The organism is Rhizobium beringeri (assembly GCF_004306515.1).
Classification (GTDB): domain Bacteria; phylum Pseudomonadota; class Alphaproteobacteria; order Rhizobiales; family Rhizobiaceae; genus Rhizobium; species Rhizobium beringeri.
Window position 1 is genome coordinate 1,097,517 of the sequence record NZ_SILG01000001.1, and the last position, 111,337, is coordinate 1,208,853.

The window sequence follows — 111,337 nt, forward strand, 5'->3', positions numbered from 1 at the left end:
CGTCTCGACGGCCTTGGCGGGATCATCAAAGCTCTGAGGCTGGAAAGGTGGCGGAGAGGATATGTCGAGGGGCGCCAAAGGGGAGATTCGTTTGTTCATGACGCATTATAGAGAGTTGTTTTTGACAAGCAAACGACGCGCGCCGACGGATTCCGATTTTTTATCCTTTTCCGTGTCTGATGCTAATGCCTATCGCCAAAAGTGCGCAGCTGTTTTGGGACAACGACATGCATAAATCAAAGACCAAAGCGCATCGCACGATGCGCTTTGGTCACCGCACCGTAGGCGCGCAGAAGGTGCCGTTTCTCTCAAGGCAGGTGTAGCTTGCTCCGAAATGCGACTGCGCACCACCGCCGCCCTCGTGCACCACGACCGCCGAAAACGTGATCGCGAAGATCGCCGCAAACAGCGTGATGATGCTAAAGCGTCTTGCCAGAATATAGATGTTCATCCCCTTGTCCCCGATACGCAACTCTATCGTGACAAGAGTTTTGACATGCGATGGCTGAACGAGTGCTGAGATGCCGGTTCATCAGCCGTTCAGCTTGCCGGACAGCCTCGGCCAGGTTGCTGAGAGGATTAGAAGGGTTCGCCGGGCGAATTCGACGCCATTCGACTTCGCCGGCTGTCGTAGCGGAGGAGACCGCAAAGGGCTTCGAAGCATGCCGGCGCGTCGGCATGCTTCAGCGTTTGGGGTAATCGTTGCGCAGGCGCCTTATGGCCTCAGAGCCGCGTCCAGGTCTGCGACTTGCAGAGGATCTTCATCACGCAGCCCTGCATCCTCAGCGAATTGCCGGAAACCTTGCCTGCGCCGCTATAGGTCTTCTCGGCGGCCGGGTCGGTGATTTCGCCGGCATAGCTGCCGCCGGTTCCCGCGAGTGTGCCGATCTTCCGGCCAGCATATTTACCGGTCTTCAGCGTCACGCAATAACTGCCGCCGCAGGATGCGATCACAGCCGTATCGCCGGCGGCCGTCTTCCAGTTGCCGACGATCGGCTCCTCGGCATGCGCGATACCCGCGATCATTGCGATGGCGCCGGCGAGAACGAAGCTGCGGATCATCTTTTCCTCCATGATGTCCCAAATCGGCCGCGAAAATAACTGACGCGAACGTAAAGGTAAATAAGCTCGATTGCTATCTTGCTGATCGGATGAAAAACAGGAGAAAAAAGCCATGCGGCGAGCTTGTAAAGATATCGCCTGCTGATTTCATGATGAACGATCCCTTTATTTTCAAATCTGAATCTTTCGTAAAATTCGAGCGAAAATCCTTAATTCGCAAGGAATCTGATGTTTAACAAAAACCCAAATTTACCAAGCATTTGCACTTTGTTTGTCGCAAATTAATCATGCATTTTAGGCGTTTTTTGAAAGCCCTTTGGCATAGTGAACCCATCAAACGAGCGGGGCAAACCCGCCGGACCGCAAGGGCCGCAAGCCGCGATAGACGGCAAGGCCCAGAGGTAAAACAGGGTAAGTCATAAACAGGCTAACAGGGATAAAACCGATGGCACGCTTTGAAATGCACAATGCTGAAACGGCCACCATGGGTGGCGACAACAGCGCCGATGTCTTCTGCGAAATGGGTCTGATGTATGCGACCGGCCGCGGCTGCGAAGTCGATCTCGTCTCAGCCCACAAATGGCTGAACATCGCCGCAATCAAGGGCAACGATCGCGCCGCCGAGCTTCGTGCCGACGTGGCCGCCGCCATGGACAAGATGCAGCTCGCAGCAGCGCTGCGCGCCGCCCGCGAATGGATGACGGTTCACTAGAACAGGATGATTTTAGGCCAGGTCGGCCTAAAATCTGAGCATGATGTCGTCCGAAAACCGCTCACACTTTTCGGCATCATGCTCGGAGATCGTCTCCGATCAATTCGGCAAAAGCAGAAATAACAACCTCGGAAAGAGGGAGCTGGCGGGGCGCTTTGGACGGGGCCGACGCCAGGAGAACGGAACCGCGACCGGATCCTCCACCGGGCGCGGTTCTTCCGCCTATCGGCTGATCTGTTTCAGCACCTGCGGCAGCGCTTCTTCGAAGAGCGCCATATCGCTCTCGGGCCCGACGCTGACGCGAATGCAGCGATTGAGCGGCGCCACACCGGGCATGCGGATGAAAACCCCGTGCTCCATCAGCCCGTCGACGATCGCCTTGGCATAAGCGCCGTCGCGGCCGGCGTCGATCGCCACGAAATTCGTCGCCGAGGGCAGGGGCTCAAGACCGTTCGCCCGGGCGATGCCGCCGATCCGCTTCCGCGCCGCATGGATTTTCCCAACCACCTCGACGAGATAGGTCTGGTCCTTGAGGGCGGCGAGCGCCGCTGATGTCGCCAGCCGGTTCATGCCGAAATGATTGCGGATCTTGTCGAAGGCCTGCGCCGTGCCTGTTGTCGAGATCGCATAGCCGGTGCGTGAGCCGGCAAGTCCGTAGGCCTTGGAGAAGGTGCGGGTGCGAACGACGTTCGGCAACTCGATGAGCGAGGAGATCGACGGCAGTGAACCTGCCGGCCCCGTTTCGCTATAGGCCTCGTCGAGCACCATCAGTGTCGTCTCGGGCAGCGCCCGGGCGAAAGCGACGATGCTGTCGGCATCCCACCAGCTTCCCATCGGATTGTCAGGATTGGCGAAATAGACGAGCGGCGCATTCTCGCGCTTGACGGTATCGAGCAGCCCGTCGAGATCCTCGCGGTCGTTTGCGTAGGGAACGGTCACCAGCCGGCCGCCGAAACCGGCGACATGGAAATTGAAGGTCGGATAGGCGCCGAGCGAGGTGACGACGGGCGCCCCCGGCGCGATCACCAGCCGGACGATCTGGCCGAGCAATTCGTCGATGCCGCTGCCGATGGCGATATTGGCGGACGAGATACCGAGATGGGCGGCAAGCGCTTCCCGGAGCGCGAAATTCTCCGGATCGTTGTATTTCCAGATATTGCCGGCCTCCTCGCGCATCGCTGCAAACACGGACGCGGCTGGGCCGAAGCCGTTCTCATTGGCGCCGATGCGCGCCGAAACGGCAATCCCGCGCTGGCGCTCGATCGCCTCGGGGCCGACGAAAGGGACTGTGGAAGGCAGGGCGCTGGCAAGAGGTGTGAAGCGCGAAAAGGCGGACATGCGACGGCAGTTTCCCGGACATAATGACAATTGGCGAAACAATAGGCCCGGGCACGGCCAACGCAAGCAAGATTATTTCCGCAACAACTCGGCCTGTTCAGGCGCGGAAGATCGGCGCACGCCGGGCGGCAATTGCTTCCATGTTGCCGACGAGGAAATCGGTGCGGACGACGCGGCGCAGAACCTCGGGGTCCATGATGTTGATGAACCGCACCCCGATGCGTTCCTTATGGCGATAGACCTCAGCGCAGCCGATCCGATAGGCGAGGCCAAGAATGTTGAGATAATAGTGCTTCGGCAGGCCGGCCGTGGTCGAGACGACGAAGGTGGCGCCGCCCTGGGAGATATCGATGATCTCGGCGCTTCGCATGGAGACGCCTGTGAGGCACGGCCGGACGGCGACGATGCGGGCTGGCCGTTTGACGCTGAATTCTTCCCAGCGCAGGTCGTAGACAGCGGACTTGACCGTGGCAAGGTGTGTAGCGCGGAGCATAGTCATTCACATTCTCCGTCAGTCAGGACGCATTGGGGGTTTATCTCAATCAAGCTGACCTTGATCTCATTCAGGCTGGCTTAATCGAGCAACTGGTCTTGATCCCAACCAAGGTCACATGAATGTTTTGCACATTCGTCAAATATAAAGTTACAATTTTAACGAGTTCAAACTTTGTTCCCAAGCGGGACGCCTTCATGTTCATTATCGGGACGCGGTTTCCATCCCTGGGCTCAAGTCTCAGCCAAAAAATCTGACGGCGAGATATCCGCCGGCGGCGGTCAGCGCCGTGAGAGCCGTACCCCAGGCCATGTCGACCAGGCTCATGGCGAGCGGCCAGTTGCGAAGCGTGGCAAGATTGGTGACGTCGTAGGTGCCATAGGCCGCCAGTCCCAGAATGGCACCATGGAGACACGCGGTGACGATCGAGCCTGTCGATAGCGCCGGCAGCACTGCAAGCACAACCACTGCGGCGGCGAAGAACAGGTAGAACAGTGCGCCGACCGCAAGATTGGGCGAGGGCAGCATCAGCGCTCCGAGTTGGTCGCGGTAGAAGTTGCGGGCGATGAGGCCGAGCCATATCCCGTCGCAGATGAGAAGGGTGAGAAAGGTGCCGGCATAGGCGAGCAATGATGTCTTCATCGTCAATCTCCCGAACTTGGTCTTTCTACGCAGCAAGGGCCAGCCGGATCGCCGCCCGTTCGATTTCGGCGCAATTTTCCCGAACTCTTTCAATGGCCGAGCGTTGTGCCTTGATCGATGAAGCACGGCGCGCTTCGAATGACGACAGCGAGGAGTTGAAAATGACTGATGTAAAAATCCCTTGGGAATCATGGGTCGTGGTCTGCGATGGAGCCAAGGCTCTGATCATGCAGAATGCCGGCGATGCCCAACTGGTGAACCTGAAGGTGCTGGAAACCCTGACGCAGCCGAGCGCGCCGGATCGCGAAATTGGCGCCGATAAGCCTGGCCGAACTCATGCTGCAGACGGACTGAGCGGAAGCGCTGTCGAGGAGACCAGTTGGCAGGATCAGGCCGAAACCGAATTTCTGAAACAGGTGGCGGAAAAGCTCGACGAGTTGGTGCAGGAAAAGAAGGCCCGTCGCATCGTCCTCGTTGCACCGCCGAGGGCGCTTGGCGCGCTGCGGCCCGCGCTCCGCGCCGATACGCAGGCGGTGATCACCGCGGAAGTGGCGAAAGACTATACCAATATGCCGGTTGACGAGATCGAGCGGCATCTCGCCGCCTGAGCCGTTAGAGCAATTCCAGGAAAAGTGTGAAGCGGTTTTCCCAAGCAAAGCGCGAAAGCGGTTTTGCCGGGAATTGCGTAGAAACAGAAGGATAGAGCGGTAACCGAGTAACCGCTCTAGCCGCAACCGAGGAAACGCGGGTCCAGAGGCCCGCGTTTTCAAGTCATGCCGACGGCCTCTGCCCCGGAAAACAGCTCTTCATGATCGGCAAAGAGCGCCGCCAGGCGGTCGATGACGATTCTGACCTCCGGCCGTTGCCGTTCGTCGTCATGCGCAACGATCCACATCTCGTAAGTCAGCTCGTCGATCACAGGCCCGGCGCGGACGAGCCTGCGTTCCTGATCGCCGATGAAACAGGGGAGCACGCCGCGGCCGGCACCGCCGCGGATGAGGTAAAACAGCATATGTGGCGTATTCGTCCAGCTGGTGATCCAATAATCCGGCTGTTCGAAAGTCCATTTGTCGGCGGGCGTGATCGCGCTATCGGTGCCGAGCGAGATCCAGTTGCAGTTTTTCTCGTCATAGCCGGCCGCCTGATAGGCCGCATGCGCCACTTTGACCGAGCGGCGGATCGCGACGTTGCCGCTCTCCGGCCGGCTGTGGCGAATGGCGATATGCGCCTCGCGATAGGTGAAATCGACGCTCGTGTCGCAGGTCTTGTAGCACATGCGGAAGTTGTCCTTCGGCGTCCAGACGCTTGCCAGATGGTCGGCGACGAAACGCGAGGTCCAGCTATCGGCGGCCGTCGAGACGATCGGCAGCGTCAGCACTTCGCCGCGCCAGTCGGAGATCGCACGCGCTGCATCCTGCATCAGCCGGACGCGATCGAGCAGCTCCTGCCCGTCCTTGGCCAGGAGATAGCCGGTGGGGCCGCGGCTGAACAGCGATCGGCCCGTCACCCGTTCGAGTGCCAGCATGCGCCGGCCGATCGTCGGCGCGCTGAGCCCGGTGCGGGCCGCCGCCGCCGAAAGCCCGCCGCCGGTCGCGACATGGAAGAAAAGTTGCAGGTCGTCCCAGCTCGCATCTTTCATGGATGAAAACCCCCTTTCCCCAGCGCCTCTACATCGGAAGGGCGCGAAGGCTTAGCTCAAGTGCTCCAGGAAATAGATGGAGGATGAAGCAATGGATCTCAACTGGGTTGTTCTTTTCAGGGAAATCGAAATCCGCAATCGGCGGATCCGCCGCGGTCCCTTGACCGATCCGCTGGCCGACCCGCTTGATCGTCCGGAATGGCGCGGATTTCTCTGGGCCGTTCCGATCATCGCGCGTCTCGCCGCAAGACGGAGCGGCGAAACAAAGGCGACGCGCCGCGATGATTCACGGATCGGAAAAAGCCTCAGGTTTCGAAGTTCAATCGCAACACGTGGTGCAGGAATTCCGGATTGATCAGCATGTTGAAGCTGATCGTCACCAATTCGCCTTCACGTTTGACCACGGTCGCGCCGATTTCGTCATGGATGCCGAGGATTTCGAGGAAGAAATGGCTCGGCATTTCCAGGTTCGGGCTGACTTCGAGCAATGCGCCGGCAAGCGTGATCGTGCGGATCAGGCAGCGCACCTGCGTTCCGGTGCTGAGGTGATGGCCGACGAAGATGATGTTGCCGGGCCTGTCGAGATTGAATTCCCTGTAAGCACGTTCCGGCTTGGGGTGTTCTGTGTCGAGGTGCATCTGAAAGGCCCTTTTAGCCTCCGCTTGTTATACGACAGGATATTAGCGGAAGAATGCTGACACTTGCTGAAGAACATCGGTAAGATCGAATGCTTCTGTGAAACCTGCGGGAAAATCGCACCGATTTCGTGCAGACTTGCCCCAAAGTTGCGCATTCCTGGCGCATCTGCGCCATTCTTGACATATCGGCGGCGTTCGCGCATACAAAGGCCGGTTCGAGGCACCGGCCGCTCGCGGATGAAAATCCATGGTGAAGTCCTCGCGATCATGGTCACGGCCCCTTGTGTGCATGCTGACTGGCGGCAATGCGAGCTCCCATCCGCAGTCGAAGAGCATGCCTTGCGAAGGCTCACTCCATGACGACGACCCATCCTGCCATTGACGAATTGAAGGCTCAGGCCAGGCGCCTGCGCCAGGCGATGAACGATCGCGGCACCCCGCTCACCCACAGTACGGCTCTGGAAATGATTGCCCGCCAGCATGGCGCGCGCGATTGGAATACGCTCGCAGCCCTTGCGGCAAAGCCCAATGCCGCTCCGAAGACGCCGCTCTTCGTCGGCGCGCATATTCGCGGCCGTTATCTCAATCAGCCGTTCACCGGCGAGGTTCTGGCGCTTTCGGCCCTGCCGGGCGGCGATCTGCACAGGATCACCATCCATTTCGACGAGCCGGTGGATGTCGTCACCTTCGAGAGCTTCTCGGCCTTTCGCCGGCGTGTGAACGCGCAGATCGACGCCGATGGCGTGTCGCCGAGGAAGACCTCGAACGGCGTGCCGCATCTGGTGCTCGATCTTTAGATTGTTTTTGTCCTTTTGAGGCTGTCCGGATCCGCATGACTTTTAAGCCGGATCGGACCCTGCCTCATATCGCACGGATTTCTTCATGACCGATCTTTCCCAAGGAAATGCCTTTCTCACCGGCTGGCTGCCGGGCGTCTTCATCAAAACGGCGGTACCGATCGTCGCGATCACCACCGTCAACGGCCTGTTCACCGTCGTTGACGCCTATTTCCTCGGCGCCTATGTCGGCCGGGACGCGCTCTCTGCCGTCAGCCTGATTTTCCCCGGGCTGATGCTGCTGGTCGCTCTGCAATCGTTGGTCTCGAATGGCATGGCGAGTATCCTCGCCCGCCGGCTGGGCGCCGGCAATCGCGATGGGGCACGTCGGGTGTTTGCCGGCGCGCATGCGCTGGCGCTCGCCGTTACCCTCATCCTCAATCTGGTCTACTGGACGGTGGGCCGGCAGGTCATCGATGCCGGTGCCGCCGGCAATGCCACTGTTGCCCATGGCGCGATGCTGTTCATGGGCGCGATGATCGCCTTTGCGCCGGTCAGCTTCTTCCTGTCGCTGCATCTCGACGGATTGCGCTGCGAAGGCAAGATCGGCTTCATGACGCTGGTGACATTATCGGCCTCGCTGCTCAACATCCTCGCCAACTGGCTGTTCATGGCGGTGATGCATTGGGGTGTGCTCGGTTCGGCGGTCGGCTCCATCGCATCGCAATTCGTCTGCCTCGCAGCCGTGCTCACCTATCGCTGGCGCCGGCCGGCGGCACTGAGGCCTTCCCCGGGGTTGGCTCTCGCCGAATGGCGCGGCATCGTCGCCTTCGGCGCGCCCATGAGCCTTGGTTTCATCGGCATATCGTTGGCCTCGGCCGCCATTTTGATCAACGTCTCGCTCTGGAGCAAGCATGACTACGTCGCGACGGTGGCCGCCTACGGCATCATCACCCGGATCATGACCTTCACCTATCTGCCACTGCTTGGCCTCAGCATCGCGCTGCAGGCGGTTGCCGGCAACAATCATGGTGCCGGCTTCGGGCTGCGCGTCGGCCGCAGCCTGCAGATCTCCATGCTAGCAGCACTCGTCTATTGCACTCTGGTGGAGATCACGGTCGAATTGCTGGCCGGTCGCCTCGGCGCAGTCTTCGTTGCCGATCCGGCGATCATCGCCGAGGTCAGGCGAATTCTGCCCTGGACGATCGGTGCCTATTTTCTCTTCGGGCAGATGCTGATCCTGTCGTCCTATTTCCAGTCGATCGGCGATGCGCCGCGTGCGGCGATCTTCGGCCTGTCGCGGCCTTATCTGCTCACCCTGCCGCTCACCTTCCTGCTGCCCTTCGTCTTCGGCGAGCAGGGGATCTGGATGGTGCCGGTCTTTGCCGAGGCAGGCATGTTCATCCTCGCCTTCCTGGTGCTGTCGCAGAACGCGAAACGCCGCGGCTGGCGCTACGGGCTTCTGCCCGCCTAGGGCAATTCCAGCAAAAGTGCGCAGTGGTTTTGCGTCCGGAATTGCGCAAAACAAAGATATAGAAGGAAAAGCCGCGCTGCGTAGCGCGGCTTTTGCCGATCGCCGGCTATTCCTTGCCATTCGAAGCGGCCGATGTCGCGGCTTCCGCCTCGTTCAACGCCTCGGCGCATTCCTGGCAGCAGACCTCGACAGTCTTGCCACCGAGCTTGACGGTGATGGTCTCCGCGCCGAGTTCGCAGTCGCAGGCAGCGCATGTGGTCTTCTTCATCTGGTGATCCTCCCGTTGGCTGTCCCCGGATCGGGACAGGCTTATAAGATCATCGAAGACCGCATTGCCGCTGTCGAAATCTTTAGCGATCGATGACGACTTTTATCTGCGCCGCAGCTGCGCCGCCCGTTGGAATTCGGCCGGAGTCTGCCCGAAGGACTGCTTGAAGGAAGCGCTGAAATGGCTGTGGCTGGAAAAGCCGAGATCGAGACCGAGCGCGGTCAGATCCTCATACTGGCCGAGCAGATCGAGTGCACGGGCAAGCCGCAGCCGCAACTGGTAGCGGTAAAGTGGCGTCGCCTCGACCTGTTGGAAGACCTGGGTGAGATACACGGCGAGACGCCCACTTCTGAGGCGATTTCCGAAAGCGTCCAGCGCCGCGCGAGATCGGAGGAAAGCACCAGCTTTGCCCGATCGACGAGTTTCTGCCGGCCGGCGCTGGCGCCCGCCGCATGCGATGTGCGCTCGCCAAGCGAGCGGTGCACCAGCGTCAGCGCCAATATTTCGTCCTCCAGCGTCTCGGCCACGTTGCGCCGCAAACCATGACGCAGGAGCGCCACCAGCGCCTGCGCGCGCGGATCGATCCGCCGGCGCTGACGGCGGAAGGAAAAGGGCGGGCCGGGCTGCGCCTGCTCCTTCGGCGTGAGCTCTTCGAGCATCGATTCGTCGATCGCCAGATCGATGCAGGCATCGCCGCCCTCGATAGGGTGGCTGATCCGATATCCCTGGCCGGCATTGAAGAACAAGACCTGATTGGCTTCGGCCACCGTATCATTGCGGCCGACATGCCGCATGAAGACGCCGCGATAGGGATAGACGAGGCTCGTCCTGTGAGCGCATTCCTCGTCGCTCTTGTGACGGCATTCGCCATTGCAGACGATGTCACGAATGGTGACCGTCTTCGTTTTCAGGAGCGGTGCTGTTGAAAACTGCGACATTGCATCTTCCGCGTCAGACAGGCCGCCCGATGAGGCGACCTGTCGACACAATATCACGCTTAGGTTTCAGTAGCGACTGTAGACATGAACGTCGCTTTCGGTCTGCCCCCTGGAAAGGCCGATATCCTTCAACTGCTCGTCGGACAGCTCCATCAGCGCATTGCAGTTGCGCCGTTCGTTCATCTTGCGCGCCAGCCACTGTGCTGCGGTGACTATAGCAAAGAACAGGCTGGGCCGCATATTGCGGGCCGAGATTGTGGAATTCGAGCTATGCATGGTGATCCTCCATCCGTGTTTGGATGGAGGCAGTGAACCATCAGCGGCAGTTTTGCGCTGTCAGATTATTTAGCGATTTGAGGCAGCCCTCACGCCTTCAGCAGCCACTCATGCTCGGCGGCATTGTGGAATTTCCAGATCCGCTGCGGCCCGGCCATGACGTTGAGGTAATAGAGATCATAGCCATGGCAGGCAGCGCAGGGATGGTAGCCCTTCGGCACCAGCGTCACATCGCCGTCCTCGATCGCCATCGCCTCGTCGAGCGAGCGATCGTCGGTGTAGACGCGCTGGAAAGCGAAGCCCTGCGGCGGGTTGAGGCGATGGTAATAGGTCTCTTCCAGGAAACTCTCGTTTGGCAGGTCGTCCTGGTCGTGCTTGTGCGGCGGATAGGAGGAGGTATGGCCGCCCGGCGTGATCACCTCGACGACCAGTAGTGAATGGGCCGAACTGTCGTCCTCCGGCATGATATTGTTGACGTAGCGCACATTCGTGCCCTTGCCGCGTGTCACCTGCGGATGCGTGCCGGGCGGGATTGCCTTCGCCTGATAAGTGCCGCCGCCGGGTGCGGAGCAGACCGCGAGCTCCAGATCGGTCTCCGCCGTCACCGACCATGTCGATTCCATCGGGATGTAGAGCGCATGCGGCGCGCCTTCGAACGGGTTCATCCGGCCGCCGAGCGTGCCGAAATCCTTGGTACCGGCGGACGCCTTGCCCTTGCCGGTCACCCAGACGAGGCAGACTTCGCGATCGCCCGTCTCTCCCGAAACGCTCTCGCCCGGCTTCATCCGATGCAGATCGAAGCCGACATAGGTCCAGCCGGCATTTTCCGGGGTGACATGCGTGACGCAGCCATGCGTGCCGGACGGTTTCACCTTGAGATTTGGCATTGGTGTTTTTCCTCGTAAGTTGGAAAATTCCCCTCCCCAACCCCTCCCCACAAGGGGGAGGGGCTAACCTGCCGTGCTGTCTCGCCCATATTACGGTGTTCCCTTTTGCAAGGTGGCCGCTGTCTGGTGCGAGGCGGTGCCTCAAGTTAAGTCCCTCCCCCTTGTGGGGAGGGGTTGGGGAGGGGTCTTTTGCTCCCGCTATCCCTTGGGGAAGCCTTCCGTTTCCACGGTATAGCCCGCCGCCGTCATGACGCGCATCAACTCGGCGTGACCGATCTCGGCCATTTTCTCCGGCGGGGCCTTGCGCGGATCCTGTTCGGCCTCGACAACGAACCAGCCTTCATAGCCGTGATCGGCCAGCCGCTGGACGATAGCGCCGAAATCGAGCGAGCCGTCGCCCGGCACCGTGAAGGCGCCAAGGGCCACCGCATCGAGGAAGGACTGCCGGCTGCGATCCAGCCCATCCACGACAGGCTTGCGGATATCCTTGACGTGAACATGGTTGATACGGGCGTGGTGGTTTTCGATGGCGCGCAGCACGTCGCCGCCGGCAAAAGCAAGATGCCCGGCATCAAGCAGCAGCGGAATACCTTCGCCCGAGTAACGCATGAAGGCGTCGAGTTCCGGCTCGGTTTCGACGACGGCCGCCATGTGATGGTGGTAGGAGAGCGGCATGCCCTGCTCGGCGCACCATTCACCGAACTGGGTGAGGCGGCGCCCATAGGCCTTCATCTCGTCATCGGAAAGGCGCGGCTTGGTCGCCAGCGGCTTGGAGCGGTCGCCCTGGATCGAGCGGCCCACCTCGCCATAAACGATGCAGGGCGCGGCGACGGCCTTGAACAGTTCGATCATCGGCGCGATGCGGTCCTTGTTGGCGGCAAGTTCCTCGTCAACCAGCGTGCCCGAGAACCAACCGCCGCACAGCGTGACGTCGGCTGCGCGGAGAATCGGCAGCATCACCTCCGGATCGTCGGGGAAGCGGCGGCCCTTTTCCATGCCGATAAAGCCAGCACTGCGCGATTGCCGCAGGCATTCCTCCAGGGACACGTCATCGCTGAGCTCAGGAAGATCGTCGTTCCACCACGCGATGGGCGACATGCCGAGTTTGGCCTTCATCAACATTCTCCTTGAAAGCATTGCGGAAGAGCCGGGACGCTCTTCCGAGAAATGGTAGCACCACAGCGCCGCGCGTCTTTCAGACGCGCAAAGGACGCTGTAGCACTTCGAATTGCTGCATAATTTTGTCCTTAAATCGATCCCGATTTAAGGAGTTATGCAGTAGATTAGCCGATGCGCTGGGCGGCGCGTGCTTCGACGTAGCCCTTGCGCGCTTCGTTGACCTCTTCGCGCGGGCTGACCTCAGGCACCGCGACATCCCACCAGTGGCCGCCGGCCTCCGTGGTGACAAGCGGGTCAGTGTCGATGACAAAGACCGAGGTGCGGTCGTTCTTCTTCGAGTCGGCGATCGCCTGCTCGAGTTCGGCGATAGAGGCGACCTTGACGGCGATGGCGCCCATGCTTTCGGCATGCGCCCGGAAATCGATTTCCGGCATCACCTCGTGATAGGAGTCCTTCAGCAGATTGTTGAAGTTGGCGCCGCCGGTTCCCATCTGCAGCCGGTTGATGCAACCATAACCGCGATTGTCGAGCACGACGATATTGAGCTTGAGGCCAAGCATGACCGAGGTGGCAAGCTCGGAATTCATCATCATGTAGGAACCGTCGCCGACCATGACGACGACATCCCGTTCAGGATGCGCCATCTTAGCGCCGAGCCCGCCGGCGATCTCGTAACCCATGCAGGAAAAGCCGTATTCCATGTGATAGCTGCCCGGCGCCGTCGCCGGCCAGAGCTTGTGCAATTCGCCGGGAAGGCCGCCCGCAGCGCAAAGCACCGTCGTATTCTCGCCGCCGAGCGTGCGCGCCACCGCGCCGATCACTTGGGCATCGGAGGGCAGGGCGGCATTGGTCGTCGCCATCGCCTTGGCCGCGGCCTCCATCCAGACCTTCTTCTCCGCAGTCGCCTTCTCGGCGAGTGCGGCCGGCGCCTTCCAGCCCGAAAGCCCTGCCGAAAGCGCCTTCAACCCTTCGCGGGCGTCAGTCACCAGCGGATGGCTGTCGTGCTTCACTGCGTCATAGGCGGCGATGTTGAGGCCGATCATCTTCAGGCTGTCGTTTTTGAACAGCGCCCAGGAGCCGGTGGTGAAATCCTGGCAGCGTGTGCCGACGGCAATGACAAGATCCGTCTCTTCGGCGATCGCATTGGCCGCCGACGTGCCGGTGACGCCGACCGAGCCGAGTGCCAGCGGATGGGTCTCGTTGATCGCCGACTTGCCGGCCTGGGTGACGACGACGGGAACGCCATGCGCCTCGGCAAAGGCAGCAAGCTCCTTCGTCGCCTGCGAATAAAGCACGCCGCCGCCGGCAACGATCACGGGCTTCTGCGACGCCTTGATCAGTGCGATGGCATTCGCCAGTTCGTCCGCATCCGGCTGCGGCCGGCGGGTCGTCCAGACTTTTTCATCGAACAGGCTTTCCGGATAATCGTAGGCTTCTGCCTGGACGTCCTGGCAGAGCGACAATGTCACCGGGCCGCAATCGAGCGGGTCGGTCAAGACCTGCATGGCGCGCTTCAGCGCCGTGATGATCTGCTCGGGCCGGGTGATTCGGTCGAAATAGCGCGAAACCGAACGGAAAGCATCATTGGCTGAAACCGTGCCGTCGCCGAAATCTTCGATCTGCTGCAGCACCGGATCCGGCGCGCGGTTGGCGAAGACATCGCCCGGCAGGAAGAGAACGGGAATACGATTGACATGCGCCACGCCGGCGGCCGTCACCATGTTCAGCGCGCCAGGGCCGATCGAACTCGTGCAGGCCATGAAGCGCGTGCGGAAATTCGCCTTGGCATAGGCGATCGCGGCATGCGCCATGCCCTGTTCATTGTGGGCGCGATAGGTCGTCAATTCGCCGCGCACCTGATAGAGCGCCTCGCCGATGCCGGCGACGTTGCCGTGACCGAAGATCGCCCAGACGCCACCGAAGATCGGCACTTTCTTCCCGTCGACGATCGTCATCTGTACTTTCAGGAAATGCGCGACGGCCTGCGCCATCGTCAACCGTATCGTCTTGCCCATCGAGGCCTCCCGCAATCTTTCTTTTCGCGTTTTCCCCTCCCCAACCCCTCCCCACAAGGGGGAGGGGCTAACCTGCAGGGCTCTCTACATTCTCGCCGCAACGTCTCCTCCAAAGGGAAGCTTGCTGATGGCGTGAGGCGGTGCTCCGGGTTAAGTCCCTCCCCCTTGTGGGAAGGGGTTGGGGAGGGGTCTTAATTCTAAGTCTACTGATGTCCGCGCGTCTTCAGCCACGCCTCTGTCAGTTGTCGGAAGCGGCCGGCCATATCGGCGATCGCTTCCTCGTCGTTCATTTCGCCTGAAAGCCAGGCGCGCGCCGGATCGGCAAAGATCGTCCGGCCGACGGCGAAGCCCTTCACGGAGGGAGCCGCCAGCGTCGCCTCGAAGCAGGAGATCAGCTCGTCGGCGGGCGCCTCGAGCCCCAGGAGCACGATGCCGCGGCACCATGGATCATTTTTGGCGATCACCGCATCGATCTTCTTCCAGGCTTCACGGGATGCCTGCGGCTCCAGCTTCCACCAGTCCGGCTTGATGCCGAGCGCATAGAGCTCCTCCAGCGCGGTTGCGATCGTATCGTCGGTGAGCGGCCCATTCTTGCCGGCGATGATTTCCACCAGCAGCTCGCGGCCGACCTTGCGGGAAGCCTCGAACAGCGTCCGCAGCTTCTCCTGCTGCTCCGTCTTCAATTCAGCCGGATCATCGGGATGATAGAAGCACAGGCACTTGATGCAATGAGCGAGTGGCCATTCCACAAGCTGTGAGCCGATATCCTGGCTGAACTCGAAGCGCAGCGGCTTCGATCCCGGCAATTCCACCGGCCGGCCGATCCAGGAGAAATTCTTCGTCGCGGCATCGAAGAAGGCGTCGCGGCCGAAGCGTTCGTCGATCAGCATGCCATAGCCGTCGCGGCCATTCGAAACCCGCGCCGCTGCCGCCACTGCCAGCCGCTTGAAGGCGACGATCTTCTCGTGGCCGACGCCGAGCTCATCGGCGACGCTGACGAGTTGCGAACGGTGGTCGATCGCCAGCGCCATCAAAAGCGGGATTTCGCCGCGCCGGGTCGATACCCAATGGATGTGGTTGATCTCCTCGTCCTTGCGCAGCGCCCGATGTTTGCTGCCGTTCGTCAGGAAGAAGTCGAGTTCCGCCCAGGTCGGATATTCCGGCGAGCAGAGCAGGCGGGAGACCGCGAAGGCGCCGCAGGCATTGGCCCAGGTGGCGCAGGTCTTCAACTGCTCGTCGCGCAGGAAGCCGCGCAGGAAGCCGGACATAAAGGCATCGCCGGCGCCGAGCACATTGAAGACTTCGATCGGGAAGCCCTGGCCGACAATGCCGGCTTCCAAGTCGTCGGCGATCGGCCCGTCATAGACGATGCAGCCCATGGCGCCGCGCTTGAGCACGATCGTGGCCGGCGAAAGGCGGCGGATCTCCTTCAGCGCGCCGAGGACGTCGTCGGCGCCGGACGCGATCAGGATTTCCTCTTCGGTGCCGACGATGAGATCGCAATCCGGCAGCGTCTCCTTCATCTTCGAAGAGACCCGGTCGGATTTCACGTAGCGTTCGAAGCCTTCCGCATGGCCGGCAAGACCCCAGAGGTTGGGTCGGTAATCGATGTCGAAGATCACCTTGCGGCCGTTCGCCTTGGCGATGCGGATAGCTTTGCGCTGCGCGGCCTCGGTATTCGGCCGCGAGAAATGCGTGCCGGAAACGAGAACGGCGCGCGACGATCTGATGAAATCTTCGTCGATATCGCCTTCATCGAGCGCCATGTCGGCGCAGTCCGACCGATAGAAGATCATCGGCGACACGCCCTCGGCCTCGACAGCAAGCAGCACCAGCGCCGTCAGCCGCTCCTTGTCGGTGACGATGCCGTCTGTCGCCACACCTTCGCGCGCCGACTGCTCGCGGATGAAGCGTCCCATCTGCTCGTCGCCGACGCGGGTGATGAGGCCGGATTTGAGGCCGAGCCGCGCCGTGCCGATGGCGATATTGGCCGGGCAGCCGCCAACGGACTTGGCGAAGGAGCCGATATCCTCCAGCCGCGAACCGATCTGCTGGCCGTAAAGATCGACCGAGGAACGGCCGATGGTGATCACATCAAGCGCCGGCTCCGGCTGTGAACCCGGATTCGATTGTACCATGATGTCCTCCCGCTAGATTTTGCGCGGCTTCCAGTGCCTGCGAATTTTCAATAATGAAACATTGGTTCCGATATTTTGTCAATTCGGAATGTTTATTCCATTTTGCCTTTTACAGGTTTTGACTGCTGCCGCTTACGCCGCCGCTCGGCGATTGCAACCGGCAGTGCCATGGTGAGCGCCATGGAGGCCGAAAGCGAGCGGAAGCCGGCGAAATCGGCTTCCGCCACCTCGAACCAGTGCGTGGCGCAGGCGGCAAGCGGCGAGAAGGCCGAATCGGTGATCGCGATGACGGGGACGCCGCGGTCGGCAAGCTCCTGGCTCTGGTTGAGGCTGTCGGCCGCATAAGGCGAAAAGCTCGCCGCGATCGCCGCATCCTTCGGTGTTGCGAACTGCACCATCTCAGGGTCAACGCCGTTCGGCGAGGCGACGATCTGATGGCGGATGTTGAGCTTGGAAAAAGCGTAGGTCATGTGCGCCGTCAATGGGTAGGAGCGCCGTTTGGCGATCAGATAGATCGTCTCGGCGTTAGCAAGGATATTCACGGCTTTGGTGAAGGTATCGCTCTGCACCGTCGCCGCCAGCCGATTGACCGATTGGTTTGCCGCGGCGATGAAGCCGGAAAGCAGATTGGCGTCCTCATCGTCACCGTTCGATTGCTCCAGCGTGACGAGGCGCTCTTCGTAGCTCAGCGTCCGGTCCCGCAATCTTTCGCGAAAGATGCTCTGCAGGTCGGAAAAGCCTCCATAACCCAGATGATGCGCCAGGCGCACCAGCGTCGAGGGCTGGACGTCGGAGGCGGCCGCGATGCTCGCCGTCGTGCCGAAGGCGATCTCATCGGGATTGCCGAGCGCGAAGGCGGCGACCTGCGCCAGCCGCTTCGGCATGTTCGCCTTGCGCTCGATGATGGTGCTGCGCAGGCTTTCGAAATCGCGCGGCACACGCGCGTGCCTTTGGGGATCGTTATCCATGCTTGCGGCTCACGAGATGAAACAAATATTCCATATTGTCGAACATAGACGATTTCAAACGACACGGCTAATTGTTTTTAATCCTCTGTAATTGAAGGCTTTTAGGCGATCTGCTCGGGAGGGGCGCAGAAATGCCTGCGAGCAGGTCCCTTGTCAAAATGATCCAAATATTCCAAAAATCCGCGCACAGCTCTGGAGGAGACGGAAATGAAGCCACTTGGCATCGGTTTGATCGGCACCGGTTATATGGGCAAGTGCCATGCGCTGGCGTGGAATGCGGTAAAGACGGTGTTCGGCGATGTCGAGCGTCCGCGTCTTGTGCATCTGGCCGAAGCCAATGCCGAGCTTGCTGAGACTCGTGCCGGTGAATTCGGTTTCGAGAAGGCAACGGCCGACTGGCGGGCGCTGATCGCCGACCCCGGGGTCGACGTCGTCTCCGTCACCACGCCCAATCAGTTCCACGCCGAGATGGCGATTGCTGCCCTTGAGGCCGGCAAGCATGTCTGGTGCGAAAAGCCGATGGCGCCGGCCTATGCCGATGCCGAGCGCATGCTGGAAACGGCGAAGCGATCCGGCAAGGTTGCCGCCCTTGGCTATAATTACATTCAGAATCCCGTCATGCGGCATATCAGGACGCTGATTGGCGAGGGCGCCATCGGCACGGTCAATCATATCCGCGTCGAGATGGACGAGGATTTCATGGCCGATCCCGACGTCTTCTTCTATTGGAAGAGCGAGCTTTCCGCCGGCTACGGCGCGCTCGACGATTTCGCCGTGCACCCGTTGTCGCTGCTCTGGTATCTCTTCGGCCATGTCGAGGCCGTCATAACGGATATGGTGAGGCCCTATGCCGATCGCCCGCTGAGCGAGGGTGGTCGCCGTGCCGTGGAAAACCACGATGGCGCCAACGTGCTGATGCGGCTTGGCGGCGGCATCTCCGCCGTGCTGATGGCGAATCGCGCCGCCTGGGGTCGTAAGGGCCGCATCGCCCTGCAGATTTTCGGGTCGAAAGGCTCGATCGTCTACGATCAGGAGCGCATGAACGAATTCGAACTCTATCAGGCCGAGGGTCGCGGCTCCGAACAGGGTTTCCGCAAGATACTGGCGGCCCCCGCCCATCGGCCTTATGATCGGTTTATCCCGGCACCAGGCCACGGCCTCGGCTTCAACGATCTGAAGATCATCGAGTGCCGCGAGCTGATCCGGGCAATTTCAGGCGAGCCGTCGTCGATCGTGACATTCGAAGACGGTCTCAGGATAGAGAAGTCGGTGCATGCCATGGCACAGTCTTTCCACGAGCGCCGCTGGATCGAGATCGGCTGAATGTAAGAGGCCGCTTTCCGTTGACGGCGCACGGGCTACTGCATAATCCCTGAAATCGGGCTAGATTTCAGGGATTATGCAGAAACTCAAAATGCGACAGCGTCTTTTGCGCGTCTGAAAGACGTGCGGCGCTGTAGGGGATAGGCCTTGGCGTGGTTGTCGGGCGCAGCTTCAGGAGTGAGATCGTGACGGATAGACTGGTGATCATCGGCGCGGGACAGGCCGGTTTCGCATTGGCGGCCAAGCTGCGTGCGTTGAAGGATACGCGCCCAATCACCCTCATCGGCGCGGAAGACGTCGCTCCTTATCAGCGCCCGCCGCTTTCAAAGAAATACCTGCTCGGCGAAATGGCCTTCGACCGCCTGCTGTTCCGCGCCGAGCACTGGTATGCGGACAATGATGTCGACCTTCGCCTTTCGACCTGGGCCGAGCAGATCAAGCCGGACAGCAAGCAGGTTCTGCTGCAGGACGGCTCCGTTCTTGATTACGGCACGCTGGCGCTGGCCACCGGCTCGACGCCGCGCCGGCTACCGGCCGCAATCGGCGGCGATCTCGAAGGCGTCTATGTCGCCCGCGACAAGCGCGATGCCGATCTGCTTGCTGACGAGATGCGTCCCGGTCGCCGCGTCCTCATCATTGGCGGCGGTTATATTGGTCTCGAGGCGGCTGCCGTTGCCCGCCATCGCGGCCTGGAAGTCACCGTCATCGAGATGGCCGACCGCATCCTGCAGCGCGTGGCGGCGAAGGAGACCGCCGACATCATGCGCAGGATTCACGAGACCCATGACGTGGTGATCCGCGAGAAGACAGGGCTCAAGCATCTGGTCGGCAAGGATGGCCGCGTCACCGGTGCCGCACTTTCCGACGGATCGGTCATCGACATCGATTTCGCCGTCGTCGGCATCGGCGTCGCGCCGAACGACCAACTCGCCAAGGAAGCCGGCCTCGAGGTCGCCAACGGCATTGTGGTCGACGAATTCGCGCGCACCTCCGATCCGGCGATCTTTGCGGCCGGTGATTGCGCCGCACTTCCCTGGCAGGGCGGTCGCATCAGGCTCGAATCGGTGCAGAACGCCGTCGACCAGGCCGAAGCAGCGGCAGCCGTCATCGCCGGCGGCAGCGAGCCTTATACGCCGAAGCCGTGGTTCTGGTCCGACCAGTATGATGTCAAGCTGCAGATCGCCGGCTTCAATCTCGGTTATGACGAGACGCTGCTGCGCCCCGGCACCCGCGAAGGCGCCCATTCGGTCTGGTACTTCAGGGAAGGCCAGCTGATCGCCGTCGATGCGATCAACGACGCGAAAGCCTATGTGACCGGCAAAAAACTGCTGGAATCCGGGACCAATCCCGACAAATCGATTCTCGCCGACCCTTCTGCTGACCTCAAGAGCCTGCTCGGCTGAGCTCGGCTTCTTCACCGACGAGAACGAAGCGCGATCAAATTCCGCGGATCGCGGCAGGAAATGTGGACTGTTTGCGTAACTGGCCGAAATGCCAGCCGCTGCATTTCTTCTGGTGAAAACTCAAAAAACCCTTGCATTCACAGAGCGGTCGCCATAGTTAGGCCCCACCGGAGAGGTGGCCGAGTGGTCGAAGGCGCTCCCCTGCTAAGGGAGTATACGTCAAAAGCGTATCGTGGGTTCGAATCCCATCTTCTCCGCCATTCCGATTTCCTGAGTGTGCGTCGATCGTTAGTTTCCGGCAGGGAATCACGTTCGCTTAGTCGGCTAGGCCGGCGACGAAAAATCTCTCTGCCTTGAGCGAGAGAATCGCCTGCGGGAATCACCTCCCGCGCTCAAGCCACCGGCAGGTGGCGAAAGTGGATCGGTGCACGTCCGGTTACGCTTTCGGCAATCCTGAATCCCCGCAAGAGCCGCATTTTGTCAAAAAAGTGTCACGGATGTGTCGCAGGGCGCATGTCCAATTCTTTGTTGGCTGGACCTAAGCCTCCGCAAAATCAGGGTTTTCTTAACAAAGCATAAAGGAAATCGAGGTCGGCTGCCCGACTTGTGTCCTTTCAGCAACAGAATGTCGGGAAGGCTCCCTCAAATCCCCCATCCGAGTAAGTTGGTGATTGCGTGACGGCTTCCGTCTTGTATTTTCAACCTCGGAAGCAAGGGCGACTGATCGTCCACTTCTTGAAACACGGGGATGGGGCAGGGAACGCTGCTCAGCGAAAGATCCCAAACCCGATCGAAACTTTGAATTGGAGGTCATTTATGAACATCAAGAGCCTTCTTCTCGGCTCCGCTGCTGCTCTCGCAGTAGTTTCCGGTGCTCAGGCTGCTGACGCTATCGTTGCTGCCGAACCGGAACCGGTTGAATATGTTCGCGTCTGCGACGCTTACGGCACCGGCTACTTCTACATCCCGGGCACCGAAACCTGCCTCAAGATCAACGGTTACATCCGTTTCCAGGTTAACGTTGGCGAAGACGTCGGCGGCGATTCGGATTGGGATGCTGTCACCCGCGGTCAGGTTCAGTTCACGGCCAAGAGCGACACCGAATATGGTCCGCTGACCGGCGTCATCGTCATGCAGTTCAATGCTGACAACGCCACGGTTCAGGCGTCCAAGCTCGACTCCGCTTACCTCGACATCGCCGGCTTCCGCGCCGGTCTGTTCTACAGCTGGTGGGACGATGGCCTCTCCGGCGAAACCGACGACATCGGCTCGGTCGTAACGCTCCACAACTCGATCCGCTATCAGTATGAAACCAGCGATTTCTACGCTGGCATCAGCGTCGATGAACTGGAAGACGGCGTTTATCAGGGTGACGTGGATCCCGTCACCGGCCTCCTTGTTCCGAACGATGGTCCGAACAATGTCGGCGTTGCCGTTGGTCTCGGTGGCAAGGCTGGTGCCTTCAGCTACCAGATCACTGCCGGCTGGGACGTCGACAACGAAGACGGCGCTGTCCGTGCAATGGGTACGGTTGACATCGGTCCCGGTACGCTCGGCCTCGCTGCTGTGTACTCTTCCGGCCCGAACTCCTACTACTCGACGGCTGAATGGGCAGTTGCTGCCGAATACGCCATCAAGGCAACCGACAAGCTGAAAATCACCCCGGGTGTTCAGTACTACGCCAACTATATCGGCGGTGCCAGCGCGTTTGAAACCGTTCCTAGCGATTACGACGGTGCCGGTGATGCATGGAAGGTCGGTCTGACCGTTGATTACCAGATCGTCGACAACTTCTACGCCAAGGCTTCGGTTCAGTACCTCGATCCGGAAGATGCTGACGACTCCACGACGGGTTACTTCCGCCTTCAGCGTTCGTTCTAATCTGATCTGACTTCGGTCAATCAGGAAAGCCCGGCTCTCGAGCCGGGCTTTTTTATTGCTCGGTTGTGGTGGCTACCTACTTCAAAGCTTGTCCCGAAAAAATGCGTCACGTTTTTGCGATAGCGGCACGCCTAAAAAGCGAAGAACTAAAGAGCAGGATAAAGATCCAGACGCGCATAAGATCAGCGACAACTGGTGAGGAAAGCCCGAATTGCCGCAGGGATATTGCAAAGATGGAGAAGGGGTGCATGTCCTTGTCCTCCGGCGGCATGAAGGGTCATTCCCGAATGCCGCCGCGCCATTTCGCCGGCGCTTTCCTGTGAAAGCAGCGACGTATTTTCGCCGCGGATCAGCATGAGTGGCAGCCGGCTCAGGCTTTCGAATTGCCCCCAGAGATCAGGCAGCGGCTGGCTGAAATCGATCGATTTCAGTGCCTCCGCGATCGCCGGGTCGAAATCGGCGATCGGCCTTCCGCTGATATCGCGATAAAGGGCAAGCGCCATCTCGCGCCAGTCTTCCTCTGCAAGCGCGGTAAACGACGCGCCATGATTTTCCTTCAATAGATCGACTGCCTCGTTCCAGTCCGCTGGCTTCCTGCCGCTGTTGAGGTAATCGCGGATCCGTGCCAGCCCCTCAGCCTCGAGCACAGGTCCGATATCGTTGAGGATGACGGCTTCGAGAAGATCCGGCCGCGTCGCCGCGATCAGATGCAGGATCAGCCCGCCCCGCGACGTGCCGATGAAAATCGCCCGTTCGATGCCGAACGCCGTGCAGGCGGCAATGACGTCACCGGCCTCGATGGCGAGATTGTAGTTCGCCTTGTTGTCATCCCATGCCGAGTTCCCCCGTCCGCGCGAATCGAGCGCAATCACCCTGCGCGGCACTGTCGTGTCCCGGGAGAGAAGCAGCGCAAGTGGATGAAAATCCCGCGTATTGCGGGTCAGGCCGGGCAGGCAGATGACCGGCAGCCGTCCCGCGGTTGCTGCCTGGTTGGGTGGGTAGTCGCGGGCATAAAGCCTCAGCCCATCGGACGAAGTGTAAAATCGTTCCTGGAAACCGCCTGCATCTGTATCCGGCATCGCATCCCTCGAGACCTGTTTGATCCCGAAGATGTAGCTTGCTTTTCAAGCCGCGCCAAACGGCTTCAGGAGGCGCTGCGTCCGCCGATCAGGTCACGCTCGATATCGGTCGGCTGGCCGAGACGGGCTTTATAAACTTCGTAATTCTCCATCACCCGCTGCACATAGTTGCGCGTTTCGGGGAAGGGGATGCGCTCGATCCAGTCGACGATCTCGTCGATCGGCCTGCCGCGCGGATCGCCGTAGCGACCGATCCATTCCGGCACCCGCTTCGGCCCGGCATTATAGGCAATGAAGGTGAGGATATAGGAGCCGCCGAAGGCGTCGATCTGCTCGCCGAGATAATGCGCACCGAGTGTCGCGTTATAGCCGGCATCGGCCGTCAGCTTGTCCTTGGAAAAGGCGATGTTATTGCGCTTGGCCACCGCCTGGGCCGTGCCCGGCAGAAGCTGCAGCAGGCCGCGCGCATTCGCAGCCGATACGGCGGCGGGGTTGAAGGCGCTTTCCTGCCGGGCGATGGCATAGGCGAGTGCCTTGCCGGAGCCTGATATATTGGCGTTCGCCGGGATCACGCCGATCGGAAAGGCAAGCGCTGCGACATCGATGCCGCGCCCATAGGCGATCTTGCCGATTTGCAGCGACAGATGATGATCGCCGGATTGCTCGGCCTGTGCCGCAAGGACAGCCAATTCACCGGGGCTTTGCAGTTGATCGGCGAGCGCGAGATAGAGAATGGCGGCCCGCCACCCATGGCCGGCGGCCTCCAGCCGGGCGATCGCCTGCACGGCTTCGCGTGCCTGGAAGCGTTGCCGGTCGGCCGTGCTCGGTGCGGGATAGGTGACATTAAGCGTCTTTCGCCCCAGCCTTTCGGCTGCGAGCTGGCCATAGAAGGTGCCGGGAAAATTCGCGGCCTTCGCATAGAATTCGCTGGATTTGCCTGGGCCGCCAGCTTCGGCTGCGCGTCCCAGCCAATACCAGGCGCGCGAGACCGAGATCGGCCCGTTTGATGTCTCGAGGATCTTGCGGAAGTGTTTTTCCGCCGTTGTCGGGTCCTGCAGGCCGCGAAGCGCGTACCATCCGGCGTGGAATTCAGCCTCGACGACATCCGTCGGGCTCGTCGCGGCGTAGTTTGCGACGATGCGATAGGCCGGCTTGAATTGTCCCTGGTCGACGAGACCACGGCTGACGATACGTTGCTCGTTCCACCATTCGCCGGAATTGACGAGTTCGCTACGCTCGGGCGGCATCTGCTCCAGAAGTGCTGCCGCCTCGGCATATTTGTCCTGCTTGCGCAGATATTCGATCCGCGCAAACAACAGGCCGGCATCGGCCCGCCACTTCGCATCGACGGCATTGAGCAAGGCGCTGGCATTGCCGACTTTGGCGTCGACCGCAGCCCAGGCCTTGTAGAGCGACTGGGCTTGGCCCATGTCGCCGAAACGCTTGGCCTGCGCCACCCGGCCGCGATACATCAGATAGTCCATCCGCGCCTTATGGTCGGCGGGCGTCAGCAGCGCGGAAAACTCGACGAGGATCTTGTCCTCGGTCGCCTTGTCGAGAGCCTCTCCTCGCCAGACTTTGCGGATATATTTTGCCGCCTGCGCCTGCTTGCCTGATGCAACCAGCGCCCGGCCGAGGATGACGGCGCCCTGCATCGTCTCAGGCGCGGTATCGCCGAAGGCGGCAAGTATGGCGGAAGGGCCGGGATTTTCGTCATAGAGAGCGCGCTCGGAATAAGCGCGCAGCCGCGAAAGACCCGGCCAGCCCTTGAGCTCCTGCGTGGCGCTCGCGATTTCATAGGAGGGAACGCCCTTCAATCCGGAAACGGCAATCGCCCAGGTGAGGATATGCCGGTCGAGCGTAGCGTCGCGCATGCTGTCGCGGATCGAAAGCGCCAGCTGCGGGTCCTTGTCGGAAAGCGCATCGAGGCCGGCTTTCAGGTCGGCGTTGACAGGCGCGATTGCCGGGTTGCGCGGAATGGCGCCCGTTGTCATCGATTCCGGTATGGCTGTCTCGGGAATGAAGCCGAGCGGCTTGACATCAGGCATGGGGGTGCTCTCGCCGGGAAGCGGCGACGCAACGCTGCCCCACGCGGCGGCAACAAAGCCGAAGGCGGACAGAATCAGGACAGCTTTCTTCATCCGGGATCTCGCAACGAAAACACGCCCTGCCATTAGGCTAGAGGCATCTTAACGAAACCTTACCGTACCAGGTAAAATTCATTCACATCTGCTATCGGAATTTGCCCTAAACCGAACTCTACGCGCTTGTCGCGATGATTTCGGCGCTCTATGGTGCGCAACTCTTATTCATGGAATGCGGCCGAAGCAAGGATTTGGTCGTGAGGAGCTTTGCATGTTCAATGGGTCCATTCCCGCCCTCGTCACCCCCTTCACCGATGCCGGACTGATCGACGAAGATAGCTTCGCCGCGCATGTCGACTGGCAGATCAAGGAAGGCAGCGCCGGTCTCGTCCCGGTCGGCACGACGGGCGAATCCCCGACGCTGTCGCATGCCGAACACAAACGGGTGGTGGAACTCTGCATCGAAGTTGCCGCAAAGCGCGTTCCCGTCATGGCCGGCGCCGGCTCGAACAATACGCGGGAGGCGATCGAGCTCGCCCAGCATGCCGAAAAGGTCGGTGCGAACGCCGTTCTGGTCGTCACTCCCTATTACAACAAGCCGACGCAGAAGGGTTTGATCGCGCATTTTTCGGCCATCGCCGAGGCCGTCGATCTGCCGATCTATATCTATAATATCCCCGGCCGCTCGGTGGTCGACATGACGCCGGAAACGATGGGTGCGCTCGCCAAGGCGCACAAGAATATTGTTGGCGTCAAGGATGCGACGGGCAAGATCGAGCGCGTCTCCGAACAGCGCATCACCTGCGGCACGGATTTCAGGCAGCTGTCCGGCGAGGATGCGACGGCGCTCGGCTTCAACGCCCATGGCGGTGTCGGCTGTATTTCGGTAACCGCCAATGTCGCCCCGCGCCTCTGCGCCGACTTCCAGGCGGCAACGCTGGCAGGCGACTATGCCCGCGCGCTGGAATTTCAGGATCGGCTGATGCCGCTGCACAAGGCGATCTTCCTTGAGCCGGGTCTTTGCGGCGCCAAATACGGGCTCTCCAAGCTTGGCCGGATGAGCCGCAACGTCCGCTCGCCGCTGCTTTCGACGCTGGAGCCGGCAACGGAATCGGCGATCGACGCCGCCATGCGCCATGCAGGCCTGTTGAACTGACGAGACCGGCCTTCTTCACAAGACGGGGTCTCTCCCTTACATAAAGGGCAAGAAATGAGGGCGCGGCTTTTCACGCCCAAAAAAGAAATTGGAATGTCGTCATGGCCCCCAAAGGCAGCCAGCGCGTGGTGAACAAGGTCGTGGCCGAAAACCGCAAGGCCCGCTTCAACTACGAGATCATCGATACCTACGAGGCCGGCCTCGTGCTGATGGGCACGGAGGTCAAGGCGCTGCGCGAAGGCAAGGCCAATATCGCCGAATCCTACGCCTCGGATGAGGGCGGCGAGATCTGGCTGATCAATTCCTACTTGCCGGAATATCTGCAAGCCAACCGCTTCAATCACGAACCGCGCCGACGCCGCAAGCTGCTGCTGTCGGGCCGTGAAATCCATCGCCTGCGCTCTGCCATCAACCGCGAAGGCATGACGCTGATCCCGCTGAAGATCTATTTCAACGACCGCGGTCGGGCGAAGATGGAACTGGCGCTGGCCAAGGGTAAGAAATTGCACGACAAGCGCGAGTCGGAGAAGGAACGCGATTGGAATCGGCAGAAGAGCCGCCTGCTGAAGGATAGAGGCTGACCACGACGCCGTGGCTACCAGTGCAATCCGGCCCTTAGCGCTCGACTTCGAGACGCCCGACGAGATCAGTCTTCGAAATCGCTGGCCGGGGCGACTTCGGCCGGGCGTGGCGCCCGCTCCGAGGGATCGCGACCGATTTCAGCCTTCAGAGACAAGAGATCGATGAAATGATCGGCTTGACGGCGCAGGTCGTCGGCAATCATCGGCGGCTGGGTTGCCATGGTTGAGATCACCGAGACCTTGCGGCCTCTGCGCTGCAACGCCTCGACCAGGTTCGTGAAGTCGCCGTCGCCCGAGAAGATGACGAGATGATCGACCGTTTCGGACTGTTCCATCGCGTCGATCGCAAGCTCGATGTCCATGTTGCCCTTGATCTTTCGGCGACCCATGGAATCTGTGAATTCCTTGGCGGGCTTGGTGACGACTTTGTAGCCGTTGTAATCGAGCCAGTCGATCAGAGGCCGGATCGATGAATACTCCTGATCCTCGATCAGAGCGGTATAATAATATGCGCGCAGCAGGTATCCGCGTTTCTGAAATGCTTTCAAGAGCTTGCGGTAATCTATGTCAAATCCCAGGCTCTTGGATGCAGCGTAGAGGTTGGCGCCGTCAATGAAGAGTGCAATTTTTTCGCGTGGGTCAAACATCGCTTACCAATCCAATGAGAGCAATCGAAATTCGCAGGTGCCAAACTTCAATAAAAACAATAGCTTGTGTTTCGATTTCGATTTGATCCTTACTTTATGAATTATTCATATATGAAAGATTTAGGGCACGATTCGACATATTCCAAGCAACCTTCGGTGGAATTATGACATTCTCCATGGAAATCTAGCTCAGCCGCGGATAAAGACGAGGGGAGCCGGAATGAAAAACTTGTATTTGCCCGGTTTTAATTGTATCGGGCGTGCTAATCCCGAAATGACGACCGTAAAGGACAGGCAATGGCCCGTGTCACAGTTGAAGATTGCATCGACAAGGTGGAGAACCGCTTCGAGCTGGTTCTGCTCGCCAGCCACCGCGCCCGGCTGATTTCCCAGGGTGCCTCGATCACCATCGATCGTGACAATGACAAGAATCCCGTTGTGGCCCTGCGCGAAATCGCCGACGAGACGCTTTCGCCCGACGACCTCAAGGAAGATCTGATCCATTCGCTGCAGAAGCATGTCGAAGTCGACGAGCCCGAGCCCGATCCGGCAAGCATGATCGCCGCTGGCAGTGTCGCCGCGGCCGACAGCGAAGAGCAGGACGACCTGCCGGAGACGATCACTTTCGACCAGATGTCGGAAGAAGAGCTGCTTGCCGGCATCGAAGGCCTCGTGCCGCCGGAAAAGAGCGACGACTACTAAGCGCGTCGGCCGGATCCCCGGTCGCATCGCTTGGGCATGATCCTCCCGGTCGCATTGATGCGATCCGGAAAAATGCTTCATGCGATGCAAAAGAGCGACGATTACCAATCGTCAATCTTGCACCTTTATTGCTTAGGCATATTATTGCCCATGTGTGCGCCAATCGTTGATTGGCGCGCTTTTATTTTTATCGGAGTGGCTTTGGAATGATGCGGCAGTACGAGCTCGTGGAGCGGGTTCAGCAATACAAGCCCGATGCCAATGAAGCACTGCTGAACAAAGCCTATGTCTACGCCATGCAGAAGCACGGCCAGCAAAAACGCGCGAGCGGCGATCCCTATATTTCCCATCCGCTTGAGGTCGCTGCCATCCTCACCGACATGCACCTCGATGAATCGACGATCGCGGTTGCTCTGCTGCACGATACGATCGAGGATACGACGGCGACACGCGCCGAGATCGATGAACTCTTCGGCGAGGATATCGGCCGGCTGGTCGAGGGTCTGACGAAGATCAAGAAGCTCGATCTGGTTACCAAGAAGGCCAAGCAGGCGGAAAACCTGCGCAAGCTGCTGCTCGCCATTTCCGACGATGTGCGCGTACTGCTCGTCAAGCTGGCCGATCGCCTGCACAATATGCGCACCCTCGATCACATGTCGGCCGACAAGCGTGCCCGCATTTCCGAGGAGACGATGGAAATCTATGCGCCGCTCGCCGGCCGCATGGGCATGCAGGACATGCGCGAGGAACTGGAGGAGCTCTCCTTCCGGCATATGAACCCGGAAGCCTATGAGACCGTCACCAAAAGACTGGAAGAGCTTTCGAAGCGCAACGAGGGCATCGTCAAGAAGATCGAGGCCGAACTGCGCGACCTGCTGGTGGCAAGCGGCCTGACGAGCGCCTACGTCAAGGGCCGGCAGAAGAAGCCCTATTCGGTCTTCCGCAAGATGCAGTCGAAGTCGCTTTCGTTCGAGCAGCTTTCCGATGTCTACGGCTTCCGCCTGATCGTCGAGGATATCCCTTCCTGTTATCGGGCGCTCGGCATCGTCCACACGCGCTGGCGCGTCGTGCCCGGCCGCTTCAAGGACTATATCTCGACGCCGAAGCAGAACGATTACCGTTCGCTGCACACCACAATCGTCGGTCCTTCCAGCCAGCGCATCGAACTGCAGATCCGCACCAAGCGCATGCACGAAATCGCCGAATTCGGCATCGCCGCCCACACACTCTATAAGGACGGCGCCACCAATGCCGATGGCGACATCCTTTCTCGCGAATCCAATGCCTATTCCTGGCTGCGCCATACGATCGAGGCCCTGGCCGAGGGTGACAGCCCGGAAGAATTCCTCGAGCACACCAAGCTCGAGCTGTTCCAGGATCAGGTCTTCTGCTTCACGCCGAAGGGCAAGCTGATTGCCTTGCCGCGTGGCGCCACCCCGATCGACTTCGCCTATGCGGTGCACACCAATATTGGCGATACCACCGTGGGCGCCAAGATCAACGGCCGTATCATGCCGCTGGTGACGCGGCTTGCCAATGGCGACGAGGTCGAGATCATCCGCTCCGGCGTGCAGGTTCCGCCCGCCGCCTGGGAGGAGATCGTCGTGACCGGCAAGGCGCGCGCCGCCATCCGCCGGGCCACCCGTATGGCGATCCGCAAGCAATATGCCGGCCTTGGCCACCGCATTCTCGAGCGCACCTTCAATAGGGCCGGCAAGATCTTCTCGCGTGAGGCGATGAAGCCGGCGCTGCACCGTCTTGGCCAGAAGGATGTCGAGGATGCGATCGCCGCCGTCGGTCGCGGCGAGATGTCCTCGCTCGACGTGCTGCGCGCCGTCTATCCCGATCATCAGGATGAGCGCGTCACCGTGAAGCCCTCCGGCGACGACGGTTGGTTCAACGTCCGCAGTGCCGCCGGCATGATCTTCAAGATCCCCGGCAAGACCAAGGCCGGGCACGACGGTGGCCATACGGAAATCGACGCGGATGCCGATATCGGGCCGATCCGCGGACTGTCCGGCAATGTCGACGTCAAGTTCGCGCCGACCGGCGCCGTGCCCGGCGATCGCATCGTCGGCATCATGGACCAAGGCAAGGGCATCACCATCTATCCGATCCAGTCGCCGAGCCTGCAGCGCTTCGACGATCAGCCCGACCGCTGGATCGACGTGCGCTGGGATCTCGACGAAGCCAACAAGTCGCGTTTCATGGCGCGCATCATGGTGAATGGGCTGAATGAACCCGGCACGCTTGCCAAGGTCGCCCAGACGGTCGCAGGCCTCGACGTCAATATCCGCTTGCTGAACACAGTGCGGGTGGCTGCCGATTTCACAGAAATGATGCTCGAGGTTGAGGTCTGGGATCTGCGCCAGCTCAATCAGTTGCTCGCCCAGATGAAGGAACTGGATTGCATCGCCACGGTCCGGCGGCTCTACGAGTAAGCTTTTGTTAAGCCCTTCAGGGGTTTGGACGGAAAATTGCACATTTTATGATCTTGGCGGCGCATCAAAAAGGCAAGCGATGCGCTCAGCGCATGGCTGTCTCCATGTTGCGGCGGTGGTAATTAACCTTTGCCGAGCCTATCTTCTGGTCTTCGAAACGCAAACAGAAGATGAGACAAGGTAATGTTTGACCCTATCAAGAAATTCGCTCGCGCCTTTCGCGCTCCGACCACGCAGGAACGTGAAATGGCATATTTGAACGGCTCGCTCGATCGTATCGATCTCGAGTTTCGTCAGCGCCAGGTCGACCGCGGTCTGTTCCGCAATCGCTGATACTGAACTTTATACTTGAGGCGGGTGAGGGACGTTATGCATAACGGGCGCCCCTCGGCATGAAGAAGCTCCTCTTCGCAGAGAGAACTGAGGGGCTGTTTTTCGAGCGGTATCATTTGCCGCTCTTGTCATGGCCGTGTGCGCTGCACTAAATACCGGCCATGTTGTTTCGCCGTCGCAAACCTGCGGGATTCAAGGAAAAGATGCGGGAGCTTTTATGGCCTCGCAAGGGTTTCCTTCGCCCGATCCGTTACCTGACAATGCGCGTCCTGCGCCTGAGTGCTTCGCCACATGCGGTTGCCGCCGGCGTTGCTGCGGGTGTCTTCGTCTCGTGGACGCCTTTCATCGGCGTGCATTTCGTCATGGCTTTCGTCATCACCTACTTCCTCTCCGGCAGCATGGTGGCCGCCGCCCTCGGTTGCGCCGCCTTCGGCAATCCGCTGACCTATCCCTTCATCTGGGGCATCACCTGGGAGATCGGACATCTGCTGTTGAGCCGCGAGGATCACCTGGCCGGTCAGACGGTGGATCTCGCCGCCCTTTTTCACAAGCTGAACTTCACTGAGCTATGGAAGCCGGTGCTGGAGCCGATGCTGGTCGGCGCCATTCCGCCGGCGGCCGTCACCTCCGTTGCGCTCTATGCGCTGACATTCTACACCGTGAAGGGTTTTCAGACGCGCCGCCATATACGGCTGATGGAGCGGGCGCGCCTGCGTCTTGCCGTTCCGGCCGGCGACATGCCGAGCATATGAACCCGATCAAGAATTCTTAAGCGACGGAAGGTTCCGGCATGATCATCGGCATTGGCAGCGATCTGATCGACATTCGCCGTATCGAGAAATCCATCGAGCGCTTCGGCGAGCGCTTCACCCATCGCTGCTTTACCGAGATCGAGCGCGTGCGTTCCGACCGCCGGGCAAACCGTGCCGAATCTTATGCCAAGCGTTTCGCCGCCAAGGAGGCCTGCTCCAAGGCGCTCGGCACTGGCATAGCGCAGGGCGTCTTCTGGAAGGACATGGGCGTCGTCAACCTGCCGAGCGGCAAGCCGACCATGGTTTTATCAGGCGCGGCCGCCCTGATCCTCGAATCGCTGCTGCCCGCGGGCCACAGGCCCGCCATTCATTTGACAATAACCGATGATTATCCCTTGGCGCAGGCCTTCGTCATTATCGAGGCGTTGCCCGAGAGCCTCTGATCGTGACCTCGGGAGCGTGGATCGTGACCTCGGGAGCGTGGATCGCGACCTCTCGTCGCTTTTGATGTTGTCGCCATTGCCGCAACCGGCCGAAGCCGCTAGAGAGAACGACAGAAAGAATTGCGCCGCCGCGGCGTCTTGAAGGAATAAGACTGCGTGTCCGAAAAAGTCGAAGCCAAGCCGAACGCCCTCTGGGAAAATATCAAAGTCATCATCCAGGCGCTGATTTTGGCGATGGTGATCCGAACGGTGCTATTCCAGCCCTTTACCATTCCGTCCGGCTCGATGATGCCGACGCTGCTGGTCGGCGATTATATCTTCGTTAACAAGTTCGCTTACGGCTATTCGAAATATTCGCTGCCCTTCTCGCCTGATGTCTTCAGCGGCCGCCTGTTCGGCGCCGATCCGAAGCGTGGCGACATCGTCGTCTTCCGCTTCCCGCCAAACCCCGAGATCGACTACATCAAGCGCTGCATCGGCCTGCCGGGCGACCATATCCAGGTTACCGACGGCGTGCTCTACGTCAACGGCAAGCCGGTTCCGAAGGTGGCGGACGGCAGCTTCACCTCGGATTACAAGCTTGATCCAGGCGCCGATGTGCCGGTATTCCGCGAAACGCTCGACAGTGGCAAGACCTACGACACGCTTGATCAGTCTCCGGTGTCGCGCGGCGATAACACCCGCGAATTCATCGTGCCGGAAGGCCATTATTTCATGATGGGCGATAACCGCGACAACTCGCTCGACAGCCGCTTCGACGTCGGCTTCGTGCCTGCCGAAAATCTTGTCGGCCGCGCCAGCGTCATCTTCTTCTCGCTCGGCAACGATACCTCTTTCCGCGAGATCTGGAAGTGGCCGACGAACATGCGTTGGGACCGCCTCTTCAAGGTTGTTGAATGAGCAAGGCGCAGACGCTTTCTGCGGCGGACCGCGCAAAGCTTGAAGGCCTGATCGGTCATGACTTCGCTGAAAAGGAACGCCTGGATCGCGCGCTGACCCATGCCAGCGCCCGCACCGAAAAGGGCGGCAATTACGAACGGCTGGAATTCCTCGGCGACAGGGTCCTTGGGCTCTGTATCGCCGAACTTCTGTTTCGCACCTTCGGGACGGCGGGAGAAGGCGAGCTCTCGGTTCGCCTCAACCAGCTCGTTAGCGCTGAAACCTGCGCCGCGGTCGCCGACGAACTCAATCTTCACCTCTATATCCGCACCGGCGCCGATGTGAAGAAATTGACCGGCAAGCGGATGATGAACGTGCGCGCCGACGTCGTCGAAAGCCTGATCGCCGCGATCTATCTCGACGGCGGCCTCGAAGTTGCCCGCCGGTTCATTCTGCGTTACTGGCAAGGCAGGGCAGTGCGGGCCGATGGCGCTAAGCGCGACGCCAAGACCGAGCTGCAGGAATGGTCGCACGCGAAATTCGGCGTCACGCCGATCTACCGGGTTGATGAACGCAGCGGACCGGATCATGATCCGCGCTTCAAGGTGACGGTGGAAGTTGCTGGCATTAAGCCGGAAACCGGCGTAGAGCGGTCGAAGCGTGCCGCCGAACAGGTCGCGGCAACGAAGATGCTCGAGCGCGAAGGCATTTGGCAGCAATCGTCTGCCGGAAACTGACGGGACAATGACACAAGAAGAAGATATCGCGGCCGAAGCTGCCGCAGAAACCAATGGTCCGACGCATTCGGGCTTCGTCGCGCTGATCGGGCCGACCAATGCCGGCAAGTCGACGCTGGTGAACCGCCTCGTCGGCGCCAAGGTCTCGATCGTCAGCCATAAGGTGCAGACGACGCGCGCCATCGTTCGCGGCATCGCGATCCACGACAATGCCCAGATCGTCTTCATGGATACGCCTGGTATCTTCAAGCCGCGTCGCCGGCTTGACCGCGCCATGGTGACTTCGGCCTGGGGCGGTGCGAGGGATGCCGATCTGATCGTGCTGCTGATCGACAGCGAGCGCGGCTTGCGCGGCGATGCCGAAGCCATCCTCGAAGGCCTCAAGGAAGTCCGGCAGCCGAAGATCCTGCTGCTCAACAAGATCGACCGCGTCAACCGTGAGGATCTGCTGGCACTGGCTGCCGCCGCCAACGAGAAGATCGCTTTCGAGCGCACCTTCATGATATCAGCCGAAAACGGCTCCGGCTGCGACGACCTCATGGACTATCTGGCGAAAACGCTCCCGGAGGGACCGTGGTATTATCCGGAAGACCAGATTTCCGATCTGCCGATGCGCCAGCTCGCCGCCGAGATCACCCGCGAGAAACTGTTTCTGCGCCTGCACCAGGAGCTTCCCTATGCCTCGCATGTCGAAACGGAGAAGTGGGAAGAGCGCAAGGACGGCTCGGTGCGGATTGAGCAGGTGATCTATCTCGAGCGCGACAGTCAGAAGAAGATCGCGCTCGGCAAGGGTGGTGAAACCATCAAGGCGATATCGACTGCGTCGCGCAAGGAATTGTCGGAAATCCTCGAACAGCCGGTCCATCTCTTTCTGTTCGTCAAGGTTCGCGAGAATTGGGGTGATGATCCCGAGCGGTTCCGCGAAATGGGTCTCGATTTTCCGAAATAAGCATGGCAAGGATTTCATTGGGTTGACGCTGGCCCCTGCTGGCGCGCCGGTTTTGCGACGGCAAGGGCAAGTATGGCGACCTCGAGACCCATCAATTCGTTCAAGACCCCTTGCGAGCAATGTCCCTTGCGGCCGCTGCCGCATTTCAGGGAATTCAGCCGCGACGAGCTGGAATTCGTCTCGAGCTTCAAAAGGGGTGAGCTTGCCGTCGATGCCGGCTCCACCATCCTCGTCGAGGGCGCGCATAGCGCTCATCTCTTCACGGTGCTCGCCGGCTGGGGCTTCCGCTACAAGATGCTGGAGGACGGGCGCCGCCAGATTCTGAACTATATCATGCCGGGCGACCTGATCGGCCTGCAGGGAACCATCGCCGGCGAGATGCAGCATTCCGTCGAAGCGCTTTCTCCCGTTTCCCTTTGTGTCTTCCAGCGTGACAGGCTGATGACGCTTTACAACAAGCACGCCTCGCTCGCCTTCGACATTACCTGGATCGCCGCGCGCGAGGAGCGCATCCTGGATGAGCACCTCTTGAGCATCGGCCGCCGCACGGCGCTGGAAAGAGCAGCCTATCTGATCGCTTTCCTGTTTGAGCGCGGCCGGAAGCTCAATATATTCAACGGTCGAAAATTCATCCCCATCACCCAGCAGCACATCGCCGACACGCTCGGTCTTTCCATCGTTCATACCAACAAAACCTTGAAAAAGCTCAGCGAACGTGGGTTGATCCGCTGGCAGGAGCGCGGCTGCGAGGTGCTGAACGGCGAGGAATTGATGGCGATCGCCGGCTGGGAAGGGCTCGGAGAGGGCAAACGCCCGTTCATCTAGAGCATGTCGCGCAAAACTGTGCAGCGGTTTTGCATAACGCCATTCGTAAAAATATAGCGCTAAAGCGCGAGTTGCTCTATAGCGCCGCGCGTCTTTTCGAGAGCCGCAAAGGACGCCGTAGCACTTTGAATGGCTGCACAAATATGCCGTAGCCAACCGGCCTGCTTATGTCTTTTTTAAATGCGCATTAGCAGCACGGAAAATAAAGTCGGCCGTCATCTTTCCTCCGATTTTGATTCTTATCGACCGGGCAGAAAAATGGTTTATTCAGAAAAGGTGGCGGAATTCACCGATAGCGTGCCATGCGGGGCACCGGAGGGCAATGATGTTGGCGAAACGGCCGGGGCGCTGCGACAGGCGCCCGACGAGGGGCATCGAATCATGAGCGCAATCCGTGTTCTGGTTCTTGAAGACAGTTTGATCATCGCGATGGAGGCGGAGGATATTCTGCGCCTGGCCGGCGTCGAGAGTATCGATATCGTCGGCAGTGTGGAACAGGCGAGGGCCGCCATTGCTGCGGAGACATATGATTTCGCCCTTCTCGACGTCAATCTCGGCGAGGGCATGAGTTTCGGATTTGCCCGTCATCTTCTCGATATCGGCATCCCCTTCGGCTTCGTCAGCGGCTATTCCGATACGGGCGATTTCCCGCTCGACCTGCAGCACATACCGCTTCTGGTGAAGCCGTTCGACGAAACAGCGATGCGCGAATTCCTGCAGAGGCTTTTCCCGGCTGTAGCCTGACACGCTCCATGACAGAATCCAGGCCTTGCTGACAGCGCCGCGCGTCTTTCAGACGTGCAAAGGACGCTGTAACGCGTTGAATTATGCAGTAGGATGGATTCGTCAGCCGCAGGGACTTCTTTCGATGCAATGGCAGGACCAGGCGATCATTCTGGGCGTCAAGCGCCACGGCGAGACGAGCGTCATCGCCGAGGTGATGACGCGTGATCGCGGCCGCCATCTCGGCCTGGTGCGTTCCGGCCGTTCGCGCGCCATGCAGCCGGTGCTGCAGGCGGGCAATGCCGTGGAGGTCAACTGGCGTGCCCGGCTTGACGAACATCTCGGTGAATTCCGTGTCGAGCCGGTGACACTGCGCGCCGCTCGCCTGATGGAAACGGCGACCGCCGTCTACGGTGTCCAGGCGATGGGGGCGCTTCTGCGGCTGCTGCCGGAGCGTGACCCGCATCCGCACCTCTTCGATGCGCTGGAGGTCATCCTCGATCACCTGCACAACCCGGCCGATGCTGGCGAACTCTTCGTGCGTTTCGAGCTTGCTGTGCTGAATGATCTCGGTTTCGGCCTGGATCTTGCCGAATGCGCTGCGACCGGCGCCCGTTCCGATCTCGTCTATGTCTCGCCGAAATCCGGCCGCGCCGTCAGCCGCAGCGCCGGCGCCCCCTGGGCGGACAAAATGCTGCTCCTGCCGCCGTTCCTCAGCATCGAAGGCAACCATGCAGCCGACTTCGATAGTCTCTCAGCTGCATTCCGCCTGACAGGGTTCTTTCTGCATCGTCATGTCTACGAGCCGCGCGGCATCGAGGCGGTAACTGCCCGCGACGGCTTCGTTCAGGCGGCGCTCAAGGCGCTTAATCCAGCCTTGCGGACGCTTTCCGGCCCGAATGGTATTTCCGCCTGACCTCGTTTTTTACGGGTGCAAAACATCCTCCGGATTTGGCGGTTTACCTGCCGATGAGCGCTTCCTATGTCTTCACAGGATTGCCAATCAAGGAGGACCTCATGCTGACCAAGACTACTTCACCGACGACGATCACGCTCTGGAACGGCCGCGAAATTCCGCGCCTCGGCATGGGATGCTGGGCGATCGGCGGTCCCTTCTTTGCCGGCGACACGCCGCTCGGCTGGGGCGATGTCGACGACGATGAATCCGTGGAGGCGATCAATCGCGCCATCGAACTCGGCATCCGCTTCTTCGACACGGCCTCGAACTACGGCGCCGGCCACTCGGAGGAGGTGCTCGGCCGGGCGATCGGCAATCGCGACGATATCGTCATCGCCACCAAATTCGGCTTTGCCACCGATCCGGCAACCAAACAGGCAACCGGCGCCTTTGCCGATGCGGCCTTCATTCGCCGCTCGGTCGAGACCTCGTTGCGCCGCCTCAGGCGCGACCGCCTCGATCTGCTGCAGTTCCACCTCAATGATTTTCCGCCGGAACAATCGGATGCCGTCTTCGATACGCTGGAGGCGCTGCGTGCCGAAGGCAAGATCGATGCGTTCGGCTGGAGCACCGATTTTCCGGATCGTGCCGCCCGTCCTGACGGCCGACAGGGCTACGTCTCGATCCAGCATACGATGAATGTTTTCGAACCGGTGCCGGAGATGATTGCGGTGATCGAGGGAAAGGGCCTGATCTCCATCAATCGCGGCCCACTGGCGATGGGGCTGCTGACCGGCAAGTTCACCGCCGACAAGGCCGTGGGCGCCAAGGATGTCCGCGGTGCTGCCCTCGACTGGATGGTCTATTTCAAAGACGGACGTATGGCCCCGGAATTCGCCGCACGGCTCGATGCCGTCCGCGATCTCCTGACATCAGGCGGGCGCACGCTGACGCAGGGCGCGCTTGCCTGGCTCTGGGCACGCTCTCCGCGCACCCTTCCCATTCCCGGCTTCCGCACCGTCGCCCAGGTGGAGGAAAATGCCGGCGCGCTGGAAAAGGGACCGTTGCCGGCCGATGTCATGGCGGGGATCGATGCCGCGCTCGATCGCTTCTGAGGGTTCCAATACATGTCGCCCAAAAGCATGCAGCGGTTTTGGGCGACATGTATAAATCAACGACTCAAAGCGCATCGCATGAATCCGGTTTGACGCGCTGCGCTTTAGGCCGCGGCGCGACGTTTGAGCGCCCAGCCTTCCGGCCTCTCTTCAACGATATTGACGGTGTCACCGATTGTGATCCTGCCGCTGCCGCGTGGCGTGGCGTTCCAGCCGAAAAGCGGGCCGGGCACGCGCCGGTCGGCCGACATGCGGACGCGGCCCATGGCCGGCATCGGGTTTGGCCCCTCGCGGGACCCGGTCAGTTGGTCCTGCGTCGTCATGATGCAGCGGGAGCAGGGTTTGACGAGATCGAAGCGGATGCCGGCGATCTCGATTGCCGCCCAGCGGTCCTCCGGCCAGGCCTCGTCGGTATCGATGACGATGTTCGGACGGAAGCGTTCCATGCCGACACTGCCTTCGCTGTGGGCGGCGAGATCGGCATTCAATGCCTTCAGCGAGCCTGTCGTCGTCACCAGGATCTGATAACCATCGGTAAAGGTGACGGGCGTGGCTTCGCCGGCCCATTCGGCATTTGCCGTCCGCCGTGCCTGGCCGTCGAAGAAGACTAGGCGCACCTCGCGGCCAAGCCATTCGGAAAGCTGCCGGTTGCTCTCAGGATCGGCGACGGCGGCGCTGACGGCAGATTTCCACACGGTCACATCCATGCGGTTTTCAGGCTGAGGCGGTGGTACCGATATGTCCGTTTTCCCCTGCATCAGCAGCCGAAAGGCGCTCGCCTCCGGTCGTACCTCGATGCGTGCGAGGTCGGGCAACTCGCGCTGGGTGATGAAATGGCCTTGCGCATCGGTGATCATCGCCCGCCGATCGCCGGGAAGCCCGTAGGCGTCGATGTCGGCAGCCGGCAGCGCAATGCCGCGGGCACTTTTGAGCGGGTAGATGAAGAGGTCGCTGACACGCATGTTGTGCTCCTAGATTTCGTCCATGAAGGCCGAGAGGAAGTCGCGCAAGCTTTTGTCTCGCGCGGCCGCCAGCTTGCGGCCGGTCTCGGTCTGGAATCCTTCCGCCAGTTTGAACAGCTTCGTCTGGAAATGGTCAATGGCATAACGCTTGTCATCGAGCGGGCGGTCCGCTGCCGCCGGGTCGAACGGATCGTAGAGCCCGGATCCCAGTCGCCCGGCGATATAGAAGCAGCGGGCGACGCCGACCATGCCGATCGCGTCCAGCCGGTCGGCATCCTGCAGGATCTTCGCCTCCAGCGTTTGCGGCGCCACCCCGGCGGAGAAACTGTGCGCGGTGATTGCGTGGGCCGCGGCATCGATATCCTCGACGCTCCAGCCGAGCTCCGCCAGGATCGTCGATGCCTTCTGCGCCGCCAAAGCCGATGCTTTTGCCCGCAGCGGCGAATTCTTCTCAACGGCGACGCAGTCGTGCAGCAGCACGGAAGCAGCAAGCACCCGCCCGTCGCCGCCTTCTCCCGCATGGATGCGCATGGCATTCCTGAAGACGCGCAGGATATGGGCAAGGTCGTGCGAGCCGTCGTCGCCGTCGGCCGCATGCGCAATCAGCGCCGCCGCAAGCGTTTCGTGTGGGGAGAAGGCTTCAGCCGCGAACATAGCGCCACCTGTCATGAGGAAGATCGTTTTCCGCCGATAGGGCATCGGCGCGGAATTGAATGCGGGCGGTAAAAGGATGCGACAACGAAGATCTCAGGAATCGCAGCCGATTTTGTAGCGGCTTGCCGTGCGAGTCGCAATCGAGGGGGATCTCAGTGCTTGGCCTCAGGAAGATGCGTCACGCCGCTGTTCTTCGGCGGCAGGGAGAGAAGATGGGGCACGTCGCGCGCCGGTCGCGGCGGACTGATGTGATAGCCCTGGATCTCGTCGCATTCCTCGCATTCGAGCAGCGCCAGCTGCGCGGCCGTCTCGACGCCCTCGACGGTGACGCGCATGCCGAGCGCATCGCCGAGCAGGATGATCGCGTGCATGATCGCATGCGCTTCCTTGTTGTCGACGATGTCGTTGACGAAGGACTTGTCGATCTTGATCTTGTCGAAGGGGAAGCTCGAGAGATAGCTCAGTGAGGAATAGCCGGTTCCGAAATCGTCCATCGAGATGCGGATGCCTCGCTCCTTCAGCGCATGCAGGATCGGCAGCACTTCGCTGAGATTTTCCATCAGCACGCTCTCGGTGATTTCGAGTTCAAGCCGCGACGGCGACAGCGCGGCGGCGGCAAGCGCCTCGCTGACATCTTGCGGCAGGTCGCTGCTGCTGAACTGGATTGCCGAAACGTTGACGGCGACCTTGATGCCCTCCGGCCATTGCGCTGCATCGTTGCAGGCCTGACGCAAAACCCAACGGCCGATATCAACGACGAGGCCGACCTCTTCGGCAAGCGGAATGAAATCCATCGGCGGAACGCGGCCTCGAACCGGGTGGTTCCAGCGGATCAACGCTTCGAAGCCGCAGATGTGCCGCTGCACGAGGTCATAAAGCGGCTGGTAATGCAGCTCGAATTCCTCGTTCTCAACGGCTGCTCTGAGGTCCGCCTCCAATGCGTGGCGCAGCTGCATCTGCGTTTCCATCTCGCTGGCGAAGAAGCGCTCGCGTTTGCGCCCGTCCGCCTTGGCATGTGACAGCGCGACGCCGGCATTTTTCAGCAGGATATCGGTTTCCTCGCCATCATCAGGGGCGATTGCGATGCCCATGGAGACGCTGAGCTCCACCTGTTTCTCGCCGTGGAGGAATGGTTCGGAAAGCTCACGGCGGATCCGCTCGGCAAGCGCCGTCACGTTCCAGGGCTGCTGCTTGCCCGTCTGCAGAATGGCGAATTCGTCCGAGCTGAGGCGGGCCAGGGTGTTTTCCGAACCGGCCGAGGCTCGGATGCGCTCGGCGACCTGTTGCAGGATCTTGTCGCCGGCCGAAACGCCCATCGTGTTGTTGATCGATTTGAACCGGTCGAGATTGAGGTGAACGAGGGCAATCTGCTGATCTGGCCTGCGCTCTGCGAGCGTCGCATCGACCTGCTCGCGGAAATGGATGCGGTTCGGAAGGCCGGTCAGCGGGTCGTGGTGGGCGAGATAGGTGATGCGCTCTGCAGCCCTTCGATCCTCGGTAATATCGGCATGAATGGAAATGTTGCTGCCATCGGAAAGGATGGTCACCATGCTCTGGATGATGCGGCCATCGTCCATCAGCCATTCGCGCCGACGGATACCACTGCTTCTTGCGGTTGCGGAGGAATGTCGCCCGGTCCGCCGGCCGGGCTTGGCGCTGGCGCTCTCCGTGCCACGCATTTTGGCCGTGAGATCGGCGATTGTCGCGCCGGCAATGACATCTTCGTCCGTCAGGTCGAAGAGCTGACGGAAGCGGATGTTGGAAAGTGTCAGCCGCTGGTCGGCGTCGAAGACGCTGAGACCGAGCGGCAGGTTGTTGAGAATGATTTCGAAGAGTTTTTTCTGTCCGTCGAACGCCTGGCTGAGGGCGGAAATATTGCCTCGCAGCGCATGGTTTTCCCTCAGCAACGTTTCCGCGCTTCTCTCGATTTCGTCATAGTCGCTTTCATGGACGCGATAGGTCGCGATCACAAGATCCATCAGGCGCTGCGCATCGATCGATCCATCGGCGGTGACGGCCTCGGTGCATTGCCGCCAGAAGAGCGCTTCAGCTTTCATGTGCCTGCGTCTCGCGGGACGACAGCGGAGGAAAGCGTCCTCGTTTGATGAACGTGCCTCATTTCGCCGGACATGAGAGACCTTTCTAAAATGAATACGGAGGTTGATTTTTTATAAGCTGGACGCCTGCTGGTGATGCGTGATGCGCATTTTGTATGGGCCGGATTAATATTCGGTTGCAGTGCAGCAGCGACGTCGCTGCGTTAGACGTTTGTTTTATATGTGAAAAATAGCTGAAATACGCGGAAAGCGGCTTCCTGACGCTGGCGGAGGCCTGCGTTCAGGCGTTCCGTTAACTTTTGTCAATCATCGTTAATGAGAAGTTAACAACTTATTGACGCACTGCGCAAATCAGTTTAACCACCGAGTCAACAGTGATTTCCCAACGTTCGTATTGCGTACAAACACCACCGGCAAAAGGCGGTGAATGGAGGTTTGTATGACCAGCACCACATCCGTTTCAGACACTTCATACGCATATCTGGCGACGCTTTCGCGGCTCGATGCCAATGGCGATGGCGTACTCAGCCGCGGCGAACGTGCCGCCGATGAGAAGCCCGGTATCATCAAGGAACTCCTCGAAGACGATAAGGCCAGCGACACGCAGCCGAAATTTTCCGGCAGCCTGATTGCGCTGATGATGGACACGCGTGACAGCGGCACGGCAAGCAGCATCGCCGTTCCCTATCCGCTGCAGCAGGCCGCGCCGACGACTGGCGATCAGCCTGAGGATCTCTACCGCAAGACCTACGGTCAATTCGATTTCGATGCCGTCGCCTGAGCGGCATCTCAATTCGAGAGATCTGCAAGCCGGCCAGTTGGCCGGCTTTTCTCGTTCGATATTCCTGCGCATAACCCCGAAAATCGGAGTGATTTTCGGAAAGGATTATGCGCCACTCAAAGTGGCAGAGCGTCCTTAGAGCGTCCTATCGGGCGCGCGGCGCTCGAAAGCATGTTGCGCAAAAGTGTGCAGCGGTTTTGCGATCACGACATGCGGTAAATCAAAGACCTAAAGCGTGGCAGGCGAATCTGAAAGATCGCGCCGCGCTTTAGATCAGGAACACCTTCCGGTTTGAGACGTTCAGAAGGACAACCGGACGCAAGGAGATCTCCATGAAAGCCATGCGCATTATCGCCGCCTTGAGCCTGCTTGCGGTTGCATTGCCGGTAGGCGCTCAGGACAAGCAAACGGCGGTCGCCAATTTCGTCGGCAAGGACGGCAAGGAGGACGGTCGCGCGCAGCTGACGGCTGCCGCCAATGGCGGCGTCCTGATCGAAGTCGAGATAGCGGGCCTGCCTGCGAACAAATGGGTGGCCTTCCATGTTCATGAGACCGGCCGCTGCGACGCTGCGACCCATCACGAATCGGCGGGCGGTCACTTCAACCCTGATAAGGCCGAGCACGGCATTCTTGCCGCTAAGGGACCGCACGCCGGCGATATGCCCAATCAATATGTCGGGCAGGACGGCATGCTGCGGGCACAGATCTTCGACAGCATGGTCACGCTCGACGGAAAGACCGATGGCATTCGCGGCCGCGCATTGATGGTGCACGCCAATTCGGATGACTATCGCAGCCAGCCCTCGGGTGATGCCGGGGAAAGACTTTCCTGCGGCGTCGTTCAATAGGCTACCGCACAATTCTTAGATCGGCATCGATTAAGAACAAAATTAGGAATTCAAAGCGCACAGCCCCGCGGGTCTTAAAGAGACCCGCGGCTGCAATGTCTTACTGCCGCGTCGGCGTCGGCTTTTCGGCCGTCGCCTTGCCGTTGGACTTGTTCGCCGGCGCGGCATCTGAAGCATCCGGGACAGCGTCAGGATTTTCGTCGAAGGCGAGTTTCACGCGCTTCACCATGTCACGGCTGACCAGCCACCAGTCACCTGTCTTTGCCCAGTAGCGCAGCGCTACGGAGATCGTGCCGTCACCAAGGCTGTCGATGAAGACGCTGGGCGCCGGTGACGTCAGCACCCTGGAATCGGCTTTGGCAAGGTTCATCAGCGTCTCCATCGCCAGATCGATGTCATCCTCATAGGCGACGCTGATTTTCAGCTCGTTCCGCCGCGTGGGCTCGCGGGTGAAATTGGTAATGGGCGTGTTCCAGAGCGTCGAATTCGGTGCCAACCGGTAGAGCCCGTCGCCGGTTTTGAGCTCGGTTGCAAACAATCCGATTTCGCGCACCGTGCCGGCCACGCTGCTGGTCTCGATATATTCGCCGACGCGAAAAGGCCTGAGGATCAGCAGCATAATGCCGGCGGCGATATTCTGCAGCGTCCCTTGCAGTGCCAGTCCGATCGCGAGGCCCGCTGCGCCGAGAGTTGCGATGATCGAGGCGGTCTGGACGCCGAATTGACCGAGGACGGTGATGAACACCAGGATGAGCAGCGCATAGCGCAGCACATTGGTGAAGAATCGCGCCAGCGTCTCGTCGATACCATGAACGCGCGACAGGCCCTCATAGGCCCAGCGGCTGGTAAAACCGGCCAGCGCCCAGCCAAGAACGAGCAGAATCACCGCCCCGAGGACGGAGAAGGAGTATTGCACCGCAAGCGCGCTTGCCTGGCTGAGTGCCGTTTGCGTGGCGAGGAGGACATCGGCTGCCTGTTGTTCCATGATCTGGCCCTGTCGATTGTATGTGGTCGGGGGCTAGATGGAGCGGCTGGCGGCAGCGTCAACCGCCGACGGCGTCCCGGATCGCAAGCACGAAGGGCGTATTGCCGTCGGCATCCGCACCACGTCCGATTGCCCGCACCGCCGCGACCAGCCGGCCGTTGCGGCCGAGCAGCGCGTCACCGATCTCGATCAGCCGGGCGTTCGGCGTCGCAAAAGGTGAGGCGGCTCGGAGCCGGCGGGCAAGCGTTTCATCGCTCTGATCGGGTGCCAGCGACAGCGCGGCGATGAGGGCTGCAGCCGGCGATCGCGACACGCCCATCCAGCAATGGATGAGCAGCGGCGTCTCCTGCCGCCACGAGGCAGCAAAGTCGATAATCCCGCGGACATGCGTTTCGTCAGGCGCCACGAGATCGCCGGTGCCCTTGAAGACGATATCGTTCATGCCAAGTGTCAGATGACGTTCGGCCGCGATCACGCCCGGCCGGTGAAAGGCCTGCTCCTTGGCGATCAGGCTGATCATGTCGCGCGCCTTGTGGCGCACCGCCATTTCCGCGATGCGCGACAGCGGCGAGACGACGATGAAGGTCATGATACCATCCCCCGCTCGGCCTCGATCGCCGCGAAGCGCGCGCAGAACAACCGCTGCGCTTCGAGCGCCGGCAGGGGCTCGATCATCAGCATGTCCTTGCTGATGCCGCGCGGTTGGCCGAAGAATTTCTGCGCCTCGGCGGGGGTGAAACCGGCAAGCACGGTTGCCTCGAAATAGGCGGCGATCGTGTCGGCCTTCTTGATCCGGTCCTTAAGGTCGCGCGAGGGATGCGGCGGCAGGCCGAAGCGCAGGTGCACGGCGGCTTCCAGCCGCTTTTCCACCGTCTTGTAGCCGCCGCCGACCACCGATTTGAACGGCGAGATCATGTCGCCGATCACATATTCGGGTGCGTCGTGCAGCAGCGCCATCAGGCATTCCTGCGGCCGCGCATCGTTGAAGCGGCGGAAGATATCCTCGACGACGAGACTGTGCTGCGCCACCGAAAAAGCATGATCGCCAGAGGTCTGGCCGTTCCACCGGGCAACCCGCGCAAGCCCATGGGCGATGTCGATGAGTTCGACATCGAGCGGCGAGGGGTCGAGCAGGTCGAGCCTGCGCCCGGACAGCATGCGTTGCCAGGCACGCGGAGCTTTCGTCGTTGTCACGCGCTGGCCTCGTCGCCGCTTGTGGGAAAGACAAGGCCGGACCATGTCGGCAGGACGAGGGAAACGGGCGTTTCGCCGGCGAGCAGCGGCGTGCCTGCCGCCATCGCGGCGCCGGCGCGGTCGATGCGCACGATCGCAAGGCCGCTGCCGCCTTCGACCGAACCGAGCGTTCCCACAGGCTTGCCGCCGGCGGTGATCTCCGTCCCGGTCTCCGGCAGGGCTGTCGCGGCGGACACCGTCACGACGCGCCGGCGTGCGGTGCCGCGGTGCTGCATGCGCGAGACGACCTCCTGGCCGACATAGCAGCCTTTCCTGAAGGAGAGGCCGCCGTTGAAATCCATCAGCACGTCATGCGGGAAGGCGTCCTGCAGGGCGAAGTCCGATCCTGACATGACGATGCCGTGGCTGATGCGCAGCGCGTCGTAGAGCGCTTCTTTGCCATCGCCGTGTCTTCCTGCCCGACGGGTCAGCGTGACGCCCGCCTTGGCGAAGCGGCTGTCTCGGACGCCCTGGCTGTCTCGGACGCCCTCGGCATCCTCGCCCCAGGAAACGGTGACGCCGTTTTCGGTGCTTGGCGCAAGTGTGACAGCGGCGCGCAGCTTGTACATTGTCAGCCGCTTCAGCAGGCCGTCGCGCTGGCCCGAATCGGTTTCGATCATGTAACCGTCGCCGTCTTGCCAGATCATGAAGTCGAACAGGATCTTGCCCTGCGGCGTCAAGAGTGCCCCGGGCCGCGCCTCGTCGGCGCCGAGCGAGGTGATATCGGTGGTGATCAGGTTCTGCAGAAAGGATTGGGCTTCCGCGCCGCTGACAAGGAGCAACGAGCGGTCATTCAGGAATACGGCTGGCATGGCGGAACCTGTCGCGTTGGTCATCGCTCAGAGGTATGTCTTCATGAGGTGGATCGCAAGCGCCAAGCGAAACGTGAAAAGCGCAGGCGAGACGGGCATCAATCGCCCGCTGTGAAGAATTTCCATTTGCCCTGAGGCGTAATGCCGAGGCGGTAGAAATTATATCCGCCGAACTCCTGCATGTCGGAGAGATCGCCGGCCGTGACGATGCGGAGCAACTCGACGCGCTCCGGCGGCGTCAGCGACTTCAGGTCCTTCTCGGCAAAATAGGGCCAGACATACATGTCGTCTGCTGTGCCCTGGCCGACATGCACGAAGCCGGTCGAGACGATATCGAGCATGATGGCAAGGATCTCGTCGCCATCAGGATCGCCCGACAGATCCTTCAGCGCGCCGATCGGATCGTCGGTCGGTTCGCCCACAGTCACCTGTGTCTGATCGGCGCCGGTGCCCATCAGTGGCCGCAGCCGTTCGAGATCGCCGGAGGCGGCCGCTTCGACGATCTGCTCGCGCATCTTGCGAACCGGCTCTGGCACCTTGCTGATGTCGTAGATCACCTCGACGGGCTTGGAATTATCCTGGGCGCCGGGCGTCTTGTCGACACCCTGATTGTTCTGGCTGTTGACCAGCGGATCGGCCATGGGAACGCCGGGAGTGGTCTGCGGCTGGCTCTGTCCCTGAGCGCTTCCCTGTGCGGGCGGCGTCTCGTTGGCCGCCTGGCCGGGGATGTTGTGCAGTTCGGAAAGCGCGTAGGCTGCCGGCGCAAGGAAAACATTGCCGGCGGCGAGGCTGAAAGCAAGCAGCACCGGCGCGAGCGAAATTCGCGAAACTTTCTCTTTACCGGTGTGCATCAAACTCTCTGATAATAATTATTGCAGGGTGCGGTTCGCGGAGAATTCGCCGGCAAGCATGCGTTCACGCAGCGAATCCAGCAGGGCTTCGGCGCTCTTTTCCCCATGCAATCTGATCGTCTCGCGCAGCGCATGTGCAATGGCGGCATCAGCGATGATTTCAGGCTCAATCCCGTCGGCCATGCCGTCGGCCCAAGCCTCGTTCTGGTACTCCAGAGCTGCCTGCATCTTTTCGTGGACGATCATGTCGTCGATGTCGTTGAGGCTTGCTTCCATTGTCTTTTCCTCAGAACTTCTCATGTCTTACTGCACCGTTAACAACACTAACAGCCTTTTCCCAAAACGACACGTCCGCATGCGAAAACAGGTTAATTAAACGTCAATTTCCAAAGCGCGAGGTAATTTCTGTGGCAAGTGTTGCACCTTCGTTACGGTAGCGCTCTTCTGCCACGATGGCCGCCGGGGTGCAATCCGTATAGACCGAGGCGAAGGCGCGATAGCCACGATTGAAGGCCGCTGTGAGCTTTTCCTTGCGCAACTGCTCGTTGCCAGTCTCCGAATCGAGCAGCTGCTGCATGCCGTTTCGCCACTCGTCGCCACCAGGCGCCTTGCAGAGCGTTCTGAGATAATGCACCGAACCCAGCACCTCGGCGAACCGCGCCAGCTTGTCGTCATAGGGCACGCTCACGATCGGCGGCGCAATCTGCTCCTCCTGTGGAGGCGGCGTATTCTTGCCCTGCGCCATCGTGGGGCCGGCCAGGACGAGCAGGGACAGGAAAACGCGTCGAACGGGAATCATGCACGTAGTTGATACGCTGAGCATGACGGCAACAAGGCGTGCTTGAAAGTTTCCACGTCTATTCGCCGCCCGCCAGCCGCTCAGCGCATTCAAGCACGCTCTGCGGCACGGGCAGCCGCCGGATTTCCTCCACCGTGTACCAACCGAGGGCGGCCGCATCGTCGGCAGCTTCCGCCACCGCGTCCCGATCCGCATCGACGCGGAAGACCGACAGCAGGAAATGGCTGTTGATGCTGCCGTCGGCCGCATGCGTCTTCAGGTCGTAGGTCGAAAACAGCCGCGGATTCCGTGCCGAAATGCCGGTCTCTTCATGGAATTCGCGCAATGCCGTTCGCTCCGGCGTTTCGCCGGGCTCGGCGCGCCCGCCGGGAAAGGCGTACATGTCGGCGGAAGGCGGGTTGCGGCGCAACACCAGAAGGAATCGTCCGTCGCGTTCGAGAATGGCGGCGGAGCCGGGTTTGGCGGTGGAGGTCATCGGGACTGCTCTTGCTGTGATCGCCTATCCTAGCCGATGAACCGACATTTGCATGCCGCCGCTGCTTGGCTTCCACACTTTTCGCAGGATAGTTGCCAATGCATGTCGCTCAAAGGTGTGCAGCGGTTTTGAGCGACATGCATGAGGCAAAAAACTGAAGGATTCGAAAGGGGCTTCCGTGGCCTACATCATCTATGCCTTTGCTGCGCTCTTCGAGATCGCCGGCTGCTTTGCCTTCTGGGCATGGCTGAAGCTCGAAAAGCCCGTCTGGTGGCTGGCGCCGGGTATGGTCTCCCTGGCGCTTTTTGCCTGGCTTCTGACGCTGGTGCCGAGCGAGGTCGCCGGCCGTACCTTCGCGGCCTATGGCGGCATTTATATCCTCGCTTCGCTGCTCTGGCTGTGGCTGGTCGAGAACCGAGTGCCTGATCGTTACGATATCGGCGGCGCGCTGATCTGCCTTGCCGGCGCCAGCCTCATCCTCTTCGCGCCGAGAGGCTGAGGCGCCTTGACCGGGCGCAAGCGGGGTGCAAAGACAGGCCGATGTGTGGACGTTTCGCCCTGACAAGCTCTAGTGCCGACTTGCGCGACTTTTTCTCCGGTCTCGACCTCGACGATTTTCCGGCGCGCTACAACATCGCGCCGACGCAGCCGATCCTCGTCGTCATATCAGGCGAGAGCAGGGGGCAGGGCAGCAACTTGGCCGACCGGCGTGCCGTGCTCGTGCGTTGGGGCCTCACGCCAGGTTGGGTCAAGGACCCGAAGGACTTCCCGCTGCTGATCAACGCGCGCTCCGAAACCGCGATCGGCAAGGCCTCCTTCCGCGCGGCCATGCGTCATCGCCGCGTGCTCATTCCGGCCTCCGGTTTTTATGAATGGCATCGCCCGTCCAAGGAAAGCGGCGAGCGGCCGCAGCCCTACTGGATCAGGCCGCGCCAGGGTGGGGTCATCGCCTTTGCCGGGCTGATGGAGACATGGTCCTCGGCCGACGGCTCCGAGGTCGATACCGGCGCGATCCTGACGACATCAGCCAATTCAGCCATATCAGCGATCCACGATCGCATGCCTGTCGTCATCAAGCCTGAGGATTTCTCGCGCTGGCTCGATTGCAAGACGCAGGAACCGCGTGAGGTGGCCGACCTGCTGCAGCCCGTTCAGGACGATTTCTTCGAAGCCGTCCCGGTCTCCGACAAGGTCAACAAGGTCGCCAATATGGGTCCCGACCTGCAGGAGCCGGTCGTCATCGAAAAACCGCTGAAGGCGCCCGACAAGCAAAAGCCTGACGACGGCCAGCTCAGCTTCTTCTGAACACTATCCGCCGCACCTGCAGGCCCGTCGGTGACCGATCGGCGCCGACGTCTCACGTAGGCGGCGGCGATGCGTCGCTTCGCCTATCAGGTTTTTCGGGTTGTGCTTATGTCGTCAGAGCGTTGTCGGGAGATTTCCGGCGATCGACTCGTCATTCACTTCGTCAGTGGTGCCTAACGCATGTAACCCGAAAGCACGCATGATTCCAGTTTGAAGCCTTCCGCCTCAAGCGGATTTCTTGACGCTGGTCGGCTTATGCTTCGCCATCAGCGATGCTGCGGCAACAGCCTTCAGGCCGACGGGGCGATAGTTGGCGGCGAGGTCTGGCTTGGCCGCGTGCTGTTCGCCGGTACTGCTCTTCTTCGAAGTCACGATACTCTCCTTGCGTGGTTCTTCCCTGGGTATTTTATAGTTTGATGTTTCGTCACGAATAGCGACAAAACGGGGGCGTAGCTTATCAGGATTTGTAAACGCCCACCATAATTCGCGAGGCTTAACTGAAGCCTACGTTGGTTAATACTTACTGAAGAGAGCAGTTCCAATAAAAGTCCGAAAGCGGTTTTCTGGGGAAAAGCGCGGAACGGTTTTCACCCGGATAAAGCGCATGCTTTTCCCGGGGATCCGTCAGAACGAAGGGAGAGAAGCATTTCCGTCATTCGAAGAAATCCGGAAATGCTCGGAGGTCAGATGTGCCGGCCGATATCGTCGTCGCCGATGCCCGGCTCCTCGATCGTCAGCGTCCCGTATTTCCGCCGCCATTTCCGGGCGCCGAAGGGAAGCGATACGAGGTAGGCGGCAACGGTGAAGACCATCACTTCCCAGGTGTAGCTCATCAGCAGAGCCACATAGAGCACGACGCCGAGCATCATCGGCAGCACGAGATCGCGCCGCAAGCGGTTGCCTTCCGATTTGCCCGACCAGACCGGCAGCCGGCTGATCAGCAGGAAGGCGATGAGCACGGTGTAGATCGACGAGAGATAGGCGAAGGTGCGGTCCGTCGCCAGCCCGAGGAAGCCGAGATAGACCGGCAGCAGCACCAGCATGGCGCCGGCCGGCGCCGGTACGCCGACGAAATATTCCGATTGCCAGCTCGCCTTGTTTTCGCGTTCGGCCATGACGTTGAAGCGAGCAAGGCGAAGCCCGGCTGCGATCGCATAGATCAGGGCGGCAATCCAGCCGAGCGAGCGCGCCTGGTCGAGCGCAAAGACATAGACGACGAGGGCAGGTGCGACGCCGAAATTGACGATGTCGGCAAGCGAATCCATCTGCGCGCCGAACTTCGAAGTCGCCTTCATCAGCCGCGCTACGCGCCCGTCAATGCCGTCGAGGAAGGCTGCGAGCAGCACCATGGAGACGGCAAGCTCGTAACGATTTTCGAAAGCCAGCCGGATGCCGGTCAGCCCGGCGCAGATCGCCAGAATGGTGATGAGGTTCGGAAAGACGAGCCGGAGCGGGATTTCGCGCAGACGTGGGCCGCGGGCGGAATCATCCGGCCCATTGGGCTCGAAAGGCGGAAAAGGCGTTTCCATATCGCGTTCCAATCGTTCCTAAAGCAATTCCAGCAAAACTGCGCAGCAGTCGCTTCCGTGAAAGCTGAACCGCTCTAGCTGCGGCGGCTGATGACGGGACCTTTGGTGGAGGCGAATTCGGCGATCACAGTTTCTCCCGCAACCGCCGTCTGGCCGAGCGAGACGCGTGGCGCGGCACCGGCGGGCAGAAACACATCGAGCCGCGAGCCGAAACGGATCAGCCCGAAACGCTCGCCGGCATCCACCGGCTCGTTGGGGTTCGCCCAGCAGAGGATGCGCCGCGCCACGAGGCCGGCGATCTGCACGACGCCGATCTGGCCGTGCCGGGTTTCGATCACCAGCCCGTTGCGCTCATTGTCCTCGCTCGCCTTGTCGAGCTCGGCGTTGACGAAACTGCCGGAGCGGTAGTTGATGCTGACGATGCGCCCGCGCATCGGCGCCCGGTTCACATGGCAATTGAAGACGTTCATGAAGACCGAGATGCGCAGCATCGGCTCGGAGCCGAGGTTGAGCTCTGCCGGAGGGGTCACCATCTGGATCGCCGAGACCTTGCCGTCGGCGGGAGAGATCACCAGATCGTCGTCCTGCGGGGTCACGCGCTCGGGATCACGGAAGAAATAGGCGCACCAGAGCGTGAAGATCATGCCGATCCAGAAGAGCGGCTTGAAGATCCAGCCCAAGACCAGCGACGCGACGAAGAAGGCGGCAACGAAGGGATAACCCTCCTTGTGCACGGGAACGATCGTGTTGCGAACCGTGTTGAACAGGCTCATGGCTGCCGGTCTCCTTGCGTTTTCATTTTTGCTGGTTAGCGAAAAACCGTCTCCGGGGCAATGCTGCGGCCTCGGCCCTGGTTCCCACACCGGGGTTCTGAACAACAAAAGCCGGCCGGCGTCGGTCTCCCGGCTCAGCTTGCCGGAGCAAGCCGCGTTATCACGCCAAGGTCGTCGCTTTCGCGCACCTGCTTCAGATGTTCCTCCGCCTGTGTCGCTTCGCGCTGGCGGTTCCACATCGAGGCATAGAGGCCATTTTTTTCGAGGAGGGCGGCATGTGTTCCGCGCTCGGCGATCTCGCCGCTTTTGAGCACGATGATTTCATCGGCGCCGATCACCGTCGAAAGCCGGTGGGCGATAACAAGCGTCGTGCGATTCTTCGAAACCAGGTCGAGTGCTTCCTGGATTTCCCGTTCCGTCGTCGTGTCGAGCGCCGACGTCGCCTCGTCGAGGATCAGGATCGGCGGCGCTTTAAGGATGGTGCGGGCGATCGCCACCCGCTGCTTCTCGCCGCCGGAGAGCTTCAGCCCGCGCTCGCCGACCTTGGTTTCGAAACCCTCGGGCAGCGTTTCGATGAAATGCGCGATCTGCGCCACCTCGGCGGCTGCAAAGACCTCGCCGTCGCTGGCCGATGTGCGGCCGTAGCGAATGTTGTAGGCGACCGTGTCGTTGAAGAGCACCGTATCCTGCGGCACCATGCCGATCGCCGTACGCAGGCTCTTCTGCGTCACCTTGCGGATATCCTGGCCGTCGACGGTGATCGCGCCGCTCTGGATATCGTAAAATCGATAGAGCAGGCGCGACAGCGTCGATTTGCCGGCACCCGATGGGCCGACGACGGCGACCGTCTTGCCGGCCGGCACCTCGAAGGAAATGCCCTTCAGGATTGGGCGGGCCGGATCGTAGAAGAAGTGCACGTCCTTGAAAGAGATCGCGCCCTGGCCGATCCGAAGCTCCGTCGCATCGGGCGCATCATTGACCTCGGCCCTCACCTCAAGCAGGTCGAACATCTGCTCGATGTCGGTCAGCCCCTGGCGGATTTCGCGGTAGACGAAGCCGATGAAGTTGAGCGGCACGGAAAGCTGCAGCAGCATCGAATTGACGAAGACGAAATCGCCGACCGTCTGCTCGCCGCGCTGCACGGCCAGCGCCGACAGCACCAGCATGATGGTCGTGCCGATGCCGAAGATGACGCCCTGGCCGAAGTTCAGCCAGCCGAGCGAGGTCCAGACATCGGTCGCCGCCTTCTCGTAGCGTTCCATCGATTTGTCGAAGCGCTTGGCCTCCATCTCCTCATTGCCGAAATATTTGACGGTCTCGAAATTGAGGAGGGAGTCGATCGCCTTGGTATTGGCGTCGGTATCGCTGTCGTTCATCGACCGGCGGATGGCGATGCGCCAGTCGGATGCGCGGATCGTGAACCAGATATAGGCCCAGACGGTAAAGGCGGTAACGGCGAGATAGGAGAAGCCGTAGCCCCACCAGAAGATCACTGCCGTCAGCAGGAATTCGATGACGGTCGGGACCGAATTGAGGATCGTGAAGCGCACGATCGTCTCGATGCCCTTGGTGCCGCGCTCGATGATGCGCGAAAGCCCGCCGGTCTTGCGCTCCAGATGGAAGCGCAGCGACAGCTCGTGCATGTGCACGAAGGTCCTGTAGGCGAGCTGGCGCACTGCATGTTGTCCGACGCTGGCAAAGAGCGCGTCGCGCAGCTGGTTGAGGCCAAGCTGGATCAGCCGGGTGATGTTATAGGCGATCACCAGCGCGATGGCGCCGGCCAGCAGCGGCGGCACCGAGCCGGCAAGATCCATCTTGCCGTTCAGCGCATCGGTCGACCACTTGAAGAAATAGGGGACGAGCAGCAGTACGAATTTGGAGATCAGCAGAAAGACCGAGGCCCAGACGACGCGCATCTTGAGGTCGGGCCGGCCGGCCGGCCACATATAGGGCCAGAGGTTGAGAAGCGTCTGCAGCAGGTTGGATTCCGAGACTGTCTTGCCGTTTGCCATGCTTGTCTCCAGCCCGGATGGGCTTGCCGCGATTGCGGCGCTTCGATGCCGGCAAGCACGGAACCGGGATGTGCCTGAAAGCGCTTCCCTAGCCCGCAGCCGCCACCGCCAGATAGGGTGCCAGGCGGACGAATACAACAAATGCAGGGTTCAGGAAAAGACAGGCCGGGCGACTACAGCGCCGCGCATCTTTTCAGACGCGCAAAGGACGCTGTAGCACTTTGAACTGCTGCATCATTTTATCCTTAAACCGAGTCCGATTTAAGGAATTATGCAGTAGCCTGCCCGGCCTCGTCATGGTGTTCGTAGCTTAGAGGTGCTGGCCGGAAAGGCGCTTGCGGTGCAGCTCTTCGGCATTCGGCAACACATCTTTCGGCAGGCCGAAGATCTGACCGGGGCGGATACGATCGGGATTGATGATCTTGTCCTCGTTGGCGATGTAGATCGTCGTGTAACGAACGCCAAGGCCATAGGTGCGGCGCGAGATCTGCCACAGCGTATCGCCGCGGCGAATGATGACCGCTGCGTTGTTCGCCGTCAGCGGCGCCTGTTCGATCGTCTTCGGCTGGCTGCTTCCGACATCGTTTGCAGATGGCGCTGCCGGCGCGGGTACAGCGGTGAGTTCGGCGATCAGCCCGCCCAGTCTTTCGAGCGCGGCGCCGACGGAGTTTGCATCCTTAGGCAGGCCCTGCAGCAGCTTCAGCGCATTGCCGGCGATCTGCGAGGACGAGCCGGACGCTTGCTTGAAGGCGTCCGACGCATCGGCCGCCGGGCGGAAGTCGGCGACGGAGCGCAGCGCGAATTCCGTTGCCGAGCGCGCGGCAGCAAGCTGTTCGGCCCCGGGCAGTTTGCCATCGGCAAACAGTCCCTTCAGCAGGCCGTAGGCCTTGCCGGCCTCCGCTTTGAGTTTTCCGAGCTCGCCTTCGTCGAGCGGCACCATCGAGGAAGCGCCGTTCGCGTCGGCGGGGACCGATTGCGCGGCGACCCGCACCTGATCGCCGGCCGGGCGATTGAAATTCACCGCCGCACGCACGATCACCTTGCCTGTGGGATCGACGACATCGACGCGGATCTTGTGGTCGCCGACCGAGAGCGAGACCACACCGTCGATGACGAAATGCCCGTCGGAGCCGGCGGTATCCTGGCCGATGAGGCTATCGTCGGCATAACCGATGACCTTGGCATTGGAGCGCGTCGTGCCGGCGATGAAGATCTTGTTGCCCTCGATTTCGACGGCATTGACCATCACATCGGGCACGTTCGTCTTATCCGGTGCCGTAGCTGCGCCATCGGTGGAGGTGTCGGTGAGGTTCGGCGTCTGCAGCGCCAGCTCGCCGGTTGGTGCAGGTGTTGCGGCAGGCGCAGTCGAGCTTTCGCCCGTTGCCGGCTTGTCCGCAGGCGGCGCCATCGGATTGGAGGCATCGGCAACTTCGGTTCCGGCCTTTGGCGCAGTGATGATGCGGCTCGCCGCACCGGGTTTGGAGACCATGGCGAGCAGATTGGCGCCATTGCCGTCCTTCGGCACGGAAATGGTCGCGACTTCTTCGGAAAGCATGCTCTTGCCGTCCTTGCCCGTGAACTTGAGCACGAGCTGGTGGTCGCCCGCCGGAAGCGGATCGTCGAGGACGGCGGCGAAATCACCGCTCGCATCGACATTGGCCGTCGTCACCACCTTTTCGCCGTCGAGCACCTCGAGCTTGCCGTTCGGTTCGGCGGAGCCGGCTATCACCGTCGAGCCGTCGGGCTCAACGCGCAATACGTCGAAGGCCGGAAGCTTCGGGCCGGTATTCTCCGCTGCCGTGTTCGCCGCAGGGGCAGGCTCCGGCGCACCGGTCAGCGCAGTTTCAGCCTTGGCGATCGCGGCAAGCGCATCGGCGATATTCTCGGGTAGCGACTGGACGATGGCGAGCGCTTTCGCGCCGCCGTCCTTGGCTTTGCCGGCAAGGGTCTGGGTCGCGGGATCGAGGCCCTCGGGAATTGTGAAATCGGCAAGTGCGGTCAGCGCGCTGACGGCCTTGGTCTTGGCGGCGGTGAAGACATCGATGGCGGGCCCCTTGCCGTCGGCAAACAGCGCCTTGAGCTCGCTGAGCGACACGCCGGCATCGGCAGAAAGACGGCCCACCTTGTCGGCGACCGCAGCCGAGTCGGCTACGGCGGAGCGCGATGTCTTTGCGGCCTCGTTAACCGTGTTCTTGAGCTCCGTGCTCGCCTGGTTGATGGCGTCGCCGACCTTGGCTGCATCGCCGCCGATACGCGGCATGACGACAAACACCATCAGTAGGATTGCGATTGCGAGCACTGCAAGGGCCAGCAAGCCGGCACGGTTCTTCATCATTATGTCTCCCAGAGCGGCAATTTGCCGTAGTAACCGAAATTGCTAGCGATTCCCGTTGCTTTTCACAAGCATTCAAAGCAATTAGGCAAGCTAGGCACGCTGCTTTTCAGTCAATTTTCTTGACTGCATTGAAATGGAATAGTTGTTTGCCTCTATGACCGAACAATCTGTATCGATTCGATCCATCTGCGTTTACTGCGGCTCAAGGCCGGGACGCGATCCTTCCCACATGGCGGCCGGGCGTGCTCTCGGAAGAGAGATCGCCGAATACGGCCTGCGCCTCGTCTATGGCGGGGGTACCAAAGGCATCATGGGCGCGGTTGCAAGCGGCGTGCTTTCAGGCGGCGGTCAGGTCACGGGCATCATTCCCGAATTCCTGATCGATATGGAAGCGACTCGCCACTCGCTCGGTCAGCTCAACGAACTCATTGTAACCCCTGACATGCATGCGCGCAAACACACCATGTTCGAGCGCTCCGATGCCTTCGTCGCGCTGCCCGGCGGCATCGGTACGCTGGAGGAGATCGTCGAGATCATGACCTGGGCGCAGCTCGGCCGCCACGAGAAGCCGATGGTCTTTGCCAACGTCAACGGTTTCTGGGATCCGATGATGGAGCTGATGCGCCATATGACCGAAGAAGGCTTCCTGCACACCGCCCACCGGGTGCAGCCGCTCGTCGTCGACGAGATCTCCGGCATCATTCCGGCGATCATGGCCCTGGCAGCCCAACTCGCGGCCGATCGTAACGGCGAGGACGAGGTGATTTCGAAGATGTAGGCGGGGGCGCCTTTGGAGCGGTTCGGCTTTCACATTTGCTGGAATTGCTCTAGCGCCCGCGGCTTCCCTTCAGCATCGACCAGCTATAGAGGAACAGCCCCGCCCAGATCAGCGGGAAGGCGATCATGCGCGCCGTGCCGAATGGCTCGTGGAAGACGAAGACCGCGATCAGGAAGATCATCGTCGGCGCGATATATTGCATGATACCGATCGTCGAGAGCTTCAACAGCTTGGCGCCGTTCGCATAAATCATCAGCGGTACGGCGGTGATGACGCCGCAGCCGAGCAGCAGGGTCGTGTCGGCAAGACCGGTGCGATAGAGGTGGCCCTGGCCGCTGCCGAATTCCAGATAGAGGATATAGAGGAGGGCCGGCCCGCTGAGGATCAGCACTTCGAGGAAGAAACCCTGGTTCGGCCCGAGTGGCAGCGTCTTGCGCAACAGGGCATAGAAACCCCAGCTAATCGCCAGCGTCAGCGCCACCCACGGGATGCCGCCGCTATCCAGCGCGAGAATGGCGACGGCAAGCGCCGCAAGCACGATCGCCGCGATCTGCAGCGGCTGCAGCTTTTCCTTGAGGAACACCGCGCCGAGGAAGATGCTGAACAGCGGATTGATGAAATAGCCAAGTGCTGCGTCGAGCGAATGGCCGGCGCCGATCGCCCAGACATAGGTACCCCAGTTGACCGTAATCAGCGACGCCGTCAGCGCCGCCATCGCCAGCATGCGCGGCGAGCTGAGTGCTGCGCGGATGTCCTGCGTGCGCCCGAGCACGATCAGCACGATGCCCGCCAAGGGCAGCGACCAGACGATGCGATGCGCGATCACCTCGGCCGGCGAGATATGCGCCACCGCCTTCATGTAGATCGGCAGGAAGCCCCAGAGCAGATAGGCCGTCAGTGCGAAGGCGAAACCGCGCGGACTGTCTTCGTTCTTGGCCAACGGAACGGATGCATCGGTCGACATCGGTGTTTCCATCTTTGTTCTTCTTCTGATCCGGCCTAGCTTAAGCGCCGTGAATAGGCCAATTCATTTCGTTGAATGAAGGGTGAGAGGATTTGAACCGGGAGACGAAGTGATGGACGAAGATATCCGACGCCCTTGGCTGGAAGACGAAGCCTGAAGGAAGCGAATGGCATTCGGGCGAGGGCTGGGGTCTCGTCGCTGGATCGGCGGAATAACCTTATTCCGCCGCGATCTTGCCCGCCAGCTGCCGGTTCTTCATCAGCTTGTAGATGACGGAATCCATCAACGCCTGGAACGAAGCGTCGATGATGTTCTCCGAGACGCCAACCGTCCACCAGCGCACACCGTCGCTGTCGGTGGATTCGATCAGCACGCGGGTGATCGCCTCCGTGCCGCCGTTGAGGATACGCACCTTGAAATCGGCGAGCACCAGATCGTCGATCTCGTGCTGGTACTTGCCGAAATCCTTGCGTAGCGCGAGGTCGAGCGCGTTGACCGGGCCTTCGGCATCGGCAACCGACATCAGCGTCTGGCCGTCGATGGTGATCTTGACCACCGCCTCCGAGACGATCTTCACGCGGCCGAGACTGTCGAAGCGGCGCTCGATCATCACGCGGAAGCCTTCGATGGTGAAGAATTCCGGGATCGTGCCGAGCGTGCGGCGCGCCAGTAGTTCGAAGCTCGCATCCGCGCCCTCATAGGCATAGCCGATGGATTCACGTTCCTTGACGATGGAGATCAGCAGGTCGAGCTTCGGATCGTCCTTGGCGACCGCGATGCCGCGCCGTTTCAGCGCATTGATGAAGTTCGCCTTGCCGCCCTGGTCGGACACCATAACCTTGCGGAAGTTGCCGACGGTTTCCGGTGGCACGTGTTCATAGGTCCGCGGGTCCTTGATCAGCGCCGATGCATGGATGCCGGCCTTGGTGGCGAAGGCGGAAGCACCGACATAGGGCATCTGGTGGTCGGGCGAGCGGTTGAGCAGCTCGTCGAAGGCATGCGAGAGCCGGGTGAGGTTGAGCAGCCGCTCCTCGTCGATCGCCGTTTCGAACCGTGTGTTGTAGGCGCTCTTCAGCGCCAGCGTCGGGATCAGCGTCACCAGATTGGCATTGCCGCAGCGCTCGCCGATGCCGTTCAGCGTGCCCTGGATCTGCCTGACGCCGGCTTCGACGGCGGCAAGCGAATTGGCGACCGCCTGGCCGGTGTCGTTATGCGCATGGATGCCGAGACAGTGCCCGGGAACGCCTGAGGCTATCACCGCCTCGACGATCGCCCGCACCTCCGGCGGCTGCGTGCCGCCATTGGTGTCGCAGAGCACCACCCAGCGGGCGCCGCTCTCATAGGCCGTCTTGGCGCAGGCGAGCGCATAGGCCGGATTGGCCTTGAAGCCGTCGAAGAAATGCTCGCAATCGACGATCGCCTCCTTGCCCGCGCCCACCGCCGCCTCGACGCTTTCGGCGATGCATTCGAGGTTTTCCTCGTTGGTGCAGCCAAGCGCCACCGCGACGTGATAATCCCAACTCTTGGCGACGAAACAGATGGCATCGCTTTTGGCCTGAAGCAGCCCGGCAATGCCGGGATCGTTGGAGACCGAAACGCCCGCCCGCTTCGTCATGCCAAAAGCGACGAAGCTGGCCTGGCTGGTGCGCTTCTCACTGAAGAAGGCGGTGTCCGTCGGATTGGCGCCGGGATATCCGCCCTCGACGTAGTCGAGGCCGAATTCGTCCAGCATGGCCGCGATCGCAATCTTGTCCTCGACGGAGAAATCGATGCCGGGCGTTTGCTGCCCGTCCCGGAGCGTCGTGTCGAAGAGGTAGATGCGTTCTTTCATGTCGTTTCCTCCCGCCAAGCGGGTTGTTATGAAGTGCGGATGCTGCCCCCATCCGGCTGCCGCCACCTCTCCCCATTTTCTGACGGGAAGAGGCTAGGGTGAGGGCTGCCCCAATACCAACGATCAGTCTTGCTTCCCGGCAAACTTATCCGTCGCCCGGATCAGTTGATCGAGAATCCCCGGTTCCGAATAGGCATGGCCCGCGCCCTCGATCAGGTGGAATTCCGCTTTCGGCCAGGCCTTATGCAGCAGCCAGGCATATTTGGCCGGGCAGGGCATGTCGTAGCGGCCATGCACGATGACGCCGGGAATATCCTTGAGCCTGCCGGCATCGCGGATCAACTGTCCCTCGTCCATCCAGCCGGCATGGGCGAAGAAATGGTTCTCGATGCGCGCAAATGCATAGGCGAATTCCGGCTCCCCGAACTTGAAGCTCGTCGAAGGTTCCGGCAGCAGCGTGATCGTTTCGCCTTCCCAGATGCTCCAGGCCTGCGCGGCCTCGAGGCGCACATTCCTGTCTTCATGCGTCAGGCGGCGATGATAGGCATGCATCATCTCATACCGCTCTTCCGGCGGAATGGGCGCGATGAACCGCTCCCACTTGTCAGGGAACATCTCCGAGACGCCGAATTGATAATACCAGTCGAGTTCGGCCTTGGTCAGCGTGTAGATGCCGCGCAGGATGAGCTCGGAGACGTGCTCTGGATGCGTCTCGGCATAGGCGAGCGCCAGCGTCGAGCCCCAGGAGCCGCCGAACACCTGCCAGCTGTCGACGCCGACCATCTCGCGCAGCCGCTCGATATCGGCAACGAGATGCCAGGTCGTGTTGGCTTGGAGTTCCGCATGTGGTGTCGACCTGCCGCAACCGCGCTGGTCAAACAGCATGACGTCGTAGAGAGCGGGATCGAAAAGCCGGCGATGGGCGGGCGAGATGCCGCCGCCCGGGCCGCCATGCAGGAAGACGGCGGGCTTGGCGCCAGGCGTTCCCGAGCGCTCCCAATAGATCACATGGCCGTCACCGACATCGAGATGGCCGGAAGCATAGAGTTCGATTTCGGGATAGAGCGTGCGTAGTATCTCGGTCATATCTTCACGCCTTTCGCGGGCCAGACTTCTGTGTCGTGATCGGGATGCTGGAAGGAGATGATCGCCTCCTGTCGTGAGTAGAAATCCTGATCCTTCAGCACCGGCGCCTCGAAGATTTCCTCGACCCAGGGCAGGCGGGCCTCGTAGTTGACCTGGATCAGCGGTGCGAGGTCGCTGCGGTCGTCGAAGGTGCCGATCGCAAGCTCCAGCCCGCCCGGATGACGATAGGTCATCGGCGTGCCGCAATTGCTGCAGAAGCCGCGGTCGATATTGACCGAGGACTGAAAGTAGCTCGGCTCGCCGCGCGTCCATTCCATCCCTTCCTCAGGCGCGGTGACGAGCGCCGAGAAGAAACCGCCGAACTGCTTCTGGCACATGCGGCAATGGCAGATCGAGGGGCGTCCTAGTCTGCCTGAGATGCGGAAGCGCACGGCGCCGCACTGGCATCCGCCTGTCTTTATCGTGTCCGTCATGAGCTTTCTCCGAGGGGCCAGCTTTTCGTGTCGTGGTCGGGGTGCTGATGGTTGCTTGCCGCGATCGCGTTCTCGCGGTCGGGAGTTTCAGCCTGTGGTTCCAGCGGCAGGCCGTCGAGCGCGTGAAACCAGGACATCTTGCGGCCGGTGTTCGATTGCATCACCGGCTTGACCGCATCGGGATCATCAAGCGATCCGAGCGTGATGTTGATGAATTCAGCCTCGGGAATTTCGTAGAACAGCGGCGTGCCGCAATCGCCGCAGAAGCCGCGCCGCACCAGATCCGAGGACTGAAACCATTTCGGCGCGCCGCGCGTCAGGGCAAAATCGCCGCGCATCGCGGCGGCAAGCGGCATGAAATAATTGCCGGCCGCCTTCTGGCACATGCGGCAATGGCAAAGATGGGGATAGCCGAGTTCGCCTTTGGCGCGGTAGCGCACCGCCCCGCACTGACACCCGCCGCTTCTGTCTGATTCTGTCGTCATCCGAGCTCCTTCGGTGGCCATGCCTGCGTCTCATGATTGGGATGCTGGTAGGAGACGAGCTCGAGCAGGAAGGGGGCGGCTTGCGCATCCTCTTCCGTCCGGTGCCCCGGCAATTCGTGCAGATGATCGACGAAACCGATCTTGCCCTCGATGCCGAATTGGACCACCGGCGGAAATGCCGAAGGGTCGTCGAAGGCGCCGGCGGCAATCGCCATTCCATCCGGCGCCTCGTAGGTCAGCGGCGTGCCGCAATCGCCGCAGAATCCGCGCTCGACGAAATTGGAAGAGCGGAAACTTTTCCGCTCTCCCCGTGTCCATTCGAAATCGGCGCCGCGCACCGAGACCAGCGGCGCATAATAGGCCCCGAACGCCTTCTGGCACATGCGGCAATGACAGATTGACGAATCCTTGAGGTCGCCGCTGACGCGGAAGCGGATCGCTCCGCATTGGCAGCCGCCGGTATAGGTGGTCATCTCTTGACCTCCCACGTCGTCACGCGCTCGCCCGTCACCGGATCCTTGCCGTCTTTCAGCTGGATGCCCTTCGCCGTCAGCTCGTCGCGGATCTTGTCGGCCTCAGTGAAGTTCTTCGCCTTCAGCATCTCGAGGCGCATTGCGACCAGGGCATCGATTGCCGATGCGACGGCTTCGTCGATCTCCATCTTTTTCGGCAGCAGGCCCAGAAGGTCGGCCGTTGCGGCAAAAGTGGCGCCCACGGCGGGATCCGTATGGGCAGCTTGCGCCAACGCATGCAATGCCTGCACCGCCGCCACCGTATTGAGGTCGTCCGAAAGCGCGTTCAGCACGCTTTCATCGGGCGCCGCATCGCCGGCATCTGTTGCCGGCCATTTGGCGAGCAGACGTTCGGCCTCTTCCAGTCGCTTGATCGAGAAATCGATCGGCTCGCGGTAATGCGTCATCAGCATGGCAAGGCGCAGCACCTCGCCCGGCCATTTGCGGCCGCCGAAGGTTTCCGTGTGCAGCAACTCGTGGATGGTGACGAAATTGCCTTCGGATTTCGACATCTTGCGGCCTTCGACCTGCAGGAAACCGTTATGCATCCAGACATTCGCCATCACCTCAGTACCGTGGGCGCAGCGCGACTGGGCGATCTCGTTTTCATGATGCGGGAAGATCAGGTCCAGCCCGCCGCCGTGAATGTCGAAGACATCGCCGAGATAACGCTTGCTCATCGCGGAGCATTCGATGTGCCATCCGGGCCGGCCGCGGCCCCAAGGGCTCTCCCAGCCGGGCTCGTTGTGGCTCGACAGTTTCCAGAGCACGAAATCGCCTGGATTCTTCTTGTGCGCGTCGACGGCGATGCGCGCGCCGGCCTGCTGTTCGTCGAGCGGGCGCTTCGAAAGCTGACCGTAATCCGCCATGGATTTGGTGTCGAACAGCACTTCGCCCGATGCGACATAGGCATGACCGTTGCCGATCAGCTTCTCGATGATCTCGGTCATCTCAACGATATTGTCGGTGGCACGCGGCTCGAAGTTCGGCTCCAGGCAGCCGAGTTCGGCGACATCGGTGTGAAATTGCGTCTCGGTCTTTTCCGTGACCGCGCGGATCGCGTCGTTGAGCGCCAGGCCCGGATGGTCCCGAAGCGCCCGCGCATTGATCTTATCGTCGACGTCGGTGATGTTGCGGGCATAAGTGACGTGGTCTTTGCCATAGACATGGCGCAGCAGCCGGAACAGCACGTCGAAGACGATGACCGGCCGGGCATTGCCGATATGAGCGAAGTCATAGACGGTCGGGCCGCAGACATACATGCGGACATTGTTGGGATCGATCGGCGAAAAGACCGATTTTTCCCGTGTCAGCGTGTTGTACAGCTTCAGTTCCGGCGTCGCGTCCATTTCACTCTCCCAAATGCACGATCAGAAAAATATCGCGACCGGCGGACCGGGGCGTTTCGCATCTTGACTATTTGGGAGACGAAAACGGCCGGGCCAGCGCTCGCGCTAGCGAATAATCTTCCGGCAGATAATGCAGATAACCGTTTTCATGGCGGGTTTTATGGCCCGGTTCGCGCTTCCGGTCAAGGGGGCGAAGAGCGATCCAACGGCAACAGGATCCACCCATCCGATGAATCGATCGCAGCCGCGACATCTGGTGAAACCGGTTTGCGCGCCCTTGAAATTCGCCCGCCATTTTCGCGGCGCAAATCTCGCATAGCCGGTTGAGAAGCTGTTGTTAATGGGGAGGAAGGGATGCGGAGACTGGCTCGATCGACGATCGGAGCGACTGCAATTCTGGTTGTCGCATTCGCGGCATATTTCGCATACGATTTCGGAATGCTTCGCTTCAACAATCCCTCCTTAAGCAGCTATCCGATCCAAGGCATCGATGTCAGCCATCACCAAGGTGACATCGATTGGAAGGCGGTTGCCTCGCAGGCGAATGTCCGCTTCGCCTTCATGAAGGCGACCGAGGGTGGAGATCATCGGGATTCCAAGTTCGCCGACAACTGGCAGCGCGCCGGAGATGCCGGAGTGGTCAGGGGCGCTTATCATTTCTTCACCTTCTGCCGACCGGGCAAGGATCAGGCGCAGAATGTGCTGGCGACCGTGCCGAAGGAGCAGGGAACTCTGCCCATCGCCATCGATCTGGAGTTTGTCGGCAATTGCAACAAGATCCCGACGCTCGAGGAAATGGCTGCCGAGGTGAACGCCTTCTTCACTGAGCTGAAGGGTACGTTTCCGGAGAAGCCTATTTTCTACGTCACTCAGGAGTTCTTCGATCAATATCTGAAAGGCAATGAATCGCGCTTTCCCGACCACCATCTGTGGCTGCGTAGTGTGTTCAGGGAACCGAGACAGGAAGAGTGCAGTCGTTGGTCAATCTGGCAATTTGCCGATAACGGCACCTTGGACGGCATCCAGGGACCGGTTGACCTCAATGCGCTTTGCCCGTCGGAAGCGGGCCTGGCGCATCTGTTCCCAGCAGTTGCAGCGAACTGAGACGACTACAGCGCCGCGCGTCTTTTGAGACGTGCAAAGGACGCTGTAGCACTTTGAATTGCTGCATAATTTTGTCCTTGAATCGATTCCGACTTAAGGAATTATGCAGGAGCTTATTCCGGCAGGCGGTAATCGACGAGCTTGTTCTCCCGCACGATGAACAGCTTACCCGTCTCGGTCACACCAGGCCCCAGCAACGGCAGGATCGCCTTCGCGACCTCGGAGGGATGCGGCAGCGTCTGCGGATCTTCGCCAGGCACCGCCTGCGCTCGCATCGCCGTGCGTGTCGCTCCCGGATCGACGCTGGTGACCCGCAGCGGTGTGCTTTGACTTTCACCGGCCCATGTGCGTGCCAGCGCCTCGACCGCAGCCTTGGAAGCGGAATAGGCGCCCCAGAAGGGCCGGCACTTGTGGGCCGCACCCGACGAGATGATCACCGCGCGGCCGGCAACCGAGCGGGCAAGCAGTGGGTCGACCGAGCGGATCAACCGCCATGTCGCGGTGACGTTGATGGTCATCACCTTCTCGAACACCTTCGCTTCGATATGGCCGATCGGCGAAATGACACCGAGCACGCCGGCATTGGCGACGAGGATGTCGAGCTTGCCCCAGCGCTCGAAGATCGAGCCGCCGAGCGCATCGATCGCATTCATGTCGGCAAGGTCGAAGGGCACGAGTGTCGCCGTGCCGCCGACGGCCTTGATCGCATCGTCGAGGTCCTCGAGCCCGCCGACCGTGCGGGCGCAGGCAATCACATGGGCGCCGGCTTTGGCAAGCTCCAGCGCCGTGAAATATCCGATGCCGCGCGACGCACCGGTGACGAGTGCGATCTTGCCCTCAAGATTGATATTCATGATGTGGTGTTCCCTCACGAGGGGAGAGGGGTGCGGTGAACCCCTCGGGATGGATAATGGGAAAGCCGAGCCGTGTCAGCCGTTGCTGGCGAGCATGGAAATCTTGTTGCCCATGGACTCGCCGTTCTTGTCGAGCAGACGGGTCGGATAGTCGCCGGTAAAATAGTGGTCGGTGAACTGCGGCCGGACCGGATTGCGATCCTCGCCGCCAACGGCGCGATAGAGGCCGTCGATCGACAGGAAGGCGAGCGAATCCGCACCGATATATTTGGCCATGGCTTCGACATCGGCATACTGATTTGCCAGCAGCTTGTCTGCGTCGGGCGTGTCGATGCCGTAGAAATCCGGGAAGAAGATCATCGGGCTTGCGACGCGGACATGGACTTCGCGCGCGCCGGCTTCACGGATCATCTGGACGATCTTGAGAGACGTCGTACCGCGCACGATGGAATCATCAACCAGCACCACGCGCTTGCCTTCGATCATTGCGCGGTTGGCGGAATGCTTCAGCTTCACACCGAAGGCCCGGATCTGCTGCGTCGGCTCGATGAAGGTGCGCCCGACATAATGGTTACGGATGATGCCGTATTCGAAGGGAATGCCGCTCTGCTGGGCATAGCCGAGCGCCGCAGGTGTGCCGCCATCCGGCACCGGCACGATCACGTCGGCATCGATGGGCGATTCCTTGGCGAGGTTCATGCCCATGCTTTTGCGCGTCGTGTAGACGTTGCGGCCGCCGACGACCGAGTCCGGACGGGCGAAATAGACATATTCGAACAGGCAGAGGCGCTCCGGCTGCGGCTTGCTGGGCTTGCGCGCATCGATGCTGATCGAGCCGTCAGGCTGGATTTCGCAGATGACGACCTCGCCGTTCTCAACGTCGCGGATGAACTTGGCGCCGATGATGTCGAGCGCGCAGGTTTCCGAGCAGAAGATCGGCTTACCGTCGAGTTCGCCCATGACCAGCGGGCGGATGCCGGTCGGGTCGCGTGCGGCAATCAGCTTCGTGCGCGTCATGGCAAGCATCGAATAGCCGCCTTCCATCTGGCGAATGGCATCGATGAAGCGGTCGGATGTGGAGGCGTGGCGGGAACGGGCGATGAGGTGGAGGACGACTTCGGTATCGGACGTCGACTGACAGATGGCGCCGGTAGCGATGATCTGGCGGCGCAGCGTCAGGCCGTTGGTGAAATTGCCGTTATGGGCAATGGCGATGCCGCCTTCCTCTAGTTCGGCAAAGAGCGGCTGCACGTTGCGCATGGCCACTTCGCCGGTTGTCGAGTAGCGGGTATGACCGATCGTAATGCTGCCGGGCAGGCGGGCAAGCGTCATCGGATTGGTATAGTGGTCACCGACGAGGCCCATGTGGCGCTCTTGATAAAAGCGCTTGCCGTCGAAGGAGACGATGCCGGCCGCTTCCTGTCCGCGATGTTGAAGCGCATGCAGGCCGAGCGCCGTCAGCGCGGCGGCATCGGGATGTCCCAAAATTCCGAAAACCCCGCATTCTTCATGCAGCGTATCTCCGTCGAGCGGATCGTCGGTCGGGATGGCATGGGACTGGTTCATTTCTGCGGGCCTCTGCTCTCACAAGAATGGATCGGCATTTCCAGAAATAGCTGAGCCCGGCGAAGCTGGAATGCCCGGCCGGACCCTCATTTCACGTTCCGCTCAAATGGCAATTGCCGGAAGGCGGGTCAAGCTCTTGAACACTGTGTCAATTCGCCGGCTGCTGCGCGCCGTCTGCGGGCGCGGTCGGTGCGTCTTCCGCCGGAGCCTGGTCGCCCGTCGGTGGAGTGGTACCTTCGGCGCCCTGTGCCGGCGGCTGCAGCTTATCACGGATGCTTTCCGGTATCATCTGGGCAAATTGCTCCGGCAGAACCGATTTCAGCTTCACGACCATCGAATCCAGGAAGGGTTTCGACTTCGCTTCGTTGACCCAGGCCGGACGGTGGTCGACATCGACCAGCCAGTTCCAGAAGGCGACGGCGACGACCAGGAGCAGCACGCCGCGCGCCGCCCCGAACAGGAAGCCGAGCGTGCGGTCGAGCGCGCCGACGCGGCTGTCGATGATGAAATCGGCGATCTTCATCGTGATGAAGGAGATGACGATGAGCGCGATCAGGAAGACGACCGCTGCTGAGCCGACGATCGCGATGCGGTCGTCATCGGTGTATTTTTTCGCGTAGGGCAGCAGGTACGGATAGAGGTAATAGGCAGCGGCGGCCGAACCGCCCCAGCTCGCGATCGAGAGGATCTCGCGCGAAAAGCCGCGGACCATCGCCAGCACGGCGGAGAAGAGCACGACGCCGATGACAATACCGTCGAAAATCGTAATGGGCATGTAAATTCAACTCCAGGACTGCCGCTTGGCGGCCGTGTCGTGCCTTATCGTGTGCCTCCTATATCATCACCATTCCCGGCAATGAAAGGATCAAACCTCGTCTTCCACACGCAGCGCTCCCTTCGATCCGGCGATGCGCGCGACCAGATCCGGCAGGCTTCCGACTTCGCTCCAGCGCCCGCTGGAGCCTTTCGGCAGTTCGGCGGAGGCGGATGGAAGCAGTGCTGCGGAAAAACCCAGCTTCTCGGCTTCCTTGAGGCGCTGGGCGGTGTGCGCAACCGGTCGGATGGCGCCCGACAGGCTGACTTCGCCGAAATAGACGCAATCGGCAGGAAGGGCAATACCGGCAAGCGAGGAAACGAGCGCCGAGGCGACGGCAAGATCGGCCGCCGGTTCTGAGATACGGTAACCGCCGGCGACGTTGAGGTAGACGTCGTGCTGGCCGAGCCGGACGCCGCAATGGGCCTCAAGCACTGCGAGGATCATCGACAGCCGGGCCGAATCCCACCCGACCACGGCGCGCCGCGGTGTGCCGAGCGAGGTCGGCGCCACCAGCGCCTGCACCTCGACGAGAATGGGACGCGTGCCCTCCATACCGGCGAAGACGGCAGCACCCGGCGATTTTTCGTTGCGCTCGCCGAGGAAGAGTTCCGAGGGGTTGGCGACTTCGCGTAAGCCTTTGTCTGACATTTCGAAGACGCCGATCTCGTCGGTCGGGCCGAAGCGGTTCTTGACCGTGCGCAGGATGCGGTAGTGATGGCCGCGATCGCCTTCGAAATAGAGCACGGCATCGACCATGTGCTCGACGACGCGCGGCCCGGCGATCTGCCCGTCCTTGGTCACATGCCCGACGAGCACCATGGCGGCACCTGTCTGCTTGGCGAAACGGATCATTGCCTGGACGCCGGTGCGCACCTGCGTGACCGTTCCCGGCGCGGATTCGGCAAGTTCGCTCCACAGCGTCTGGATGGAATCGATGATGACGAGGTCAGGGCGCTTACCCTCGGCGAGCGTCGCCAGAATATCCTCGACATTGGTTTCGGCCGCCAGCATTACGTCGGTATCGGCCGCCGCAAGGCGTTGCGCCCGCAGCCGGACCTGCGCCACGGCTTCTTCACCGGAGACGTAGATGATCTTGTGGCCGCGCCGCGCAAGGGCGGCGGCTGCCTGCATCAACAACGTCGATTTGCCGATGCCGGGATCACCGCCGATTAGCACCGCCGACCCGCGCACGAAGCCGCCGCCGAGCGCCCGGTCGAGCTCCGACATGGCGGTATGGATGCGTGGCGCCTCCTCGATCTCGCCGGAGAGTGCCGTCAGCGCCACCGGTCGGCCCTTTTTCGGCGTCTTGCCGGGACCGGAGCCGATCCCGCCCATCGGGTCTTCCTCGACGATGGTGTTCCATTCGCCGCAGTTCTCACATTTGCCGGCCCAGCGGTTATGAACCGTGCCGCAACTCTGGCAGATGAATTGTGTCCTGGCCTTCGCCATCAATTACTCTTTCAGTCCGGGTTTCCAAGCGAAGCAGACGCGCCGCCTCATCGAATCAATATCGTGCTTGGGATAATGGCTGTCGCGACGGATCAAAACTAATGATTTCCCCATCAGCGCGCCCGTGCCTATCCTTTGCTCCTGGTGCATCGGCCCGAAAATCGGAATCGATTTTCGGAAAGCACGATGCGAGGATTGAAAGTGCTACAGCGTCCTTTGCGCGTCTGAAAAGACGCGCGGCGCTGTAATCCCGGAACGGTGGAAGATGTTCGATTATTCGTTTGCGCACTGGCTTGCATTTCTGTCGGCGGCGGTTCTGCTCAACCTCTCGCCTGGACCCGATATCGCCTTCATCCTCGGTCACACGATGAGAAGCGGAAAACGTGCCGGTTTTTCCGCGCTGTTCGGCGTTTGGTCCGGCGCCTGCCTGCATGTTCTGATGGCGGCACTCGGCCTCTCGGCCATATTTGCAGCTTCCGCCGTCGCCTTCTCCACAGTCAAATGGATCGGCGCCGCCTATCTGGTCTGGCTCGGCATTCAGGCTTTGCGCTCCGGTGGCGGCGATGGCCTGATAAAGGCCGCCGGTGAAAGTTTGCCGGTTGCAAGAATCTACCGGCAGGGAATCCTGGTGTCGCTGCTCAATCCGAAAGTGGCGATATTCTTCCTGGCCTTCCTGCCGCAATTTGTCGTCGAAGGGGCAGGGCCGGCATGGGCGCAACTCATGCTGCATGGCGGGCTCATCATCGTCGTCGCCGCCTTCATCGAACCGCCACTCGTCCTTCTCGGCGGGCGCCTTGCGGATGCGATCAGGCATAATCAAAAAATCGGACTCTGGCTCGATCGCGGCCTCGGTGCGCTTTTCCTGGCGCTCGGTGTCCGTCTCGCCCTCAGCAGCCGCTGAATAGGAAGGCCGCTATTCCTCGGCCACGTAGCGCCGCTCGTGGCGCAGCCCCATGCTGGTCAGGATCTCATATCCGATCGTGCCGGATGCCCGCGCCACATCGTCCACCGGCATGTTCTTTCCGAACAACTCGACATAATCCCCGGCGCGCACGGCATTGTCAGGCAGATCGGTGATATCGAAGATCGTCAGGTCCATGGTGATCCGGCCGGCAACCGGAACCTTGTGTCCGGCGATGAAGCCTTGCCCGCCTTGCGGCACCACCTGGCGCAGCGGCACACCGCCGCTCGACTGGCTGCGCATGTAGCCGTCGGCATAACCGGCCGAGGCGATCGCCAGCCGACTTTTACGGCGAAGCTGCAGCGCCCGCCCATAGCTGACGGTCTCGCCGGCTTCGACGCTGCGCACCTGGATGATACGCGCTTCCGCCGTCGCCACCGGCCGCATCGGGTTCGCCATGCCGCTGACCGCTTCGCCGCCGTAGAGCGCGATGCCGGGGCGGGTCAGATCGAAGTGATAATCCTCGCCGAGAAAGATGCCGGCCGAGGCGGCAAGGCTTGAATCGATGCCTTCATAAGCGGCGCTAACCCTGTGGAATGATTCGAGCTGCTGCCGGTTCATCGCATGGGTGGGATCGTCGGCGCAGGCGAGGTGGCTCATGACAAGCACGGGCGCGAAGCTCGCAGGCCGTGAGACGTCGTCGACGAGCGCGATCGCATCGTCAATATGCAGTCCGAGCCGATTGAAGCCGGTATCGACATGCAGCGCGCAGGGGTAGTCGCCGTAATCGGCAAGCACCGCCATCCAGAAGGCGAGCTGTTCATCGGAGGAAATCACCGGCACCAGATCGTTTTCGAAGAAGCGCCGCTCAGTGCCTGGCCAGATGCCGGAAAGCACGAAGATGCGCGCCTCCGGCGCATAGAGGCGAAGCGTCACGCCCTCGTCGACGGTCGCGACGAAGAAGTCGCGCGCGCCGGCCATATAGAGCGCTTCGCCGGCATCCTCGATCCCCATGCCGTAAGCATCCGCCTTGACCACCGCCGAGGCGCGCGCCGTACCCGAGCGGCGCGCCATGTCGCGCCAGTTCTCCGTCAGAGCCGTCAAGTCGACGGTCAGCCGCAGGCCTGCCGAGGCAAAATTGTCGTCTTCGGGGGCGTCGAAAAATTCACTCATGATCCACATCAAAACAGAGGCCGGAGAAGGATTCTCCGGCCAGTTTAGAGGTCAATATTGTCGGGGGAAAGTCCGGCCGCTGCATTGCAGCACCGGCCCACGATCAGTGCTCTTCATATTGGGTGAAGGAGGGATCGGCGAGATCGGCAAAGCGCGTGAATTCTGCCTGGAAGGCGAGCTTCACCGTGCCCGTCGGCCCGTGGCGCTGCTTGGCGATGATGACGTCGGCAGTGCCCTTCACCTTGTCGAACAGCGCTTCCCATTCCGGATATTTCGGATCGTGGATGTCGCGCGGCTCCGAATTCTTGACGTAATATTCCTCGCGGAACACGAAGAGCACGACGTCGGCGTCCTGCTCGATCGAGCCGGATTCGCGAAGGTCGGACAGCTGCGGCCGCTTGTCGTCGCGGCTTTCGACCTGACGCGAGAGCTGCGACAGCGCGATGATCGGAACGTTGAGCTCCTTGCCGAGCGCCTTGAGGCCGGTGGTGATCTGGGTGATTTCCTGCACGCGGTTGTCGCTGGATTTGCCCGAGCCGGTCATCAGCTGAATGTAGTCGACCACAAGCACGTCGAGGCCGCGCTGGCGCTTCAGACGGCGCGCGCGGGCCGAAAGCTGGGCGATCGAGATGCCGCCGGTCTGGTCGATAAAGAGCGGCACCTTCTGCATCATCATCGAGCAGGCGACGAGCTTTTCGAAATCGGCATCGTTGATGTCGCCGCGGCGGATCTTCGAGGAGGAGACTTCGGTCTGCTCGGAGATGATACGGGTGGCGAGCTGCTCGGACGACATTTCGAGCGAATAGAAGCCGACGACGCCGCCGTTCTTTGCCTTCATACTGCCGTCCGACTGGACTTCGCCTTCGTAGGCGGCGGCAATATTGTAGGCGATGTTGGTGGCAAGCGAGGTCTTGCCCATGCCGGGGCGTCCGGCAAGGACGATCAAGTCCGACCGCTGCAGGCCGCCCATCTTGGAATCCAGCGAATGGATGCCGGTGGAAATGCCGGAAAGCCCGCCGTCACGTTCCTTGGCGACAGCCGCCATGTCGATCGCCAGCGCAACCGCATCGTTGAAAGCCTGGAAGCCGCCGTCGTAGCGGCCGTTTTCCGCCAATTCGAAGAGGCGGCGTTCCGTATCCTCGATCTGCGACTGCGGCGGCATGTCGAGCGGCGCGTCATAGGCGATGTTGACGACGTCCTCGCCGATGGTGATCAGCGCCCGGCGCAGCGCCAGATCGTAGATCGCCCGGCCGTAATCCTCGGCATTGATGACGGTGACGGCATTGCTGACGAGGCTCGCCAGGTATTGCGAAACCGTCATGTCGCCGACTTTCTCGTCGGCCTTCAGGAAGGTCTTGATCGTCACCGGATTGGCGATCTTGCCCATGCGGATGATATCGCCGGCAACCTCGAAGATCTTCCGGTGCAGCGGCTCATAGAGATGGATCGGCTTCAGGAAGTCCGACACCCGGTAATAGGCGTCGTTGTTCATCAGGATCGCACCCAGAAGCGCCTGCTCGGCTTCGATATTGTTGGGTGCTTCGCGATAATGCTGCTCCGACGGGGCAACAGCTGTAATCTTTCGAGCGGCGTCGTTCATCATCATCCGTTCTGTCTTTTTCCAGCTCCGGATTTGCAATTCCGGACGCGAAAATCAAGAGGCTACGAAAGGAGCGGGGGCTCGCTTCGCCTAAATCCTGAACGCTGTGCACGTTGTTCGACTTCTCCACAGTCTTGGGCGACACAAAGGAGAAATACTGGCAGTGTCACCCGCACGACACGGTATGGCGCCGACTCAGCCCATCCGTTTCGGAGAATGTCATTTTAGCGCGATGCGATAAGGCACGCAGCAAAAACATCCGGAAGATCCCCTTTAAAAAAAGCGAACCGATCGGCGGCCCATATCGAAGGGACGGAAACGAAAAAGCCCGGCGCGGTGGCCGGGCTTTCCCTCACGCGGATCGCTCCGACGAGAATTATGCTTCGTCTTCGTCGACGCCGTCGGCTTCCGGATCGAAGAAGTCTTCCGGACGCAGCGCGTCTTCGTCGACGCCGTAGATCGCGTCGACCGAGGTGAGTTCTTCGCCCTTGGACTGGCGCTCTGCCTCTTCGGCCGAACGGGCAACGTTCAGCTCGACGTGGATTTCGACTTCGGCATGCAGCTGCAGCTCGACCTTGTGCAGGCCGATCGACTTGATCGGCGTGTTGAGGTGAACCTGGTTGCGGCCGATGTTGAAGCCTTCGGCGCCGAGAATCTCGACGACGTCACGGGCAGCAACCGAACCGTAGAGCTGGCCGGTTTCACCGGCGGAACGCACGACGATGAAGGACTTGCCGTCGAGAACGTCGGCGACCGTCTGGGCTTCCGACTTGCGCTCGAGGTTGCGGGCTTCGAGCGTCGCGCGCTCGGCTTCGAAGCGGGTCTTGTTGGCGGCGTTGGCGCGCAGCGCCTTGCCGAGCGGCAGCAGGTAGTTGCGGGCAAAGCCGTCGCGAACCTTTACGGTTTCGCCCATCTGGCCGAGCTTGGAGATGCGTTCGAGAAGGATGACTTCCATTTTCTTTTTCCTTTCTTGTGTCTCAGATTTTCGTATCGGATTGTTTGGGGGCATCAGCATCTTTCGTCGGAGTCAGTGCGATCGCCTTGCGCGTATCGCTGAGACCGAGGACGAGGATGAGGAGAGCTGGCAGCAGCATGAGCATCGAGGCCAGATAGCAGAGGATGAGGGCTGGTATGCGCCAGTCCTTGCCGCGCGTGCGGAAATGCAGCGAGGCGAAACCGGAAAGCATGAAGCCGGCGCCGAAGGCGCCGATCACGGTCGCACCAACCAGCGCCGGGACGCCGCCGAAAAAGCAGGCGGCAAGTCCGGCCAGGAAGATGAAGATCGAGTTGCGGTTCATGCGCAGCGACGAGGGAATATCCTCGCGCGGACGAAGGCCGCGGCCGGACGCCGCAACGATGCGCACGGCGAAATAATAAGCCGCAAACAGCATGGCGACCCACATGCCGCCCTGCAATGCCGGCAGCATCAGCAGGATCAGCGACTTGGTCTGCGCGGTCGCCGCCGGATCGGGCATGAATTCCGGCTGCTGCTGCTTGAGCGAGGTGATCAGCAGATCGACGATCGGATCGGTGATCTCAGGGCCGTAGCCGATGATCACACCGATGACGATGACGGCGAGCGTCACCAGACCGCAGAGATGCAGCAGGATATCGGAGAGCGGATACCAGGCGAGCAGATGGTCGGGGCCGCCGAGTTCGGAGGCCGGACGCGCCAGATTGGCGAGATGGCTGAGCCAACCGGCCGGCAGCAGCGTCACCATCGTCATGATCAGCGCGAAGGAGGGCGAGATCAAGATCGCGCCGAGTGCCGCAGCGCTGACGACGGCCGAGACCGCGGCGGTATTGCCCCAGCCGAGCCCGACGATCAGGATCGGCAGAGCCGAAGCCGTATAGAGGAGAGCGCTGAAAAACGACGGCTGCATGCTCGCGCCCAGCACCAGCAGGGCGGCGGTCAATCCGGCGAGTGCGCCGATCAGCAGCGTTCTAATGTTCGGTCGTTTCAAGGTCGCTGTCCTGCTTCATCAAGCAGTTAGAGGATGTTGCTGAATCAAATTCAGAAACGTCTCAACATGGGTTTTAAGAATTCCGATCCGCGCCCATCGCGAAAGGGAGAAGGGAAGGCACGAATGCCTTCCCTCAAAGGTGTTGGCGTCGACTGATTAGGCGACGACGTAGGGCAGCAGGCCGAGGAAACGGGCGCGCTTGATCGCCTGGGCGAGTTCGCGCTGCTTCTTCTGGGAAACGGCCGTGATGCGGGACGGAACGATCTTGCCGCGCTCGGAAATGTAGCGCTGCAGCAGGCGTACGTCCTTGTAGTCGATCCGCGGCGCGTTGGCGCCGGAGAACGGGCAGGTCTTGCGGCGGCGATGGAACGGGCGGCGGACCGGAGCGGAGGAAGTTTCAGACATATCTCAGATCTCCCTTATACACGGTCTTCGCGCGGACGGCGCGGACGGTCGTCACGGTCGCCGAAGCCACCTTCACGCGGCGGACGCGGACCACGGTCGCGATCACCGAAGCCGCCTTCACGCGGGCCACGGCCGCCTTCACGCGGACGGTCGTCACGGTCGCGCTTCTGCATCATGGCAGACGGACCTTCTTCATGCTTCTCGACGGCGATCGTCATGTAGCGAAGAACGTCTTCGCTGATGCGCATCTGACGTTCCATTTCCTGGACGGCAGCAGCCGGGGCATCAATGTCCATCAGGGCGTAGTGCGCCTTACGGTTCTTCTTGATGCGGTAGGTGAGGGACTTGAGGCCCCAGTTCTCGATACGCCCGACCTTACCGCCGTTAGCTTCGATCACACCCTTGTACTGTTCTACGAGGGCATCGACCTGCTGAGCGGAAATATCCTGCCGGGCAAGGAATACATGTTCATAAAGAGCCATGACAGCTTTGCCTTTCTTGCGTTTGGTTCAACCCGATATTCGGCGGCTAAGCCTCAACGACTGCTCCTGATTGGGCGGACCCAGGCAAGAAAGCGTTTCCGAGACGGTCGAGAGCGGAGACACGGGAGGCTGGAACGCTTCCGTTCCGAACGATTTCCAAGAGGAAACCGGCCCTCCGTTCAGCCACCAGCCAGAAGACCGGGTTAACGAACAGGGCGGCTTATACGGATTTTTTGCGGAAAGGCAAGCGCAATCGGGTAATCGAACCCGACGCAAACCGGTGGGCGGAGCATGATGCCGAAAAGTGTGAGCGGTTTTCGGACGACATCATGCTCCGATCCGGTTCTAGCGTCGGGCAGGCGCCAAGGAATATCATCAAAGCGTCAGCGGATATTGCCGGTGCACCTTGGCGATCTCCGCAAGCACCTCGTCCGAAAGCGTCAGGTCGGCAGCGCCGATATCGACTTTCAACTGCTCCATCGACGTCGCGCCGATGATGACCGACGCCATGAACGGCCTTGATCGGCAGAAGGCAAGCGCCATCGCCGCCGGGTCGAGACCGTAGGTTGCCGCGATCTGCAGATAGGCTTTGGTCGCCGGCTCCTGCAGCGGCTGCAGCCGGCCGCCGATATCGGGGTTGATCGAACCGCGCGAACCCTTCGGCCTGCCGCCATCGACATATTTTCCGGACAGGATGCCGCCGGCGAGCGGCGAATAGGCGAGCAGCCCGACATCCTCGTGATGCGAGAGTTCGGCGAGATCGAGATCGAAATGACGGTAGAGCAGATTATATTCGTTCTGGACGCTCGCAACGCGCGGCAGGTTCTTCTGTTCGGAGAGCGTCAGATATTTCTGTATGCCCCAGGTGGTCTCGTTGGAAAGGCCGATCGCGCGGATCTTGCCTTCCTGCACCAGCGCGCCGAGCGTTTCCAGGATGTCGAGCATGTTGGCGACGGCCTTGTCGCGATCCTGGTTGAAGGGATTGTAGCTCCAGTTCTGGCGGAAATGGAAATGGCCGCGGTTCGGCCAGTGGATCTGGTAGAGATCGACGTAGTCGGTCTTCAGCCGCGCCAGGCTGGCCTCGAGCGCCAGGCGGATATTCCTAGCATCGGCGCCCTCACCGCCGCGTATATAGTCGCGGCCGCGGCCCGCGACCTTGGTGGCGAGCACGATATCCCCACGCTTGCCGGTCTTCTCGAACCAGCTGCCGATATAGTCTTCGGTCCAGCCCTGTGTCGCCGCAGAAACTGGGGTGGTCGGATAAAGCTCGGCCGTATCGAAGAAATTGACGCCCTTTTCGACGGCGTAGTCCATCTGCGCATGAGCATCGGCTTCGCTGTTCTGCGAACCCCAGGTCATCGTGCCAAGGCAAATCTCTGAAACGGAAATCTCGGTGCGCCCTAGTGAATTGTACTTCATGAAAAAACCTTGGGAGAGAGGTGAAAGCCTTGGGGAGGTCCGCGCAAATCTAGGCTGGATTTGGCGGAGCGCAAGAGCAAAAACCGGGCTTTTGCGCGCGCGCGAAAGGCTTTGCGGAGAATGAGCCGCCACTTGACTCTGCCGGAAAGAATGTCAATTGGAGGCAAAACAGCCTTAAGGGGCGTAATCAGGGACATGAAAATGACCATCGCTTTCACTTTTCCCGGTCAGGGCAGTCAGGCCGTCGGCATGGGCAAGGATCTCGCCGAGAATTTCGCGGAAGCTCGCGCCGTTTTCGAAGAGGTCGATCAGGCACTCGGTGAAAAGCTTTCGGACGTCATGTTCAACGGTCCCGAGGATACGTTGACCTTGACGGCGAATGCCCAGCCGGCGCTGATGGCCGTCTCGATCGCCGTCGTCCGCGTTCTCGAAGCAAAAGGGCTGGATCTGAAGTCGAAGGTCGCTTACGTCGCCGGTCATTCGCTCGGCGAATATTCGGCACTTTGCGCCGCCGGCACCTTTTCGCTCGCCGATACCGCGCGGCTGTTGCGCATCCGTGGCAATGCCATGCAGGCGGCCGTCCCCGTCGGCGTCGGCGCCATGGCCGCGATCATCGGCCTCGAACATGCCGACGTCGTTGCCGTCTGCGAGGCAGCGGCCACCGCCGGTGCCTGCCAGATCGCCAACGACAATGGCGGCGGCCAGATCGTCATCTCGGGCGAGAAGGCCGCCGTCGAAAAGGCGGCCGGCCTTGCGACCGACAAGGGCGCCAAGCGCGCCATTCTGTTGCCGGTCTCCGCTCCGTTCCATTCGACACTGATGGCGCCCGCCGCCGACGCCATGCGCGAAGCGCTGGCAAAGGTCGCCAAATCCGATCCTGTCGTACCCGTCATCGCCAATGTCCGTGCCGCCCCCGTGACAGGCGCCGACGAGATCGCCAGCCTCCTGGTCGAGCAGGTGACCGGCCAGGTCCGCTGGCGCGAGACCGTGGAATGGTTCGCCGGTAATGGCGTCACGACGCTTTATGAACTCGGTTCCGGCAAGGTGCTGACCGGCCTTGCCCGCCGCATCGACAAGACGATCAACGGCATCTCCGTCAACGGTCCGGCGGATATCGACGCGGCCGTCGCCGCCCTCATGGCCTGATTGGTATCTCCAGATATAAGGAACGTTTCCATGTTCGATCTTTCCGGCCGCAAGGCTCTCGTCACCGGCGCTTCCGGCGGTATCGGCGAGGAAATCGCCCGCCTTCTTCATAAGCAGGGCGCCATCGTCGGCCTGCACGGTACCCGCGTCGAGAAACTGGAAGCGCTGGCCGCCGATCTCGGCGAGCGCGTCAAGATCTTCCCGGCCAACCTGTCCGACCGCGATGAGGTCAAGGCGCTCGGCCAGAAGGCCGAGGCCGACCTCGAAGGCGTCGACATCCTCGTCAACAATGCCGGCATCACCCGCGACGGCCTCTTCGTGCGCATGAGCGACGAGGACTGGGACAGCGTCATCGAAGTGAACCTGACATCGACCTTCCGCCTGACGCGCGAATTGACGCATCCGATGATGCGTCGCCGCTATGGCCGCATCATCAACATCACCTCGGTCGTCGGCGTCACGGGCAATCCGGGGCAGGCCAATTACTGCGCCTCCAAGGCCGGCATGATCGGCTTCACCAAGTCCTTGGCGCAGGAAATTGCCACCCGCAACGTGACGGTCAACTGCGTGGCACCCGGCTTCATCGAGAGCGCCATGACCGGCAAGCTGAACGACAAGCAGAAGGAAGCGATCATGGGGGCGATCCCGATGAAGCGGATGGGCACGGGCGGTGAGGTCGCTTCGGCGGTTGCTTACCTTGCCTCCTCCGAGGCCGCTTATATGACGGGCCAGACGCTGCACGTAAACGGCGGCATGGCGATGATCTGAAACGACAAACTGTTGGCATGGGAATATTTCCGCCAATAGCATGTTGAGCAATCACGAACCGTTGATTTTCTGGCTTTGCGGCAGACATAAAGCATGTTAAGCGGGCCATGACTGTGAACAGTCGTCCCGAGAAAGCAGACGGACCGGCGGGCTTTTTGCAAGCCTGGAACATCTCTGAAGCCGGGTAAACGAGTTTGCCGAGGATGTCTGAAAACATCGCAGGCTGAAACAGGGTAAGGGTGCCGCAACGGCATTCCGATCAGGACATAAGGTCGAGGAAACCGACATGAGCGATATCGCAGAACGCGTAAAGAAAATTGTTATTGATCATCTTGGCGTCGATGCCGACAAGGTCGTCGAGAGCGCCAGCTTTATCGACGATCTGGGCGCTGACTCGCTCGACACGGTCGAACTTGTCATGGCTTTCGAAGAAGAATTCGGCGTTGAAATTCCTGACGACGCTGCCGACTCGATCCTGACGGTCGGCGATGCAGTGAAGTTTATTGAGAAGGCCCAGGCCTGATCCTGTGAATTTGAGAAAGGGCGGGCCTGGAGTCCGCCCTTTTCTTTTCGGCATACTTCTCCATAGAACATAAGAGACGGGGGAAAGCACGCGATGAGACGTGTCGTCATCACCGGTACCGGCATGGTATCACCCTTGGGATGCGGAACCGAGGTGACCTGGTCCCGGCTGCTTGCCGGTCAGAACGGCGCGCGCCTCGTCACCGAATTCGAGGTCGATGACCTTCCCGCCAAGATCGCCTGCCGTATTCCCATCGGTGACGGCACCGACGGCACCTTCAATGTCGATCAGTGGATGGAGCCGAAGGAGCAGCGCAAGGTCGATCCCTTCATCATCTACGGCATGGCCGCCGCCGACATGGCGCTTGCCGATGCCGGCTGGCATCCTGAAACCGATGAGGACCAGATCGCCACCGGCGTGCTGATCGGCTCCGGCATCGGCGGCATCGAAGGCATCGTCGAGGCGGGTTACACCCTGCGCGACAAGGGCCCGCGCCGTATCTCCCCCTTCTTCATTCCCGGCCGCCTGATCAATCTCGTCTCCGGCCAGGTCTCGATCCGCCACAAGCTGCGCGGACCCAATCATTCGGTCGTCACCGCCTGCTCGACGGGTGCGCATGCGATCGGCGATGCCGCGCGGCTGATCGCGCTGGGCGACGCCGACGTCATGGTCGCCGGCGGCACGGAATCCCCCGTCAGCCGCATTTCGCTTGCAGGCTTTGCCGCCTGCAAGGCGCTGTCGACCCAGCACAACGACGACCCGCAGAAGGCTTCGCGCCCCTATGATCGCGATCGCGACGGCTTCGTCATGGGCGAAGGCGCCGGCATCGTCGTGCTCGAGGAACTGGAACACGCCAAGGCGCGCGGCGCCAGGATCTACGCCGAAATCGTCGGCTACGGCCTGTCAGGCGATGCCTATCACATCACTGCGCCGTCCGAAGACGGCGAGGGTGCCGGCCGCTGCATGGCGATGGCGCTGAAGCGCGCCGGGCTGACGCCGGCCGATATCGATTACATCAACGCCCACGGTACCTCGACCATGGCCGATACGATCGAACTCGGTGCCGTCGAGCGGCTGGTCGGCAATGCAGCGTCGAAGATCTCCATGTCCTCGACCAAGTCGGCGACTGGACACCTTCTCGGTGCAGCCGGCGCCATCGAGGCGATCTTCACCACGCTCGCCATTCGCGACAATATCGCCCCGCCGACGCTCAATCTCGACAATCCCGAACGCGAGACGGCGATCGATCTTGTTCCGCATAAGGCTCGTGAGCGAGAAATCAATGTGGCGCTGTCCAACTCGTTCGGATTCGGCGGCACGAACGCGTCGCTCGTGCTGCGCCGTTACGCGCAATAAAAGTCCTGTGGGGTGTAGCGGGTCTCCCTTACACCGCAGGCCGGCCGTCCTCTACGTTGCGTAGGAGGGCGTGCGAAAGCATAACGACCGGCAACGGCGTCTTTGAACGGCGGCAGAACCTGCTTTTGCCGCATTGCTTCGCGAAATAGCGAAGTGAGGGTCAAGTTTTAGAGGATTGCCGGTGAGCGATACGACGAACCAGAGCAACGATAGCCAGGCGCAGAAGGGACCGATCATCCCGAAGTCGCCGAACGAAGCCCTGCGTCCTGAGCGTGTCCCGGAGCCGCCGCGGCGGTCCAGGAAAGCCCGCGGCCAGGTCGTTCTTTTCCTGAACTTCATCATGACGCTGGCGGTTCTGGTCTGCGTCGTCGCCGTCATCGGCTTCTACTATGCCACATCGACCTATCGGAACCCGGGTCCGCTGCAGACCAACACCAATTTCATCGTCCGCAACGGCGCTGGTCTGGCCGAAATCGCCTCGAACCTCGAGCGCAACGCAATCATCAGCGATGCCCGCATCTTCCGCTATCTCACGGCAACGCATCTTTCTGCCGGTGAGAGCCTGAAGGCGGGTGAATACGAGATCAAGGCGAAGGCCTCCATGAGCGATATCATGGAGCTTCTGAAATCGGGCAAGTCCATTCTCTATTCCGTTTCCTTCCCTGAGGGCTTGACGGTCCGCCAGATGTTCGACCGCATGCTGCAGGACACCGTGCTGGAAGGTGACTTGCCGGCCGCACTGCCGACCGAGGGCAGCCTGCGTCCGGATACCTACAAATTCTCGCGCGGCACCAAGCGCGCGGAGATCATCGACCAGATGGCGGCTGCACAGCAGAAGCTCGTCGATCAGATCTGGGACAAGCGCGACTCCTCGCTGCCGCTGCGATCCAAAGAGGAATTCGTGACACTCGCCTCGATCGTCGAAAAGGAAACCGGCGTTCCCGACGAGCGTGCCCACGTCGCCTCCGTTTTCCTGAACAGGCTGGGCAAGGGCATGCGCCTGCAGTCCGATCCGACGATCATCTACGGCCTCTTCGGCGGCGAGGGCAAACCGGCCGACCGGCCGATCTATCAGTCGGACCTCAAGCGGGACACACCTTACAATACCTATGTCATCAAGGGGCTGCCGCCGACGCCGATCGCCAATCCCGGCAAGGATGCGCTGGAAGCCGTCGCCAATCCCTGGAAGACGCAGGACATCTATTTCGTCGCCGACGGCACCGGTGGCCATGTTTTCGCTGCCACGCTCGAGGAGCACAATGCCAACGTCAAGCGCTGGCGCAAGCTCGAAGCCGACAAGGGCTCGGACCCCAACATCGCAGTCGACGGCCAGCCGGAAGAGCAGCCGGCGGATAATGGCGCCACCGTCGTGCCGCCGAAGAAAAAGAAGATCAACTGATACTTTCAGGAGGCACGCATGGCTTTGCAGTCCATGACCGGTTTTGCGCGGCGCGAGGGAACGAGCGGCCGCTGGCGCTGGGCATGGGAACTGCGCTCGGTCAACGGTAAGGGCCTCGACCTGCGCCTGCGCCTGCCGCCCGGTCTCGAACGCATGGAGGCAGACGTCCGCCGCCTCGCCGGTGAAAGCTTCAGCCGCGGCAACCTGCAGGCATCGCTATCCGTCACCGCCGACGAGAACCGTTTCGAGGCGGTGCTGAACAAGGAGGCGCTCGCCGCTGTGCTGGCTATGCGCGAGCAGTTGGACGGTGTCATCGACCCGGCGCCGCTGAAGCTCGATACGCTGCTTCTGGTGCGCGGCATCGTGGAATTCCGCGAAAGCGAGGATGGCGAGGAGGCGCTTGCCGCCCGTGACGCCGATATCGCTGCCGGCCTGCTGGCCGCGCTTTCCGATCTGAGAGCAATGCGCGAACAGGAAGGTTCGGCGCTGGCCCGTATCCTCCTCGACCATGTCACGACGATCGAAGGCCTGACACGGACGATCGAGCTCGATCCGTCGCGCTCGCCACAGGAGATTGCCGCGCGGCTTGTCGCGCAGGTCGCCTTGTTGATGGATGGCATGGCTGCACTCGACCGCGACAGGCTGCATGCCGAAGCCGCACTGCTGGCGACCAAAGCGGATCTGCGCGAGGAAATCGATCGTCTCAAGGCTCATGTCGCCGCAGCGCGCGATCTCCTGGTGAAAGGTGGCCCCGCCGGGCGCCGGCTGGACTTCCTTGCACAGGAATTTAACCGCGAATCGAATACTATCTGCTCGAAGTCGAACGCCTCGGCGGTCACCGCTGCCGGCATCGAGCTGAAAGTCGTGATCGACCAGTTCCGCGAGCAGGTCCAGAATTTGGAGTAAGACATGAACCCGGCGAAATCCTCGCCCGTGCAGATCGCCCGCCGCGGTCTGATGCTTGTCATCTCGTCGCCGTCGGGCGCCGGCAAGTCCACCATCGCGCGCACGCTTCTGGAGACCGACAGGCAAATCGGCCTTTCCGTCAGCGTCACCACGCGTCAGCGCCGCCCGAGCGAAGTCGAGGATGTGCATTACCACTTCAAGAGTGTGCGCGAATTCGAGCGGCTACGCGATAGCGACGCGCTGCTCGAATGGGCCGAGGTGCATGGTAATTTCTACGGCACGCCGCGCGAGCCGGTCGAGCAGGCCATGGCGGAAGGCCGCGACATGCTCTTTGACATCGATTGGCAGGGCGCCCAGCAATTGCAGGAGAAGATGTCGGCCGACGTGGTCTCGATCTTCGTGCTGCCGCCGACCATGACGGAACTCCAGTCGCGGCTGCATCGCCGTGCCGAGGATTCCGAGGAAGTCATCCAGACGCGCCTCGCCAATAGCCGCGCCGAGATCGCCCACTGGCGCGAATACGACTACGTCATCATCAACGACGATCTCAACGCCGCCCTCGACGCCGTCCAGTCAATCGTTAAGGCCGAACGCCTGCGCCGCGACCGCCGCCATGGCATGTTCGACTTCGTCCGCGTACTGCTGGAAGAGACGCCGTCGCTTTAGAGCAAAACTCCTGGCAAAACCGCTTCGCACGTTCCTGAAATTGCCCTACAGGCTGTTTGCGAGAAGGCAGAACTCCTCGACAGACAGGGTTTCCGCCCGTCGGGCCGGATCGATCCCGGCCTTGACGAGCAGGCGCTCGCCGCCGAGCGATTTCAGGCTTTGGCGCAGCATCTTACGACGTTGACCAAAAGCGGCCTGCGTCACTTTTTCCAGATTGGCGACAACGCAGGGAATGGGTTTTTCGCGGGGGACCAGATGCACGACCGTCGACGTCACTTTCGGCGGCGGTGTAAAGGCTTGTGGCGGCACGTCGAAGGCCATGCGTGCCTCCGTTCGCCAGCCGCAGAGCACGCCGAGACGGCCGTAATGGTCGTCGTCTTCGTTGGCGACGATGCGCTCGCCGACTTCCTTCTGAAACATCAGCGTCAGCGACTGCCAGAACGGTGGCCAGGTTTTCGGCAGCAACCAATTGACCAAAAGCTGCGTGCCGACATTGTAGGGCAGGTTGGCAATGATCTTGATCGGACCTTCCGGCGCCAATGTCTCGAAATCCGTCTTCAGCGCATCGCCTTCGATCACCTCCAGCCGGCCGGGATAATGATCGGCGATCTCGGCGAGCGCCGGCAGGCAGCGTGTATCCCGCTCGATGGCGATGACCTTCCTGGCGCCGAGCGCCAGGATCGCGCGCGTCAGCCCGCCGGGGCCGGGGCCGACCTCGAAAACGGTCGCATCTTCGAGCGCCCCCGCCGTGCGGGCGATCTTCTGGGTGAGGTTGAGATCGAGCAGGAAGTTCTGCCCGAGCGCCTTGCGCGCGTCGAGGCCGTGACGCTGGATGACGTCGCGAAGTGGCGGCAGGCCATCGAGTGCTGCCATCAGCGGCGGCTTTCCGCACTGCGGCCGAGCTGGGCGGCGAGCTTCAGAGCCGCAACGAGGCTCTGCTCGCGCGCCAGTCCCTTGCCGGCGATGCCGAAGGCGGTGCCGTGATCCGGCGAGGTGCGCACGAAGGGAAGCCCGAGCGTCACGTTGACGCTGTCGTCAAAACCAAGTGCCTTGGCTGGGATCAGTGCCTGGTCGTGATACATGCAGACGGCGACGTCATATCGCGCCCGCGCCTCGTCATGGAACATCGTATCGGCGGGCAGGGGGCCGATCGCATCGATGCCCTCGTCGCGCAGGCGCTCGATCGCCGGACGGATGACATCCTCGTCCTCCTTGCCGATCGCCCCGCCTTCGCCCGCATGCGGGTTGAGGCCGGCAACGGCGAGCCGCGGCGTCTCGATGCCGAAGCGCTGCCTCAGGTCTTCATGGGCGATCCGGCAGGTTTCCACGATCAGTTCTTCTGTCAGCGCCTGCGGCACGTCCCTAACCGGAATGTGGATGGTGACAGGAATTGCCCGGAGCTTCGGTCCTGATAACATCATCACCGGTGTCACCGGCCGGCCGGTCGCCCTGGCGGCGAGATCGGCGAGAAATTCAGTATGGCCGGGAAACCGGAAACCCGCCTCGTAGAGCACGGCTTTGGCGATGGGATTGGTGACGACCGCCAGCGCCTCACCGGTGATGACAAGCGACACGGCTTTCTCGATCGCCGCGATCGTGCCTTTCGCCGTTGCCGCATGCGGCTCGCCGGCCACCACCTCGATGCCGGCCGGCACGGTCATGACGGGCAGCGCGTCGGCAAACATGCCAGCGGCCTCGCTGGCTTTATCGATCTCGCGGATCGAAACCGCCAGATCGAGCTGGCGGGCTCTCAGCGCCAAGACATCAGGATCGCCGATCAGGAAGAAAGGCGGCAGCCCGAGTTCACGCCGCCGGAGCCAGGCCATCAGAGTAATATCCGGCCCGATGCCAGCGGGGTCGCCCTGGCTCAGCGCAAGCGGTCGCGAAAACGGTATCGCCATTGTCGGTCAGCGATAGGCGATCTGCGCCTTTTTGCGCAGTTCATCCAGGTATTTCTTGCTGTTTTCGTTTTCCGGGCTGGCGTCCTTGCCGCCCTTGGACTTGTCGAGATCTTCCTGGCGGAAGACCATTTCGGCGGCCTGGTCGTCGGAGACCTGCCGCTGGCTGCAGATAGCTAGATATTCGACGCCCTTGTCGGTGACGCGGGTCCCTGTCGTGTTGCCCTTGGCCTGCTCGACCAGCGGCTTCCAATCCGGCGGGATCTCGGGGGCGAGCATGCGGCCGAGATCGCGCACGGAAACGTCACGCATCGTCGCGGCAAACACCTTTGCCTGATCGCAGCCCGGAAATTTCGAGCGCGACGCCTCGGCCTCGCCCTTGCGCTTGCCGGTGATGGCCCCGCGCTTGGCTTGCGGAATGACGAAGATGATCTGCTGCAGCATATATTCCGTCGTCACCGGCTTCTGTTTGTTGTTCTGCATCATGCGCGAGACGAGATCATAGTTCGAAAGCCGCGAGGTCGAACCGTAGCGGGCGTTGACGACACGCGGCCAGCTCATCTGCACGGCGATGAAACCCTTGAAATGGTCGACGCCGACACCGGCGCGATCGAGGATCTGCGACATCTGCTCGGGGGAAAGCTTGTTGCCGCTCGAAAAGCGCGCGAAAGACGCATCGACGTCCTGCTGCGAAACCGACATATGAACGCGGGCGACTTCCTGCCGCTTGAGTGCCTCGTCGATCAATTGCTCCTCGGCGGCCTTGGCATCGGCCTTCGTATGCTGCAGGCGCAGGAAGGCCTGGCGCTTGGCGACATCGCCGCTGGTGATGGCGGTGCCGTTCACCACGGCCTTGACTTCACTTGCCGCAAGCGCTGGACCGGCAAGGCCTGTCAGCAATGCAAGCGCTGCCCCGGCGAGGAACTTGGTTATGGCTTTTTTCGCGTCAATCATCTGTTGACCTCCCGATAGCGCCGCGAGACGTTGTTCGCGGCGTTCTTACCACAGTGCGAGACACGCGGAAATCGCTTCCATCACGGCGCGAAACCCCTATGCCTCAGATACCGACTGGCGGCAATGTCCTGCACAGGCTTACGGCGAAAGAATGGCTTCAGGCCATGTTTGCGCCGGCCGTCCGTCAGTTGAGGCCATCCGAGCTGTCTCCAGAATAGCCGACCTTGATGTCGCCGAGCGTGCGGAAGGTCAGCCGCGCGCCGATCGTCCAGTCGCTTGCCGACTCGTCGTCGGAATCCCTGCTGTCGGTATAGGCGATCGTGAAGATCGTGCATTCGTCCTCATAGGACAGGCCAAGCGTCCGGCGGCTAATCACATCATTGTTCAGATCCCAGGCGATGCCGCCGAAAATCGACCAGTAATCCTTGAACTTGATTTTGCTGCTGGTCTGGATCTCGTCATTGTCCTCGTCGAAGCCATATGCCGGCTGGGCGCTGAGATGGGTGAAGGTCACCTGCGAAGAGAAGGTGTCGTTCTGGTAGGCCGTCGTCAGGTCGCCGCGGCGGAAATCGAAATCCTTCTCGTCGAGGCGGTAGGAGGCGGTCACGGAAACGCCGTACGGTGTCTCGATGCCACCGAGGCCGACATAGTCGGAGCGAGTGGTTTCAAGGCCGGAATCGGCGCCGACATTGACGAGGTCATCGGTCGCAAACGAGTTCTGACCGGCGATCTGGTACGATTGGCCGAAAATGCCGTGCAGCTTGTAACCGCTGTCGAAAGTACCGGTGTACTGGATGCCGACATTGGCGCGGGTACCGCCTTCGACGCGGTCGTAGCCCGAGAATTTGTCGCGGTCGAACAGTGAGGTGGCGTCGAAGACGAAGCTTTGAGCATCCTCGTTCGGCAGGCGGCCTGCGAGTTGCTCGTCGGGGCGGGCATAGATCTGTGCGATCGGCTCGAGGACATGAGTGCTATTGTCAGTCGTCATCAGGATCGGATAACGCATCTCTAGCCCGGCCGTGACCATCGAGCGGGTGGCGGAATTGCCGTCGTCGTAGTTGCCGGCGTAACCTGTGGGATCGTCCATGTTCAGCGCGAAGGCGTCGCCGCGCGCGGCCAGCAGCGGCGTGATCACGAGGCCGGTCGGCGTGACGTAGGTGCGCTTCCACTGCAGCTCGGCAGTCAGCCGCGAGGTCTGACCCTTCAGGCCGCGGAAGCGGTCGAAGCCGTCGACGGTATAGAAGTCGTCATGGGTGCGCGAAATATTCGTCAGGTTGACATCAGCCGAAAGCTCGCCGCCTGCAAGCGGCTGCGGCGCCACATAGTGATAGTCGAGCGACGGATAGACGATCGCCTGCTGTTTTTCGGCAGTGTTCTTCCGGTCGGCATCCTGGACGTCGAAATAGAACGCCCGCATGTCGAAATAATTGCGTTTCCCAAGTCCCGTCAGGTAGATCTGGTTGGTACGATCGGTGCTGGTCAGGCCGCGCAGCTTGTAGGTGCGCGAGAAGTTGTTGTCGCTCTGCATCATGACGTCCCAGCCGAACGTCCAGCGCGGATTGATGCGGAATTCGGCCTTCGATGCCACCATGCCACGCTGGCCGGCTTCGGCATCGCTGGTGCCGGAGCTGAAATTGTCCGGCTTTGCCTGGTCTATACCGGCGACGCGCAGGATATGCGTGCCATTTTCGAAGCGCTGGCGGAATTCGCCTTCGACGAGGAAGCCCTGGGCGGTGTAGCCGGTGGCGGTGACCGTCGCGTCCATGCTCGGCGAGATCACATAATAATAAGGAACGGAAAGCCCGAAGCCAAGATTCTGCGACAGGCTCATCGTCGGGAAGAGAAAGCCCGACTTGCGCTTCACCGTATTGTCGGGAACTTCCATGACCGGCACGAAGGCGATCGGATAGCCGAGCAGCTCGAAGCGCGCTCTCTCCAGGCGGATCGTGTGCGTCACGCCATTCTGGATCACACGCTTGGCCTTGACCTGCCAGAAGGGCGCGCGCTTCGGATCTTCGGCGCAGGGAAGGCAGGCCGTGTAGACGCCCTTGTTGAGAATCATCTGCGTGCCGCCGACCCGCTCGCCGGTTTCGGCGACGATACGGGTATTGTCGGCAGTTTCGATGCGCAGCGAGTTCATGAACCCGTCAGCGAAATTGTCGGTCACGTCAAGGTTGTCGGCATAGATGCGGTTGCCGTCGGGGCTGACCAGCTCGATATTGCCGATCGCCATCATCCGGCCGGTCTTCTGATTGTACTCGACCTTCTGCGCGACCATCTTGTAGCCGGCATAATTGATCTGCACGCCACCGACCGCCGACACCAGATCGGCGTCACGGTTATAGACGAGTTCATTGGCCGAAAGCAGAAGCTTGGCCTCTGCAGGAATCTTCTTCTCGATCGTTTGTTCGGGCGCGCTGACCTGGCCGTATGAGACCGGGACACTGCCGAAATAGGAACATAGAGTCGCGCCGACAAGCAGGGCAACCAGCTGTTTACTAAAATACTTGCGGTCGCCTACCGCCACTAGCCGTCCTCCTGATGAAGCAGAATAGTCGCACCCAACGCCAGCGCGACGACCACCGGTATCCACGTCGCTACGAAGGGGGGCACGACTCCACTGCTTCCGAATGCCTTTACAAGCACGGTGATGACATAAAGCATGAAGCCCGAAAGGATGCCACCCAGAATCACGGAGCGGGATTGGTTGAACCGGCTAAATTTTAGGGACACTGTTGCAGCAATGAGAGTCATGGCCACCAGCAGCAATGGCTGGGACAACAGGGAGTTGAATTGCGTCTCCAACGCCTTGGTTGAGATGCCGAAGGATTTGGCCGCCGCAATTCGGTTGGAAAGGTCAAAGAAACCAATTGTTTCCGGCGCGGTCAGCCGCTCCTGGACGAAGTCCTGTTTCAGATTGGTGCGAAGTTGAACCGAAGCTTTACGCTCCGGGATTTCGCCAGGCTTGCGCTCGACAACGTTGTTAAGTTGCCAGTAACCATCTTCCAATTTTGCCGTGGCCGCGTCCTGTCTCAGAATGACCTGACCCCTTGAATCGAAATGGATCAGGACGGCGTCGATCAGCTTGGTTCCGTTATCCTGGACCGTCTGGGCGCCGATGATGACATCGTCCCGGCCACTGATCTGGCGCAGCCACGGAATCTGCGGGGCCTTGCGCAGAACCGCGTTCTCGCCGCGCCAGTCGGATTCGACCAGCAGTGCCTGGCGCTGTCCCCAGGCCGCAAGCGGGTTGAGCGCCGCCATCGTCAACAGGCCGAGCGCCAGCGAGCCGGCGATGAACGGGAACATGAACTGCCAGACCGAAATGCCGGCTGCGCGCGTCACGACGAGCTCATATTTGCGGTTGAGGCCGATCAGCACCGTCATGCCGACGAACAGCGCGATGAACGGCACCGTCTGCTGCAGGATGAGCGGTAGGCGCACGGCGGTCATCAGGACGCCGCCGCTGATCGTGTAGCCGGGCAGACCGGACATGCGGCCTGCTGTCTCGCTGAAATCGAGGAGGAAGGAAATCGCCGAGACGCCGATCAGGAACCAGCCCGTCGTTACCAGGTAGCGGCGAAAGAAATAACGCGACAATGTCCCGAACATCATTGGGCCGTGCCCCCGCCGGTCCTGCCGGTCGCGGCAAGCAGCCTTTCCTGCATCTGTCTCCAGAAAGACGAAATCCGGTCCCGAATGAACGAAGGCATGACCAGTCGTTTGTGCAGGCCGAGGAAGACGATCGAGACGATGCTGCTGACGATCGGGATGGCGTAGAGGACGGCGATATATTCGGGGTCGGTGTCGATCTGATTGGCCGCGTAGAAGGCCGCCCATCGCATCGCGAAGGCATAGGCAAGCGCGCTCACCATCGGATGCAGCCGCGCTTCGCGGTGCGAGCGCGCATCGCCGGCGATCGCCAGTGAAAACAGCGCAAAGACGACGGGCAGGATCCAGTCCGTCAGCCGGCGGTGCAGTTCGGCGCGGTAGCTCTGCGGCCGGATCGTATAGTCCTTGTCGGCCGGATCTGGATTCAACAGGAACCACAGGTCACGGTCGCTGGCGCGCAACGTCGCCTGACCGCGACTCTCCGTCATGTCCGAGAGGTCGAAGGAATAGGAATCGAAATTGATGACCGAGACGTTGCCATCGGGCGTTTTGCGGTGCACTTCGCCTTCATGCATGATCAGGGTCGTGCCCGTATCGTCGACGGCGCCTTCCTTCGCATAATAGATCAGTTCGTAGGCCGGATCGCGCTCGTCGGCGACGAAAAGGCCCTTCAGCATGCGGCCGGCCATCCGCTGCGAGATCTGCACATAGAGGCCTTCATCAAGCTTGCGGAAGGTCTTTTCTTCGATCACCGAAGAGAGGAGGTCAGCGTAGGTCTCGGCGATCATCTGGCGCACGACGGTTTTTGCGCGCGGCTCGACGACGTTGTCGACGAAGAAGGAAAAGACGCTGATGACGGCGGCAAGCAGCAGGATCGGGCGGATCAGCACGCTGCGCCGGGCCCCAGCCGCGTCGATGACGGTCAGCTCGGAATCGTTGTTCATCGTCGTCAGCGTCTGGGTGATGGCGATAACGAGGGCGAAGGGCAGTACGACGGGAATGATCGACGGCAGGATCATCGTCGCGAGCTTGGCGAACGAGCCGATCGACTGGCCGCTGTCGGTAACCAGATTGATGCGCTGCAGAACCTGAGTCGTCCAAATGATCGCCAGAACGGGCAGGAGCGCCACGAGAAACATCTGGCCGACGCGCCGCAATATGTATGTCTCGAGTAGTTTCATGCCTGCCCTTGAAAGCACCTGCACGCCCAAACGGCTTTGCAGGAGAATCCCTCTACGCTCTTTGTCGCGCTTTTGCGACAAGCTGGTGTCAAAAATTCATTCAAATTTCAGAATTTTTTTGATGCTGTTGCGACTCAGTTAACGCCAGCAACGCGGCGAAGACGACAAGCGACGAAAGCCATCCAAGAACGACGTCGGAAAGATAGTGCGCGCCGAAGGATAGCCGCATCGCCGGGGTGAGGATCGAGATCGCCGCCACAGGCGCCGCCAGCGCATAACGCAGGGGCTTTGGAACGAAGAGCAGAAGGCAGAAGAGCCAGCCGGCGCTTGCTGCCTCGCCTGATATGAACGAACAGTTCGAAACGCATTTTCCGGCAAGCGAACCTGCCTCGGCGAAATGCAGCGCACCGCCGAAAATGTCCGTCTGTATCGGCCGCGGTCGGCCCCAATGCTCCTTCAAGATGACATTGACGAGCAGCACCGGCCCGATCAGCAGCGTTCCGAGCGCGACTTTGAGCTTCTGCGCCCGCTCGGCGTTAAAGGTTGCGCCATGCTGCTGGTAGCATTCGACGAGTTTCCACAGCATCACGATCGCCACCACATAGGGCAAGCGGAAGAAGAGGGTGCGCAGCAGGTCGAAGGCCGCGACGTCGCGATAGGGAAAGCTGCCGCAGATGCTCCCGGCGGCGGCAGCCGCGTCGCAATCTGCGCCTACGAAAAAAAGCTGGGAAAAATAGATGTCTATTTCGGGCAAAGCGCGGAAGACGGCAAGCAGCGCCCACCACGTCCAAAACAGCAGCATGAATGCACCGAAAGTCGTTTTCGGCAGGCGGATTGCGAGGTCCCGCCATCGATTTTTCGAAAAAACTGTCAACGCGAATATCTACGAAACGGACGAAAACATGAGGGCCGTGATGGCTGCGGGCGACCATAACAATTGTCGCAAGCCATTGACAGACCCGCCAAACGCGAAATTATCCGCGAGGGACGGATTTCAAAGAATCCCAGCGGAGAAGACATGTCAACAAAGATGGAAATTTCATTCTCGAAATCGGCAAAGCTCAGTGGCGGCCTGGCGATCCTGTTGAAGACTGCGGAGGCCGACAGCGCTGCCGGTGCCGAAACAGTCGACCCGGCAGGCGTGATCGCCAAGGCTGCCAGGATCGTCCGATTCTCCGCGAAATCCATGGGCGCGCTCGATATTGTCGCCCCCGAAGGCGCGTCCGTCGACCGCATCGTCGTCATCGGGCTTGGCAAGGTCGCCGAACTCACCGCCCATGACTGGTTGAAGGCCGGCGGTGCCGCAGCATCGAGAATCAAGAATACCGATAAGGCTGCGGTCTTCATCGACGTGCCCGGGCTCGAGACGAGCGCCCGGGCTGCCGCCGATTTCGCGCTCGGCATGCTGCTGCGCGCCTATAGCTTCGATACCTACAAGACGAAGAAGGGCGACGAGGAGGAAAAACCGGCGAAATCCGTCAAGGTGACGATTGTCACCGCCGATCCGGGTGGTGCCAAGAAGGCGTTTTCCGATTCCGAAGCGATCGCCGGCGGCGTCAATCTTGCCCGTGACCTCGTCAACGAACCGCCGAACGTGCTCGGCCCCGTCGAGTTCGCCGCCAAGGCGAAGGAGCTGGAAAAGCTCGGCGTCGAAGTGGAAATCCTGACGGAGCGGGAGATGCGTCGTCTTGGGATGGGCGCCCTTCTCGGCGTCGCCCAGGGCTCCGTGCGCCCGCCGCGCCTGGCGGTCATGCAGTGGAAGGGCGGTAAGGGCAAGGATCGTCCCGTTGCCTTCATCGGCAAGGGTGTCGTCTTCGATACCGGCGGCATTTCGATCAAGCCGGCCGCCGGCATGGAGGACATGAAGGGCGATATGGGCGGTGCGGCAGCCGTCACCGGCCTCATGCATGTGCTCGCCTCGCGCAAGGCCGCCGTCAACGCGGTCGGCATCATCGGCCTAGTCGAGAACATGCCTGACGGTAACGCCCAGCGTCCGGGCGACATCGTCACGTCGATGTCCGGCCAGACGATCGAGGTGATCAACACCGATGCCGAGGGCCGCCTCGTGCTCTGCGATGCGCTCTGGTACTGCAACGACCGCTTCAAGCCGCAGTTCATGATCAATCTCGCCACACTGACCGGGGCGATCGTCGTGGCGCTCGGCAACGTGCATGCCGGCTTGTTCTCCAATGACGACCAGCTTTCCGCCCAACTGACGGCAGCCGGCCTTTCGAGCAATGAGAAGCTTTGGCGCATGCCGCTCGGCAGGGACTACGACAAGCTGATCGACAGTAAGTTCGCCGATATGAAAAACACCGGCGGGCGACAGGCCGGCTCGATCACGGCGGCGCATTTCCTCAAGCGCTTCGTGCAGGAGACGCCTTGGGCGCATCTCGATATTGCCGGCACGGCGATGGGCTCGCCGCAGGACGAGATCAACCAGTCCTGGGGTTCCGGCTTCGGCGTGCGCCTGCTCGACGAGCTCGTTCGCGCCCATTATGAATCCTGATGACCGACGTTCTCTTCTATCATCTGACCGAAACCAGGCTGGAAGACGCGCTTCCGCCGCTCATCGACAAAAGCGTCGAGCGCGGCTGGCGCGTTGCCGTTCAGACACGCGAGCCGGCGCGGCGTGATGCTCTCGATCAGCATCTTTGGACTTTCCGCGAGGAGAGCTTCCTGCCGCACGGCACCGACGAGGCAGATTTCGCCGAGAGCCAGCCGGTGCTTTTGACGGTGACGCCAGACAATGCCAATGCGGCGACCGTGCGTTTCATCGTCGACGGCGCCGAGCCGCCGCCGGCCGATGCCTATGAGCGCATCGTCTTCATGTTCGACGGTCACAACCAGGAGCAGCTGGAAGCCGCCCGTGCGCAATGGAAGAAGCTGAAAGGCGAGGGGCATAACCTCACCTATTGGCAGCAGACGTCAGAGGGGCGGTGGGAGAAGAAGGCCTGAGCGGTTTATCGCGACACGAGAGCCCGGCGTCTTTTCAGGCGCGCAAAAGACGCTGTAGGATTTTGAATTGCTGCATGAAGCCGTCCAACTCGTTCTCAGCGGCCAGCGGAAGCCGTTATCCGTCCGACCCTTTGTCCTCGTCGAGGTTCGTTAGGATGTTGAGGGGGACGATCCCTCCCGCACCTTCCGACGAATTGAGCGCCTCCACTGCCAAAACCCGCTTTCCACTCGGACTGACGAAAGCGAATGCCCACGCGCTGTCGGCAAAAGGGCTGACCGGCATTTCCGCCCAGCCGGCTTGATGGACAAGGCGTTCGGCATAATAAGCCTTGATGCTCTGCGGGTTGGTGGTGCTGGCGAGATTGCGCGCCAGGATACGCACGGATTTCTCTCCGAACCGCCCTTCCAGTTGGTCCAGCACCTTTTTGGTGGCCTGCCAATCCTGGGCCTGGGTCGCCGATCCGAAGGAATATTCCTCGGATCGGGAAACGCCCGGTGCATCAGGAGGCATGACGACCTGTTCGCCCGAACATGCTGCAAGACCGAGAAGCGGCACCACAAGGATGCCCATCTTCAACACGCGGAAAAATCGGCCCTTGCGGCGGATTTTGTTGCTCATGAGCGGCTGCCCCCGAACACTGTTGCCATAGGCCGGCAAGTTTGCCGGTTTCTATGACGTTATTACGACCCTCAGTCGTGGAACGCGTCGACGAACTTCCGCTTGCCGAGCATGAAGGCGTCGGCGACGTGGCGTAGCGGCGCGAGGTCGACATCCGATTTGCCGGCCTTGATGATTTCGGCGAAGCGACGGTAGAGCGAGGGATATTCCTGCTCCGGCTCGGCGAATCTCAGCGCGCCGTCGATCAAAAGCTTGGCGCCGCCCTCGGCGAGCACCATCTGGCCGGCTGCCGTCTCCGCGACGATGTCCCAGCTTTGCTTGCCGGTCTGGAGCCAGTCGAATTCGGCGTGAACCGGCAGGCCGTCGGCATTGCGGAAGTGAATGTCGGCTGCGATCGGGGCATCGCGATTCTCGGGAAATTCGAGCACGGCCTCGGTGATGAAGATCGGCCGCGGCAGGATATGGGTGACGATCGACAGCGCGTTGATGCCGGGATCGAAAACGCCGAGGCCGCCGGCCTGCCAGATCCATTCCTGGTTCGGATGCCAGTGGCGGACATCCTCCTTCCAGATCACATGCACGCTTTTGATCGTCGTCGAGGCAAGAAACGCCTTGGCCGCCTCAACGGCCGGCGCATAGCGCGAATGCCAGCTGGCAAAGAGCGACGCACCCTGCTTGCTCGCCAGCGCTTCGAGATCGGCCACTTCGCTCAGCGTTGCGCCGGGCGGCTTTTCCAGGAAGACGTGCTTGCCGGCGACGAGCGCCTTATAGGCTGCCTCGTAGCGGTATTGCGGCGGCATGCAGAGCGAAACGGCATCGATCGACGGCTCGGCATCGAGCATCGCTTCGATCGTCGTATAGCTCTTGACGCCTTCGACCGTGCCGTGGCGGCTTGCCGTGGCGACGAGGTCGAAATCCGGGTTCTTGGCGATGGAGGGAAGGTGCTGGTCGCGGACGATCTTGCCGACGCCGACGATGGCGAGATTGATAGGAGACATGGTGTTTCGCTCGAGCCTGTATGAAAAGTATGATTATTGACGCGTTTGTATCAGAAAGAGGCGTGCCGACAAGCTCTCCTCCTCCATTCTATGGCATCCTATCGCATGATGGTTTGGCGAAGGAAGCTGTAACCCATCGCTGCGCGGGCGGCGCGCTCTTCGGAATTGCCGTCGCCGCCATGCCCGCCGGAGCCGAATTCATGGAAGAGCGGCCGGTGTCCTTCTTCCTCCAACCGCGCGGCAAAGCGGCGCGCATGCGAGGGATGCACACGGTCGTCATTGGCCGAGCTTTCGACGTAGATCGGCGGATAGGTGACCTCGGTCGCCGGCCTGACATTGTGAAGCGGCGAATAGCCGAGCATGAAATCCCGGTCCACCGGCGTCTCCGGGTCGCCGTATTCGTCCATCCAGGCTTGCCCTGCGGTAAACAGGTGGAAGCGTGTCATGTCAAGGACCGGCACCTGGCACCAGACGGCGCCGAAATCATCGGGATAGCGCGTCAGCATCACGCCGGTCAGCAGGCCGCCATTGCTGCCGCCCTGGCAGGCGATCCGCGACGGCACGGTGTAGCCGCGGGCGACGAGATCGCGCGCGATGGCGACGAAATCGGCAAACGCCCGGTCTCGCCCCTGCCGCTTGGCGCTGCGATACCAGTCAGGCCCGAATTCGCCGCCGCCGCGAATATAGGCCTGCACATAGGCGCCGCCTTGCTCCAGCCAGCGTCCTGTCACGCCGGAATAGTTCGGCGATAGCGAAACATCGAAGCCGCCATAGCCGTAAAGCAGTACAGGCAGCGCGCCCTTGGTCCACTGCTTCGGCAAGACCAGCCGGTAAGCTACCCTCGTTCCGTCCTCGGAAACAGCCTCCAGCAGTTCTGAAGACATATCGGTCGCATCGAAATAGCTCGGCGCTGCGGCGACGAAAATCGGTTCGGCCTGCTTGCCGCGATCCGACAGCTCGAGACGGTAACAGGCCGGAGGCTGCAGGAAGCCCTGGCCGACGATGTAGAGCGTATCGTCGCCAAGATGCAGATCCGCGTGGAGCGGCCTGAAATGAGCCGTCTGCATGTCTGCCGGCAGTGCGATCTCGCGCTGCTCGGCATCGGGCCTTGTCAGGTCCAGCACCATGAGACGCGGGCGCAGTCGGTCAGAGATGATGAAGACGCACCATTCGCGCATCAGCATCACCTGCGAGATGGACTGGCCCTCGCCAGGCTGAAACAGGATCCGCTCCGGCCCGAGCGGAACCGTCTCCGAGCCGGGATCGAAGCGCTGCAGCACGAGGCTGCCGGTCGCAACGCGCTCATCGGTCTTTGCCCGCCAAAGGCAATGATCATGATTGAACTGGAAATCGGCTTCCTTAGGCAGATCGATGCGCCGCTGCGTGCCGTTGTCGGCGATCAGGAAAGCGCTGGCGACGCCGATCTCATGGGCGGCGACGAAAATGTCGATCAATCCGGCATCCGCCGAAGCGTCTGACAGAGCGGGGTTGATGACGAGATTGAAGCCGTAGACGTCCTCATCTGCTGCTTCGAACATGACGGCGGCATCTTCCGGTCGCTGCCCGCGCTTCAATCGCCGTCCGACGCGCGGCCATCCCGAGCGGGTCGCCGAAAATCTGTCGATGGAACCGAAATAGCAGATTTCGTCGCGGCTCAGCCAGGTGGCATGCGATCGTGCGGCCGGTGTATCGAAGCCGCCCTCGACGACCTGTTTCCGCTCGGCGTCGAATTCGAGCAGCCGGAGAAGATCCGAGCCGCCGTCCGAAAGCGTGAGCAGCACTCGCATCGGCTCCCATGGGCAGGTGACGGCGCCGCGCCAGTTCCAGCGCTTGCCTTCCCTGACGCAAAAGGCGTCGAGATCGAAGACCGGCTCCCAGCCGGCGTCCGGCAGCGGCTTCTGATCTGCCGGCAGGCGGAGCCAGATGCCGAGAGGATTGTCCTTGCTCTGGCGGAAATCGAACAGCCACTCGCCGCGGCGCATCGGAACGATCAGCCTGTCCTGCCGCTCGATCAGCGCCTTGATCGCATCGCGATCCCTCTCGAATTCAGGTGTTCTCAGTGCCGCGTCGGAAACCCGGTTGTGCTCGTCGATAAACTGGCGGGTGCGCGGATCGTCGTCCGTTTCGAGATGGAGGTTCATATCCGACTTGCCTGCTTCCATTGACGTCGCACTGATCTAGGCAGCCGGTCCCGACTTGGCAACCCGCCTTACAGCGCCGCGCGTCTCTCCAGGCGCGCGAAGGACGCTGTAACACTTTGAATCTAAGCATTGGCCCGAAAATCGATTTCGATTTTCGGGCCAATGCTCTAGCGGGTCGTCACGAAGTCGGCCGAGGCGACGACGGTGTTCGGCACCTCGGTCTTCTTGAATTTCAGCGTCACCACCTTGTAGCCTTCGGCTTCGAGTTTCGAGAGCAGGGTCGGTAGCATCGTCGCCGTGCGTTTGTGGATGTCATGCATCAGGATGATGCCGCGGCCGCGCTTGTGCAAGAGGTTCATCGTCCGCTGCGTTATTGAGACCGGCGTCGTGGTGAAATAGTCCTTGCTGTCGATATCGACATCCATGACCACCATGTCGCGCATGGCGACCGCGGCGCGCAGCCTGTGGCTCTCGGCAAGATAAGGGAAGCGGAAGAAGGAGACATCGGTTCCGGTCGCCTTGGTCACCGCCAATTCGCCCTTGGTCACCTCGGCCATCGCAGCGTCGAAACTCAGCGAAGCGAGGTTGGCGTGGTCATAAGTGTGGCTGCCGATTGTGTTGCCGTCCTGGGCGACCTTCCGGGCGAGCGCCGGATGCATCTCGGCCATCTCGCCGACCATCATGAAGGCGCCCTTGACGCCGAACTGGTCGAGAATTGCCAGCACCTTGTCGGTCCGGCCGGGGATCGGGCCATCGTCGAAGCTGAGGATCACCTCCTTGTCCTGGAGCTTGAGATCGGCGAGCGAGGAGACCTCCAGCGTCCGTCCGGCCAGATGGTGCCAGCCGGTTAGTCGCGGCGCCGCATCGTCGCCGGCATAGGCAAGTTTCCGCTCTTCGGGCGCGATCACAGAGGAGGTCTTGATCGATGTGTCAGGAGCGGATTGTCTGGTGGTGCTGCAGGCGGAGAGGGCGGCGGTGAGGGCCATGCAGGACAGAACGAAATGACGATACATGGAAAGGGCTCAACAAATCGGTAACGAATGTTGAGACAACCTTTCGGATTATGGTTAACGATCGGTTGATAATGGCCGAAATTGCGTTGATGCGCGGCACTTCGCCACGCTTTCGATTGAGACCTGTGGCTATCCCGCCATCGCTTCTTCGTATTCGGCCGACAGCATCAGCCAGTCTTCCTCGGCGGCTGCGAGTCTTGCCGCAGCCTCGCCACGCTGCTTTGCCTTCTCAGCGGCCTTGGCAGGCGTCTTTTCGTAGAGGGCCGGATCCGCAAGTTCCGCGTCAAGCGCCTGAATCTGTTTCTCCAGCTTCGCCGTCAAGGATTCGATTTCGTTGATCTTTTTCCTGAGCGGCGTCAGCGAGGCGCGACGTTCGGCATTGAGCTTGCGCTGGTCGGCCTTCGACGTCGCGTCTTCAACTAGCTGCGGCTTTTCTTCTTTTTTTTTACCTGAAGTGACGATGAGGTCGCGGTACTCGTCCATATCGCCTTCAAAGGTTGTCACCGTACCGCCATTGACCAGCCACAGCCGATCGACCGTCGCTTCGATCAGATGGCGATCGTGCGAGATCAGAATGACGGCGCCTTCGTAGTCGTTGAGCGCCTCGATCAGCGCGCGACGGCTGTCGATGTCGAGGTGGTTGGTCGGCTCGTCGAGGATCAGCAGGTTCGGCGCGTTGAAAGCGGCAAGCCCCATCAGCAAGCGGGCCTTTTCGCCGCCGGAAAGATCCTTGGCGGCCGTCGCCATCTTCTCGGTCGCAAGCCCCATCTGGGCGACGCGGGCGCGCACCTTGGCTTCCGGCGCGCCCGGCATCAACCGGCGCACATGCTCCACCGGCGATTGCTCGGGAATGAGGTCGTCGAGTTGGTGCTGCGCGAAGAAGCCGATCTTCAGGCTCGGCGCGATCTTCACTTCACCGCTCTCCGGCGCAAGCCGGCCGGAGATGAATTTGGCGAAAGTCGATTTGCCGTTGCCGTTCGAGCCGAGCAGGGCGATGCGGTCGTCATTATCGATGCGAAGATTGAGGTTCTTCAGGATCGGATTGCCGGGCTCGTAACCGACGGCGCCGCTCTGGATCGCGACGATCGGCGAAGCCGGCTGCTTTTCCGGCTCAGGAAAAGTGATCGGCTGCACATGGTCCTCGATCACCGCAGCGACCGTTCCCATGCGCTCGAGCGCCTTGACACGCGATTGTGCCTGCCGGGCCTTGGAAGCCTTGGCCTTGAAGCGGTCGATGAAGCCCTGCAGATGTTTGCGTGCCGCGTCGTTCTTGGCCTTGGCCTTCGTCTGCAATTCGTCGGCTTCCGCCTTCTGCCGCTCGAATTGGTCGTATCCGCCGCGATAGAAGGTAAGCTTCTTCTGGTCGAGATGGACGATCGCATTGACCGCATTGTTCAAGAGGTCGCGATCGTGGCTGATGATGATGACGGTGTGCGGATAGCGCCTGACATAGTCTTCCAGCCACAGCGTGCCTTCGAGGTCGAGATAGTTGGTCGGCTCGTCGAGCAGAAGCAGATCCGGTTCGGAAAACAGCACGGCGGCAAGGGCGACGCGCATGCGCCAGCCGCCGGAGAAGGAGGAGGCGGGGCGGGCTTGCGCCGCCTTGTCGAAGCCGAGTCCGGCAAGAATGCTCGCGGCACGCGCTTCAGCCGAATGCGCGTCGATATCGACAAGGCGCATCTGGATTTCGGCGATGCGGTGCGGATCGGTCGCCGTTTCCGCCTCGGCAACGAGGGCGGTGCGTTCCTTGTCCGCGGCAAGCACGATCTCGATCAGGGCATCCTCGGTCGCCGGCGCTTCCTGCGCCACCTGGCCGATACGTGCGGCCTTCGGGATCGACACCGATCCGGTTTCCGCACCGAGATCGCCGGTGATGACGCGAAATAGCGTAGACTTGCCGGCGCCATTGCGCCCGACGAGCCCTGCCTTCGTGCCCGAAGGCAGCGAAATGCTGGCATTGTCGAGAAGTAGGCGCCCGGCGATGCGGGCGGAAATATCGGTGAGCGTGATCATGGCCGGCGTTTTGGCCGAAAGCGCTCGCCAAGGCAAGAGCGCTTCTCCCCGCGGCAAGCTTGCTTGTCCGCTTCAAGCCTGCTTGTCCCACCGCAAGCGCGCTTGTCCGCCGTCTCAGCGGCCGAAAGCCTGCACAGGCAGTCGGGGGTTCGATTGTGCGGCGAGAAGCGCCACCCGGGCATTGGCCTGCAACTGTCCTGGCGTTGCCGCATCTGTGCTGAGCGCCACGCCGATCGAGATGGTGAGCCTGCCGGGATCGGCCTTGTCGGATGTCGCGAAGACCAGATTGTCCTCGACGGAAGTGCGCAGGCGCTCGGCGATCGTCATTGCATCCTGCATGCCGACATTGGAAAACAAGAGGGCGAATTCGTCAGCCTCGGTGCGGGCAATGAAATCGTTCTTCTTGACCGACTTTTGGAGGAGGCCGGCGAGTTTCTTCAGGAGCTTGTTGCCTGCCTGGGTGCCGTATTTGTTGTTGAGATCGGTGAAATTGTCGATATCGACCATGATCAGCGCGCTGCCGGCGGCACCTTCTTCCCGCTCGTAGAGGTCGGCGATTGTCCGGTTCAGCGCGATGCGGTTCGGAAGTCCGGTGATCCTGTCGGCGATCGCAGCCGATTGCATCGCCGAAATACCGCGCTCCAGCGTTTCCAGCGTCTTGATATCGTCCTGCAGCCTGGCGCCGATTTCCATCTCCGCCGCAAGAACGGTCGAAAGCGAAGCCGTGAGGTAGTCGACCTCGCCGAGGAAAGCGGCAAGGCTCTGGTCGTCATGGCCGGAAACGGATTTCAGGATCGTGCCGCAGGCGCGCGCAAAGGCGTTCTTGTGCTTCAGCCCTTCGGCAAGCCTTTCCGCCACGTCGCGCAGCATCCGGCTCGCCTCGTTGCGTGATGTCTCGCCCGCCAGCCCGCAATGGCCGACGAGGCGGTATTTCAGGCCGAGTTCGTCGAGCATTGGCTGTTGTGGCTGCGGTCCGAGTGCCGCGATATCCTGCGCAAGGCCGGCATTGAGCCCGACGATCGCCTCATGAAAGAGTTCGTAATTGCGCGGCAGTGCCGCGACGTTCAGGCGCGCCATGTGTTGGGCGATCTTCTGAATATCCGCCATCGGCGCCGGGCGCGCAGCCTCGCGCGGCACCAGTGCGTTTGCGCTTGCATTCTGCATGACGATCCCTCGCGGCCCGGCCTCATCTCTCACATCCGCTATGCCCGCAAGCTTTTAAGAGAGGCTGAATTTTCGACGGGGAAGCCGTGGATTGGCGGCAGAACCGGCAAAGGCGGTTAATTCAGTCTTGATGGCCGGAACATGATGCCGAAAAGTGTGAGCGGTTTTCCGGATGACATCATGTTCCAACTTTTTAATTCGGATCGGGCCTCACATCCATTCGCGGCCCTCGCTGCGCAGGAAGTAGATGAGATCAAGCGTGAGGCTGGGCTTGCCGAGCGCCGTCAGCGTCATGTGGCACTGGCCGCGATGATGGGTCTGGTGGTTAAAGAAATGCGCGAGCGCTGCCGACAGAGGCTGGGTGATCTCCACCGGCTGTACCACCGTTACATAGGTGAAGTTGGCGGCGAGGGTTCTCTCGTCCAGCATGCCCGTCCAGGCAATGATCCGCTCGTCCTCGATTTTGCGGGCGGCGGCAAGCGCATTCCGATCTTCGAAGAGCACGGCATCGAGTGTCGTCGGCGCTTCGCCGGTGCCGGTGAAGCGCTTCATCCATATCCGGTCGGCGACGATCAGATGGTTGAGCGTGCGATGGAGCGAGCCGAAGAAAGCGCCGCGGTCGTTGCGGAATTCCGCATCGCTGAGTTCGGCCGCAGCCGCATAAACTTGCGTGTTGGCCCAGCGATTATAGGCGGCGAACATCCTGTAATGTCTGAGCATTCAATCCCTCCCAGATTGGTCGCGGCAGTCTAGCCCGTTTTCCCGGAAATCGCAGTGATGCGCCCATGAAATTTCCTGATTTGATCGCAGCCGCTTTCTGTCGTGGAATGGATGGAGCTGCGATCTCGAAAGGACTGTTATGACCAGAGCCCTCTATTCCCTCTGCGGCGCCGACGAGCGGCGCTTCTTTTCGCCCCATTGCTGGAAGGCGGTGATGGCGCTGGCGCATAAGGGGCTCGATTTCGAGGAGATTCCGACGACCTACGCCCGCATCCGCGCGATCGGCGGCGGCGTCTCGTCGATCGTGCCTGTTCTCGACGACAATGGCCGGCTGATCCCCGACAGTTTCGACATCGCCCTTTATCTGGAGGAAGCCTATCCCGAGCGGCCGTCGCTATTCAACGGCGAGGGCGGCAAGGCGCTGTCGCGCATGGTGGAAGGCTATTCGCAGATGATCATCCATCCGGCGATCATGCGCATCGCCCTTCTCGATATCCATGCGAACCTCGACGAGGAAGACAAAGCCTATTTCCGTCAAAGCCGCGAGGCTCGGCTCGGCAAGCCGCTGGAAGTGGTTGCCGCCGGCAGCGAGGCGGAGAAGGCAGCCTTCGGCGCCAAGCTGGAGCCGCTGCGGCACATGCTGAAGTTCCAGCCCTTCATCGGCGGGCAGACACCGCTCTTTGCCGACTATATCGTCTTCGGCGCGCTGCAATGGCTGCGTGTCTCGGCGGGCCTTGCGATGCTGGCCGCCGCCGATCCCGTCATGCTCTGGTTCGAACGCTGCCTCGATCTTCACCAAAGCCGCGGCAGGACTGTGACCGCGGCGTGAAATTGCCGCCGACCTCTTGTTTTCGGCCGTTGGGGCGGGTAAAGACCGCCCACTTTTCCCGAGAAAACAGAGGATTTGACTATGGCGATTGAACGCACCTTCTCGATGATCAAGCCGGACGCAACGAAGCGCAACCTGACGGGCGCCATCACCAAGATGCTCGAAGATGCCGGCCTGCGTGTCGTCGCTTCCAAGCGCGTCTGGATGAGCCGTCGCGAAGCCGAAGGCTTCTACGCCGTTCACAAGGATCGTCCCTTCTTCGGCGAACTGGTCGAAGGCATGACCTCCGGCCCGACCATCGTCCAGGTGCTGGAAGGCGAAGGCGCGATCCTCAAGAACCGCGAGATCATGGGCGCGACCAACCCGGCAAACGCTGACGAAGGCACGATCCGCAAGGTTCACGCTCTGTCGATCGGCGAAAATTCCGTTCACGGCTCGGATGCTCCTGAAACGGCTGCCCAGGAAATCAAGTACTGGTTCTCCGATACCGAAATCGTCGGCTGAGGCCACGCTTCGGCATTCGCCGGCAATGCCTTGAATTGACTCTCGAAAGCCGGGGCCTCGCTCCGGCTTTTTCTATGCATTTCTCTATGCCGGGCATTTGTCGGTGTTCGAGAAGTCGACGCTGCCGTCAGGCTTGAAGACCTCCGGGTTCTTTTCATAAAGCGCGCCGAGCACGAGCGGCTTGCTCGGCAGCACGGTCTGGTCGAGGTCGGACCGGAACTGCGTCTTCAATTCCTGCAACACCTTGCCGTCCTTGTCGACCAGCCGGACACTCACGGAATAGGGGCGGTCCTTGCGCACGCAGTGCAGTTTTTCGCTCTGCAGCGCGATCTTGTCGTCGATCGGGTAGATTTTCTGGTTCAGCACCAGCGGATCGCCTCCTTCAGGATTTTCGAATTCGGCGATGATGACGGAACCGTCGGGGATAGGCCGTGTCTTCTTCAGCGTCAGCAGATAGGTGGCGCTCGCCACCCGATAGTTGAAGACGAAGAGATGGCCGGTGACCTCGACCAGGTTTTCAGCCTGGCGTTGGCAGCCGGAAAGCAGAAGGGCGGCTGCCGCCACCGTTACGATCCAATGTCTCCTCATGACGTCTCCTCCTTTTTGCGGCGGTAATGACGGTTCGCCTTAGCGCGGTTGCCGCAGACCGCCATGTCGCACCAGGCCCGGCTCCTGTTCTTGCTGCGATCGATGAACAGCCAGCCGCAATTGCCGCAGATCTTCATGCGCTGGGGATCCGGCATGGCGATCAGCCGTAGCGCCGAATGGGCGGTCGCCGCGACCAGGCTGCCGGGTCTCGTGTCGCGCAACGCCTTCGCCAGCGCCTCCAGCAGGCTGGCGAGCAATTGGTCATCGCCGCCATTCAGTATACGCTTGCGGAAATAGAGGTCGATCGCTTCCCGCAGCGCGATGAAATCCGCCTCGTTTTCCGCCGCCACCGGCGCGATGTCGCCGAAGAGGGCGCGCTCGGCGCAGAATTCGGCGGCGGCGTGCGGAAAGCTCCGCATCTGCTCCCTGACTGCGAAGCGGTCGATCCGCCGCGTTGCATCGTGGCGCAGAACGACGCTGTTGACGACATCGAGCGCCAGTGCGCCGCCGGCAAAACGGTGAGGGGTCCAAGAAAAGCTCATGATAAAATTATAACTAGCGAAATAGGTTTTACCAGTTATAATTTTGGTGAGGCGGAGTGTCTGGAATGGCCTATCTTCTGCAGCAGCTGGCGAATGCGGTTCCGCTCGCTGCTCTCTATGCCGCGCTTGCCTTCGGTTATGCCGTAGCCTTCGGCGTGACGAAGCGGGCTGACATCACCTATGGGGCGATCTTCGCCTTCGCGGGCCAGATCCTGCTGCTCTTCACCGAACTCGCCTATGTCAGGTTTTGGCTGGTGCTGCCGGCCGCACTTGCCGTCGGTGCCTGCGCTTCCATCGTCTATTCGTTGGCGGCGGGCCTATGGATCGGCCGCTCGATCATGCTGCCGCTGGTCAACAAATCGCCGAATACGGTCATCGTTGCCGCCCTCGGCATCATGATCGTGCTGATGGAGACCGCCCGGCTTGCCGCCAATACCCGCGCCATCTGGCTGCCGCCGTTTCTGAACGAAACAGTCGTCTTCTGGAGCGACGGCCCGTTCAAGGTGACGCTCACCCATATCCAGCTGATCAACACGGCACTGATGTGCGCCGTTGTCGCAGTCGGTACGCTGATCCTCAGGCGCACGGCCTGGGGTCGCGTCTGGCGCGCCGTCACCGACGATCCGCTGGCCGCCGAGCTCTGCGGCACCAGCGCCGACCGCGTCTTCCTCGTCGCCTATGCGGCCGCCGCCCTCGTCGCCACCGTCTGTGGCATTCTCGCCACCTTCTATTACGGCTCGATGGATTTCGGCGCCGGCCTGATGTTCGGGCTGAAGGTGCTGCTGATCGCGGCCGTCGGCGGCTATTCCGATCCGCTGCGCTCGGCAGGCGGCGCTGCCGGGCTTGCCGTCGTCGAAACTATGTGGGGCGCTTACGGCCCCTTCGTCTGGCGGGATCTGGTCATCTTTTCGCTGCTCGTCCTGCTCTTGGTCATGAGCCGCAGGGAGCGCGTGGTTCTCTAAATTTACGAATTTACTTCCACTTGTCGCGCGCTGCATCGTCGGCGTCTTTCGCCGTGACCCAGTCGCCGGTGGCGCCATCCCTAGCGTGCTCCTTCTTCCAGAAGGGGGCTGCGGTCTTGAGGAAATCCATGACGAAATTCGCGCCGTCGAACGCCGCCTGCCGGTGCGGTGCGGCTGCGACGACGAGCACGATATTCTCGCCGGCGGCGATCTTCCCGTATCGGTGGATGGCGGTGAGGCCGAGAAGTCCGAAGCGCGCGATGGCAAGATCGCCGATGCGCTGCATCTCCGCTTCCGCCATGCCGGGATAATGCTCGAGTTCGAGGGCCGCAAGCGTGCCGCCTTCATCGCGGCAGAGGCCGGAAAAGGTGACGACGGCGCCGATGCCGGATTTGCCTTTGGAGAGCAAATCGACCTCGGCCTGCAGGTCGAAGTCCTCGTGCTGGACGCGGATGGTGGGGGTGACGGTCACGATAACATCCCCAACCGCTTTGATGCCGTAGCGGAGGCTATGGAGAGGGCATGCCGTGCCACCCCCCCTCTGCCCTGCCGGGCATCTCCCCCACAAGGAGGGAGATCACGGGTGGCTTGACCATCGTACCCATCTACAGTTTTGCCGGGCTGCGACGTGGATTGCTTGGGGAAGTTCGTGCTTCCAGCCAATCTCCCTCCTTGTGGGGGAGATGTCCGGCAGGACAGAGGGGGGTAGCGACACGGCACCACCATCACCGCCTCATCCCCCCGTCATCGGCGGAAATATACCGATCTCTTTCGCCCCTGATATCGGCTCGTCATGTTCGACATGCTCCATGTCGAGCGCCACGCGGATCACCTCGGGATATTGAAGTGCGGTCTCATATTCTTCGCCCAGCGTCTTCAAATGATTCAGGAGATCGGCGACGGTGACGACGGAGGAGGGGAGGTCGATCTCCTCCTCGCCCTTGCCGATGCGCTCGCGCACCCAGGCGAAATAGACAAGCCGCGTCATTCCTCGTCATCCACGATATGTTTCACGCCGGCGCGGAAATAGTCGTAGCCGGTATAGATCGTCAGCAGCGCCGCGATCCACAGCAGCGCAATGCCCGTCTGTGTCGTATAGGGGAAAATCTCGTCTCCGGCCGGGCCGGCGAGCAGGAAGGCGATGGCGACGAGCTGCAGCGTCGTCTTCCACTTGGCGATCCGCGTCACCGGTACGCTGACCTTCAGCGCCGCCAGATATTCGCGCAAGCCCGACACCAGGATCTCGCGGCAGAGAATGGTGATCGCCGCCCAGATCGACCAGCCGGCGATGGTCTGGTCGGCCGCGACCAGAAGAAGGATCGAAGCGACCAGCAGCTTATCGGCGATCGGATCGAGCATGCGGCCGATATTCGACGTCTGGTTCCAGATGCGTGCGAGATAGCCGTCGAGGAAATCGGTGAGCGAGGCGATGACGAAGATCCACAGCGCCACCCAGCGCGCCGTGTTGCTGATCGACAGCCTGCCCTCGATGAAGAAACAGAGAACGATCAGCGGTACGGCGAGGATACGACCGTAGGTCAGAAGATTGGGAATGCTGTACGCACGCGATGCCATGGGATCGTTTCTCTGAATTGATGCGCCGCTACAGCGCCGCGCGTCTTTTCAGGCGCGCAAAGGACGCTGTAACACTTTAGAATATCTGCATCGAGCTTTCCGAAAGTCGATTCCGATTTTCGGGCCGATGCGGTAGATGACGGCTTTGGCCGCGGACCGTCAACATTCTTTCTGTCTTTTCACCGCCTTTGCGTGGAATTTGCGACGGAGGCCGGTTATTTCGCGGCGTCGTCGTGGAAATGGTTATAGACCTGCTTGGCGACGGCTTCCGATATGCCTTCCACCGCCATCAGATCGGACAGGGCGGCACGCGAAACGGCCTTTGCCGTGCCGAAATGCTGGAGCAGCGCGCGTTTGCGCGACGGGCCGATGCCGCCGATCTCGTCGAGCGGGTTCTTGATCATTTCCTTCTTGCGCCGTGCCCGGTGCGAGCCGATCGCGAAACGGTGTGCCTCGTCGCGCATGCGCTGGATGAAATAGAGCACCGGATCGCGCGGCGGCAGGGTGAAACTCTCGCGTCCCGGCGGGAAGAAGCGTTCCCGCCCGGCGTCGCGGTCGACGCCCTTGGCGATGCCGATCGCCGTCACGCTGTCGGTGATGCCGAGTTCTGCAAGGATGGCACGCACCGCCGTCATTTGCCCCTGGCCGCCGTCGATGAGGATCACATCGGGCCAGGTGGGGAAGGGCATGTCGGCTGCATCAGGAGTGGCCACCTGTGCCGTCCGGTCAGGAATGCCTTCCTCCTTGATCAGCCGCGAGAAGCGTCGCGTCATCACTTCCTTCATCATGCCGAAGTCGTCGCCGGGCGTGATGTCGGTCGATTTGATGTTGAACTTGCGGTACTGGTTCTTGACGAAACCTTCCGGCCCCGCAACCACCATGCCGCCGACGGCATTGGTGCCCATAATATGCGAGTTGTCGTAGATCTCGATCCGCTGCGGTGCATAGGCAAGCCCGAACGTTTCCTTGAAACCTTCGAGCAGCCGCGACTGCGATGCCGTCTCGGCAAGCTTTCGCCCATGCGCCTCGCGCGCATTGCCGACGACATGGTCGACCAGGTCGCGCTTCTCGCCGCGCTGCGGCACGAGGATGGAAACCTTGTGGCCGGCCTTTTCGCTGAGTGCTGCGGCGAGCAGCTCCAGCTCCTCGACCGTCTGCGACAGCATGATCTGCTTCGGCACCGGCTTGTCGTCGTAGAACTGCGCCAGGAAGGAATTCAGCACTTCGGCGCCTGACAGTTGCGGATCGGCCTTCGGGAAATAGGCGCGGTTGCCCCAGTTCTGTCCGGTGCGGAAGAAGAACACCTGGATGCAGGAGATGCCGCCCTCATGGTGGATGGCGAAAACGTCAGCCTCCTCGACGCCAGCCGGATTGATGCCCTGGTGGCTCTGCACGTGCGAAAGTGCGGCCAGGCGATCACGATAGATTGCCGCCCGCTCGAAGTCGAGGTCCTCGGCCGCCTGGTTCATGGCCTCGGCCATATGCGACTTCACCTTCTGGCTTTTGCCGGACAGGAAGTCCTTCGCCTCCTGCACCAGTTCGCCGTAACCCCCATCGCTGACCTCGTGGGTGCACGGCCCCGAACAGCGCTTGATCTGGTAGAGAAGGCAGGGTCGTGTGCGCGTTTCGAAGACGCTGTCGGTGCAGGTGCGGATCAGGAAGGCGCGCTGCAGCGAATTGATCGTCCGCCCGACCGCGCCGGCCGAAGCGAAAGGTCCGAAATAGTCGCCCTTTCGCGCTCTCGCACCGCGATGCTTGAAGATCGCCGGCGCCCGGTGGTCGCCGGTGATGAGGATATAGGGAAACGACTTGTCGTCGCGCAAAAGCACGTTAAAGCGCGGCCGCAAGCGCTTGATCAGATTCGCTTCCAGAAGCAGCGCTTCGGTTTCCGTGCGCGTCGTCACGAATTCCATGTTGGCTGTCTGGCGCACCATTTGGGCGATGCGATTGGAATGCACCCGGCCGACGGCGTAATTGTTGACGCGCTTCTTCAGGCTGCGCGCCTTACCGACATAAAGCACGTCGCCCTCGGCATTGAACATGCGGTAGACGCCGGGACTATTGGGAAGCCGCTTGACGAACTCGCCGATCAGTTCCGCGCCGATGAGCCCGGTTTCATTAAGGCTACCCGCATTCCAGTCGACCGTCGCCGCAAGCGGGGCGGCGGCGGAAACGTCGCCTTCCACTTCGATATCGTCTTCGCTCTCATCCGTATCATCGTAGAGAACGCCGCCATCCGGCAGCTTTCGTCCGTTCATTCCGTAATCTCCGCCACATCGGGCGTCTGCCAGGCGAGGTGCTGGCCGCCGTCGAGGGCAATCATCTGGCCGGTGATCGAGGGCGTG

At 61.1% G+C, this 111,337-nt stretch carries 114 protein-coding genes, 1 tRNA gene and 1 pseudogene (2 of these 116 only partly in view); 42 read left to right on the forward strand and 74 right to left on the reverse strand.

Annotated features, from left to right (window positions below):
* The 3 genes from ELH03_RS05685 to ELH03_RS05695 all read right to left on the reverse strand — a co-directional run.
* Positions 1-99 carry the 5' portion of an AMP nucleosidase gene (locus ELH03_RS05685; RefSeq protein ID WP_128409707.1) on the reverse strand. It extends 1,404 nt beyond the left edge of the window, so 99 of the gene's 1,503 nt are visible here — the first part of the coding sequence; the start codon lies at positions 97-99; the stop codon falls past the left edge of the window.
* A 172-nt stretch (positions 100-271) separates the two neighbouring features.
* Positions 272-451, reverse strand: a complete 180-nt coding sequence (locus ELH03_RS05690; RefSeq protein WP_027685326.1) for a hypothetical protein — start codon at positions 449-451, stop codon at positions 272-274.
* Between the two features lie 272 nt (positions 452-723).
* Positions 724-1,062, reverse strand: a complete 339-nt coding sequence (locus ELH03_RS05695) for a DUF2147 domain-containing protein (RefSeq protein ID WP_003558027.1) — start codon at positions 1,060-1,062, stop codon at positions 724-726.
* 445 nt (positions 1,063-1,507) lie between these two features.
* Here ELH03_RS05695 and ELH03_RS05700 point away from each other — a divergent pair, with 445 nt between their 5' ends.
* Complete coding sequence (locus tag ELH03_RS05700; RefSeq protein WP_018241371.1) at positions 1,508-1,774, forward strand: SEL1-like repeat protein; 267 nt, start codon at positions 1,508-1,510, stop codon at positions 1,772-1,774.
* A 222-nt stretch (positions 1,775-1,996) separates the two neighbouring features.
* On the opposite strand, the gene ELH03_RS05705 is transcribed toward ELH03_RS05700, so the two are convergent.
* The 3 genes from ELH03_RS05705 to ELH03_RS05715 form a co-directional block, all read right to left on the reverse strand.
* The gene (locus tag ELH03_RS05705; protein WP_128405629.1) at positions 1,997-3,112 is read right to left on the reverse strand and encodes a pyridoxal phosphate-dependent aminotransferase; all 1,116 of its coding nucleotides are present in this window, start codon (positions 3,110-3,112) and stop codon (positions 1,997-1,999) included.
* 97 nt (positions 3,113-3,209) lie between these two features.
* The gene (locus ELH03_RS05710; protein ID WP_003578226.1) at positions 3,210-3,611 is read right to left on the reverse strand and encodes a pilus protein PilZ; all 402 of its coding nucleotides are present in this window, start codon (positions 3,609-3,611) and stop codon (positions 3,210-3,212) included.
* Between the two features lie 234 nt (positions 3,612-3,845).
* Positions 3,846-4,247: a DUF2177 family protein gene (locus tag ELH03_RS05715; RefSeq protein ID WP_128405628.1), complete on the reverse strand. Its 402-nt coding sequence runs from the start codon at positions 4,245-4,247 to the stop codon at positions 3,846-3,848.
* 161 nt (positions 4,248-4,408) lie between these two features.
* On the opposite strand from ELH03_RS05715, the gene ELH03_RS05720 reads away from it, so the two are divergent.
* On the forward strand, positions 4,409-4,855 hold the full coding sequence (locus ELH03_RS05720) for a baeRF12 domain-containing protein (RefSeq protein ID WP_003558037.1): 447 nt from the start codon (positions 4,409-4,411) through the stop codon (positions 4,853-4,855).
* Between the two features lie 158 nt (positions 4,856-5,013).
* Here ELH03_RS05720 and ELH03_RS05725 read toward each other — a convergent pair whose 3' ends face one another.
* Entirely contained in the window at positions 5,014-5,886 is an 873-nt protein-coding gene (locus ELH03_RS05725; RefSeq protein ID WP_130806659.1) for a LysR family transcriptional regulator, read from the reverse strand.
* Positions 5,887-5,977: 91 nt separating this feature from the next.
* Here ELH03_RS05725 and ELH03_RS37860 point away from each other — a divergent pair, with 91 nt between their 5' ends.
* Entirely contained in the window at positions 5,978-6,241 is a 264-nt protein-coding gene (locus ELH03_RS37860; protein WP_128405626.1) for a hypothetical protein, read from the forward strand.
* Here the strand turns inward: ELH03_RS37860 and ELH03_RS05735 are convergent.
* Positions 6,192-6,524 (reverse strand): hypothetical protein, encoded by a 333-nt coding sequence (locus ELH03_RS05735; protein WP_003558042.1) that lies wholly within the window; start codon positions 6,522-6,524, stop codon positions 6,192-6,194. The two genes, ELH03_RS37860 and ELH03_RS05735, sit on opposite strands and share 50 nt — an antisense overlap.
* A gap of 356 nt (positions 6,525-6,880) precedes the next feature.
* On the opposite strand from ELH03_RS05735, the gene ELH03_RS05740 reads away from it, so the two are divergent.
* A complete protein-coding gene (locus ELH03_RS05740; protein ID WP_128409711.1) occupies positions 6,881-7,321 on the forward strand; it encodes a glyoxalase superfamily protein in 441 nt (146 codons plus the stop codon).
* Between the two features lie 85 nt (positions 7,322-7,406).
* Positions 7,407-8,774 carry an MATE family efflux transporter gene (locus ELH03_RS05745; RefSeq protein WP_130766154.1) on the forward strand — a complete coding sequence of 456 codons (1,368 nt, stop codon included), beginning with the start codon at positions 7,407-7,409 and terminating at the stop codon, positions 8,772-8,774.
* A gap of 106 nt (positions 8,775-8,880) precedes the next feature.
* Here the strand turns inward: ELH03_RS05745 and ELH03_RS37285 are convergent, their stop codons facing one another.
* The 8 genes and pseudogenes from ELH03_RS37285 to ELH03_RS05780 form a co-directional block, all read right to left on the reverse strand.
* On the reverse strand, positions 8,881-9,042 hold the full coding sequence (locus ELH03_RS37285; protein ID WP_018447363.1) for a hypothetical protein: 162 nt from the start codon (positions 9,040-9,042) through the stop codon (positions 8,881-8,883).
* A 102-nt stretch (positions 9,043-9,144) separates the two neighbouring features.
* Positions 9,145-9,980 (reverse strand): annotated as a pseudogene (locus ELH03_RS05750) (helix-turn-helix transcriptional regulator).
* A gap of 66 nt (positions 9,981-10,046) precedes the next feature.
* Positions 10,047-10,256: a DUF1127 domain-containing protein gene (locus ELH03_RS05755; protein WP_128405622.1), complete on the reverse strand. Its 210-nt coding sequence runs from the start codon at positions 10,254-10,256 to the stop codon at positions 10,047-10,049.
* An 89-nt stretch (positions 10,257-10,345) separates the two neighbouring features.
* On the reverse strand, positions 10,346-11,143 hold the full coding sequence (iolB, locus tag ELH03_RS05760) for a 5-deoxy-glucuronate isomerase (protein ID WP_130766155.1): 798 nt from the start codon (positions 11,141-11,143) through the stop codon (positions 10,346-10,348).
* 198 nt (positions 11,144-11,341) lie between these two features.
* On the reverse strand, positions 11,342-12,259 hold the full coding sequence (iolE, locus tag ELH03_RS05765) for a myo-inosose-2 dehydratase (protein WP_130766156.1): 918 nt from the start codon (positions 12,257-12,259) through the stop codon (positions 11,342-11,344).
* 167 nt (positions 12,260-12,426) lie between these two features.
* The gene (gene iolD, locus ELH03_RS05770; RefSeq protein ID WP_128405619.1) at positions 12,427-14,277 is read right to left on the reverse strand and encodes a 3D-(3,5/4)-trihydroxycyclohexane-1,2-dione acylhydrolase (decyclizing); all 1,851 of its coding nucleotides are present in this window, start codon (positions 14,275-14,277) and stop codon (positions 12,427-12,429) included.
* Positions 14,278-14,480: 203 nt separating this feature from the next.
* Positions 14,481-16,415 carry a bifunctional 5-dehydro-2-deoxygluconokinase/5-dehydro-2-deoxyphosphogluconate aldolase gene (locus ELH03_RS05775; protein ID WP_128412352.1) on the reverse strand — a complete coding sequence of 645 codons (1,935 nt, stop codon included), beginning with the start codon at positions 16,413-16,415 and terminating at the stop codon, positions 14,481-14,483.
* Positions 16,416-16,507: 92 nt separating this feature from the next.
* Entirely contained in the window at positions 16,508-17,383 is an 876-nt protein-coding gene (locus tag ELH03_RS05780; RefSeq protein ID WP_018071033.1) for a MurR/RpiR family transcriptional regulator, read from the reverse strand.
* A 207-nt stretch (positions 17,384-17,590) separates the two neighbouring features.
* Between ELH03_RS05780 and ELH03_RS05785 the strand changes: the two genes are divergently transcribed.
* The 4 genes from ELH03_RS05785 to ELH03_RS05800 all read left to right on the forward strand — a co-directional run bounded on the left by ELH03_RS05785 (position 17,591) and on the right by ELH03_RS05800 (position 21,990).
* Complete coding sequence (locus tag ELH03_RS05785) at positions 17,591-18,706, forward strand: Gfo/Idh/MocA family protein (RefSeq protein ID WP_130766157.1); 1,116 nt, start codon at positions 17,591-17,593, stop codon at positions 18,704-18,706.
* A gap of 185 nt (positions 18,707-18,891) precedes the next feature.
* Positions 18,892-20,109 (forward strand): NAD(P)/FAD-dependent oxidoreductase, encoded by a 1,218-nt coding sequence (locus ELH03_RS05790; protein ID WP_130766158.1) that lies wholly within the window; start codon positions 18,892-18,894, stop codon positions 20,107-20,109.
* 169 nt (positions 20,110-20,278) lie between these two features.
* Positions 20,279-20,369 (forward strand) — tRNA-Ser (locus ELH03_RS05795).
* Between the two features lie 556 nt (positions 20,370-20,925).
* A complete protein-coding gene (locus ELH03_RS05800; RefSeq protein ID WP_128405671.1) occupies positions 20,926-21,990 on the forward strand; it encodes a porin in 1,065 nt (354 codons plus the stop codon).
* Positions 21,991-22,172: 182 nt separating this feature from the next.
* Here ELH03_RS05800 and ELH03_RS05805 read toward each other — a convergent pair whose 3' ends face one another.
* Both ELH03_RS05805 and ELH03_RS05810 read right to left on the reverse strand, forming a co-directional pair.
* Positions 22,173-23,069, reverse strand: a complete 897-nt coding sequence (locus ELH03_RS05805) for an alpha/beta fold hydrolase (protein WP_128401209.1) — start codon at positions 23,067-23,069, stop codon at positions 22,173-22,175.
* Between the two features lie 65 nt (positions 23,070-23,134).
* A complete protein-coding gene (locus ELH03_RS05810; RefSeq protein WP_128401210.1) occupies positions 23,135-25,210 on the reverse strand; it encodes a lytic transglycosylase domain-containing protein in 2,076 nt (691 codons plus the stop codon).
* 214 nt (positions 25,211-25,424) lie between these two features.
* Between ELH03_RS05810 and dapA the strand changes: the two genes are divergently transcribed.
* Both dapA and smpB read left to right on the forward strand, forming a co-directional pair.
* Entirely contained in the window at positions 25,425-26,309 is an 885-nt protein-coding gene (gene dapA, locus ELH03_RS05815) for a 4-hydroxy-tetrahydrodipicolinate synthase (protein WP_018241393.1), read from the forward strand.
* 101 nt (positions 26,310-26,410) lie between these two features.
* Positions 26,411-26,890, forward strand: a complete 480-nt coding sequence (smpB, locus tag ELH03_RS05820; protein WP_018241394.1) for an SsrA-binding protein SmpB — start codon at positions 26,411-26,413, stop codon at positions 26,888-26,890.
* 65 nt (positions 26,891-26,955) lie between these two features.
* On the opposite strand, the gene ELH03_RS05825 is transcribed toward smpB, so the two are convergent.
* Positions 26,956-27,537: a LabA-like NYN domain-containing protein gene (locus ELH03_RS05825; RefSeq protein WP_003546927.1), complete on the reverse strand. Its 582-nt coding sequence runs from the start codon at positions 27,535-27,537 to the stop codon at positions 26,956-26,958.
* Between the two features lie 297 nt (positions 27,538-27,834).
* Between ELH03_RS05825 and rpoZ the strand changes: the two genes are divergently transcribed.
* The 12 genes from rpoZ to ELH03_RS05885 all read left to right on the forward strand — a co-directional run bounded on the left by rpoZ (position 27,835) and on the right by ELH03_RS05885 (position 38,334).
* Positions 27,835-28,239 (forward strand): DNA-directed RNA polymerase subunit omega, encoded by a 405-nt coding sequence (gene rpoZ, locus ELH03_RS05830; protein ID WP_018241396.1) that lies wholly within the window; start codon positions 27,835-27,837, stop codon positions 28,237-28,239.
* 206 nt (positions 28,240-28,445) lie between these two features.
* On the forward strand, positions 28,446-30,680 hold the full coding sequence (locus ELH03_RS05835; RefSeq protein WP_128401212.1) for a RelA/SpoT family protein: 2,235 nt from the start codon (positions 28,446-28,448) through the stop codon (positions 30,678-30,680).
* Between the two features lie 183 nt (positions 30,681-30,863).
* Complete coding sequence (locus ELH03_RS05840; RefSeq protein WP_003558084.1) at positions 30,864-31,013, forward strand: DUF3563 family protein; 150 nt, start codon at positions 30,864-30,866, stop codon at positions 31,011-31,013.
* A gap of 161 nt (positions 31,014-31,174) precedes the next feature.
* Positions 31,175-31,765 carry a DUF2062 domain-containing protein gene (locus tag ELH03_RS05845; RefSeq protein WP_018241397.1) on the forward strand — a complete coding sequence of 197 codons (591 nt, stop codon included), beginning with the start codon at positions 31,175-31,177 and terminating at the stop codon, positions 31,763-31,765.
* Positions 31,766-31,803: 38 nt separating this feature from the next.
* Positions 31,804-32,208 (forward strand): holo-ACP synthase, encoded by a 405-nt coding sequence (gene acpS, locus ELH03_RS05850; protein WP_128401213.1) that lies wholly within the window; start codon positions 31,804-31,806, stop codon positions 32,206-32,208.
* A 156-nt stretch (positions 32,209-32,364) separates the two neighbouring features.
* Positions 32,365-33,108: a signal peptidase I gene (gene lepB, locus ELH03_RS05855; protein WP_003558090.1), complete on the forward strand. Its 744-nt coding sequence runs from the start codon at positions 32,365-32,367 to the stop codon at positions 33,106-33,108.
* Positions 33,105-33,824 (forward strand): ribonuclease III, encoded by a 720-nt coding sequence (rnc, locus tag ELH03_RS05860; RefSeq protein WP_003558092.1) that lies wholly within the window; start codon positions 33,105-33,107, stop codon positions 33,822-33,824. The genes lepB and rnc overlap by 4 nt, the downstream gene beginning before the upstream one ends.
* A gap of 7 nt (positions 33,825-33,831) precedes the next feature.
* The gene (era, locus tag ELH03_RS05865) at positions 33,832-34,773 is read left to right on the forward strand and encodes a GTPase Era (RefSeq protein ID WP_018070602.1); all 942 of its coding nucleotides are present in this window, start codon (positions 33,832-33,834) and stop codon (positions 34,771-34,773) included.
* Between the two features lie 72 nt (positions 34,774-34,845).
* Entirely contained in the window at positions 34,846-35,598 is a 753-nt protein-coding gene (locus tag ELH03_RS05870) for a Crp/Fnr family transcriptional regulator (protein WP_128401214.1), read from the forward strand.
* 258 nt (positions 35,599-35,856) lie between these two features.
* Positions 35,857-36,342 (forward strand): response regulator, encoded by a 486-nt coding sequence (locus ELH03_RS05875; protein WP_128401215.1) that lies wholly within the window; start codon positions 35,857-35,859, stop codon positions 36,340-36,342.
* Between the two features lie 124 nt (positions 36,343-36,466).
* A complete protein-coding gene (recO, locus tag ELH03_RS05880) occupies positions 36,467-37,237 on the forward strand; it encodes a DNA repair protein RecO (RefSeq protein WP_128401216.1) in 771 nt (256 codons plus the stop codon).
* Positions 37,238-37,338: 101 nt separating this feature from the next.
* Positions 37,339-38,334 (forward strand): aldo/keto reductase, encoded by a 996-nt coding sequence (locus tag ELH03_RS05885; RefSeq protein WP_130766160.1) that lies wholly within the window; start codon positions 37,339-37,341, stop codon positions 38,332-38,334.
* A gap of 104 nt (positions 38,335-38,438) precedes the next feature.
* Here the strand turns inward: ELH03_RS05885 and ELH03_RS05890 are convergent, their stop codons facing one another.
* The 3 genes from ELH03_RS05890 to ELH03_RS05900 all read right to left on the reverse strand — a co-directional run bounded on the left by ELH03_RS05890 (position 38,439) and on the right by ELH03_RS05900 (position 42,007).
* Positions 38,439-39,296, reverse strand: a complete 858-nt coding sequence (locus ELH03_RS05890; protein WP_130766161.1) for an MOSC domain-containing protein — start codon at positions 39,294-39,296, stop codon at positions 38,439-38,441.
* A 9-nt stretch (positions 39,297-39,305) separates the two neighbouring features.
* Positions 39,306-39,965, reverse strand: coding sequence for an HD domain-containing protein (locus ELH03_RS05895; RefSeq protein WP_197727715.1), 660 nt, complete (start codon positions 39,963-39,965; stop codon positions 39,306-39,308).
* A 137-nt stretch (positions 39,966-40,102) separates the two neighbouring features.
* The gene (locus tag ELH03_RS05900; RefSeq protein WP_130766162.1) at positions 40,103-42,007 is read right to left on the reverse strand and encodes a putative bifunctional diguanylate cyclase/phosphodiesterase; all 1,905 of its coding nucleotides are present in this window, start codon (positions 42,005-42,007) and stop codon (positions 40,103-40,105) included.
* 427 nt (positions 42,008-42,434) lie between these two features.
* Here ELH03_RS05900 and ELH03_RS05905 point away from each other — a divergent pair, with 427 nt between their 5' ends.
* On the forward strand, positions 42,435-42,788 hold the full coding sequence (locus ELH03_RS05905) for a hypothetical protein (protein ID WP_197727716.1): 354 nt from the start codon (positions 42,435-42,437) through the stop codon (positions 42,786-42,788).
* A 332-nt stretch (positions 42,789-43,120) separates the two neighbouring features.
* On the forward strand, positions 43,121-43,636 hold the full coding sequence (locus ELH03_RS05910) for a superoxide dismutase family protein (RefSeq protein WP_128412461.1): 516 nt from the start codon (positions 43,121-43,123) through the stop codon (positions 43,634-43,636).
* A gap of 100 nt (positions 43,637-43,736) precedes the next feature.
* Here the strand turns inward: ELH03_RS05910 and ELH03_RS05915 are convergent, their stop codons facing one another.
* The 8 genes from ELH03_RS05915 to ELH03_RS05950 all read right to left on the reverse strand — a co-directional run bounded on the left by ELH03_RS05915 (position 43,737) and on the right by ELH03_RS05950 (position 48,791).
* Complete coding sequence (locus ELH03_RS05915; RefSeq protein WP_130766163.1) at positions 43,737-44,621, reverse strand: mechanosensitive ion channel family protein; 885 nt, start codon at positions 44,619-44,621, stop codon at positions 43,737-43,739.
* Between the two features lie 58 nt (positions 44,622-44,679).
* Positions 44,680-45,210, reverse strand: a complete 531-nt coding sequence (locus tag ELH03_RS05920) for a tyrosine phosphatase family protein (protein WP_130658654.1) — start codon at positions 45,208-45,210, stop codon at positions 44,680-44,682.
* Positions 45,207-45,815 (reverse strand): HD domain-containing protein, encoded by a 609-nt coding sequence (locus ELH03_RS05925; RefSeq protein WP_018241411.1) that lies wholly within the window; start codon positions 45,813-45,815, stop codon positions 45,207-45,209. The genes ELH03_RS05920 and ELH03_RS05925 overlap by 4 nt, the downstream gene beginning before the upstream one ends.
* Positions 45,812-46,666 (reverse strand): CAF17-like 4Fe-4S cluster assembly/insertion protein YgfZ, encoded by an 855-nt coding sequence (gene ygfZ / locus ELH03_RS05930; protein WP_128401224.1) that lies wholly within the window; start codon positions 46,664-46,666, stop codon positions 45,812-45,814. Before ygfZ ends, ELH03_RS05925 begins: the two co-directional genes overlap by 4 nt.
* 98 nt (positions 46,667-46,764) lie before the next feature.
* A complete protein-coding gene (locus tag ELH03_RS05935; RefSeq protein ID WP_130766164.1) occupies positions 46,765-47,517 on the reverse strand; it encodes a hypothetical protein in 753 nt (250 codons plus the stop codon).
* 18 nt (positions 47,518-47,535) lie between these two features.
* Positions 47,536-47,793, reverse strand: coding sequence for a hypothetical protein (locus ELH03_RS05940; protein WP_003546972.1), 258 nt, complete (start codon positions 47,791-47,793; stop codon positions 47,536-47,538).
* Between the two features lie 103 nt (positions 47,794-47,896).
* Positions 47,897-48,340, reverse strand: a complete 444-nt coding sequence (locus tag ELH03_RS05945) for a TIGR02301 family protein (protein WP_128401333.1) — start codon at positions 48,338-48,340, stop codon at positions 47,897-47,899.
* A 34-nt stretch (positions 48,341-48,374) separates the two neighbouring features.
* Positions 48,375-48,791 (reverse strand): NUDIX hydrolase, encoded by a 417-nt coding sequence (locus tag ELH03_RS05950; RefSeq protein ID WP_128412465.1) that lies wholly within the window; start codon positions 48,789-48,791, stop codon positions 48,375-48,377.
* A gap of 178 nt (positions 48,792-48,969) precedes the next feature.
* Between ELH03_RS05950 and ELH03_RS05955 the strand changes: the two genes are divergently transcribed.
* Both ELH03_RS05955 and ELH03_RS05960 read left to right on the forward strand, forming a co-directional pair.
* The gene (locus ELH03_RS05955) at positions 48,970-49,290 is read left to right on the forward strand and encodes a YnfA family protein (protein ID WP_128401227.1); all 321 of its coding nucleotides are present in this window, start codon (positions 48,970-48,972) and stop codon (positions 49,288-49,290) included.
* A gap of 41 nt (positions 49,291-49,331) precedes the next feature.
* Positions 49,332-50,096 carry an SOS response-associated peptidase gene (locus ELH03_RS05960; RefSeq protein ID WP_130766165.1) on the forward strand — a complete coding sequence of 255 codons (765 nt, stop codon included), beginning with the start codon at positions 49,332-49,334 and terminating at the stop codon, positions 50,094-50,096.
* Between the two features lie 225 nt (positions 50,097-50,321).
* Here the strand turns inward: ELH03_RS05960 and ELH03_RS37290 are convergent, their stop codons facing one another.
* The 5 genes from ELH03_RS37290 to ELH03_RS05980 all read right to left on the reverse strand — a co-directional run bounded on the left by ELH03_RS37290 (position 50,322) and on the right by ELH03_RS05980 (position 56,745).
* On the reverse strand, positions 50,322-50,468 hold the full coding sequence (locus ELH03_RS37290; protein WP_164902046.1) for a hypothetical protein: 147 nt from the start codon (positions 50,466-50,468) through the stop codon (positions 50,322-50,324).
* A gap of 311 nt (positions 50,469-50,779) precedes the next feature.
* A complete protein-coding gene (gene pssA, locus ELH03_RS05965) occupies positions 50,780-51,625 on the reverse strand; it encodes a CDP-diacylglycerol--serine O-phosphatidyltransferase (protein ID WP_018447395.1) in 846 nt (281 codons plus the stop codon).
* Between the two features lie 74 nt (positions 51,626-51,699).
* Positions 51,700-52,635, reverse strand: coding sequence for a phosphatidylserine decarboxylase (locus ELH03_RS05970; protein WP_315855369.1), 936 nt, complete (start codon positions 52,633-52,635; stop codon positions 51,700-51,702).
* Positions 52,533-54,410, reverse strand: coding sequence for an ABCB family ABC transporter ATP-binding protein/permease (locus ELH03_RS05975; protein WP_130658655.1), 1,878 nt, complete (start codon positions 54,408-54,410; stop codon positions 52,533-52,535). The genes ELH03_RS05970 and ELH03_RS05975 overlap by 103 nt, the downstream gene beginning before the upstream one ends.
* Before the next feature lie 310 nt (positions 54,411-54,720).
* A complete protein-coding gene (locus ELH03_RS05980) occupies positions 54,721-56,745 on the reverse strand; it encodes a LysM peptidoglycan-binding domain-containing protein (RefSeq protein ID WP_128401231.1) in 2,025 nt (674 codons plus the stop codon).
* 154 nt (positions 56,746-56,899) lie between these two features.
* Here ELH03_RS05980 and ELH03_RS05985 point away from each other — a divergent pair, with 154 nt between their 5' ends.
* A complete protein-coding gene (locus ELH03_RS05985) occupies positions 56,900-57,523 on the forward strand; it encodes an LOG family protein (RefSeq protein ID WP_128401232.1) in 624 nt (207 codons plus the stop codon).
* A 49-nt stretch (positions 57,524-57,572) separates the two neighbouring features.
* Here ELH03_RS05985 and rarD read toward each other — a convergent pair whose 3' ends face one another.
* The 7 genes from rarD to cysS all read right to left on the reverse strand — a co-directional run bounded on the left by rarD (position 57,573) and on the right by cysS (position 64,223).
* Entirely contained in the window at positions 57,573-58,487 is a 915-nt protein-coding gene (gene rarD, locus ELH03_RS05990) for an EamA family transporter RarD (RefSeq protein WP_128401334.1), read from the reverse strand.
* A 217-nt stretch (positions 58,488-58,704) separates the two neighbouring features.
* Complete coding sequence (gene cimA, locus ELH03_RS05995; protein ID WP_128401233.1) at positions 58,705-60,318, reverse strand: citramalate synthase; 1,614 nt, start codon at positions 60,316-60,318, stop codon at positions 58,705-58,707.
* Positions 60,319-60,441: 123 nt separating this feature from the next.
* Positions 60,442-61,404 (reverse strand): prolyl aminopeptidase, encoded by a 963-nt coding sequence (pip, locus tag ELH03_RS06000; protein WP_130766166.1) that lies wholly within the window; start codon positions 61,402-61,404, stop codon positions 60,442-60,444.
* On the reverse strand, positions 61,401-61,877 hold the full coding sequence (locus ELH03_RS06005) for a GFA family protein (RefSeq protein ID WP_017963695.1): 477 nt from the start codon (positions 61,875-61,877) through the stop codon (positions 61,401-61,403). Before ELH03_RS06005 ends, pip begins: the two co-directional genes overlap by 4 nt.
* Positions 61,874-62,362, reverse strand: a complete 489-nt coding sequence (locus ELH03_RS06010) for a GFA family protein (RefSeq protein ID WP_128401235.1) — start codon at positions 62,360-62,362, stop codon at positions 61,874-61,876. Before ELH03_RS06010 ends, ELH03_RS06005 begins: the two co-directional genes overlap by 4 nt.
* Positions 62,359-62,835 carry a GFA family protein gene (locus ELH03_RS06015; protein WP_128401236.1) on the reverse strand — a complete coding sequence of 159 codons (477 nt, stop codon included), beginning with the start codon at positions 62,833-62,835 and terminating at the stop codon, positions 62,359-62,361. Before ELH03_RS06015 ends, ELH03_RS06010 begins: the two co-directional genes overlap by 4 nt.
* Positions 62,832-64,223, reverse strand: coding sequence for a cysteine--tRNA ligase (cysS, locus tag ELH03_RS06020; protein ID WP_128401237.1), 1,392 nt, complete (start codon positions 64,221-64,223; stop codon positions 62,832-62,834). The genes ELH03_RS06015 and cysS overlap by 4 nt, the downstream gene beginning before the upstream one ends.
* Positions 64,224-64,577: 354 nt before the next feature.
* On the opposite strand from cysS, the gene ELH03_RS06030 reads away from it, so the two are divergent.
* Positions 64,578-65,327, forward strand: coding sequence for a glycoside hydrolase family 25 protein (locus tag ELH03_RS06030; RefSeq protein ID WP_128401239.1), 750 nt, complete (start codon positions 64,578-64,580; stop codon positions 65,325-65,327).
* Positions 65,328-65,440: 113 nt separating this feature from the next.
* Here ELH03_RS06030 and ELH03_RS06035 read toward each other — a convergent pair whose 3' ends face one another.
* From ELH03_RS06035 to radA, 4 genes are all read right to left on the reverse strand, one after another.
* The gene (locus tag ELH03_RS06035; RefSeq protein ID WP_128401240.1) at positions 65,441-66,181 is read right to left on the reverse strand and encodes an SDR family NAD(P)-dependent oxidoreductase; all 741 of its coding nucleotides are present in this window, start codon (positions 66,179-66,181) and stop codon (positions 65,441-65,443) included.
* 75 nt (positions 66,182-66,256) lie between these two features.
* Entirely contained in the window at positions 66,257-67,747 is a 1,491-nt protein-coding gene (gene purF, locus ELH03_RS06040) for an amidophosphoribosyltransferase (RefSeq protein ID WP_128401241.1), read from the reverse strand.
* A gap of 148 nt (positions 67,748-67,895) precedes the next feature.
* Positions 67,896-68,522, reverse strand: a complete 627-nt coding sequence (locus tag ELH03_RS06045; protein ID WP_003547015.1) for a CvpA family protein — start codon at positions 68,520-68,522, stop codon at positions 67,896-67,898.
* Positions 68,523-68,612: 90 nt separating this feature from the next.
* On the reverse strand, positions 68,613-70,013 hold the full coding sequence (radA, locus tag ELH03_RS06050) for a DNA repair protein RadA (protein WP_128401242.1): 1,401 nt from the start codon (positions 70,011-70,013) through the stop codon (positions 68,613-68,615).
* Between the two features lie 265 nt (positions 70,014-70,278).
* Between radA and ELH03_RS06055 the strand changes: the two genes are divergently transcribed.
* Positions 70,279-70,914 carry a LysE family translocator gene (locus ELH03_RS06055; RefSeq protein ID WP_128401243.1) on the forward strand — a complete coding sequence of 212 codons (636 nt, stop codon included), beginning with the start codon at positions 70,279-70,281 and terminating at the stop codon, positions 70,912-70,914.
* A gap of 12 nt (positions 70,915-70,926) precedes the next feature.
* Here ELH03_RS06055 and alr read toward each other — a convergent pair whose 3' ends face one another.
* The 7 genes from alr to ELH03_RS06090 all read right to left on the reverse strand — a co-directional run bounded on the left by alr (position 70,927) and on the right by ELH03_RS06090 (position 77,957).
* Positions 70,927-72,096 (reverse strand): alanine racemase, encoded by a 1,170-nt coding sequence (alr, locus tag ELH03_RS06060; RefSeq protein WP_197727717.1) that lies wholly within the window; start codon positions 72,094-72,096, stop codon positions 70,927-70,929.
* A 94-nt stretch (positions 72,097-72,190) separates the two neighbouring features.
* Positions 72,191-73,687 carry a replicative DNA helicase gene (locus tag ELH03_RS06065; protein ID WP_062942152.1) on the reverse strand — a complete coding sequence of 499 codons (1,497 nt, stop codon included), beginning with the start codon at positions 73,685-73,687 and terminating at the stop codon, positions 72,191-72,193.
* A gap of 376 nt (positions 73,688-74,063) precedes the next feature.
* A complete protein-coding gene (gene rplI, locus ELH03_RS06070) occupies positions 74,064-74,642 on the reverse strand; it encodes a 50S ribosomal protein L9 (protein ID WP_003547025.1) in 579 nt (192 codons plus the stop codon).
* A 22-nt stretch (positions 74,643-74,664) separates the two neighbouring features.
* On the reverse strand, positions 74,665-75,651 hold the full coding sequence (locus ELH03_RS06075; protein ID WP_128401245.1) for a DUF2232 domain-containing protein: 987 nt from the start codon (positions 75,649-75,651) through the stop codon (positions 74,665-74,667).
* Positions 75,652-75,807: 156 nt separating this feature from the next.
* Positions 75,808-76,056: a 30S ribosomal protein S18 gene (gene rpsR, locus ELH03_RS06080; RefSeq protein ID WP_003547038.1), complete on the reverse strand. Its 249-nt coding sequence runs from the start codon at positions 76,054-76,056 to the stop codon at positions 75,808-75,810.
* A 14-nt stretch (positions 76,057-76,070) separates the two neighbouring features.
* Positions 76,071-76,538 carry a 30S ribosomal protein S6 gene (gene rpsF / locus ELH03_RS06085; protein WP_003547040.1) on the reverse strand — a complete coding sequence of 156 codons (468 nt, stop codon included), beginning with the start codon at positions 76,536-76,538 and terminating at the stop codon, positions 76,071-76,073.
* Positions 76,539-76,913: 375 nt separating this feature from the next.
* Positions 76,914-77,957 carry an aldo/keto reductase gene (locus tag ELH03_RS06090; RefSeq protein ID WP_128401246.1) on the reverse strand — a complete coding sequence of 348 codons (1,044 nt, stop codon included), beginning with the start codon at positions 77,955-77,957 and terminating at the stop codon, positions 76,914-76,916.
* A gap of 201 nt (positions 77,958-78,158) precedes the next feature.
* On the opposite strand from ELH03_RS06090, the gene fabD reads away from it, so the two are divergent.
* From fabD to gmk, 7 genes are all read left to right on the forward strand, one after another.
* Positions 78,159-79,103, forward strand: a complete 945-nt coding sequence (gene fabD, locus ELH03_RS06100; protein ID WP_128401247.1) for an ACP S-malonyltransferase — start codon at positions 78,159-78,161, stop codon at positions 79,101-79,103.
* Positions 79,104-79,133: 30 nt separating this feature from the next.
* Positions 79,134-79,871 carry a 3-oxoacyl-[acyl-carrier-protein] reductase gene (fabG, locus tag ELH03_RS06105; protein WP_128401248.1) on the forward strand — a complete coding sequence of 246 codons (738 nt, stop codon included), beginning with the start codon at positions 79,134-79,136 and terminating at the stop codon, positions 79,869-79,871.
* Between the two features lie 286 nt (positions 79,872-80,157).
* A complete protein-coding gene (locus tag ELH03_RS06110; protein ID WP_003547058.1) occupies positions 80,158-80,394 on the forward strand; it encodes an acyl carrier protein in 237 nt (78 codons plus the stop codon).
* A gap of 93 nt (positions 80,395-80,487) precedes the next feature.
* On the forward strand, positions 80,488-81,750 hold the full coding sequence (gene fabF, locus ELH03_RS06115) for a beta-ketoacyl-ACP synthase II (RefSeq protein WP_018447415.1): 1,263 nt from the start codon (positions 80,488-80,490) through the stop codon (positions 81,748-81,750).
* Between the two features lie 181 nt (positions 81,751-81,931).
* Positions 81,932-83,149, forward strand: a complete 1,218-nt coding sequence (gene mltG / locus ELH03_RS06120; protein WP_128401249.1) for an endolytic transglycosylase MltG — start codon at positions 81,932-81,934, stop codon at positions 83,147-83,149.
* An 18-nt stretch (positions 83,150-83,167) separates the two neighbouring features.
* Positions 83,168-84,055 (forward strand): YicC/YloC family endoribonuclease, encoded by an 888-nt coding sequence (locus ELH03_RS06125; protein ID WP_128401250.1) that lies wholly within the window; start codon positions 83,168-83,170, stop codon positions 84,053-84,055.
* 3 nt (positions 84,056-84,058) lie between these two features.
* Positions 84,059-84,721: a guanylate kinase gene (gmk, locus tag ELH03_RS06130; RefSeq protein ID WP_027685260.1), complete on the forward strand. Its 663-nt coding sequence runs from the start codon at positions 84,059-84,061 to the stop codon at positions 84,719-84,721.
* Between the two features lie 45 nt (positions 84,722-84,766).
* On the opposite strand, the gene rsmA is transcribed toward gmk, so the two are convergent.
* The 7 genes from rsmA to ELH03_RS06165 form a co-directional block, all read right to left on the reverse strand.
* Complete coding sequence (gene rsmA / locus ELH03_RS06135; protein WP_128401251.1) at positions 84,767-85,594, reverse strand: 16S rRNA (adenine(1518)-N(6)/adenine(1519)-N(6))-dimethyltransferase RsmA; 828 nt, start codon at positions 85,592-85,594, stop codon at positions 84,767-84,769.
* Positions 85,594-86,622 carry a 4-hydroxythreonine-4-phosphate dehydrogenase PdxA gene (pdxA, locus tag ELH03_RS06140; protein ID WP_130658658.1) on the reverse strand — a complete coding sequence of 343 codons (1,029 nt, stop codon included), beginning with the start codon at positions 86,620-86,622 and terminating at the stop codon, positions 85,594-85,596. The genes rsmA and pdxA overlap by 1 nt, the downstream gene beginning before the upstream one ends.
* A gap of 6 nt (positions 86,623-86,628) precedes the next feature.
* A complete protein-coding gene (locus ELH03_RS06145; RefSeq protein ID WP_018241453.1) occupies positions 86,629-87,573 on the reverse strand; it encodes a SurA N-terminal domain-containing protein in 945 nt (314 codons plus the stop codon).
* A 184-nt stretch (positions 87,574-87,757) separates the two neighbouring features.
* Positions 87,758-90,100, reverse strand: coding sequence for an LPS-assembly protein LptD (locus ELH03_RS06150; RefSeq protein WP_128401253.1), 2,343 nt, complete (start codon positions 90,098-90,100; stop codon positions 87,758-87,760).
* Positions 90,100-91,188 carry an LPS export ABC transporter permease LptG gene (lptG, locus tag ELH03_RS06155; protein ID WP_128401254.1) on the reverse strand — a complete coding sequence of 363 codons (1,089 nt, stop codon included), beginning with the start codon at positions 91,186-91,188 and terminating at the stop codon, positions 90,100-90,102. Before lptG ends, ELH03_RS06150 begins: the two co-directional genes overlap by 1 nt.
* Positions 91,185-92,366 carry an LPS export ABC transporter permease LptF gene (lptF, locus tag ELH03_RS06160; protein WP_128401255.1) on the reverse strand — a complete coding sequence of 394 codons (1,182 nt, stop codon included), beginning with the start codon at positions 92,364-92,366 and terminating at the stop codon, positions 91,185-91,187. Before lptF ends, lptG begins: the two co-directional genes overlap by 4 nt.
* Before the next feature lie 100 nt (positions 92,367-92,466).
* Entirely contained in the window at positions 92,467-93,240 is a 774-nt protein-coding gene (locus ELH03_RS06165) for a phosphatase PAP2 family protein (RefSeq protein ID WP_128401256.1), read from the reverse strand.
* 144 nt (positions 93,241-93,384) lie between these two features.
* On the opposite strand from ELH03_RS06165, the gene ELH03_RS06170 reads away from it, so the two are divergent.
* Entirely contained in the window at positions 93,385-94,875 is a 1,491-nt protein-coding gene (locus ELH03_RS06170) for a leucyl aminopeptidase (RefSeq protein WP_128401257.1), read from the forward strand.
* Positions 94,875-95,324, forward strand: a complete 450-nt coding sequence (locus ELH03_RS06175; RefSeq protein WP_128401258.1) for a DNA polymerase III subunit chi — start codon at positions 94,875-94,877, stop codon at positions 95,322-95,324. The genes ELH03_RS06170 and ELH03_RS06175 overlap by 1 nt, the downstream gene beginning before the upstream one ends.
* Before the next feature lie 115 nt (positions 95,325-95,439).
* Here the strand turns inward: ELH03_RS06175 and ELH03_RS06180 are convergent, their stop codons facing one another.
* From ELH03_RS06180 to ELH03_RS06210, 7 genes are all read right to left on the reverse strand, one after another.
* Positions 95,440-95,943 (reverse strand): hypothetical protein, encoded by a 504-nt coding sequence (locus ELH03_RS06180; protein ID WP_128401335.1) that lies wholly within the window; start codon positions 95,941-95,943, stop codon positions 95,440-95,442.
* Between the two features lie 71 nt (positions 95,944-96,014).
* Complete coding sequence (locus ELH03_RS06185) at positions 96,015-96,941, reverse strand: Gfo/Idh/MocA family protein (protein ID WP_130766168.1); 927 nt, start codon at positions 96,939-96,941, stop codon at positions 96,015-96,017.
* A 98-nt stretch (positions 96,942-97,039) separates the two neighbouring features.
* Positions 97,040-99,082 carry a prolyl oligopeptidase family serine peptidase gene (locus ELH03_RS06190; RefSeq protein WP_130766169.1) on the reverse strand — a complete coding sequence of 681 codons (2,043 nt, stop codon included), beginning with the start codon at positions 99,080-99,082 and terminating at the stop codon, positions 97,040-97,042.
* Between the two features lie 167 nt (positions 99,083-99,249).
* A complete protein-coding gene (locus ELH03_RS06195) occupies positions 99,250-100,095 on the reverse strand; it encodes a polysaccharide deacetylase family protein (RefSeq protein ID WP_128401261.1) in 846 nt (281 codons plus the stop codon).
* A 129-nt stretch (positions 100,096-100,224) separates the two neighbouring features.
* Positions 100,225-102,108, reverse strand: coding sequence for an ABC-F family ATP-binding cassette domain-containing protein (locus tag ELH03_RS06200; RefSeq protein ID WP_128401336.1), 1,884 nt, complete (start codon positions 102,106-102,108; stop codon positions 100,225-100,227).
* Positions 102,109-102,222: 114 nt separating this feature from the next.
* Complete coding sequence (locus ELH03_RS06205; protein ID WP_130766170.1) at positions 102,223-103,272, reverse strand: GGDEF domain-containing protein; 1,050 nt, start codon at positions 103,270-103,272, stop codon at positions 102,223-102,225.
* 210 nt (positions 103,273-103,482) lie between these two features.
* Positions 103,483-103,992 (reverse strand): DinB family protein, encoded by a 510-nt coding sequence (locus ELH03_RS06210; RefSeq protein WP_130766171.1) that lies wholly within the window; start codon positions 103,990-103,992, stop codon positions 103,483-103,485.
* Between the two features lie 139 nt (positions 103,993-104,131).
* Between ELH03_RS06210 and ELH03_RS06215 the strand changes: the two genes are divergently transcribed.
* Both ELH03_RS06215 and ndk read left to right on the forward strand, forming a co-directional pair.
* Positions 104,132-104,821: a glutathione S-transferase family protein gene (locus ELH03_RS06215; protein ID WP_130766172.1), complete on the forward strand. Its 690-nt coding sequence runs from the start codon at positions 104,132-104,134 to the stop codon at positions 104,819-104,821.
* 81 nt (positions 104,822-104,902) lie between these two features.
* Entirely contained in the window at positions 104,903-105,325 is a 423-nt protein-coding gene (gene ndk, locus ELH03_RS06220) for a nucleoside-diphosphate kinase (RefSeq protein ID WP_003547097.1), read from the forward strand.
* 84 nt (positions 105,326-105,409) lie between these two features.
* Here the strand turns inward: ndk and ELH03_RS06225 are convergent, their stop codons facing one another.
* Both ELH03_RS06225 and ELH03_RS06230 read right to left on the reverse strand, forming a co-directional pair.
* Positions 105,410-105,913 carry a hypothetical protein gene (locus ELH03_RS06225; RefSeq protein WP_128411518.1) on the reverse strand — a complete coding sequence of 168 codons (504 nt, stop codon included), beginning with the start codon at positions 105,911-105,913 and terminating at the stop codon, positions 105,410-105,412.
* On the reverse strand, positions 105,910-106,455 hold the full coding sequence (locus ELH03_RS06230; protein ID WP_128401266.1) for a CGNR zinc finger domain-containing protein: 546 nt from the start codon (positions 106,453-106,455) through the stop codon (positions 105,910-105,912). Before ELH03_RS06230 ends, ELH03_RS06225 begins: the two co-directional genes overlap by 4 nt.
* 65 nt (positions 106,456-106,520) lie before the next feature.
* Between ELH03_RS06230 and ELH03_RS06235 the strand changes: the two genes are divergently transcribed.
* Complete coding sequence (locus ELH03_RS06235) at positions 106,521-107,417, forward strand: branched-chain amino acid ABC transporter permease (protein ID WP_128401267.1); 897 nt, start codon at positions 106,521-106,523, stop codon at positions 107,415-107,417.
* A 10-nt stretch (positions 107,418-107,427) separates the two neighbouring features.
* Here ELH03_RS06235 and ELH03_RS06240 read toward each other — a convergent pair whose 3' ends face one another.
* The 5 genes from ELH03_RS06240 to ELH03_RS06260 all read right to left on the reverse strand — a co-directional run.
* On the reverse strand, positions 107,428-107,889 hold the full coding sequence (locus ELH03_RS06240) for a molybdenum cofactor biosynthesis protein MoaE (RefSeq protein ID WP_128401268.1): 462 nt from the start codon (positions 107,887-107,889) through the stop codon (positions 107,428-107,430).
* A gap of 261 nt (positions 107,890-108,150) precedes the next feature.
* On the reverse strand, positions 108,151-108,405 hold the full coding sequence (gene moaD, locus ELH03_RS06245; protein ID WP_029872939.1) for a molybdopterin converting factor subunit 1: 255 nt from the start codon (positions 108,403-108,405) through the stop codon (positions 108,151-108,153).
* Complete coding sequence (pgsA, locus tag ELH03_RS06250; protein ID WP_003547103.1) at positions 108,402-108,992, reverse strand: CDP-diacylglycerol--glycerol-3-phosphate 3-phosphatidyltransferase; 591 nt, start codon at positions 108,990-108,992, stop codon at positions 108,402-108,404. The genes moaD and pgsA overlap by 4 nt, the downstream gene beginning before the upstream one ends.
* Positions 108,993-109,207: 215 nt before the next feature.
* Positions 109,208-111,250 carry an excinuclease ABC subunit UvrC gene (gene uvrC, locus ELH03_RS06255; protein ID WP_130766173.1) on the reverse strand — a complete coding sequence of 681 codons (2,043 nt, stop codon included), beginning with the start codon at positions 111,248-111,250 and terminating at the stop codon, positions 109,208-109,210.
* A protein-coding gene (locus ELH03_RS06260; RefSeq protein ID WP_130766174.1) for an SDR family oxidoreductase crosses the window boundary here: on the reverse strand, positions 111,247-111,337 show its 3' end. The gene runs 677 nt beyond the window's last position; the window shows 91 of its 768 coding nt (coding positions 678-768); its start codon lies off the right edge, out of view; its stop codon occupies positions 111,247-111,249. The genes uvrC and ELH03_RS06260 overlap by 4 nt, the downstream gene beginning before the upstream one ends.

Bases quoted from the DNA above. Each gene is read 5' to 3' on its own strand.
- ELH03_RS05690 (WP_027685326.1), bottom strand. From the start codon at position 451: ATGAACATCTATATTCTGGCAAGACGCTTTAGCATCATCACGCTGTTT.
- ELH03_RS05695 (WP_003558027.1), bottom strand. From the start codon at position 1,062: ATGATCCGCAGCTTCGTTCTCGCCGGCGCCATCGCAATGATCGCGGGT.
- ELH03_RS05700 (WP_018241371.1), top strand. From the start codon at position 1,508: ATGGCACGCTTTGAAATGCACAATGCTGAAACGGCCACCATGGGTGGC.
- ELH03_RS05705 (WP_128405629.1), bottom strand. From the start codon at position 3,112: ATGTCCGCCTTTTCGCGCTTCACACCTCTTGCCAGCGCCCTGCCTTCC.
- ELH03_RS05710 (WP_003578226.1), bottom strand. From the start codon at position 3,611: ATGACTATGCTCCGCGCTACACACCTTGCCACGGTCAAGTCCGCTGTC.
- ELH03_RS05715 (WP_128405628.1), bottom strand. From the start codon at position 4,247: ATGAAGACATCATTGCTCGCCTATGCCGGCACCTTTCTCACCCTTCTC.
- ELH03_RS05720 (WP_003558037.1), top strand. From the start codon at position 4,409: ATGACTGATGTAAAAATCCCTTGGGAATCATGGGTCGTGGTCTGCGAT.
- ELH03_RS05725 (WP_130806659.1), bottom strand. From the start codon at position 5,886: ATGAAAGATGCGAGCTGGGACGACCTGCAACTTTTCTTCCATGTCGCG.
- ELH03_RS37860 (WP_128405626.1), top strand. From the start codon at position 5,978: ATGGATCTCAACTGGGTTGTTCTTTTCAGGGAAATCGAAATCCGCAAT.
- ELH03_RS05735 (WP_003558042.1), bottom strand. From the start codon at position 6,524: ATGCACCTCGACACAGAACACCCCAAGCCGGAACGTGCTTACAGGGAA.
- ELH03_RS05740 (WP_128409711.1), top strand. From the start codon at position 6,881: ATGACGACGACCCATCCTGCCATTGACGAATTGAAGGCTCAGGCCAGG.
- ELH03_RS05745 (WP_130766154.1), top strand. From the start codon at position 7,407: ATGACCGATCTTTCCCAAGGAAATGCCTTTCTCACCGGCTGGCTGCCG.
- ELH03_RS37285 (WP_018447363.1), bottom strand. From the start codon at position 9,042: ATGAAGAAGACCACATGCGCTGCCTGCGACTGCGAACTCGGCGCGGAG.
- ELH03_RS05755 (WP_128405622.1), bottom strand. From the start codon at position 10,256: ATGCATAGCTCGAATTCCACAATCTCGGCCCGCAATATGCGGCCCAGC.
- iolB (WP_130766155.1), bottom strand. From the start codon at position 11,143: ATGCCAAATCTCAAGGTGAAACCGTCCGGCACGCATGGCTGCGTCACG.
- iolE (WP_130766156.1), bottom strand. From the start codon at position 12,259: ATGAAGGCCAAACTCGGCATGTCGCCCATCGCGTGGTGGAACGACGAT.
- iolD (WP_128405619.1), bottom strand. From the start codon at position 14,277: ATGGGCAAGACGATACGGTTGACGATGGCGCAGGCCGTCGCGCATTTC.
- ELH03_RS05775 (WP_128412352.1), bottom strand. From the start codon at position 16,415: ATGGTACAATCGAATCCGGGTTCACAGCCGGAGCCGGCGCTTGATGTG.
- ELH03_RS05780 (WP_018071033.1), bottom strand. From the start codon at position 17,383: ATGGATAACGATCCCCAAAGGCACGCGCGTGTGCCGCGCGATTTCGAA.
- ELH03_RS05785 (WP_130766157.1), top strand. From the start codon at position 17,591: ATGAAGCCACTTGGCATCGGTTTGATCGGCACCGGTTATATGGGCAAG.
- ELH03_RS05800 (WP_128405671.1), top strand. From the start codon at position 20,926: ATGAACATCAAGAGCCTTCTTCTCGGCTCCGCTGCTGCTCTCGCAGTA.
- ELH03_RS05805 (WP_128401209.1), bottom strand. From the start codon at position 23,069: ATGCCGGATACAGATGCAGGCGGTTTCCAGGAACGATTTTACACTTCG.
- ELH03_RS05810 (WP_128401210.1), bottom strand. From the start codon at position 25,210: ATGAAGAAAGCTGTCCTGATTCTGTCCGCCTTCGGCTTTGTTGCCGCC.
- dapA (WP_018241393.1), top strand. From the start codon at position 25,425: ATGTTCAATGGGTCCATTCCCGCCCTCGTCACCCCCTTCACCGATGCC.
- smpB (WP_018241394.1), top strand. From the start codon at position 26,411: ATGGCCCCCAAAGGCAGCCAGCGCGTGGTGAACAAGGTCGTGGCCGAA.
- ELH03_RS05825 (WP_003546927.1), bottom strand. From the start codon at position 27,537: ATGTTTGACCCACGCGAAAAAATTGCACTCTTCATTGACGGCGCCAAC.
- rpoZ (WP_018241396.1), top strand. From the start codon at position 27,835: ATGGCCCGTGTCACAGTTGAAGATTGCATCGACAAGGTGGAGAACCGC.
- ELH03_RS05835 (WP_128401212.1), top strand. From the start codon at position 28,446: ATGATGCGGCAGTACGAGCTCGTGGAGCGGGTTCAGCAATACAAGCCC.
- ELH03_RS05840 (WP_003558084.1), top strand. From the start codon at position 30,864: ATGTTTGACCCTATCAAGAAATTCGCTCGCGCCTTTCGCGCTCCGACC.
- ELH03_RS05845 (WP_018241397.1), top strand. From the start codon at position 31,175: ATGTTGTTTCGCCGTCGCAAACCTGCGGGATTCAAGGAAAAGATGCGG.
- acpS (WP_128401213.1), top strand. From the start codon at position 31,804: ATGATCATCGGCATTGGCAGCGATCTGATCGACATTCGCCGTATCGAG.
- rnc (WP_003558092.1), top strand. From the start codon at position 33,105: ATGAGCAAGGCGCAGACGCTTTCTGCGGCGGACCGCGCAAAGCTTGAA.
- era (WP_018070602.1), top strand. From the start codon at position 33,832: ATGACACAAGAAGAAGATATCGCGGCCGAAGCTGCCGCAGAAACCAAT.
- ELH03_RS05870 (WP_128401214.1), top strand. From the start codon at position 34,846: ATGGCGACCTCGAGACCCATCAATTCGTTCAAGACCCCTTGCGAGCAA.
- ELH03_RS05875 (WP_128401215.1), top strand. From the start codon at position 35,857: ATGGTTTATTCAGAAAAGGTGGCGGAATTCACCGATAGCGTGCCATGC.
- recO (WP_128401216.1), top strand. From the start codon at position 36,467: ATGCAATGGCAGGACCAGGCGATCATTCTGGGCGTCAAGCGCCACGGC.
- ELH03_RS05885 (WP_130766160.1), top strand. From the start codon at position 37,339: ATGCTGACCAAGACTACTTCACCGACGACGATCACGCTCTGGAACGGC.
- ELH03_RS05890 (WP_130766161.1), bottom strand. From the start codon at position 39,296: ATGCGTGTCAGCGACCTCTTCATCTACCCGCTCAAAAGTGCCCGCGGC.
- ELH03_RS05895 (WP_197727715.1), bottom strand. From the start codon at position 39,965: ATGACAGGTGGCGCTATGTTCGCGGCTGAAGCCTTCTCCCCACACGAA.
- ELH03_RS05900 (WP_130766162.1), bottom strand. From the start codon at position 42,007: ATGAAAGCTGAAGCGCTCTTCTGGCGGCAATGCACCGAGGCCGTCACC.
- ELH03_RS05905 (WP_197727716.1), top strand. From the start codon at position 42,435: ATGGAGGTTTGTATGACCAGCACCACATCCGTTTCAGACACTTCATAC.
- ELH03_RS05910 (WP_128412461.1), top strand. From the start codon at position 43,121: ATGAAAGCCATGCGCATTATCGCCGCCTTGAGCCTGCTTGCGGTTGCA.
- ELH03_RS05915 (WP_130766163.1), bottom strand. From the start codon at position 44,621: ATGGAACAACAGGCAGCCGATGTCCTCCTCGCCACGCAAACGGCACTC.
- ELH03_RS05920 (WP_130658654.1), bottom strand. From the start codon at position 45,210: ATGACCTTCATCGTCGTCTCGCCGCTGTCGCGCATCGCGGAAATGGCG.
- ygfZ (WP_128401224.1), bottom strand. From the start codon at position 46,666: ATGCCAGCCGTATTCCTGAATGACCGCTCGTTGCTCCTTGTCAGCGGC.
- ELH03_RS05935 (WP_130766164.1), bottom strand. From the start codon at position 47,517: ATGCACACCGGTAAAGAGAAAGTTTCGCGAATTTCGCTCGCGCCGGTG.
- ELH03_RS05940 (WP_003546972.1), bottom strand. From the start codon at position 47,793: ATGGAAGCAAGCCTCAACGACATCGACGACATGATCGTCCACGAAAAG.
- ELH03_RS05945 (WP_128401333.1), bottom strand. From the start codon at position 48,340: ATGCTCAGCGTATCAACTACGTGCATGATTCCCGTTCGACGCGTTTTC.
- ELH03_RS05950 (WP_128412465.1), bottom strand. From the start codon at position 48,791: ATGACCTCCACCGCCAAACCCGGCTCCGCCGCCATTCTCGAACGCGAC.
- ELH03_RS05960 (WP_130766165.1), top strand. From the start codon at position 49,332: ATGTGTGGACGTTTCGCCCTGACAAGCTCTAGTGCCGACTTGCGCGAC.
- pssA (WP_018447395.1), bottom strand. From the start codon at position 51,625: ATGGAAACGCCTTTTCCGCCTTTCGAGCCCAATGGGCCGGATGATTCC.
- ELH03_RS05975 (WP_130658655.1), bottom strand. From the start codon at position 54,410: ATGGCAAACGGCAAGACAGTCTCGGAATCCAACCTGCTGCAGACGCTT.
- ELH03_RS05980 (WP_128401231.1), bottom strand. From the start codon at position 56,745: ATGATGAAGAACCGTGCCGGCTTGCTGGCCCTTGCAGTGCTCGCAATC.
- ELH03_RS05985 (WP_128401232.1), top strand. From the start codon at position 56,900: ATGACCGAACAATCTGTATCGATTCGATCCATCTGCGTTTACTGCGGC.
- rarD (WP_128401334.1), bottom strand. From the start codon at position 58,487: ATGTCGACCGATGCATCCGTTCCGTTGGCCAAGAACGAAGACAGTCCG.
- cimA (WP_128401233.1), bottom strand. From the start codon at position 60,318: ATGAAAGAACGCATCTACCTCTTCGACACGACGCTCCGGGACGGGCAG.
- pip (WP_130766166.1), bottom strand. From the start codon at position 61,404: ATGACCGAGATACTACGCACGCTCTATCCCGAAATCGAACTCTATGCT.
- ELH03_RS06005 (WP_017963695.1), bottom strand. From the start codon at position 61,877: ATGACGGACACGATAAAGACAGGCGGATGCCAGTGCGGCGCCGTGCGC.
- ELH03_RS06010 (WP_128401235.1), bottom strand. From the start codon at position 62,362: ATGACGACAGAATCAGACAGAAGCGGCGGGTGTCAGTGCGGGGCGGTG.
- ELH03_RS06015 (WP_128401236.1), bottom strand. From the start codon at position 62,835: ATGACCACCTATACCGGCGGCTGCCAATGCGGAGCGATCCGCTTCCGC.
- cysS (WP_128401237.1), bottom strand. From the start codon at position 64,223: ATGGACGCGACGCCGGAACTGAAGCTGTACAACACGCTGACACGGGAA.
- ELH03_RS06030 (WP_128401239.1), top strand. From the start codon at position 64,578: ATGCGGAGACTGGCTCGATCGACGATCGGAGCGACTGCAATTCTGGTT.
- ELH03_RS06035 (WP_128401240.1), bottom strand. From the start codon at position 66,181: ATGAATATCAATCTTGAGGGCAAGATCGCACTCGTCACCGGTGCGTCG.
- purF (WP_128401241.1), bottom strand. From the start codon at position 67,747: ATGAACCAGTCCCATGCCATCCCGACCGACGATCCGCTCGACGGAGAT.
- ELH03_RS06045 (WP_003547015.1), bottom strand. From the start codon at position 68,522: ATGCCCATTACGATTTTCGACGGTATTGTCATCGGCGTCGTGCTCTTC.
- radA (WP_128401242.1), bottom strand. From the start codon at position 70,013: ATGGCGAAGGCCAGGACACAATTCATCTGCCAGAGTTGCGGCACGGTT.
- ELH03_RS06055 (WP_128401243.1), top strand. From the start codon at position 70,279: ATGTTCGATTATTCGTTTGCGCACTGGCTTGCATTTCTGTCGGCGGCG.
- alr (WP_197727717.1), bottom strand. From the start codon at position 72,096: ATGTGGATCATGAGTGAATTTTTCGACGCCCCCGAAGACGACAATTTT.
- ELH03_RS06065 (WP_062942152.1), bottom strand. From the start codon at position 73,687: ATGAACGACGCCGCTCGAAAGATTACAGCTGTTGCCCCGTCGGAGCAG.
- rplI (WP_003547025.1), bottom strand. From the start codon at position 74,642: ATGGAAGTCATCCTTCTCGAACGCATCTCCAAGCTCGGCCAGATGGGC.
- rpsR (WP_003547038.1), bottom strand. From the start codon at position 76,056: ATGTCTGAAACTTCCTCCGCTCCGGTCCGCCGCCCGTTCCATCGCCGC.
- rpsF (WP_003547040.1), bottom strand. From the start codon at position 76,538: ATGGCTCTTTATGAACATGTATTCCTTGCCCGGCAGGATATTTCCGCT.
- ELH03_RS06090 (WP_128401246.1), bottom strand. From the start codon at position 77,957: ATGAAGTACAATTCACTAGGGCGCACCGAGATTTCCGTTTCAGAGATT.
- fabD (WP_128401247.1), top strand. From the start codon at position 78,159: ATGACCATCGCTTTCACTTTTCCCGGTCAGGGCAGTCAGGCCGTCGGC.
- fabG (WP_128401248.1), top strand. From the start codon at position 79,134: ATGTTCGATCTTTCCGGCCGCAAGGCTCTCGTCACCGGCGCTTCCGGC.
- ELH03_RS06110 (WP_003547058.1), top strand. From the start codon at position 80,158: ATGAGCGATATCGCAGAACGCGTAAAGAAAATTGTTATTGATCATCTT.
- fabF (WP_018447415.1), top strand. From the start codon at position 80,488: ATGAGACGTGTCGTCATCACCGGTACCGGCATGGTATCACCCTTGGGA.
- ELH03_RS06125 (WP_128401250.1), top strand. From the start codon at position 83,168: ATGGCTTTGCAGTCCATGACCGGTTTTGCGCGGCGCGAGGGAACGAGC.
- gmk (WP_027685260.1), top strand. From the start codon at position 84,059: ATGAACCCGGCGAAATCCTCGCCCGTGCAGATCGCCCGCCGCGGTCTG.
- rsmA (WP_128401251.1), bottom strand. From the start codon at position 85,594: ATGGCAGCACTCGATGGCCTGCCGCCACTTCGCGACGTCATCCAGCGT.
- pdxA (WP_130658658.1), bottom strand. From the start codon at position 86,622: ATGGCGATACCGTTTTCGCGACCGCTTGCGCTGAGCCAGGGCGACCCC.
- ELH03_RS06145 (WP_018241453.1), bottom strand. From the start codon at position 87,573: ATGATTGACGCGAAAAAAGCCATAACCAAGTTCCTCGCCGGGGCAGCG.
- lptG (WP_128401254.1), bottom strand. From the start codon at position 91,188: ATGATGTTCGGGACATTGTCGCGTTATTTCTTTCGCCGCTACCTGGTA.
- lptF (WP_128401255.1), bottom strand. From the start codon at position 92,366: ATGAAACTACTCGAGACATACATATTGCGGCGCGTCGGCCAGATGTTT.
- ELH03_RS06170 (WP_128401257.1), top strand. From the start codon at position 93,385: ATGTCAACAAAGATGGAAATTTCATTCTCGAAATCGGCAAAGCTCAGT.
- ELH03_RS06175 (WP_128401258.1), top strand. From the start codon at position 94,875: ATGACCGACGTTCTCTTCTATCATCTGACCGAAACCAGGCTGGAAGAC.
- ELH03_RS06180 (WP_128401335.1), bottom strand. From the start codon at position 95,943: ATGAGCAACAAAATCCGCCGCAAGGGCCGATTTTTCCGCGTGTTGAAG.
- ELH03_RS06185 (WP_130766168.1), bottom strand. From the start codon at position 96,941: ATGTCTCCTATCAATCTCGCCATCGTCGGCGTCGGCAAGATCGTCCGC.
- ELH03_RS06190 (WP_130766169.1), bottom strand. From the start codon at position 99,082: ATGAACCTCCATCTCGAAACGGACGACGATCCGCGCACCCGCCAGTTT.
- ELH03_RS06195 (WP_128401261.1), bottom strand. From the start codon at position 100,095: ATGTATCGTCATTTCGTTCTGTCCTGCATGGCCCTCACCGCCGCCCTC.
- ELH03_RS06200 (WP_128401336.1), bottom strand. From the start codon at position 102,108: ATGATCACGCTCACCGATATTTCCGCCCGCATCGCCGGGCGCCTACTT.
- ELH03_RS06205 (WP_130766170.1), bottom strand. From the start codon at position 103,272: ATGCAGAATGCAAGCGCAAACGCACTGGTGCCGCGCGAGGCTGCGCGC.
- ELH03_RS06210 (WP_130766171.1), bottom strand. From the start codon at position 103,992: ATGCTCAGACATTACAGGATGTTCGCCGCCTATAATCGCTGGGCCAAC.
- ELH03_RS06215 (WP_130766172.1), top strand. From the start codon at position 104,132: ATGACCAGAGCCCTCTATTCCCTCTGCGGCGCCGACGAGCGGCGCTTC.
- ndk (WP_003547097.1), top strand. From the start codon at position 104,903: ATGGCGATTGAACGCACCTTCTCGATGATCAAGCCGGACGCAACGAAG.
- ELH03_RS06225 (WP_128411518.1), bottom strand. From the start codon at position 105,913: ATGAGGAGACATTGGATCGTAACGGTGGCGGCAGCCGCCCTTCTGCTT.
- ELH03_RS06230 (WP_128401266.1), bottom strand. From the start codon at position 106,455: ATGAGCTTTTCTTGGACCCCTCACCGTTTTGCCGGCGGCGCACTGGCG.
- ELH03_RS06235 (WP_128401267.1), top strand. From the start codon at position 106,521: ATGGCCTATCTTCTGCAGCAGCTGGCGAATGCGGTTCCGCTCGCTGCT.
- moaD (WP_029872939.1), bottom strand. From the start codon at position 108,405: ATGACGCGGCTTGTCTATTTCGCCTGGGTGCGCGAGCGCATCGGCAAG.
- pgsA (WP_003547103.1), bottom strand. From the start codon at position 108,992: ATGGCATCGCGTGCGTACAGCATTCCCAATCTTCTGACCTACGGTCGT.
- uvrC (WP_130766173.1), bottom strand. From the start codon at position 111,250: ATGAACGGACGAAAGCTGCCGGATGGCGGCGTTCTCTACGATGATACG.